At 52.7% G+C, this 115,343-nt stretch carries 95 protein-coding genes and 2 pseudogenes (2 of these 97 only partly in view); 62 read left to right on the forward strand and 35 right to left on the reverse strand.

All coding sequences use genetic code 11. From position 1 onward, the window contains the following. The 3 genes in view from SIL79_RS09480 to SIL79_RS09490 are tightly spaced (at most 42 nt apart) and all read left to right on the forward strand, a layout consistent with a single transcriptional unit that may run on beyond the window. Positions 1–195: the end of an IS5 family transposase gene (locus SIL79_RS09480; protein ID WP_319619203.1), read on the forward strand. Its footprint begins 723 nt before the window's first position; only the last 195 of its 918 coding nucleotides appear in the window; its start codon lies beyond the left edge, outside the window; the stop codon is at positions 193–195. A gap of 42 nt (positions 196–237) precedes the next feature. Then, positions 238–4,152: an RHS repeat domain-containing protein gene (locus SIL79_RS09485; RefSeq protein WP_319619205.1), complete on the forward strand. Its 3,915-nt coding sequence runs from the start codon at positions 238–240 to the stop codon at positions 4,150–4,152. Positions 4,153–4,163: 11 nt separating this feature from the next. Next, complete coding sequence (locus tag SIL79_RS09490) at positions 4,164–4,973, forward strand: RHS repeat domain-containing protein (protein WP_319619206.1); 810 nt, start codon at positions 4,164–4,166, stop codon at positions 4,971–4,973. On the opposite strand, the gene SIL79_RS09495 is transcribed toward SIL79_RS09490, so the two are convergent. Next, positions 4,958–6,163, reverse strand: coding sequence for an IS256 family transposase (locus tag SIL79_RS09495; RefSeq protein ID WP_319619207.1), 1,206 nt, complete (start codon positions 6,161–6,163; stop codon positions 4,958–4,960). The genes SIL79_RS09490 and SIL79_RS09495 overlap by 16 nt on opposite strands. A 153-nt stretch (positions 6,164–6,316) precedes the next feature. Here SIL79_RS09495 and SIL79_RS09500 point away from each other — a divergent pair, with 153 nt between their 5' ends. After that, entirely contained in the window at positions 6,317–6,919 is a 603-nt protein-coding gene (locus SIL79_RS09500) for a hypothetical protein (protein ID WP_071476986.1), read from the forward strand. Between the two features lie 367 nt (positions 6,920–7,286). Here SIL79_RS09500 and SIL79_RS09505 read toward each other — a convergent pair whose 3' ends face one another. Next, positions 7,287–8,264 carry a transposase gene (locus tag SIL79_RS09505; protein WP_071476987.1) on the reverse strand — a complete coding sequence of 326 codons (978 nt, stop codon included), beginning with the start codon at positions 8,262–8,264 and terminating at the stop codon, positions 7,287–7,289. 153 nt (positions 8,265–8,417) lie between these two features. Between SIL79_RS09505 and SIL79_RS09510 the strand changes: the two genes are divergently transcribed. The 8 genes and pseudogenes from SIL79_RS09510 to SIL79_RS09545 all read left to right on the forward strand — a co-directional run bounded on the left by SIL79_RS09510 (position 8,418) and on the right by SIL79_RS09545 (position 15,609). After that, positions 8,418–8,945: a hypothetical protein gene (locus SIL79_RS09510; RefSeq protein ID WP_319619208.1), complete on the forward strand. Its 528-nt coding sequence runs from the start codon at positions 8,418–8,420 to the stop codon at positions 8,943–8,945. An 11-nt stretch (positions 8,946–8,956) separates the two neighbouring features. Then, complete coding sequence (locus SIL79_RS09515; protein WP_233962915.1) at positions 8,957–9,814, forward strand: RHS repeat domain-containing protein; 858 nt, start codon at positions 8,957–8,959, stop codon at positions 9,812–9,814. Positions 9,815–9,823: 9 nt separating this feature from the next. After that, on the forward strand, positions 9,824–10,147 hold the full coding sequence (locus SIL79_RS09520) for a hypothetical protein (protein ID WP_025010228.1): 324 nt from the start codon (positions 9,824–9,826) through the stop codon (positions 10,145–10,147). A 186-nt stretch (positions 10,148–10,333) separates the two neighbouring features. Continuing rightward, positions 10,334–10,561, forward strand: a pseudogene (locus tag SIL79_RS09525) (alpha-amylase family glycosyl hydrolase); the annotation flags it as partial. Between the two features lie 363 nt (positions 10,562–10,924). Continuing rightward, positions 10,925–12,325 carry a TolC family protein gene (locus SIL79_RS09530; RefSeq protein ID WP_039034851.1) on the forward strand — a complete coding sequence of 467 codons (1,401 nt, stop codon included), beginning with the start codon at positions 10,925–10,927 and terminating at the stop codon, positions 12,323–12,325. Continuing rightward, the gene (locus SIL79_RS09535; RefSeq protein ID WP_028781331.1) at positions 12,315–13,289 is read left to right on the forward strand and encodes an HlyD family secretion protein; all 975 of its coding nucleotides are present in this window, start codon (positions 12,315–12,317) and stop codon (positions 13,287–13,289) included. Before SIL79_RS09530 ends, SIL79_RS09535 begins: the two co-directional genes overlap by 11 nt. 2 nt (positions 13,290–13,291) lie before the next feature. After that, positions 13,292–14,449, forward strand: coding sequence for an ABC transporter permease (locus SIL79_RS09540; protein WP_162207060.1), 1,158 nt, complete (start codon positions 13,292–13,294; stop codon positions 14,447–14,449). Next, complete coding sequence (locus SIL79_RS09545; RefSeq protein WP_039034850.1) at positions 14,446–15,609, forward strand: ABC transporter permease; 1,164 nt, start codon at positions 14,446–14,448, stop codon at positions 15,607–15,609. Before SIL79_RS09540 ends, SIL79_RS09545 begins: the two co-directional genes overlap by 4 nt. Here the strand turns inward: SIL79_RS09545 and hydF are convergent. The 9 genes from hydF to SIL79_RS09590 all read right to left on the reverse strand — a co-directional run bounded on the left by hydF (position 15,569) and on the right by SIL79_RS09590 (position 23,782). Beyond that, the gene (gene hydF / locus SIL79_RS09550) at positions 15,569–16,801 is read right to left on the reverse strand and encodes a [FeFe] hydrogenase H-cluster maturation GTPase HydF (protein WP_039034849.1); all 1,233 of its coding nucleotides are present in this window, start codon (positions 16,799–16,801) and stop codon (positions 15,569–15,571) included. The two genes, SIL79_RS09545 and hydF, sit on opposite strands and share 41 nt — an antisense overlap. After that, positions 16,794–17,807, reverse strand: a complete 1,014-nt coding sequence (hydE, locus tag SIL79_RS09555; protein WP_039034848.1) for a [FeFe] hydrogenase H-cluster radical SAM maturase HydE — start codon at positions 17,805–17,807, stop codon at positions 16,794–16,796. Before hydE ends, hydF begins: the two co-directional genes overlap by 8 nt. Continuing rightward, positions 17,804–18,415 carry a hypothetical protein gene (locus SIL79_RS09560; RefSeq protein WP_071476152.1) on the reverse strand — a complete coding sequence of 204 codons (612 nt, stop codon included), beginning with the start codon at positions 18,413–18,415 and terminating at the stop codon, positions 17,804–17,806. The genes hydE and SIL79_RS09560 overlap by 4 nt, the downstream gene beginning before the upstream one ends. Then, entirely contained in the window at positions 18,412–19,866 is a 1,455-nt protein-coding gene (hydG, locus tag SIL79_RS09565) for a [FeFe] hydrogenase H-cluster radical SAM maturase HydG (protein ID WP_162207061.1), read from the reverse strand. Before hydG ends, SIL79_RS09560 begins: the two co-directional genes overlap by 4 nt. A gap of 67 nt (positions 19,867–19,933) precedes the next feature. Next, entirely contained in the window at positions 19,934–20,599 is a 666-nt protein-coding gene (locus SIL79_RS09570) for a cytochrome b/b6 domain-containing protein (RefSeq protein ID WP_162207062.1), read from the reverse strand. 10 nt (positions 20,600–20,609) lie between these two features. Next, positions 20,610–20,927 (reverse strand): iron hydrogenase small subunit, encoded by a 318-nt coding sequence (locus SIL79_RS09575; RefSeq protein ID WP_039034845.1) that lies wholly within the window; start codon positions 20,925–20,927, stop codon positions 20,610–20,612. Positions 20,928–20,937: 10 nt separating this feature from the next. Continuing rightward, complete coding sequence (locus SIL79_RS09580) at positions 20,938–22,170, reverse strand: [FeFe] hydrogenase, group A (RefSeq protein WP_162207063.1); 1,233 nt, start codon at positions 22,168–22,170, stop codon at positions 20,938–20,940. A 277-nt stretch (positions 22,171–22,447) separates the two neighbouring features. Continuing rightward, complete coding sequence (locus SIL79_RS09585; protein ID WP_039034843.1) at positions 22,448–22,852, reverse strand: YajG family lipoprotein; 405 nt, start codon at positions 22,850–22,852, stop codon at positions 22,448–22,450. Between the two features lie 447 nt (positions 22,853–23,299). Then, entirely contained in the window at positions 23,300–23,782 is a 483-nt protein-coding gene (locus tag SIL79_RS09590; protein ID WP_039034842.1) for an Rsd/AlgQ family anti-sigma factor, read from the reverse strand. Between the two features lie 613 nt (positions 23,783–24,395). Here SIL79_RS09590 and hemE point away from each other — a divergent pair. The 3 genes from hemE to SIL79_RS09605 all read left to right on the forward strand — a co-directional run bounded on the left by hemE (position 24,396) and on the right by SIL79_RS09605 (position 29,322). Further along, positions 24,396–25,460, forward strand: coding sequence for a uroporphyrinogen decarboxylase (gene hemE, locus SIL79_RS09595; RefSeq protein ID WP_039034841.1), 1,065 nt, complete (start codon positions 24,396–24,398; stop codon positions 25,458–25,460). 434 nt (positions 25,461–25,894) lie between these two features. Continuing rightward, positions 25,895–28,492: a putative bifunctional diguanylate cyclase/phosphodiesterase gene (locus SIL79_RS09600; RefSeq protein ID WP_071476154.1), complete on the forward strand. Its 2,598-nt coding sequence runs from the start codon at positions 25,895–25,897 to the stop codon at positions 28,490–28,492. A gap of 26 nt (positions 28,493–28,518) precedes the next feature. Further along, positions 28,519–29,322: an SDR family oxidoreductase gene (locus tag SIL79_RS09605; RefSeq protein WP_071476148.1), complete on the forward strand. Its 804-nt coding sequence runs from the start codon at positions 28,519–28,521 to the stop codon at positions 29,320–29,322. Between the two features lie 53 nt (positions 29,323–29,375). Here SIL79_RS09605 and SIL79_RS09610 read toward each other — a convergent pair whose 3' ends face one another. Together SIL79_RS09610 and SIL79_RS09615 are read right to left on the reverse strand one after the other, a co-directional pair. Continuing rightward, positions 29,376–29,600: a hypothetical protein gene (locus SIL79_RS09610; RefSeq protein WP_039034839.1), complete on the reverse strand. Its 225-nt coding sequence runs from the start codon at positions 29,598–29,600 to the stop codon at positions 29,376–29,378. 74 nt (positions 29,601–29,674) lie between these two features. Next, positions 29,675–31,318: a methyl-accepting chemotaxis protein gene (locus SIL79_RS09615; RefSeq protein WP_233962916.1), complete on the reverse strand. Its 1,644-nt coding sequence runs from the start codon at positions 31,316–31,318 to the stop codon at positions 29,675–29,677. A 339-nt stretch (positions 31,319–31,657) separates the two neighbouring features. Between SIL79_RS09615 and uvrD the strand changes: the two genes are divergently transcribed. From uvrD to SIL79_RS09635, 4 genes are all read left to right on the forward strand, one after another. Beyond that, positions 31,658–33,823: a DNA helicase II gene (gene uvrD / locus SIL79_RS09620; RefSeq protein ID WP_039034838.1), complete on the forward strand. Its 2,166-nt coding sequence runs from the start codon at positions 31,658–31,660 to the stop codon at positions 33,821–33,823. Between the two features lie 102 nt (positions 33,824–33,925). After that, the gene (gene ubiA / locus SIL79_RS09625; protein WP_039034837.1) at positions 33,926–34,786 is read left to right on the forward strand and encodes a 4-hydroxybenzoate octaprenyltransferase; all 861 of its coding nucleotides are present in this window, start codon (positions 33,926–33,928) and stop codon (positions 34,784–34,786) included. A gap of 150 nt (positions 34,787–34,936) precedes the next feature. Next, positions 34,937–35,977 (forward strand): NAD(P)H-dependent flavin oxidoreductase, encoded by a 1,041-nt coding sequence (locus SIL79_RS09630; protein ID WP_162207064.1) that lies wholly within the window; start codon positions 34,937–34,939, stop codon positions 35,975–35,977. Between the two features lie 139 nt (positions 35,978–36,116). After that, positions 36,117–36,545 carry a hypothetical protein gene (locus SIL79_RS09635; RefSeq protein WP_025009251.1) on the forward strand — a complete coding sequence of 143 codons (429 nt, stop codon included), beginning with the start codon at positions 36,117–36,119 and terminating at the stop codon, positions 36,543–36,545. A 153-nt stretch (positions 36,546–36,698) separates the two neighbouring features. Here SIL79_RS09635 and SIL79_RS09640 read toward each other — a convergent pair whose 3' ends face one another. Then, the gene (locus SIL79_RS09640; RefSeq protein ID WP_162207065.1) at positions 36,699–37,271 is read right to left on the reverse strand and encodes a nucleoside triphosphate pyrophosphohydrolase family protein; all 573 of its coding nucleotides are present in this window, start codon (positions 37,269–37,271) and stop codon (positions 36,699–36,701) included. Positions 37,272–37,560: 289 nt separating this feature from the next. Between SIL79_RS09640 and SIL79_RS09645 the strand changes: the two genes are divergently transcribed. The 3 genes from SIL79_RS09645 to SIL79_RS09655 all read left to right on the forward strand — a co-directional run bounded on the left by SIL79_RS09645 (position 37,561) and on the right by SIL79_RS09655 (position 44,244). Then, complete coding sequence (locus SIL79_RS09645) at positions 37,561–38,277, forward strand: response regulator transcription factor (protein ID WP_039034834.1); 717 nt, start codon at positions 37,561–37,563, stop codon at positions 38,275–38,277. A 52-nt stretch (positions 38,278–38,329) separates the two neighbouring features. Beyond that, positions 38,330–40,498, forward strand: a complete 2,169-nt coding sequence (locus tag SIL79_RS09650) for a tetratricopeptide repeat protein (protein WP_319619209.1) — start codon at positions 38,330–38,332, stop codon at positions 40,496–40,498. Between the two features lie 290 nt (positions 40,499–40,788). Further along, positions 40,789–44,244 carry a S8 family serine peptidase gene (locus tag SIL79_RS09655; protein ID WP_052248163.1) on the forward strand — a complete coding sequence of 1,152 codons (3,456 nt, stop codon included), beginning with the start codon at positions 40,789–40,791 and terminating at the stop codon, positions 44,242–44,244. Between the two features lie 70 nt (positions 44,245–44,314). Here SIL79_RS09655 and hslU read toward each other — a convergent pair whose 3' ends face one another. From hslU to argS, 4 genes are all read right to left on the reverse strand, one after another. Further along, positions 44,315–45,640 carry an HslU--HslV peptidase ATPase subunit gene (hslU, locus tag SIL79_RS09660; protein ID WP_101094995.1) on the reverse strand — a complete coding sequence of 442 codons (1,326 nt, stop codon included), beginning with the start codon at positions 45,638–45,640 and terminating at the stop codon, positions 44,315–44,317. A gap of 21 nt (positions 45,641–45,661) precedes the next feature. Further along, on the reverse strand, positions 45,662–46,186 hold the full coding sequence (hslV, locus tag SIL79_RS09665) for an ATP-dependent protease subunit HslV (RefSeq protein WP_025009255.1): 525 nt from the start codon (positions 46,184–46,186) through the stop codon (positions 45,662–45,664). A gap of 226 nt (positions 46,187–46,412) precedes the next feature. Further along, entirely contained in the window at positions 46,413–46,982 is a 570-nt protein-coding gene (locus SIL79_RS09670; protein ID WP_319619210.1) for an SPOR domain-containing protein, read from the reverse strand. A 3-nt stretch (positions 46,983–46,985) separates the two neighbouring features. Then, on the reverse strand, positions 46,986–48,731 hold the full coding sequence (gene argS, locus SIL79_RS09675; protein ID WP_319619211.1) for an arginine--tRNA ligase: 1,746 nt from the start codon (positions 48,729–48,731) through the stop codon (positions 46,986–46,988). Positions 48,732–49,022: 291 nt separating this feature from the next. Between argS and SIL79_RS09680 the strand changes: the two genes are divergently transcribed. Next, positions 49,023–49,700 carry a DedA family protein gene (locus tag SIL79_RS09680; RefSeq protein WP_319619212.1) on the forward strand — a complete coding sequence of 226 codons (678 nt, stop codon included), beginning with the start codon at positions 49,023–49,025 and terminating at the stop codon, positions 49,698–49,700. Between the two features lie 54 nt (positions 49,701–49,754). Here the strand turns inward: SIL79_RS09680 and priA are convergent, their stop codons facing one another. Beyond that, on the reverse strand, positions 49,755–51,950 hold the full coding sequence (gene priA, locus SIL79_RS09685; RefSeq protein ID WP_319619213.1) for a primosomal protein N': 2,196 nt from the start codon (positions 51,948–51,950) through the stop codon (positions 49,755–49,757). A gap of 254 nt (positions 51,951–52,204) precedes the next feature. On the opposite strand from priA, the gene SIL79_RS09690 reads away from it, so the two are divergent. From SIL79_RS09690 to SIL79_RS09725, 8 genes are all read left to right on the forward strand, one after another. After that, complete coding sequence (locus tag SIL79_RS09690; protein ID WP_160289573.1) at positions 52,205–53,026, forward strand: FimV/HubP family polar landmark protein; 822 nt, start codon at positions 52,205–52,207, stop codon at positions 53,024–53,026. A gap of 125 nt (positions 53,027–53,151) precedes the next feature. Continuing rightward, positions 53,152–53,364, forward strand: coding sequence for a 50S ribosomal protein L31 (gene rpmE, locus SIL79_RS09695; protein ID WP_025009259.1), 213 nt, complete (start codon positions 53,152–53,154; stop codon positions 53,362–53,364). An 823-nt stretch (positions 53,365–54,187) separates the two neighbouring features. Beyond that, positions 54,188–55,150 (forward strand): DmsE family decaheme c-type cytochrome, encoded by a 963-nt coding sequence (locus SIL79_RS09700; RefSeq protein WP_082014310.1) that lies wholly within the window; start codon positions 54,188–54,190, stop codon positions 55,148–55,150. Between the two features lie 15 nt (positions 55,151–55,165). After that, positions 55,166–57,160 (forward strand): MtrB/PioB family decaheme-associated outer membrane protein, encoded by a 1,995-nt coding sequence (locus tag SIL79_RS09705; protein ID WP_071475517.1) that lies wholly within the window; start codon positions 55,166–55,168, stop codon positions 57,158–57,160. A gap of 28 nt (positions 57,161–57,188) precedes the next feature. Beyond that, complete coding sequence (locus SIL79_RS09710) at positions 57,189–59,705, forward strand: DMSO/selenate family reductase complex A subunit (protein ID WP_144360883.1); 2,517 nt, start codon at positions 57,189–57,191, stop codon at positions 59,703–59,705. A gap of 14 nt (positions 59,706–59,719) precedes the next feature. Beyond that, positions 59,720–60,400, forward strand: a complete 681-nt coding sequence (locus SIL79_RS09715) for a DMSO/selenate family reductase complex B subunit (protein ID WP_039034824.1) — start codon at positions 59,720–59,722, stop codon at positions 60,398–60,400. A gap of 50 nt (positions 60,401–60,450) precedes the next feature. Further along, on the forward strand, positions 60,451–61,113 hold the full coding sequence (locus SIL79_RS09720; protein ID WP_052248162.1) for a TorD/DmsD family molecular chaperone: 663 nt from the start codon (positions 60,451–60,453) through the stop codon (positions 61,111–61,113). Between the two features lie 12 nt (positions 61,114–61,125). Beyond that, the gene (locus tag SIL79_RS09725) at positions 61,126–61,566 is read left to right on the forward strand and encodes a hypothetical protein (protein ID WP_039034823.1); all 441 of its coding nucleotides are present in this window, start codon (positions 61,126–61,128) and stop codon (positions 61,564–61,566) included. Positions 61,567–61,581: 15 nt separating this feature from the next. Here SIL79_RS09725 and SIL79_RS09730 read toward each other — a convergent pair whose 3' ends face one another. From SIL79_RS09730 to arfB, 3 genes are all read right to left on the reverse strand, one after another. Then, positions 61,582–61,962 (reverse strand): acetyl-CoA carboxylase biotin carboxyl carrier protein, encoded by a 381-nt coding sequence (locus SIL79_RS09730; protein ID WP_039034822.1) that lies wholly within the window; start codon positions 61,960–61,962, stop codon positions 61,582–61,584. Between the two features lie 41 nt (positions 61,963–62,003). Further along, positions 62,004–62,447: a type II 3-dehydroquinate dehydratase gene (gene aroQ / locus SIL79_RS09735; RefSeq protein WP_039034821.1), complete on the reverse strand. Its 444-nt coding sequence runs from the start codon at positions 62,445–62,447 to the stop codon at positions 62,004–62,006. Positions 62,448–62,604: 157 nt separating this feature from the next. Next, positions 62,605–63,021, reverse strand: coding sequence for an alternative ribosome rescue aminoacyl-tRNA hydrolase ArfB (gene arfB / locus SIL79_RS09740; RefSeq protein WP_039034820.1), 417 nt, complete (start codon positions 63,019–63,021; stop codon positions 62,605–62,607). A 170-nt stretch (positions 63,022–63,191) separates the two neighbouring features. Here arfB and SIL79_RS09745 point away from each other — a divergent pair, with 170 nt between their 5' ends. The 7 genes from SIL79_RS09745 to SIL79_RS09775 all read left to right on the forward strand — a co-directional run bounded on the left by SIL79_RS09745 (position 63,192) and on the right by SIL79_RS09775 (position 71,301). Then, positions 63,192–63,557, forward strand: a complete 366-nt coding sequence (locus SIL79_RS09745; protein WP_025009267.1) for a SpoIIAA family protein — start codon at positions 63,192–63,194, stop codon at positions 63,555–63,557. 79 nt (positions 63,558–63,636) lie between these two features. Next, complete coding sequence (locus tag SIL79_RS09750) at positions 63,637–63,813, forward strand: DUF3012 domain-containing protein (protein WP_039034819.1); 177 nt, start codon at positions 63,637–63,639, stop codon at positions 63,811–63,813. Positions 63,814–63,912: 99 nt separating this feature from the next. Next, positions 63,913–64,308: a hypothetical protein gene (locus SIL79_RS09755; protein ID WP_405130434.1), complete on the forward strand. Its 396-nt coding sequence runs from the start codon at positions 63,913–63,915 to the stop codon at positions 64,306–64,308. Between the two features lie 271 nt (positions 64,309–64,579). Next, a complete protein-coding gene (locus SIL79_RS09760; protein ID WP_039034818.1) occupies positions 64,580–65,848 on the forward strand; it encodes a TolC family protein in 1,269 nt (422 codons plus the stop codon). 80 nt (positions 65,849–65,928) lie between these two features. Next, positions 65,929–66,987, forward strand: coding sequence for an efflux RND transporter periplasmic adaptor subunit (locus SIL79_RS09765; RefSeq protein ID WP_224866486.1), 1,059 nt, complete (start codon positions 65,929–65,931; stop codon positions 66,985–66,987). Between the two features lie 10 nt (positions 66,988–66,997). Continuing rightward, positions 66,998–70,204 carry an efflux RND transporter permease subunit gene (locus tag SIL79_RS09770; protein WP_319619214.1) on the forward strand — a complete coding sequence of 1,069 codons (3,207 nt, stop codon included), beginning with the start codon at positions 66,998–67,000 and terminating at the stop codon, positions 70,202–70,204. Positions 70,205–70,377: 173 nt separating this feature from the next. Then, positions 70,378–71,301 carry a cation diffusion facilitator family transporter gene (locus SIL79_RS09775; RefSeq protein WP_319619215.1) on the forward strand — a complete coding sequence of 308 codons (924 nt, stop codon included), beginning with the start codon at positions 70,378–70,380 and terminating at the stop codon, positions 71,299–71,301. Position 71,302: 1 nt separating this feature from the next. Here the strand turns inward: SIL79_RS09775 and SIL79_RS09780 are convergent, their stop codons facing one another. Then, positions 71,303–71,884 carry a TetR/AcrR family transcriptional regulator gene (locus SIL79_RS09780; RefSeq protein ID WP_143078327.1) on the reverse strand — a complete coding sequence of 194 codons (582 nt, stop codon included), beginning with the start codon at positions 71,882–71,884 and terminating at the stop codon, positions 71,303–71,305. A 73-nt stretch (positions 71,885–71,957) separates the two neighbouring features. Further along, positions 71,958–72,509 (reverse strand): carboxymuconolactone decarboxylase family protein, encoded by a 552-nt coding sequence (locus tag SIL79_RS09785; RefSeq protein ID WP_052248157.1) that lies wholly within the window; start codon positions 72,507–72,509, stop codon positions 71,958–71,960. A 552-nt stretch (positions 72,510–73,061) separates the two neighbouring features. Here SIL79_RS09785 and SIL79_RS09790 point away from each other — a divergent pair. The 5 genes and pseudogenes from SIL79_RS09790 (at position 73,062) to SIL79_RS09815 (ending at position 82,917) form a co-directional block, all read left to right on the forward strand. Next, positions 73,062–76,739: a DUF4132 domain-containing protein gene (locus SIL79_RS09790; RefSeq protein WP_319619216.1), complete on the forward strand. Its 3,678-nt coding sequence runs from the start codon at positions 73,062–73,064 to the stop codon at positions 76,737–76,739. Positions 76,740–76,805: 66 nt separating this feature from the next. Then, positions 76,806–77,858, forward strand: coding sequence for an AAA family ATPase (locus SIL79_RS09795; RefSeq protein WP_146509387.1), 1,053 nt, complete (start codon positions 76,806–76,808; stop codon positions 77,856–77,858). Beyond that, complete coding sequence (locus tag SIL79_RS09800) at positions 77,846–80,056, forward strand: DUF5682 family protein (RefSeq protein ID WP_162207075.1); 2,211 nt, start codon at positions 77,846–77,848, stop codon at positions 80,054–80,056. The genes SIL79_RS09795 and SIL79_RS09800 overlap by 13 nt, the downstream gene beginning before the upstream one ends. Positions 80,057–80,358: 302 nt before the next feature. Then, positions 80,359–81,139, forward strand: a pseudogene (locus SIL79_RS20685) (VWA domain-containing protein). Further along, on the forward strand, positions 81,136–82,917 hold the full coding sequence (locus tag SIL79_RS09815; protein WP_319619219.1) for an SWIM zinc finger family protein: 1,782 nt from the start codon (positions 81,136–81,138) through the stop codon (positions 82,915–82,917). Before SIL79_RS20685 ends, SIL79_RS09815 begins: the two are co-directional and overlap by 4 nt. 96 nt (positions 82,918–83,013) lie before the next feature. Here SIL79_RS09815 and SIL79_RS09820 read toward each other — a convergent pair whose 3' ends face one another. The 3 genes from SIL79_RS09820 to SIL79_RS09830 all read right to left on the reverse strand — a co-directional run bounded on the left by SIL79_RS09820 (position 83,014) and on the right by SIL79_RS09830 (position 86,368). After that, on the reverse strand, positions 83,014–83,688 hold the full coding sequence (locus tag SIL79_RS09820) for a TorF family putative porin (protein ID WP_039034812.1): 675 nt from the start codon (positions 83,686–83,688) through the stop codon (positions 83,014–83,016). Positions 83,689–83,703: 15 nt separating this feature from the next. Continuing rightward, positions 83,704–85,053, reverse strand: a complete 1,350-nt coding sequence (locus tag SIL79_RS09825) for a hypothetical protein (protein ID WP_039034811.1) — start codon at positions 85,051–85,053, stop codon at positions 83,704–83,706. A gap of 343 nt (positions 85,054–85,396) precedes the next feature. Beyond that, positions 85,397–86,368, reverse strand: coding sequence for a LysR family transcriptional regulator (locus SIL79_RS09830; protein WP_083399724.1), 972 nt, complete (start codon positions 86,366–86,368; stop codon positions 85,397–85,399). A gap of 313 nt (positions 86,369–86,681) precedes the next feature. On the opposite strand from SIL79_RS09830, the gene pnuC reads away from it, so the two are divergent. The 4 genes from pnuC (at position 86,682) to SIL79_RS09850 (ending at position 89,718) form a co-directional block, all read left to right on the forward strand. Continuing rightward, positions 86,682–87,413: a nicotinamide riboside transporter PnuC gene (pnuC, locus tag SIL79_RS09835; protein WP_274380979.1), complete on the forward strand. Its 732-nt coding sequence runs from the start codon at positions 86,682–86,684 to the stop codon at positions 87,411–87,413. Beyond that, the gene (locus tag SIL79_RS09840) at positions 87,413–88,144 is read left to right on the forward strand and encodes a nucleoside phosphorylase (protein WP_071475506.1); all 732 of its coding nucleotides are present in this window, start codon (positions 87,413–87,415) and stop codon (positions 88,142–88,144) included. Before pnuC ends, SIL79_RS09840 begins: the two co-directional genes overlap by 1 nt. A 62-nt stretch (positions 88,145–88,206) precedes the next feature. Next, entirely contained in the window at positions 88,207–88,884 is a 678-nt protein-coding gene (locus tag SIL79_RS09845; protein ID WP_071475505.1) for a Crp/Fnr family transcriptional regulator, read from the forward strand. Positions 88,885–89,010: 126 nt separating this feature from the next. Next, positions 89,011–89,718, forward strand: coding sequence for an MliC family protein (locus SIL79_RS09850; protein WP_071475504.1), 708 nt, complete (start codon positions 89,011–89,013; stop codon positions 89,716–89,718). Between the two features lie 53 nt (positions 89,719–89,771). Here SIL79_RS09850 and SIL79_RS09855 read toward each other — a convergent pair whose 3' ends face one another. Together SIL79_RS09855 and SIL79_RS09860 are read right to left on the reverse strand one after the other, a co-directional pair. Continuing rightward, positions 89,772–90,236: a YhcH/YjgK/YiaL family protein gene (locus tag SIL79_RS09855; protein ID WP_039034806.1), complete on the reverse strand. Its 465-nt coding sequence runs from the start codon at positions 90,234–90,236 to the stop codon at positions 89,772–89,774. 214 nt (positions 90,237–90,450) lie between these two features. Further along, entirely contained in the window at positions 90,451–92,844 is a 2,394-nt protein-coding gene (locus SIL79_RS09860; RefSeq protein WP_319619220.1) for a TonB-dependent receptor plug domain-containing protein, read from the reverse strand. 438 nt (positions 92,845–93,282) lie between these two features. Between SIL79_RS09860 and SIL79_RS09865 the strand changes: the two genes are divergently transcribed. From SIL79_RS09865 to SIL79_RS09890, 6 genes are all read left to right on the forward strand, one after another. Then, the gene (locus tag SIL79_RS09865; RefSeq protein WP_319619221.1) at positions 93,283–94,338 is read left to right on the forward strand and encodes an alpha/beta hydrolase; all 1,056 of its coding nucleotides are present in this window, start codon (positions 93,283–93,285) and stop codon (positions 94,336–94,338) included. Positions 94,339–94,506: 168 nt separating this feature from the next. Then, positions 94,507–95,094 (forward strand): LON peptidase substrate-binding domain-containing protein, encoded by a 588-nt coding sequence (locus SIL79_RS09870; protein ID WP_039034803.1) that lies wholly within the window; start codon positions 94,507–94,509, stop codon positions 95,092–95,094. Between the two features lie 82 nt (positions 95,095–95,176). Beyond that, a complete protein-coding gene (locus tag SIL79_RS09875; RefSeq protein ID WP_071475501.1) occupies positions 95,177–96,112 on the forward strand; it encodes a pseudouridine synthase in 936 nt (311 codons plus the stop codon). Between the two features lie 260 nt (positions 96,113–96,372). Then, the gene (locus SIL79_RS09880) at positions 96,373–97,764 is read left to right on the forward strand and encodes a TackOD1 domain-containing metal-binding protein (protein ID WP_319619222.1); all 1,392 of its coding nucleotides are present in this window, start codon (positions 96,373–96,375) and stop codon (positions 97,762–97,764) included. After that, entirely contained in the window at positions 97,757–99,085 is a 1,329-nt protein-coding gene (locus tag SIL79_RS09885) for a glycosyltransferase family 2 protein (RefSeq protein WP_071475499.1), read from the forward strand. Before SIL79_RS09880 ends, SIL79_RS09885 begins: the two co-directional genes overlap by 8 nt. After that, positions 99,085–100,149, forward strand: coding sequence for an HlyD family secretion protein (locus tag SIL79_RS09890; protein ID WP_319619223.1), 1,065 nt, complete (start codon positions 99,085–99,087; stop codon positions 100,147–100,149). The genes SIL79_RS09885 and SIL79_RS09890 overlap by 1 nt, the downstream gene beginning before the upstream one ends. Positions 100,150–100,285: 136 nt before the next feature. Here the strand turns inward: SIL79_RS09890 and SIL79_RS09895 are convergent, their stop codons facing one another. Genes SIL79_RS09895 through SIL79_RS09905 form a run of 3 tightly spaced genes read right to left on the reverse strand, consistent with a single transcriptional unit; the run spans position 100,286 to position 103,201 of the window. Continuing rightward, positions 100,286–100,885, reverse strand: a complete 600-nt coding sequence (locus SIL79_RS09895) for a TlpA family protein disulfide reductase (RefSeq protein WP_039036054.1) — start codon at positions 100,883–100,885, stop codon at positions 100,286–100,288. Next, complete coding sequence (locus tag SIL79_RS09900; protein WP_071475497.1) at positions 100,882–101,280, reverse strand: cytochrome c-type biogenesis protein; 399 nt, start codon at positions 101,278–101,280, stop codon at positions 100,882–100,884. The genes SIL79_RS09895 and SIL79_RS09900 overlap by 4 nt, the downstream gene beginning before the upstream one ends. Beyond that, entirely contained in the window at positions 101,273–103,201 is a 1,929-nt protein-coding gene (locus SIL79_RS09905; protein WP_208148765.1) for a heme lyase CcmF/NrfE family subunit, read from the reverse strand. The genes SIL79_RS09900 and SIL79_RS09905 overlap by 8 nt, the downstream gene beginning before the upstream one ends. 391 nt (positions 103,202–103,592) lie before the next feature. Between SIL79_RS09905 and SIL79_RS09910 the strand changes: the two genes are divergently transcribed. From SIL79_RS09910 to SIL79_RS09950, 9 genes are all read left to right on the forward strand, one after another. After that, on the forward strand, positions 103,593–105,629 hold the full coding sequence (locus SIL79_RS09910) for a cytochrome c (protein WP_039036055.1): 2,037 nt from the start codon (positions 103,593–103,595) through the stop codon (positions 105,627–105,629). Positions 105,630–105,742: 113 nt separating this feature from the next. Beyond that, the gene (locus SIL79_RS09915; RefSeq protein ID WP_226684573.1) at positions 105,743–106,129 is read left to right on the forward strand and encodes a rhodanese-like domain-containing protein; all 387 of its coding nucleotides are present in this window, start codon (positions 105,743–105,745) and stop codon (positions 106,127–106,129) included. A gap of 38 nt (positions 106,130–106,167) precedes the next feature. Then, positions 106,168–106,920 carry an FKBP-type peptidyl-prolyl cis-trans isomerase gene (locus tag SIL79_RS09920; protein ID WP_144360894.1) on the forward strand — a complete coding sequence of 251 codons (753 nt, stop codon included), beginning with the start codon at positions 106,168–106,170 and terminating at the stop codon, positions 106,918–106,920. An 11-nt stretch (positions 106,921–106,931) separates the two neighbouring features. Next, a complete protein-coding gene (locus tag SIL79_RS09925; RefSeq protein ID WP_251767381.1) occupies positions 106,932–107,585 on the forward strand; it encodes a tetratricopeptide repeat protein in 654 nt (217 codons plus the stop codon). A 76-nt stretch (positions 107,586–107,661) separates the two neighbouring features. Further along, a complete protein-coding gene (locus SIL79_RS09930; RefSeq protein WP_039036059.1) occupies positions 107,662–108,162 on the forward strand; it encodes a nitrous oxide reductase accessory protein NosL in 501 nt (166 codons plus the stop codon). A gap of 5 nt (positions 108,163–108,167) precedes the next feature. Then, positions 108,168–109,472, forward strand: a complete 1,305-nt coding sequence (nosD, locus tag SIL79_RS09935; RefSeq protein ID WP_071475496.1) for a nitrous oxide reductase family maturation protein NosD — start codon at positions 108,168–108,170, stop codon at positions 109,470–109,472. Then, positions 109,459–110,370, forward strand: a complete 912-nt coding sequence (locus tag SIL79_RS09940; RefSeq protein WP_052248298.1) for an ABC transporter ATP-binding protein — start codon at positions 109,459–109,461, stop codon at positions 110,368–110,370. The genes nosD and SIL79_RS09940 overlap by 14 nt, the downstream gene beginning before the upstream one ends. Beyond that, positions 110,370–111,209 carry an ABC transporter permease subunit gene (locus tag SIL79_RS09945; RefSeq protein WP_071475495.1) on the forward strand — a complete coding sequence of 280 codons (840 nt, stop codon included), beginning with the start codon at positions 110,370–110,372 and terminating at the stop codon, positions 111,207–111,209. The genes SIL79_RS09940 and SIL79_RS09945 overlap by 1 nt, the downstream gene beginning before the upstream one ends. A 172-nt stretch (positions 111,210–111,381) precedes the next feature. Then, positions 111,382–112,662, forward strand: coding sequence for a winged helix-turn-helix domain-containing protein (locus tag SIL79_RS09950; protein ID WP_071475494.1), 1,281 nt, complete (start codon positions 111,382–111,384; stop codon positions 112,660–112,662). 10 nt (positions 112,663–112,672) lie between these two features. Here the strand turns inward: SIL79_RS09950 and SIL79_RS09955 are convergent, their stop codons facing one another. The 3 genes from SIL79_RS09955 to SIL79_RS09965 form a co-directional block, all read right to left on the reverse strand. Then, positions 112,673–113,131 carry a universal stress protein gene (locus tag SIL79_RS09955; protein ID WP_144360896.1) on the reverse strand — a complete coding sequence of 153 codons (459 nt, stop codon included), beginning with the start codon at positions 113,129–113,131 and terminating at the stop codon, positions 112,673–112,675. Positions 113,132–113,361: 230 nt separating this feature from the next. Continuing rightward, positions 113,362–114,564, reverse strand: a complete 1,203-nt coding sequence (locus tag SIL79_RS09960) for an IS4 family transposase (RefSeq protein WP_162207266.1) — start codon at positions 114,562–114,564, stop codon at positions 113,362–113,364. A 272-nt stretch (positions 114,565–114,836) separates the two neighbouring features. Continuing rightward, a protein-coding gene (locus tag SIL79_RS09965; protein WP_144360898.1) for a LysR family transcriptional regulator crosses the window boundary here: on the reverse strand, positions 114,837–115,343 show its 3' portion. It continues 408 nt past the right edge of the window; the window shows 507 of its 915 coding nt (coding positions 409–915); its start codon lies beyond the right edge, outside the window; it ends in the stop codon at positions 114,837–114,839.

Genomic DNA, 115,343 nt, shown 5'->3' on the forward strand with positions numbered 1-115,343 from the left:
AAGCAATGGAAATTGATGAATCACTACCATCAGCGTTCCTTATCTGAGACCGCCATGTATCGCTACAAACAACTCATTAGCGCCAAATTAAGTTTGCGTGACTATAACGGGCAGGTGGGTGAGGCATTGGCAGGGGTTAAGGCATTAAACAAAGTCATAAGACTGGGTATGCCTGTTCGCCAGAAAATCTCGTAAAGCAGCTGAAAGCCTAGGGGTAGTTGCGTTCAAGCGAATGATTTGATCAACAACGCCTCTTCTGATCTGAGTGGCAATGGATTTACCATCACAAGTGGAGCTGGAACTGCTCATGTTAGAGAAAGAGATTATTGGGGTGGGGATTCAATATCTATCCCAGGAAAAGGCTCACAGAAAATTCTACTTGACTCAAATGGTAAAAAAATCACTGCAAATGACTATTCTATCTCTTGTTATAATACTCCAAATGGACATGAAGGATTTAAGGTTGTAGATGATAGTGGTATTATTTACTATTTCGACGTAGAAAAAAGAGTTAAAAGCATTAAAGAAATGGAGTATCATCCCAGTACTCCTTCTCAACCTTGTGGAATATATAATCCTTGTCCGCCACCAACTTTACCAGATTCAACTTCTTCCCCTGGTGTTTTAGTAAACAAGTTCACTATTTTTATGTTGGTGAGTAAAATAGAAGATAGAAGTGGGAATTGGGTAAAGTACTCATACAATGGAGGTAAAATAACAACCATCGAGGCTAATGATGGTCGAAAAATAAGCTTTGGCTATAACTCTTTGGGATATATTTCAAGTGCAAGCCATGCAGGAAAAACTTATAACTACGCTTATGATCTTAACGGAATAGCAACTCTCAATAAAGTGACTCAGCCTGATGGAAAATTTTGGCTATTCAAGCATGAAAAGACGGCAAACCAACCAGGTAATAACTTTTGGAACCCCAGAGTTATGGGGGAACATACACAGGCACCCATGACCAGTTTTTGTCCGGCTGTATATTCCGGTCCTTTTATTGAAATGATTCACCCTGATGGGATGAAAGGCAAATTTGTACTATCAGAAACTTATCATGGCCGAACCGAAGTCCCCAAAATTCCCAGACCCAACCCCAATAGATGGCCTCAAAATATGGTTGGTTATTATATACCAAAATGTAGCGCCATGTTTTCCCTCACTCAAAAACAGTTAATTGACCTAGAAGGAAAAACTCTAACATGGGATTACTCATACTCCCGTAACATAGGGGCCTTCCAAGGAGAGGAAAAACATGCCATTTATGGCCTTGATGCGGCAGACTTTCCATCCGTTGATATAGGAGATCTTAAGCGCACGACTATAAAATCACCAATAGGTGATAAGCAAGAAATGTATTTTTCAAGACGTTTCGACTGGAGTGAGCAGAGTTTACTGTTTGAAAGAATTGTAAGTGCTTCTGGCGAGTTAATCTCGCATCGAGAATATACCAAGCAAAAAGGTAAATATCGAGGAAAAAGCAATGTTTACAACGATTACACTTCTTCTCAAAGAGTATTGGAAAAGAAAATTATTAACAAACAAAGAGAAAGTTCTACCACAACAAACTATTTGACTGAGACTGTATCGTTTAATACCTATGAAGCTCCTTTGATAATGAAAGAGCATTCATCTTCACAAGGTGATACTTTGTATTACAAAAATTTATATCACCATAATACGGCGATCAATCTGCTTAACGTACCGGCTGGAGTCATGGTTTCCCGTGATGGCGTGAACTGGAAAGAAGCCAATCGGCAAGAGTTTTACACGTCGGGAAATGGGATCGGTCAAGTTTACCGTAGTTGGATTGCAGGGAAACACATATCCACAAACACTTATCATACAGACGGCAATTTACTCCAAACCAGTTATAACGGTTCAAACCGTTACGAGAAGTTTGAAAACTATTACCGCGGTAAGGCGCGCAAGATAACGCTTCCCTGCGCCACCACCAATGGTTGTACGACGGTCAACGGCAGTACCGCCAACACCATGGTGGCCCTGTTGGAAGTCAATGCGGATGGCACCACCAAGAGCGTAACAGACTTTAATGGCAATAAGGCCTCCTACAGTTACAACCCTATTGGTTGGCTAACCAAAATCGACTATGCCGACCCCAAGTGGGCAGACAAAGTTATCAGTTATGCAACGGTCACAACGGCCAATGACGGTATTTCCGGCAGTGGGATAGCTGCGGGCAGTTTGCGTCAAAGTATCAGCCAGGGTAATTACGAAAAACGGGTCTACCATGATGCACTGTTGCGCCCGGTATTTACCCGGGAGCGGGATATCGCCAATGGGGCAACAACGCGCTATCAGGCCTTTGAGTACGACCATGAAAACCGTCAAACCTTGGCAAGCTTCCCAAGCAGCAATGCCGTCAGCCGGGTGGGAATGGCAACAGAATATGATGTCTTGGGGCGAATAGTCACTCAAACGCGTACCAGTGATAACAGCAGCAGTAGCCGCGATTATTTGGCCGGAAACAAAGTAGCCGTTACGGACAGTGAAGGAAACACCATCACTACAACCTATCTGGCCTATGGTCAACCGACCTATGACAAACCACTGTTGATTGAAGCTCCAAACACTGATGATATCAGCCTGGATTACAACGAATTTGCACAAGTTACCTCAATTCGTCAGGGCAATATCACCGAAAAACGGCTATACGACAACTATCAACAGTTGTGTAAGTCTGTTCGCCCCGAAACCGGTATTACGGCTTATGGTTACAATGCCCAGCGTCAACAGATATGGCGGGCCCTGGGCACCAATGGCAGCAGTACCAGTTGTGATGCTGCTTCAGTCCCGGCCAGCCACAAAACGTTGCTGGGCTACGATAATTTGGGGCAATTGCGAACCGAAAATTTCCCGGATACTACACCGGATAGAACTTACAACTACGACGCCAACGGCAATCTGAGAGCCTTGACTGCCGGTAATATCAGCTGGAGCTACTTATACAACAGCCAAAATGCAATCGATAAAGAAACCCTGAGTCTGGACGGCAAGTCTTTCGTACTGGATTGGGAATACAACAATCTGGGAGCCGTCAGTTCATTGAAGTACCCATCAGGTGCATTGGTTGATTTTGCTCCCAATGCCTTGGGGCAAGCGACCAAGGCCGGCAGTTATGTCACAGGCGTGAGTTATCATCCCAACGGCCAGGTGAAACAATTTACATTCGGGAATGGCATTGTTCGCAATGTCGAGATGGATACCAGTGGCCGAATCGATTTGCTCACCGACAGCAAGAGCGGCGTGATAAAGAACAAACTCGACCCCAGCTACGATGGCAACGACAACCTGGTTCGCCTCATCGATTGGGTGGACAGAAACAATGATATTGACAATCTGGTTTACGACGGTGTTGACCGCTTGCTCAGTGCCGATGGCCGCTGGGGTACAGGTCGTTATACCTACGACGGTAAGGGGAATATCCTCAGCCGCACACTGAATAACGTCAACATAGGCTATAGCTATAACAACCTGAATCAGTTGAGTAAATTGAGCGGTGCCTACGCTTATGGTTATCAGTACGATACCCGCGGCAATGTCATCCACAATGGCCGTTACCCGCTCAGCTATAACCAGGGACAGCAAATGGTCTCAGCCAAAGGTATCAACTACAGCTACGATGGTCATAATCGTCGGGTACGCAAAACTGAAAGCGGTAAAAACAGCTACAGTGTGTACAGTCAGGGGGGCCAGTTGTTACATCGAGTCTCTGAAAACGGCATGAAGACTGACAGTATATATTTGGGCAAAACCATAGTTGCTGAAGTGGATGACCCAACCTCCTCGGTTGTTGTGCCGGCTCCTACAGTGAATATCAATATATCAGACACCATGATTGGTGGTGAATGCCCTCCTAAACAAGAATGTTTTGATATTGTGGATGTACCAGCGCACCGAATAGCCTGGTCGTCAACTTCATCCACGAGCTGCAGCGGTACGATTCAAAAGTATCGGAATGGTATCAACATGGGCACTATTACCCTGGTAGGTACAAGTGGCACACAAACAGAATTAAAGAATGGCACAGTGTATAACATCAGTGTCACTTGCACAGGAAACGGCGGCAGCAAAAGCGCTATTGCGACAGCTCGCGGCGGCAGTAGCGGCGGCGGTGATTACATGTAAGGGGAATACTCATGGAACGAATAATTCAACTCCTAACGCTGCTGTTACTGTTAGTATGCAGCCAAGTATCAGCAACCACAGTTAGATATCAGCATACAGATATGCTGGGGTCAGTCGTTGCAGAATCGGACAGTGCCGGCAACATCACCAGTCGCAGTCATTACGAGCCGTTTGGCAAACGATTGGGGGGAGACAAGGCCGGTATAGGCTACACAGGCCACCTGCAGGATGAGGACTTGAACCTGACCTATATGCAGGCACGATACTATGATCCGCTGATTGGGCGGTTCTATGCGGATGATCCGGTTGGGTTCAGGGATGTGTATTCGTTTAATCGGTATACGTATGCCAATAATAATCCATATAAATATGTGGATCCGGATGGGGAGTTTGCTTTAGCCTTATTTGCACCGCCTCCGCCAGTAGTGGGACAAACGGGCGGAAACGTTAAAGCCCCAAACATCACCAAGCAAGATGTGGTTTCTGGTGCAATCAGGACCGGCAATCCGATAGTTGCAGTAGTTGCAATCATATTGACTGCAGAGCAGGGAAACTCAGAAAATCAATCAAATAATGAAGGAAAAACTGGTCCTCATTCCAGCGAGGAAAGAGCATTACAAGACATGTTAAATGGTGATACTCGAAGAGGGAATAGATTAAGTAATGATGATGCTGATGCATACATAGATTTAGCAGAGGAAATGGGGAATAAAACCTCAGATCACAGAGGAGAAAAAGGAAGACAGGGAGGTGGAAATGAAAACCACTGGAAGAGGGTGTTCAAAATTCTGTGTCACGTTAAAAATCACAGATCGATGTGAGCATCCAGTCGTCCTTCAAAATGGATGGACAGCTGAGATAGCGTTAAATTCCAGTTTTGAATCGGGTGTGACCACCGCTCCTGAGCCTTCAATATACCGGCGTAGAGCAGTTTGAGTAAACTGTTCTCGTTGGCAAAACCACCCTTGGTTTTCGTCAGTTTACGAAACTGACGATGTACGGCCTCAACCGCGTTCGTGGTGTAGATAGCCTTACGCACGTATTCCGGGTACTTAAAATAGGTCGATAACAGCGCCCACTTGTTGCGCCAGGACTTGATGACCACAGGATATTTGTCGCCCCATTTGGCTTCCAGCTCGTCCAGCGCCATCTCAGCTGCATTGAGGGTTGTGGCTTTATAGACACACTTTAAATCAGCCATAAACGCCTTCTGGTTTTTAGACGCTACGTATTTCATTGAGTTACGAATTTGATGAATGATGCATGACTGCACCTCTGTATGTGGGTAAATGGTTTCAATGGCTTCAGGGAAGCCTTTAAGGCCATCAACACAGGCAATCAGGATGTCTTTAATACCGCGACTATGAAGATCGGTTAGTATACTTAGCCACTGATGTGCACCTTCAGTGTCTGAGATATACAAGCCCAACAGCTCCTTTTTTCCTTCTACATTGAGCGCCAGAATGGTGTACACAGCTTTGCTGACAAAGCGGCCATTCTCTTTGATTTTATAGTGAATAGCATCAAGCCAGAGGATGGGATACAGGGCTTCTAAATCACGTTCACGCCAAGCCTGAAGCTCAGGTAGCAGTTTATCAGTAATGGCGCTGATGGTGCCATTGGGGACTTCAATGCTGTAGATATCGGCGATATGGGCACGAATATCCTGATAACTTGTGCCCAGTGAAAATAGCGCAATGATTTTCCGCTCCATCTCATCGGTCAGGTATGTCTGGTTCTTTTTTACAACCTGAGGCTCGAAGGTGCCATCTCGGTCACGCGGAGTATGCAGCTCAAAGCTACCGGTAGCGGTCTTCAGTGTCTTACTGGTCTTGCCATTTCTGCGATTACCAGGCTGCTTATCTTCAAGATGTTGGTCGAGCTCAACATTGAGGGCCGCTTCAGTAAGCTGTTTAATGAGTGGTGTGAGAATACCATCTTTGCCGGTCAGGTCTTTACCTGCACGCAGAGCTTCAATGGCGGCTTCCATGTCAAATGTAGGTTTGGTCATTTGAATATCCTTTTGGGTGTATATTACTCAAATGACACAGATTTATGAACACTACCCACTGGAAAGGAGGGGAACATATTCATATTGATCGTATGAGGTCAGGTATAGGAGATAAGCACATCCCCACAGAGCCCATAGAGAGGGAGAAGTAGCGTGATATCAGGTACTATTATCGTTGTAAGAGCGGATTTGCAAACTTACTATTTTGCAACAGATCAAGTTAACAAGATTTTGAGAGTTTCAAATAAAATATACTGTGGATGTGGTAGGTCATGGGACTATTGGTTACCTGATAGCGTGCCTGAAAATATCAAAAAACTTACCAAGGAAGCTGAGGATTCATACTCTCAAAATTTAATGTATCGTCTTTTTCAAACCAGAGAAAAAGCTAAACTAGTTTTAGACTGGCTTAATGAAAATGATGACGATTTTAGTTACGAGACAATAGAAGTTTACTCAGTAAAAAAAGCTGATGAGATTACTGTGAAAGAAGATGGGTTTATTGGTATTGATATAGATTGCAATGGTCACTACCCAATAAAGGAAGAATTATTCGCCTCAAAAATAGATAATTCTATACAAGTTGAGTTCGAAGAGTTTTTCACCTTACTTAACAGAAATGGACTTTTCAATTCAGCAGAAGATGCAAAGAATTTTATAGACTGCTACCTTAGAATTCAGAGTCACAGGAATATTGAGAAAGTGTCTGAGGATGAAATTTTATATAGTTTTATCTACAAACCAAATAGTAATTAAATTAAAAAAAGCATGATATCCACACCTTTATAAGGCTCTGACAAGCCGAGTAGCTCTGTACTGATGAATCCCCTGATGATTTAGATAAAAATCATCAGGTTAAGGTAGAAACACAGTTAAAAGATAGGACAGCCAGTTAAAACAAAAAAATCAAGCCACCCACTTTAAAACAATAACTTAATCTTCTTTCGGTCTGCGTTCAAGCACCGCTAGGGGATTTGAGCACCCGGAGGTAGAAAGATATCCGTGAGTTGCAGAGGTTTGATGAAATCGAACCGATTTCACGCAAAAATGTGAGATTTGAGCCGTGCTAGCCCCACCCATGGTTCAGGGGATTTCAATGACTGCGGTTGAGATAGAGTGGGGTTCAGGCCGTTTGAAAGTACTGGCAACTGGTTGCAAAATGCCGTCGTCGCTTCTCCAAATGTTCGCAGTAACAGCTGAGCTCTTGCAAGGTGCCTACCGGTCCACGAAATAGTCTTCCAAATTCAGTGGTAAGCTTGAGCCAGTTCTCATGAGGGATATTCAACCGCGTCAGTAGCTTGGCACTCTTTTCACCTATCGCGCCACGTTTATCATTGCGAATACAGCGCCCGGTATCATCCACCAATTCAAGATAATCCTTGAGCCAAAACGCAATACCACTGCGCTGGTTATCGCATTCATTTCCAATAAAGGGCAGTAGCTTGGCGGGTTGTTCGTATTTCAAGGCTGCCTGAATACGTAGCCGAATGCTGGTATGTTCCGACTGCTCAGGCGTATCGGCCATCTTGGCTCTGATGGGATTGAGGTCAACGTAGGCCATGCAGGTTAACACCGCGGCTTCATCGAGTAAGGCTTGTGATTTAAATCTTCCTTCCCAGAATCGGCCGGTACAGTTATCTTCCTGATTGGCTTGACGCGCTATCGGTTCGTTGAGACAACGCATGAACCAACTGATGTCACATAACCTGCTGCGATAAATCGCAATAGTATGCTTCAGCCTGGGAACTTCATGCGCTTCAATCAGCTCACCCTGGGTGAATTTGCGGGTTAACTCATCACCTTTGAACAGCTTATGCCATTGCTCAAGCACTTCTCTGTCTGTCCATCGGTTTGCTGTCTCTATATCGATATGCAACACCAGATGCAGATGATTACTCATGATGGCGAATGCCGCCACATCAATGGCAAAAGCAGCTTCCAGTTCAAACAATAACGATTCCACCCAACCACGGCGGTGGTCATAATTTTTACCCGAGTAGGCATCATCACCACACAGAAAGGCTCGCCGCACCACGCGGCTGCAACAGTGGTAGTAGGGCGTATCTTCAAGGCTGATTTGAGTTCGGCGAGGGCGCGGCATAATAACCTCCTTGTTAAATGCTTAAACAAAGCATAGTCGGAAGCTAGCTACCACGCCATTAATGCTGGGTGTCCATTTTTTAATCCGTACGATACCCGCGGCAATGTCATCCACAATGGCCGTTACCCGCTCAGCTATAACCTGGGACAGCAAATGGTCTCAGCCAAAGGTATCAACTACAGCTACGATGGCTATAATCGTCGGGTACGCAAAACTGAAAGCGGTAAAAACAGTTACAGTGTGTACAGTCAGGGGGGCCAGTTGTTACATCGAGTCTCTGAAAACGGCATGAAGACTGACAGTATATATTTGGGCAAAACCATAGTTGCTGAAGTGGATGACCCAACCTCCTCGGTTGTTGTACCGGCTCCTACAGTGAATATCAATATATCAGACACCATGATTGGTGGTGAATGCCCTCCTAAACAAGAATGTTTTGATATTGTGGATGTACCAGCGCACCGAATAGCCTGGTCGTCAACTTCATCCACGAGCTGCAGCGGTACGATTCAAAAGTATCGGAATGGTATCAACATGGGCACTATTACCCTGGTAGGTACAAGTGGCACACAAACAGAATTAAAGAATGGCACAGTGTATAACATCAGTGTCACTTGCACAGGAAACGGCGGCAGCAAAAGCGCTATTGCGACAGCTCGCGGCGGCGGTGATTACATGTAAGGGGAATACTCATGGAACGAATAATTCAACTCCTAACGCTGCTGTTACTGTTAATATGCAGCCAAGTATCAGCAACCACAGTTAGATATCAGCATACAGATATGCTGGGGTCAGTCGTTGCAGAATCGGACAGTGCCGGCAACATCATTAGTCGCAGTCATTACGAACCGTTTGGCAAACGATTGGGGGGAGACAAGGCCGGTATAGGCTACACAGGCCACCTGCAGGATGAGGACTTGAACCTGACCTATATGCAGGCACGATACTATGATCCGCTGATTGGGCGGTTCTATGCCAATGATCCGGTTGGATTCAGGGATGTGCATAGCTTTAACCGGTATGCGTATGGGAATAATAATCCGTATAAATACGTAGATCCGGATGGGAAAACAGGGGTTTTAGCTTATACGCCAACAAGTTCTCCTGTTGGAACAACCGGCATGGAGAAGCTTTCCCTTGAGCAACAATCAGCTGGGGTAAATGCTGTAATGGATGCGGCTCCGATTGTTGGTGATATCAAAGCTATTCAAGAAGCCGCAAGTAACCCTACCGGGGTAAATATTGCCGCAGCAGCAATTGGTGCCATACCACTGATAGGAGATGCCGCTGCGGCTGGTATAAAAGGGAGTAAAGTTTTTAGCAAAGAAAAACAAGCTCTTGTGGAGATGGCTAAAATGGACAAGAAGAATGGTGGTGTGACGCAAGGTGATATGGATGCATATGCCGAATTAAATGCTGAGCTATCAGACCCCTTCCCATCAAATCAAGTCAGGGGACTGGAAACTCATCCAGATAGGGCTAATGGGAGTGAGCCTCATGGTCACGTTGGCCCAGTAAACCATATACCAGAAAAGAAAATCGAAGATTAAAGGCTTAGTATGTATAAGAAACTGCTTGATTTTTGGATAAAAGTATCTAGTGAACTAAATTTGGACATTGATATTGGACATAAGGTCACATTGGATTCTGGGGAAGTAATCGAGTCGCTACTTTTGGTTAAAGGATTTGGTGCCAAAATGGGGATGTTAATCTTTAGCAAAGATATTGATATTACCCAAGTAAGAAAAGAGTTGAACGAACTTGGTTATGGGTACTCACATATGTACCCACCACTAGAGAATGAACAATTTGACATTGATGATTATGTTGAACTTTTAGAAGATTGGGGGTGGACGGGTAAGCTATCAGAAAAACCTTTTTAAGTTCAATTATGCTAAATAATTTAAAGACTCTGACAAGTCTTGAGTAGGTCTGAGAAGCGTGGTCAGTTTTCAGCGGAAAGCTGGCCAACTGTTTTAGAAAAAGACAGGACAGCCAGATCTTTTTGATGTTTCGCACAGGCTTGACTAGGCTTTGAAATACCCATCAAAGCTCAATCGAGGTTGGTTATGACCACAGCCCGTCGCCAGTTGATAGATGCTGAAAGTACGCCCTTTTACCACGTGATTAACCGTTGCGTTAGAAGGGCATTTTTGTGTGGTGAAGATGCACTGTCGGGGCGCAGTTACGGGCATAGACGTGGCTGGGTAGTGGATAAAATCAGGCAGTTGTCGTCAATATTCTGCATCGACGTTTGCGCTTATGCGGTCATGAGTAATCACTACCATTTGGTGCTGGCATCCAAATTCATCCACGGATAAGGTCTGCTCACCATCCTTGGCTCACATAAGCCCACTCGCCGCTGGCCACTTTAATTTGCGTCAACAGGCTCTCGGCAACGCCCAAGTGCAGCGCAATTTTGTAAGTCTAAATTCGTGAGTTTAGGATGTGTGTCTATTCCTCGGTGCAGGTTCGCACCTTCCTTAGTTTCAATACAGCTTAAAAAAGACTAGGATCCAGTAGCTTGTCTAGTTTTTAACAATTGTTTCGACAGGCCTTGGAGGCCTTGCGCCGCTGCGCAGCAAGGTTAACTGGTGGCCGACAAGCGAGGATGATATCCTTTTTGCTCAGGAATTAGAGTTTTTACTCTAGGGGTGTAGATGAAATTGACCAAATTTGCCTGGTTGCTGTTGTGGCCGCTGGCGGCTCAGCCTGCGCTTGCCGCAGACTATAGTTTTGCCTCGGCCTGGCAACAGTTGCTGGAGGTGAGCGATAAGCTGGCGGCCGAAGGCCAGGAAGTCAGCCGCGCCGAGGCGCAGCAAGAGGCCGGGCGCGACCTTAATCTGCCATCGCTCAACATCAACGGCAGCTATACCAGGCTGGAAAAACCGATAGAGCTGGATCTTAGCGATCTCAATCCACTCGCCTCTATGGATCCCGCCACTCTGCCGCCGGCCATAGGTGGCATTATCGGCTCGCTTCCCGGCTCGATGTTTGTGACTCCTTTCACCGAGCAGGATGTGTTCCGAGCCAGCTTACAGGCGATGTGGCCGATTTATACCGGTGGCCAGATCTCTGCCGCTCAAGGCATTCAGGCGGCTCAGGTGGCTGAGAAGAAGCAGCAACTGGAGTTGGCGCGGCGTGAGCTGTTTACCACACTGGTAGACAGATATTATGCCGTCACTGTGACCCAGGCTTTGGTGCAAACCCAGGCTCAGCTGGTGGCATCGCTGGAAAAGCATTACAGCCACGCTGAAAAACTGGAACAACAGGGGCAGATCGCCAGAGTCGAGCGCCTCAATGCCCAGGTGGCACTGGATCAGGCCAAGGTCGACCTCGGCAGTGCCAAACGCCGCCATGAGATGGCGCTGATAGCCTTGTCACGCCTGTTGCACCAGACTGATATCGCCACCAAGTCACCGCTGTTTATGGCGCCAAACTCCCCTTCATTGCCGCAGTTGACTGAGCTGACACTGAAGCAGCATCCAGCCTTGCGCTTGCTGGAAGCGAAAGAGACCCAGGCTCAGGGCCTGGTCGATATGGAAAAGGGAAAATACTTCCCCACGGTTTTCCTCTACGGTAACTACACCCTCTATGAAGACGACAGCCTGTTTTCCAAGGTCGAACCCGACTGGATGGTAGGCGTCGGGGTCAAGGTGCCGCTGCTGTCCCGTGATGGTCGCAGTGGCAAGGTGCAGGCGGCCAAGAGCGCCCTGCTGCAGGCCAGATACACCAAGGCACAAACCCGTCAGGATCTCAGTCTGTTGGTGGATCAGAGCTATCGCCAGCTGCTGCAGGCCGAAGAGGAGGTTAATGCCTTGAACAGTTCTCTGGCGCTGGCAGAGGAAAACCTCAAGCTGCGGGAACTGGCTTTCAATCAAGGGCTGTCTACCTCCATCGACAGGGTGGACGCCGAGCTCAAGCTCAGTGCCGTACGCACCAAGCAGTTGGCGGCTCAATATCGTTATGTTCAGGCCTATGCCCGCTTGATGGCGGTCAGTGGCCAGTTGGATGAATTTATCGGACGCAGTGACAAGCAGGAGATACAGGATGCGGGTTAATCCTTTAGTGGCCATAGTGGCCCTGGTAACCATAGTGGCGGCGCTGGTATATGGGCTGATCCTGGCTTACTCCCCCAAGCCACAGCTGTTACAGGGGCAGATAGAGGCCAGGGAATACAATGTGTCTTCCAAGGTGCCGGGCCGGGTGGAACAGGTGTTGGTGCGCCGCGGAGACAGTGTCAGTGAAGGGGATCTGCTGTTTGCTATCGACAGCCCCGAGCTCAATGCCAAACTGATGCAGGCCGAGGGTGGCCGCGATGCCGCCAAGGCGATGCAGCAGGAAGCCGACAGCGGTGCCCGTAAGCAGCAGGTTGCCGCCTCCCGCGAGCAGTGGCTCAAGGCCAAGGCCGCCAGTGAGCTGGCCAAGACTACCTTCGACCGGGTAGAAAACCTGTTCCGCGATGGCGTACTTGCCCGGCAAAAGCGTGATGAAGCCTTTACCCAATATCAGGCCGCCAAGTATACCGAGCAGGCCGCCTATGCCATGTACCAAATGACCGAAGAGGGCGCCCGGGAAGAAACCAAGGCCGCCGCAGCCGGTAATGCCCGTATGGCCGAAGGCGCGGTGAAAGAGGTCAGTGCCATACTCGCCGACAGCCAGATGCGCGCGCCCAAGGGCGGTGAAATCACCGAGGTGCTGTTGCAGGTGGGCGAGCTGGCACCCAGTGGTTTCCCTGTGGTCAGTTTGGTGGATATGACAGATGCCTGGGCCGTGTTTCAGGTGCGAGAGGATCAACTCAAGCAGTTCAAGAAGGGCGAGCGTATGACCCTGACACTGCCGGCGCTGCAACGCAGTGTCGAGTTTGAGGTCAGCCACATCAGTGTGCTGGGCGACTTCGCCACCTGGCGGGCGACCGAGAGTGGCCACGACTTTGATATGCGTACCTTTGAAGTGGAGCTCAGGCCGCTGGAGCCGGTGGCCGATCTACGGGTGGGCATGTCAGTATTACTTGAAAAGTCTTGATTATGAATAAGTTGCTTCGGCGAGAGTGGCAGGCTGTCTGGCGCGATCCCTGGCAGCTGGCACTGATAAGCTATCTGCCGCTTATCGGTGTGCTCTGTCTTTGGTGGTTGTTTTCCGCCGGGTTGCCCAGGCAGTTGCCGGTGGCGCTGGTGGATCAGGACAATTCCAGCCTCAGTCGTGAGCTGGGGCGTCATCTTGAGGCTAATCCTGTCACCGCCCCCAGGCGCTATCTGGCGCTGGACGAGGCGGTCGAGGCGATGCGCCGCGGCGAGGTCTATGCCTTGGTTATCTTGCCCTATGGTCTGAAACAGGAACTGCTGACCGGGCATACTCCCACCATAGACCTGCGCTACAACGGCCAGTTTTTGCTGGTGGGCAAACTGCTGGCCAGTCAGTTGCAACTGACCCTGGCCGATGGTTTGCAGCAGGTGGCCAGGCTCAAGCAGCTGGCGGCCGGTGTCAACCCGTCCCAGGTTGAGGTTCACCTCAGCCCTGTAAGCACCCAAACCACGGCACTGTTCAACCGCAATAACAACTATGTCGGCTTCCTGGTGCCGCCTGTGCTGATCGCTTTGTGGCAGTTATTTGCCATGCTGGCCTTTGCCGGCAGTCTCAACCGTGAGCTGCGCCAGGATACTCTGGGGGAATGCTTCCGCCTGGGTATGCCCTCGGTGCTTTTGAGTAAGTTTATGGTCAACGGCGCCTTTATGTTGCTGCATGGCGGCTTTATTTTGGTGCTGCTGTATCAGCTGCTGGGGCTGCCGATTGCCGGGCAACTCCTGTGGCTGCTGCCGATGCAATTCTTGATGTTGATGGGCGTTTGGCTCTGGGTGCAGGGGATTTTCTTTATGCTGGCCGACTGCGCCAGGGTGATCAGCTTTTGCACCGCGCTGTTTGCACCCGCCTTTGCCTTTATGGGCATTACCTTCCCGACCGGAGAAATGCCGCTGCTGGCGCAGTGGTGGCGTCTGTTGATGCCATCAAGCCACTATATAGAGTCGCATGTTGCTTTGGTGAGCTATGGCGCCGGGCCGACCAGCTTGCTGCTTCAGGCGCTGGGTTATCTCGGCTTTCTGCTGCTGTTGATCCCCAGTTGGTTCTTTGCCCGTCGTTATGCCAGGGTGCTGCAGTCGCAGTTGCCGCTTGAGGAGAGGTTATGACAGCCAAGTCCCTCTCGTTATGGCAGCTGATCTGGCTGGATTTGCGCGCCTTGGTGCGTGACAAGGCGATCTCTTTGACCCTGTTTGGCGGCGTGCTCTTCTATGCTGTGCTCTATCCCTTGCCCTATCTGCATCAAGTACCCACGGAGCAGCAGTTGGTGGTGGTGGATCACGATAACTCTTCGCTGTCACGGCGGCTTATCCGTCACGCCGATGCCAGTGCCCGTATTCAGGTTGTCGGCCGGGTCGGCTCCATCGACGAAGCCAAGGCCTGGGTCACCGATGGCCGCGCCCATGGTTTATTGGTGATCCCGTTTGATTTTCGCCGCGATCTGTTACTGGGACGGGGCGCGACCTTGAGCTTCGGCGGTGATGCCAGTTACTTCCTGATCTATTCCGCCGTGGTAGAAGGTTTGGTGAGTGTCGGTATGGATGCCGGCAAGCAGATCCAACTCAAGGGACTATTGGCCTCGGGCCAGAGCCCGGAGACCGCTGCCCAGAGTCTGGCGCCGATTAAACTCAATGCCGTGCCCGCGTTTAATAAAGGTTTGGGTTATACCCCCTATGTGGTGCCCGGCTTGTTTCTGCTGATTTTGCACCAGACCTTGTTGATAGGCGCAGGCATACTCGGCGCCGGGCAATGGCGTCAGCCGGGCTATTGGAACCGGGTCAGCCCCTTGATGCTGGTCAGTGCGCGGGTGTTGGCCTTCAGTCTGCTCTATTGCCTGTTCAGTGCGCTCTATATTGGCTGGTGTTACTACGTCTATCAGGTGAGTCTGCAGGCGAGTCTGGGGCAGGTGTTGTTGCTGATGTTGCCTTTTCTACTGACCACGGCCAGCGCCGGGGTGGCACTCAGCTGCCTGTTTGTGCGGCGCGAATTGCCGACCCAGGTGATACTCTTGGTTTCTATGCCTATTCTGTTTGTCAGCGGCTTTGTCTGGCCCTTGGCGCTGATCCCTGAGCCCTTGGTGTGGCTGTCGCAGGTGATCCCGGCGGTACCGGCGATTATGGGAATGTTGCAGTTGAATCAGATGGGAGCCGAGTGGGCAGCCATAGCCCCCAAATGGTTACAGCTGTGGGGGCTATTGTTGCTGTTCTTCCCTCTGGCGGTTTGGGGCGTTAGTTGGCGTCGGCGTCAGCTGCCAGCAGCGGCGCACTGATCCGCTTCAGCACCCCACTGGCCTTGGCTAGTACCAGCCCGTAGTTGGTGATGGCGACGCCGCGGCGGCGACATTCGAGAATGCGCCGCTGCATCTCTGCCCGGCCCAACATACAGGCGCCACAATGGACTACCAGTTTGTAGCGTTCCAAATCGGCCGGAAAGTCGTGGCCAGCACAGACGCTGAACTGCAACTGCTTGCCGGTCAATTTGCCGATGGCCGCCGGGATCTTTACTCTACCTATATCTTCATCCTGCACCTCATGGCTACAGGCTTCGGCGATCAATACCCGATCGCCATCCTCAAGCTTTTCGAGCATCTCGGCGCCTTGCAGCTGCGCCGGTAGATCGCCCTTGGCCCGGGCAAACAGGGTGGAGAAGGTGGTCAGCGGAATACTGTCGGGTACCTGAGCGGCCACTTGTCTCACCGCCTGGGCATCGGTTACTACCAGTGCCGGTGGCGTGGGCATGGCGGCCAAGGCCGTGGCCAGCTCAGACTCACGGCAGATGCTGGCGATGGCACCGTTATCCAGCGCTTCTCTGAGAACCTGCACCTGGGGCAAAATCAATCTGCCCTTGGGGGCGGCTGAATCTATCGGGGCGACCAGCAGCAGCTGCTCTCCGGTGCGGTAACAGTCGGCGGCCAACACGGGATCGCGGCGAAAATCGGCCGGTACCAGTTGAACCAGCAGCTCGACCAAGTCTTCCCGGTGTTTTGCCTCTTGGGTCGACAGGCATAAGAACTTGATGCCTTGGTCGTTGAGCCAGTGCTGATGCTCTGCGGGCAACGGCGCCAGATCTTGCTTGTTCGCTACCACCAGGATCGGCAGTTGCCAGCTTTGCAGCAGTAACAGCCAGTCGCGGTCAAACTCATCCAACCCCAGTTCATCCAGCACATAGACGGCGATATCGGCCTGTTGCAACGCCCGGCGACTGGCGGCTATTCGCTGAAGCCCCAGGGCGCCGGTATCGTCCAGTCCGGCGGTATCTATCAGGGTAGCCGGGCCGACCGGATGCAGCTCAAAGGGCTTGCGCACCGCATCTGTAGTGGTGCCCTTGGTCTCAGAGACTATGGCACTCTGCTGGTTGGATAAGTAATTGAGCAGGGAGGATTTCCCGGCGTTGCGACGACCACACAATACTATGTGCAGTCTGACTCCGCGGGGGGCTGCATTGGGGGCCGAATTACACATTAATTTGTCTCCTGGCGTTGCCTCTGTCCGCAGAGCAATGCAAGCCGCGGGCTTTGAGGCTGAGTTTGATATCGGCGAGACGCTGTTCCAGCGGGCAGCCGGAGGCATTTTTGCCGGGGTAAATAAGGTATTTACTGCTGTCTTTCTGTGGTGTGAACGAGGGCATAAGCACATTGCAGCCGCGGCTCAGGGAGTCGAGCCTAGCGCCGCTTTGCAGGGCATCCAGGGCGCTGGTGGCCGGTATGTTGGCACCGGGGTTAAGCAATCTGAGTATGGCGCAGGCCCGTTGGCACTCAAGCACATTGCCATTGGCCGTGTTTGCCAGCGGGGTTTGTGGATGACTGACGAAGGGGCCGACCGCCAACATCTCCAGTTCCATGGCTGAGAGCGCCAACAGGGCGTCAGCCAGGGCATCGCTCTTGCTACCCGGCAGGCCACAGATAATGCCGCTACCTGTCTCATAACCCAGGCTCTTGAGGGTTTCCAGTAGCTTTAGGCGTTTGTCCAGCACTCTTCCCGGACGCAGGCGGCTATAGAGCTCGGCATCCAGGGTTTCCAGTTTCAACAGATAGCGATCGGCGCCGGCTTCGCGCCAGAGCGCCAGTTCACTGTGGCTGCGTTCACCCAAAGATAGCGTGATGGCCAACTGGCTTTGCTGTTTGATAGTGCTGAGGATGCGGCTTATGCCATCCTGGCGAAAGCGGCTGTCTTCCCCGGATTGCAGCACCAGGGTGCCGATGCCGGCTTTATCTACTTTGAGGGCCGAGTCGATGATTTCCTGGTGGCTGAGCCGGTAACGCTCAATGTCGCGATTGGCGGCTCTCAGGCCACAGTAGTGACAGTCGCAGCGGCAATAACTGGAAAACTCCACTATGCCTCTGAGCCAGATCTCTTTGCCAAAGTACTGGCGCTTGACCTCATCGGCACGGGCAAACAGCCAGTCATCGGCCTCTCCTGCCAATAACGCCTTGATTTCCAATCTTCCGAGAGTCTCTGCCGGTTTCATGCCTGGGCTCCTGCCTGTTTCAGCACTTGTGCCAGCTCATCGGCGTAGCGATATAACGCCTGTTGCCAAGGCGTGGCAGCGACCTTGGTGCGGCCTTGCATTCTTTGCCATAGGCCTGCCGGTGGCAGCCCCAGCTCGCGGCTGTCCAACTTGAGCCACAATCCCAAAGGCGCCAGATGTGGACTATGGGCATAGTGGCCGACAAACAGTTGATCATCGAGCAATAGCAGCGGCGCGCTGGCGGCCAGCTTACTGCTGACTGCTGTCACCTGCTCAGGCCAGGAGGAGGCGAGTTGCTTGCTCCAATGCTGAGACACCCGGTATTCCTCGAGGATTTCCATCTCGGTGGACTCAGGACGCAACATTTTGCCAAACGCCAGCCCGGCTTCGCTTTCCAGTTCTTGCGTCACTATCAACAGCTGCGACAGCTGGCGGCTTTGCAGTCTTTGTCGCAGCAGCTGATCTATCGTCCCTTCACTGAAATTGGCATAGTGGCCGGCATGCAGGGCCACTCGCCGGGCGCGGCTCAGTGCCGATTTCAGCTGTTGTTTTGGCAGCCCGGCATAGAGACGGCAGCCGGGTGCCAGTACCAGGGTACGACCTTTCACAGATAGATGTCCCTCTCGCCCGCATCGGTGCGCGTGAGGCAAGCCTCGATATTACGTCTTCTGGCGGGGCTGAGTTTATCCAGCTCGGCGGCTATCAGTGCCTCACCGGCTTTGCGGGTCTGCTCGCTGGCGTAGTCGTTGAGGTATTCCTTGAAGGTGATCAGGGCATTGGGTTGGCAGAATTTGCCAATAAACTGCTGCTTGGCCAGGCCGATAAAGTGATCGCCGGTGCGGCCCTTGCGGTAACAGCCGGTGCAGAATGAGGGGATGGAATGGCTATGCTTGACCAGATCCAATACCACTTCATCCATGCTGCGGTGATCGCCCAGGCTAAATTGGGCTGCATCGTCTTCCTGGTTGTAGCCACCTGGGGTGGTCCGTGAGCCGGCACTGATCTGTGAAACCCCCAGGCTCAGGAGTTCACGTCTGAGTTCGGCATTTTCACGGGTGCTCATAATCAGCCCTGTGTAGGGCACTGCCAGGCGGGTAATGGCTACCAGGCGCTTGAAGGTGGCGTCATCGACGACATAGGGTGGCCGCTCCGACAAACTGGAGCCATCGGCGGGCTCAATCCGCGGGAACGAGATGGTATGTGGGCCTATGCCACAATCCTGCTCCAGTTGCTGTACATGGGTGAGCATGGCCAGCAGCTCGAATTTGTGGTCATAGAGACCGAACAGCACGCCAATGCCCACATCGTCGATACCGGCTTCCATGGCTCTGTGCATGGCGTAGAGACGATAGAGGAAGTCCTTCTTGCGGCCTTTGAGGTGCACCTGTTCGTAGGTCGTTCTGTGGTAGCTTTCCTGAAAACACTGATAGGTGCCTATGGCGGCCGTCTTCAGCAGCTTGAAGTCTTCTGTGTCCATGGGGGCGCAGTTGACATTGATGCGGCGGATCTCACCGCCTTTGCCTTTGCGTACGTTGTACATGGTCTTGATGGAGTCGACTATGGCGCGGGCGTTATTGCGCGGGTGTTCACCGTAGACCGCCAGGATCCTTTTGTGGCCCATATCCTCCAGGGTTTCCACTTCGGCGATCAGCTCCTGCTCGCTCAGGGTCTTGCGTGGCAGCTCATGGTTGTCGGCGCTGAAGCCGCAATAACTGCAGGCGTTGGCGCAGTAGTTGGAAACATACAGGGGAGCGAACAGTACAATGCGATTGCCATAGATGGCGTCCTTAATGCCACGGGCAACGGCAAACAGTTCTTCGTCTACAGTGGCGTCCTGGTTTTGCAGTAAAACCGCCACTTCCTCCAGAGTCAGCCCCTGCAAACGGCGGGCTTTTTCCAACACCTGACGCACGGCTTCTTTGTCGGGGTGTTGATTATTGTTGAGCAACGACCAGATGGCGTCATCATCAATAAAATTCACTGTGGGGTTATAGTCTTTGACTTGAATCGTCTCGGCATGGCCCGATACAAGCGGGTCTGATATCAAAGGGCCTGACATCTGTGGCTCTCCTGTGAAAAAAGGAGCACAGTCAAACTGCGCTCCCTGAATTTAAAGAAGGGGAGGGTTACTCGGCGTGCTTGGTAGAGACCGGAACGACCTCCTCCTGTACCCATAGTGGCGTGTATTCGGCGGCGTCGTGATAAGGCACTTTACCGTGCAGCATCATCGCCTTGAAATCGTCGAAGCGGTAAACCGCCAGGAACAGGTGCACGGGCAAAAATGCTGTCAGCAGCAGGCCACAACCCAGGTGGATCATGCCCAGCAACCAAGCGGTATCACGTGGGATTGCATAGGGAACCAGCCATAGCGCCAGACCTGTGATAATCAGTGCAGTACCGCCGAGCAGAACGCAAACCCCGAACAGCTTCTGTCCTGAGTTGTACTTACGCATAGGAGGTACGGCAACTTTTTTGCCCAGCAAAAACTTCTGTGGATAGCCACCGAGTACCTTAAACCAGCCTACATCGTTGCCACCGAAGGTGAACACCCGGTTGGTGAACAGCACGACACGGTCGAATGCCATCAGGGTGAAAGCCACCGCATCCAGCGCCATAATGACACCGGCAACAATATGAATGTCATAAGTCAGCCCCATCGCGCTGTCGCTCAAGGGTTTAAAGAACAACAATAGCCCGGTAGCCGCCAGTGGCAGGAAGCTCAGCAGCAAAATGTAGTGGAACACCCGAACATTCAGCGGGTGCTTGAGAATGGGACGATTGTCCTGATGCATAGCCGACTCCTTAGGATTTCAGTTTAGTGCGATCGACAAAATGGGTATGCAGCAACTCGTGGGACAGATGTCCCAAGGGCTCACCGCCAAATTCGCTGTAATAGCGGGCAATGGCTGGGTTGGCGTGGCTGACGCGGTACTTGGCGATGGCATCATCCATATAGAGGGCATCGGCCCTGGCCTTGATGTATTCGTTGCGCTTGGCGATACGGCTGCCGAGCCAGCCCACAGGCAGGGCCAGTACCGCCAGAATGGCTGCGCCCACAGCCATGAAACGGCGCCGAGACAACAGAAAACCGTCTTCGGTAAATTGATACTTGTCTGTCATGAGCAACTCCTTACAGTTGGGCAACCCAGGATGTGCCTGAGCCGTTGATAGGTTGACCGCCACCGTTGACACAACCACCGGCGCAGTTCATCACTTCGATAAAGTGGTAGGGAGACGTGCCGGCCATCACCTGTTCCAGCAAGGGGCGGATATTGCGGCCCATGTCGTGCACCACGGCGACTTTCAGCTGCACATCTTGCTTAAGCTGTTTGTCATGAATGGTGAGTTCGGCTTCCTTGACGCCTTCCAGACCGCGTACCGGAGTCAGTTCCAGTTTGGCCAGTTCTTCGCCTGTGAGCACCTTGTGCGCAGTACGCACCGCGGCTTCCATTACGCCACCTGTGTTACCGAAAATAGTGCCGGCCCCTGTGTATTGGGAAAACAGGCTATCACCCTTATATTCGGTCACATCGGGTAGGTTGATGTTGAGGCGCTTGAGCAGCTCGGCCATCTCGCGGGTGGTCAGCACAGCATCCACATCGGCGTAAGGTGCGGCATCGTTGTCGTGTTGTTGGTGGAATTGCCAGGCTGATTTGAACTCTGGACGTGATGCTTCGAGTTTTTTCGAAGTGCAAGGCATAACCGCTACAGTGAAGATCTTTTCCGGAGTCATATCGTAGACTTTAGCGCCATAAGTTTTGGCAACAGTACCGGCCATCTGCTGCGGCGACTTGGCGGTAGAAAGATGTGGCAACAGGTTGGGGTATTCGATTTCCAGGAAGCGAACCCAGCCCGGACAGCAGGAGGTGAACTGCGGCAGCTTACCGGCATCTGGTTCCTGACGCACATTGGCGTGCAGCCTGTGAATGAACTCAGAGCCTTCTTCCATAATGGTCAGGTCGGCGGCGAAGTTACAGTCGAAGATCCTGAATCCGGCCTGGTGCATGGCGCCATAGAGTTTATTGGTCAGCAGTTGCCCCTTGGGCAGATTGAAGGCTTCACCTATGGCAACCCGTACTGCTGGAGCCAGAATGCCGACCACTTCAGTGTTGGGATCCTGGAGCTTGGTTAATACTGTATCCAAGGCACTCTGGGTTTCATGAATGGCACCGAACGGACAGTTGATCAAACACTGGCCGCAGCTCAGGCAACGCTCTTCATCAATCTTATGGGGGGCACCGGATGCGCCCTCAATAGCATGGGTGGGACAGAACTGTTTGCAGGCGTCACACCCTTTGCATTTGAGCGCATCTATCTGGATCAGTCCGCGGATCTCTCCTGGCTGATAGCTGGTTGCTGTCATGGCAATGCGTTCCTTTTTACGTGAGAATGTTCTTATTTTCTAATTGCTTATGTAAAAGCTATGCCCCTTGGGAAAGGGCGGAAGGATTATAGGAAATAGCTGGCAGCTATCTGTGATCCAAAGCCGAACAAATTGGAGATTTCACAAGTTTTTACATGAAATATGATGAAATTAGCCAGTGAAACAGGGGCATGGGACTTTTTGACTTAGGCCCTGTTTCAGTTAATTTCACAGATGTGACGCGGGATAACACGGATATATCTAGTTGGGATGAGTGTTAGAAATAGAGGTTTTCGACTGTTTTACCGTCAACCAGAATCTCACACTTGTCACCATTGCTGGATTTTGAGGATTGTACCGCGCTGGCAATAATGCCAAATGCGCCGCCTTGACTGCCGAGTACAGACCCAAAGTAGCACTTGCCATCGATTTCCATCTCTTGATAACGACCACCCAGATTTTGGGTTGGAGTATAAGGAGGGAAGGTGCCGCGCATTATCGGGTCACCATTGACTGTCAGTTCCAGTTTCTTCTTATCGGAAAAGTAGCGTCCACCGAGCTTCAGCGTTTGGCCTTTCACTTCGACAGTTTTTTCCTGGGCTATGATGGGTTGCGGGGTTGAACTACAGCCTGCCAGCAGAGCGCCGGCGCAAGCTAGTGAGGCAAGGGTCAATTTACGCATTAATCCGTCCTTTGTTGGATTGTAAGGTATTACTTTTCCGTGTTATCCGCGCCGGATTATAACTTCTTGGCAACAAAGAACGCCAGCATCCTGGTTTAATTCCTTTTACTAAGTTGATCATTTTGATGAGCGTCGTTTTCATAACAAGGCATGCAACTGTTAGGGAAGGTGCGAATCAAGGTACCGTTTGCTTTGGCTAATACATGCTCCTGATAACACTTGAGCTGTAAACTTAAACAAATTGCGAGAGGGGGCGGGATTTTGCTTTGCCAGATAAAAAGAAAGGATCGAGTATTTCTCCGCTCGATCCCCATTATTCCGACCAAATATCCATCTAGATATCACTGTTAATGCTCATCTGAACATTACATAGAGCCGGCTTTGGAGTCTGAAAACGGCAGTCATAAGGCATTAGGTACGACAATAACCAGCAGACTCGTTACGGTATCAGTTGATTGTCGGTGCTGATTTTTTATTGTGCAGCACTTCCAACATTCTATCTTCCAACTGGAAGCGGGTCTCCAGGGCGTGCACCAATTCGGCGAGATCTTTATCCAGTTGATAGAGTAGATCGTCGCTTTCCAGCTCGGAGTATTTATCACTGAAGTCCAGAGCTTGATCTGTCGTCTCGACAATCTTGGGCAGTAATTGCTGTGCCAGTGCCTTGTTCGATTGCCCTTGTTCGTCACAGGCATCGACGACTCTATTGAAGACCTCGAAATGACCTTCTGAAACGTAATCCACCAACAGATTACAGAAGCCGCGAACCTGATCGACGCAGGGCAGGGACTTGTCACGGTTTTCATAGGGGGCCAGTCCGGCTAATTTGCAGTAATAAACCAGCAATTTCCTGCGGTTATTCAACCATTGATCCACCAAAGCATTGGCTCCGCCCCATTTTTGCTCGGCCTGTTCAAGTTGTTTCAGCATGATCTTCTCATCCTTATCGCCGCACCTGTACCTAATTTAGGTGACAAGTTAACCAGTGATCAACTCTTTTCGGCGTGTAAATGGTTTTTTTACTCATGGACAAACCAGTTGTTTTGTATACAAAAACAACTCAAATGTTAAATTGTGTATCCGGATGCGGATTGGAAAATAAAAAGCCCAGCGGTAGAAACTACAGCTGGGCGAGGAAAGTTTTAACGGGCTCGATGTGACGAGCTTCTTGATTGTTCTTGCTAGCGCAGACTTTTTATACCAAAGGGTGGGAACCTGTGCAACTTTTTTCTGTCATAAGACGTTCGGCTGACGCCTGGATCTTTATACTTTTGTTGTAAAAATGTGAGCTGGCGCAATTGCGTTGCCGTGTCTCGCGGCGCATTAAGTCTGTGGTGGCCGAGTCGTTAGTCTCTATCGTCAATTCGGTCATAAATTTGTCCATTTCAGTTGCCCAATAAAGCTTGGATGGGATCAAACTCTTCTCCGGAATGGTATTTATCCATGCCTCTGGTCACATAAATACTCAGACACAGGTTACAATGCAGCCGCAAATGCTAAACTAGCGAACCAGCAGATCTCAATCGGAGTAGGAATAAGCCCAATGGCAGAATTAAAAAACGATCGTTATTTACGTGCGCTGCTCAAGCAACCTGTTGATGTTACACCAGTTTGGATGATGCGCCAGGCTGGCCGCTATCTGCCAGAATATCGCGCTACCCGCGCCGAGGCCGGTGACTTTATGGCGCTGTGCCGTAATGCCGAGCTGGCTTGTGAAGTTACCCTGCAGCCGCTGCGTCGTTTTGAATTGGATGCGGCAATCCTGTTTTCCGATATTTTGACTGTGCCTGATGCCATGGGTTTGGGCCTGTATTTTGAAGCAGGTGAGGGGCCTCGCTTTGAACGCCCAACCGATACCATTGACGCCATCAAGAAACTGGCTATTCCGGATCCGGAAGATGAGCTCGGTTATGTGATGAAAGCCGTTAGCACCATTCGCCGCGAACTCAAGGGCGAAGTACCGCTAATAGGTTTTTCTGGTTCACCTTGGACACTGGCTACCTATATGGTTGAAGGTGGTTCCAGCAAGGCCTTCGAAAAGATCAAGCGGATGATGTATGCCGAGCCTGCAGCATTGCACATGTTGCTGGACAAGCTGGCTGACTCAGTGACCCTTTATCTGAACGCCCAGATCGCCAATGGTGCACAAGCCGTGATGATCTTTGACTCTTGGGGTGGGGCGCTGTCACATGCGGCTTATCGTGAATTCTCCCTGCGTTATATGCAGAAGATCATCGATGGTTTGAACCGTCATGCCGAAGGTCGTCAGGTTCCTGTAACCCTGTTTACCAAGGGCGGTGGTCTATGGCTTGAAGCTATGGCTGAGACAGGTTGTGATGCCCTGGGGCTGGATTGGACCATAGACATAGGCGATGCCCGTAAGCGTGTCGGCGATAAGGTTGCCCTGCAGGGCAATATGGATCCTTCGACTCTGTACGCATCGCCTGAGCGTATTCATGAAGAAGTGGCGCAGATCCTGGCCAGCTATGGTCAAGGTACAGGCCATGTATTCAACCTGGGTCATGGTATCCACCAGCACGTGGATCCTGAGCATGCCGGTGCCTTCGTTAAGTCGGTACATGAGCTGTCTGCCCAGTACCATAAGTAAGTTAGTATTCGTTTATTAAAAAGGCCCGCAGTGCGGGCCTTTTTAATGTTAAAACAATAACATGTTGTCCGGGCTTGCACCCTTGGATAACATTAATGCGACTGAGTGGCTGTGTCTTAGGGGGAGGACTAACCTGATTCTGCGGTGGACAGGAACCCATGCTGAATTACCCGGAATACAGATTTAGTTCCTTACCATTGATATTTTCAATTTGACAAATTGTGCTCCAAAGCACGTATCTATCTCTTTTTTCCTGCGCCAAATCAACACAAGCCTGTAAGAGTCAGGGCAAGCTGGTGCAGTTTGTCGCGGGCAAAGGGCGGCAAACTGGCGATGATGCCAGTCAAGAGTTTTAACCGGTCATTAAATGAGGTATGTTGCCTGCCGGAGTTCGGTCACTCTTGATATCCGATCACAATCAGCCGTGGTTTAAGATGCACATTGGCAAAAAAATAGGCGTGTTCATTCTGGGGTTCTGTATTCCGGCCCTGCTTGTGGTCGCCTACTGTTTGAATTTTTGGTTTGAATACAGTCTGGGTCAGTTCCGGCAGCAAACGCTGGAACATGAGTATGTCGGTATTGAACAACAGTTTACCCGAGAGTCCCGGCGTCTGCTGCAGCTGGCGCGTCTCTATGTCCCCATTCTCGAAATGCCGTCAGATTCATTGTTAGCCGGTTGGGTTGAGGGGTTACAGTCATCCAATATCAGTCTGTTTCATCTACATCAGGGCAAGGTAACGGCGCTGGCCAACGGCAAGACCCGGGTGCTTGAGCAAAAAGTTCCTCCTGCCGATATGTTTGCTGCTTTGGATAAAGAAGCGTTTGGCGCTGCTGTCGTCAATGGTCAACCGCTGCAGATTGGCTTCTATCGTTTTGACGATGACGAGGCTTTGATCGTCACTCGTTTGCTGACCCCTGTGCACCTACAGAGTCTTGGGCAGACCAATCTTATCCAATCTGTGACCTTGGTTCCGCTGCGACAGCCTGTGAGTATAGGGCAGCATCTTAAGCTTTTCAGTCAAGTTCCCGTACCGACACTGTTGGACGAGCCTTTTGTATTACAGATCAGACAACAGAGCGATGCCTTTGAACGTCTGGAGTGGCAGAGTTTACTTGTGGTGATGCTGCTATTGCTCGGTGGCATGCTGATGGTCGCCATCGGTTATTTGTGGTTACGACGCGGGTTGCTAAAACCTTTCGACCGACTGATGACAGAGCTTAAGGAGATAGATCCCAGCGCCAGGCGTTATACCCATATTAGTGGTTGCGGCGGCGCTGAATTCAAGGTGTTGGCTGACAGGATCAACAACTTGTTGTTGCGGATATTTCAGCAAAACGAACGTTCCCGTATCACCCTTGAATCCATTGCCGAAGCGGTAATCCTCACCAACAATAAGGCCAAGGTTATCTACCTTAATCCGCAGGCTGAATCCCTGCTTGGGCTGCGTAGTCAACAGGCATTGGGGCGAACGCTGGATTCTCTACTCAAGAGTGACGATCAACTGGATGAAGAGTTACTCGCCTTTATGTCCAGTGGTAACCGACAGCCCGAGTACAGTAAGGTCACTCTGCAGATGCAGCAGCCGAGGATTATGGAACGGGCTGTGAGCAATCTCTGTAACCACAAAGGTAAAGTGATAGGTGCGGTGACAGTGCTGCGGGACATTACCCAAGAAGAAACCCTCAAACAGCAACTCAGGTTGAAGGCCAGTGTCGATGGTATTACCGGGCTTTATAATCGTAGCGCCTTTGAGGAACGCTTGCCCGGCTTTGCCGAAGGCGCCGATACCCTGGCGCTTTGTTATCTGGATTTGGAGCAGTTCAAGCTTATTAATGATAACTGTGGTCATGACGCCGGCGATCAGATGTTGGTGATGGTTGCCAGAGCCATAGAATCCTGCTTGCAGGGCGATGAAATGTTGGCCAGACTCGGTGGTGATGAGTTTGGCTTGGCTGTCCGTAACCGCAGTGCTCTTGAAGTCGCCAAGCTTTTGAAGCAGTTGGTGAAGCAAGTTTGTTTGCAGGTATTGCCTTGCGGCGGTGCCCATTACCGGGTGGGTGTCAGCAGTGGTGTGGCCTTCCATCGAGGCCCTTGCATGGCCCCGGCCGAACTGCTCAAGGATGCCGATATCGCTTGTCTGGCGGCCAAGCGCAAGGGCAGTAATCAAATTCACTTCTTTGATGATCGCAATAAAGAGCTGGCTAATGAGCGCAATGCCCCCAAGTGGGCTGTGCGTATTGCCAGAGCCATAGAAGACAAAGAGTTATTGCTCTATTTTCAGCCAATTAAAGGACTCAATGGTTGTTGTCGCCGTCAAAGGTTGGAGATCTTGCTGCGGATCCGCGACAACAGTGGCCGTATTTTGCCTCCGGCACAGTTTATTGCGGCGGCAGAGCGCTTCAAGTTGATGCCGGAAGTTGATAGGGAAGTTATCCGTAAAGCCTTTCTGTGGCTTTCCGAGCATTCGCAGCTCTGGTCTGAGCTTTGTGTTTCCATCAATCTTTCCGGAAACAGTCTGGGGAGCGAGGGCATGCTGGACTATATCGCCGAGATGCAGGGGCGTTATGGTATTCCCAGCTCCTGTGTCTGCTTTGAGATTACAGAAACCAGTGCTATCCAGAACCGAACCCGGGCGATGGAAATGCTCAACCAATTGCGCCGCTTGGGATTTGCCTTCGCCCTGGATGATTTTGGCAGTGGCTTTGCTTCTTACGGTTACTTGCGGGAACTTCCGGTGGATTATGTCAAGATAGATGGTTGCTTTGTTCGTCATCTGGCCAGCAATGCCAAAGACTATGCGATAGTTAAATCCATTCATGATGTGTGCCGGGTCATGGGGATAGAAACTGTCGCCGAGTTTGTCGAAAACCAGGAAATAGTGGACAAGCTGTTGGAGATAGGGGTTGATTATGCTCAGGGTTACGCCATAGGGCGCCCCAAACCTCTGGAGCAATTTTATCAGTGGCAGAAGGCTCATGAGCAGCAGTTGCAGGGATTGCACTTGCAAGAGGAGTATGCGAGCTTAGCCTGATAACTTCGACTGACAATGGACTGTAGATGGAAGGACTTGCTAATAAGGTCATAGTGATTACCGGTGCCTCGGAAGGTATTGGACGGGCGCTGACGCTGGCATTGGCACCACTCGGTGGACAACTTGTGCTCAGTGCACGCAACGAACCCAGATTACGTACCCTGGCGATGGAGGTCGAATCGGTCGGCGGTGCGTCGCTGGTGGTCTGTGGTGATGTCGGGCGACAACAGGACTGTGAAGCCTTGATAGCCACGGTAATCGAGCGCTTTGGTCGGCTGGATATATTGATTAATAATGCCGGCATGACCATGTGGAGCCGCTTCGATGAACTCAAGCAACTGGATATTCTTGAACAGCTGATGCGGGTCAATTATTTGGGACCTGCCTGGCTGACCCATGCGGCGCTGCCGCATCTGAAGGCTTCCCAAGGGCAAGTGGTCGTGGTGGCTTCCGTGGCTGGTCTCACTGGGGTGCCAACCCGCAGTGGTTATGCTGCTTCCAAACATGCTGTAGTGGGGTTCTTTGACTCTCTGCGTATCGAATTGGCCGAGGATGGTATTGCAGTGACAGTGATCTGCCCTGACTTTGTGGTTTCCGAGATCCATCGGCGGGCGCTGGATGGTGAGGGTAAGCCACTCGGGACTTCTCCCATGGCGGAGAGCAAGATCATGACTGCCGAAGAATGCGCGCAGATGATGCTGCCGGTCATAGCCGGGCGGGGCAGGATGCTAATTACCTCCTGGCGTGGTCGTCTGGGACGTTTTGTTCGCCTTATTGCTCCAGCATGGGTGGATAATCTTGCCCGCAAGGCAATAGCGTCCGGGCACTAGCCCAAAAATAGATAAGCCTCCGCAGTGGAGGCTTATTTAGGTTATTTTAGAGATTACTTTTTGTCGTTGAGGTGCTGGACTATGGTGGCCTTCGCCTCTTCATGGCTAGCCTTGGCAGCTTTGGCTTGAATATGGGCTGTGGCTTTGTGGCCGGTTAAATCCTCGGCGATATGTAGCCAATCCGGATGCCAGTAAAACTGGCTGCCTTCCAGGGTTGACCAGTTGTGTACTCCATGAGTTTCACCGTTATATACCAAGTCTTTGATTGAATATCCCATAGTCAGTCTCTCCAAGTCGGAATGGTATTATCATGCGGCCGTTGTGGCCGCTTGATTGTGACAAAGATCTCATTTTAGGTGCGAAAACGGCTGATCAAATGCGCCAGATTGTGGGCTAACTGACTCAGCTCCTGGCTGGATTGAGATACCTGCCCTGTTCCCATTGACACCCTGGAGGCGGCATCACTGATATTGGTGATGTTGACCCCCAACTCGCCGGTAACCGCTGTCTGTTGTTCGGTGGCACTGGCCACCTGAATCGCCATATCGTTGATGATACTGATGGCGGCACTAATCCTTTCAATCGCATCACTGGCCTCATTGGCACAGCGGACACTGCCTTGCATACGTTCACGGCTCTTTTGCATCACTTCATTGGCATGTTGAGCCCTTTGTTGCAGCTGCTCTATAGTGCCTTTGATTTCCAGCGCCGAGCTTTGGGTGCGGCTGGCGAGGGTGCGTACTTCATCGGCCACTACTGCAAAGCCTCTGCCGGCTTCACCGGCCCTGGCAGCTTCGATGGCGGCATTGAGGGCCAACAGGTTGGTCTGGTCCGTTATCTGGGCGATCACTTCCAGCACCATGGCTATGGAGTCTGAGTCTTTCTGTAATTGATTTATCACTTCGCTGGCGGCGGTGATTTCTGCATCTGAACTTTGAATGGTATCCAGAGTTTGCATTACCACTTGCTGGCCTTCAGTGGTGGCTTGCACCCCTTGGTTGGCTTGATCGGCGGTTTGTGTGGTGTTGCGGGAGATGTCGGCAATCGAGCTCTGTAGCTCTGTCATAGCGGTGGCTACCTGATCGACCTCAGAGCGCTGCTGTTGCATCTCCTCGGCAGATTCAGCGGCGACAGCAGTCATCTCCTCCACAGCCGCAGCCAGTTGTACCGAGGCGGCGCCTATCTGGGAGATCATTTCATGCAATGTGGTACGCATCTGTCCCAGAGTTTCTGCCAAATGTTTGAATTCGCTGCCGCTGAATTTCTCCATCGGGATGGCGCTGGCGAGATCGCCCGAAGCGATTTTTTCCAGCACTTGCGTGGTGGCGCCAAGGGGGATAAAGATTCGTCGCAGCAGGAACCAGCCGGCTCCCAGTGCCAGGGTTACAAAGAGACAGAAGACGATAACCAAACTGCTGCTGAGGGATTGAATCGCCTGTTCACTGGCGCTTCTGGCAGAGCTGACCTTATTGGTTTCCAGCTCCATCAAGGCTTTGAGCTCGGTCTCGACATTGTTGTAAATATGCCAGGATTCCATGGAGGTCAGCATGTTGGCGGTGTTTTCCGCAAGGTCGTTGCTGTCTTGAGCCAAAAACTGCTTATGCAGTCCCATAAAGGCCTGCAGCGGCGCATCCAGCTTGTGCAGCTGCACCAGGGTATCTTGTCCGGCACCCTGTTTAAGTTGCTGTAATGCCGAGTTGATCGCCAGAGTCTGATCTTGAAGGTACTGACGTGACTCCTCACTCATGGGAGCGTTCAGTACCCGTCTCAAGCTGTAACCCAGCTGTTCCCGTCTGAGGCCGGATACCAGTTGCAGTAAAGAGGCGGCCTGATCATTGCTGTGGTACTCCCGTTCCAGCAGGCTTATTTGGCTTTTCACCTCCTCTAGGTGATAGCCAATGGTGCCCAATGACAGGCAAAACAGTGCTAAAAGCGCAGCAAACAAGGTGATTAACAACTTGCGCAAAGAAAGATTGGAAAAGATGGCTTGGTTCAAAACCCGGCTCCCAAACAAATGCATGAAAAATATAGTGAATGTTTCAAGATCCTAGGTCTTTGCTCTGTTATAAACTGTGAGTTGTGGCAATTTAATAGGTAAATGTTTTAACTTTTAGTATTTTTGATTGTTAATATTATTAAGTCGTTATTTAGTAATGATTTAATATGAACTTTTGAGACTGTATTTTGTTTTTGAACAAAGTAGGGGAAATACCGATGAAGCCGACTCTGTTTTGCCCTCTTACCTTGAGTCCGGTTCTATCAGTAGCCTGCCAAGGCGCGTAGGAGCAATGGGTCTTTCCTGCTATAATGCGCGCTCGTTTTTGTGGAGGCGCGAATGGACGTATCTTCTTTATTGGATGGCCTGAATGACAAGCAGCGTGAGGCGGTAGCCGCACCTCAATCGAGCATGCTGGTGCTCGCCGGAGCCGGTAGCGGCAAGACCCGGGTACTGACTCACAGGATTGCCTGGCTGCTGCAGGTGGAAAACCAGAGCCCGTACTCCATTATGGCGGTGACCTTTACCAATAAGGCGGCCGCCGAGATGCGGGAGCGGCTGGAGAAGATAGTCGGCAACCATATGGGCCGTATGTGGATTGGTACCTTTCATGGTCTGGCCCATCGTCTGCTGCGCACTCACTGGCAGGATGCTGGCCTGCCGCAGAATTTTCAGATCCTCGACTCGGATGATCAGCTGCGCTTGCTCAAGCGTATTCTCAAGAGCCTGAATTTGGATGAGAAGCAGTATCCGCCGCGGATGGTGGCCAGTTATATTAATGGTAAAAAGGATGAAGGTTTACGCCCGAAGCATCTTGATGGGGGGATTTTCCCCATGGAACAGAGGCTGATTCAAATCTATCAGGTGTATCAGGAATCCTGTGATCGTGCCGGGCTGGTGGATTTTGCCGAGATACTCTTGCGGGCTCACGAGCTGTTTCTCAACAAGGAACATATTCTGGCCCACTATCAGGATAGATTCCGCAATATTCTGGTGGATGAGTTTCAGGACACCAACGCCATTCAATATGCCTGGATCAGAGTACTGGCAGGCAAGAGCGCCAATGTGATGATAGTGGGCGACGATGACCAGTCCATCTATGGCTGGCGCGGCGCCCAAGTGGAAAATCTGCACAAGTTTTTGCAGGACTTTCCCAATGCTGAAACCATTCGCCTGGAGCAAAACTACCGCTCCAGCGGCAATATTCTCAAGGCCTCCAACGAACTTATCGCCAACAACCCGGATCGGCTGGGTAAACAGTTGTGGACCGAAGATGTCGATGGTGAACCCATCTCAGTTTATTGTGCCTTCAATGAGATGGATGAAGCCCGCTTCATCATAGGCCGCATTGGCGACTGGCAGGACAAGGGCGGCAGTCTCAGTGACTGCGCCATCCTCTATCGCAGTAATGCTCAATCACGGGTATTGGAAGAGGCCTTGCTGCACAAGGGGCTGGCTTATCGCATCTATGGCGGTTTGCGCTTCTTCGAGCGTCAGGAGATCAAGGATGCCATGGGGTACCTGCGTCTGATTGCCAACCGCGATGATGATGCCGCCTTCGAGCGGGTGGTCAACACTCCCGCCAGAGGTATAGGCGATCGCACCCTGGATATTCTCAGAACCACAGCCCGGCAGCAGCAACTGACTCTGTGGCAGGCCTGCGTCCGTTTGTTGGAAGAGAAGGTCTTGGCAGGCCGCGCCGCCAATGCGGTGCGTGGCTTTATGGACTTGATAGTGCAGCTGCGCAGTGACACCGAAGAGCTGCCTCTCTATCGCCAAGCGGATAGAGTGATCCAGGATTCCGGGCTCAAGGCCATGTATGAACAGGAAAAGGGCGAAAAGGCTCAGGCCAGAGTGGAAAACCTCGAGGAACTGGTCACCGCGGCGCGCACCTTCGAAGTGCCGGAAGAGCTGGTGGACATGGGGGAGTTGAACGCCTTCTTATCCCATGCGGCGCTGGAGGCGGGAGAAGGCCAGGCTGATGCCCACACAGATGCGGTGCAGTTGATGACGCTGCACTCGGCCAAGGGGCTGGAGTTCCCGCTGGTGTTTATGGCCGGTGTTGAAGAAGGGCTGTTTCCCAGTCAGTTGTCGCTGGAAGAGGGCGATCGTTTGGAAGAAGAGCGGCGCCTGTGTTACGTGGGCATGACCCGCGCCATGCAGCAGCTGTATATCACCTATGCCGAGTCGCGCCGCATCTATGGCCGTGAAAACTATTCACGGCCGTCGCGCTTTATCAAGGAGATCCCGCCTCAGTACCTGCAGGAAATTCGTCTCAAGGCGCAGGTGGCCACCCCCATGGCCAATAACAGGTTCAGCAAGTCGCAAAGCAGCTTCAACGACACGGGCTTCAATGTCGGCCAACGGGTGCTGCATCCCAAATTCGGTGAGGGGATAGTGACCAATTTTGAAGGCCAGGGCGCACAGGCCAGGGTGCAGGTGAATTTTGATGACTTCGGCAGTAAGTGGTTGGTGGTGGCCTACGCCAAGTTAACCGCGTGCTGACAGCCCGCATAGGAAAATTCGCGTTTTGCGGTGTCAATCACACTGTTGCTGAGTCATAATGCTTGGCAAATTTAAGGCTGAGATGTGTTGGAGAGCCTACCGATGAACTTGAGGGAAAAAATTGACGTCTATGCCCGTCTGTCGCGACTGGACAGACCCATAGGGACTTTTCTGCTGTTGTGGCCCTGTTTAATGGCGCTGTGGTTGGCGGCCGGGGGCTTACCGGATCTCAAGGTGTTGATCATCTTTATCATAGGTGTGTTTGTGATGCGCGCCTGCGGCTGCATCATCAACGACTATGCAGACCGTGAATTGGACACCTATGTCGAGCGCACCAAGGCCAGACCTTTGGCCAGTGGCGAGGTCACAGTCAAAGAAGCGCTGGGCTTGTTTGTCGTCATGGGGCTGTTTGCCTTTGGTCTGGTGTTGCTGCTTAACCCTCTGGTGGTGAAGCTCTCCCTTGTCGGTATGCTGCTGACTATCATCTATCCCTTCACCAAACGCTACACCAATATGCCGCAGATGTTCCTCGGCACAGTGTGGAGCTGGTCGATCCCCATGGCTTATGCCGCCCAGACAGGTGAAGTCCCTGTCGAAGCCTGGTGGCTATTTGCCGCTAACTGGTTCTGGACTGTAGCCTACGACACCATGTATGCCATGGTGGACAGGGACGATGATCTCAAGGTGGGGATCAAGTCCACCGCGATTCTGTTCGGCCGTTACGACAGGCAGATCATCGGCCTGTTTCAGCTGGCGGCGCTGGCCTGCTTTATGACTGCAGGTTATGTGGCCGAGCGAGGAGCCCTTTATCTGGTAGGGCTACTGGCCTTTATCGGCTTTGGACTTTATCAGCAGAAGCTGATTTATGACAGGCAGCGGGCACCCTGCTTCAAGGCGTTTCTCAACAACAACTGGGCGGGTATGGCTTTGTTTGTCGCCTTGGGGATGGATTACCTGCTCTGAACGACATTGAGTTTGACTATCAACGCCGCGATTCTCGCGGCGTTTTTGCTGGTGCAAACCACTGCCAACCGTTAGTCTGAACAGCCGGGTTAGTAAACCAAGCAGCGGCAAGAGGTGCTGCTGAGGACTGAAGCAAGAAGGAGTCTTGGTATGTTGATAGAACAACTCTTTGGTATTGAATTACCGCTTATTCAAGCACCTATGGCCGGTGCTCAGGGGGTGCCGCTGGCTTTGGCGGTCGCTTCTGCCGGTGCGCTTGGCTCCATTCCCTGCGCCATGTTATCCCATGACAAACTCAAGCTGGCAATAGAAAGCTTCAGGCGTCAGAGTGACCGGCCGCTGAACCTTAACTTCTTTTGCCATAAGCCACCCGAGGAACAACCCGAGCGTTTGCGTACCTGGCTGCAGCAACTGGCGCCTTATTACCGTGAATTCGAGGTCGAAGAACTCGGCGGCGGTGCTGAGCGGCGTCCCTTCGATGCCGAGGTGGCCGCGGTTATAGAACCCTTTCGTCCCGAAGTGGTGAGTTTTCATTTCGGGCTACCCTCCACCGAACTGATGCTCAGGGTCAAGAGTTGGGGCACCAAGGTGATTGCCTCGGCAACCAGCGTCGCTGAGGCCAAATGGCTTGAATCCAGAGGCGTGGATGCCATCATAGCCCAGGGCCTGGAAGCCGGTGGTCACAGAGGCCATTTCCTCAGTGATGACTTGACTGAGCACAGCGGTACTTTTGCCCTGTTACCGCGCCTGGTACAGGCGGTGAAGGTGCCCGTGATTGCCGCCGGTGGTATTGCCGACGCCGCCGGAGTGCAGGCGGCCATGGCTTTAGGGGCGGCCGGGGTGCAGGTGGGTACGGCCTATCTCCTGTGCCCGGAGGCCGAGATCAGTGAACTGCATCGCCAAGCGCTGAAAGATCCGCAAATGAATCGCCATACGGCACTGACCAATCTCTACAGTGGCCGTCCGGCCAGGGGCATAATGACCCGTTTGATGCGTGAGTTGGGGCCTTTGGGGCAAGCGCCGGACTTTCCACTGGCGGCCAATGCCATTGCGCCGCTGCGCGCCGCGGCAGAAGCACGCGACTGCTGTGACTTCAGCCCGCTCTGGTGTGGTCAGAATCCGGAGGGATGTCGGGAAATTCCCGCCGCCGACTTGACCCGTGAGTTGATGGCGGCCTTTATCAGGGCTTGAGCTTTTTCTGGTCTAGTGTATGTAACTGGTTGTATCATTGCGAATTAGTCACTCCTGCAACCGGTGGAGTGACCCTATCTTAAGATGGACTGCAATCAAAGCTTTGACTGCGGCGTAGAGCCGCAAAAGGGAGATATAGATGAAAAAATCACTTGCTCTGGCGCTGCTGGCCCTAATGGTCAGTGCCAACGCCGCGGCGCGAGATACCATAGCCCAGTATCCGGTGCAGGAACTGCTGCAGACCGAGAAGGCCAAAGAAGCCCTTTACGATGTGCCACTGTATTTTGCCACTCAGGCGCATCCGGAGATCAGCAAGAGCTATGGCGAGGTGATCACCAATAAAAAGACCAATGCCTTTGGCAAGTCAGATCGCGAAGCTTGTGAGTGGGTGATGTTGAGTGCCCTAAAGGCGTTGCAGGAGCGCGCCGAGCGTGAGGGGATGGACGCCGTGGTCAATATCCAGTCCTATTACAAGAAGCGTGAGTTTGCCAGCGAAACCGAATATGAGTGCGGCGCCGGGGCTATCATGGCCGGAGTTGCGCTGAAAGGGACCTTGGTGAAGTTCTAACGGTGAAGTTCTAACGGTGAAGTTCTAACGATGAAGCACTCACAGTTTTGAACGCTGAAAAAGCAGACCTGGAGTCTGCTTTTGTGGGCGAGCGGTTGGGAACCTGTTTGGTTCCCCAAAGGCGAGTGCCAGTTTAGGATTGAACGCCGAGCGTTACACCAGATCCTTGAGGTTGGCTGGACGATAATAGACAGACTTGAGCACCTTGCCCTGGCGCACTGTTTTGCCGGTCATTTCCACATCTTTGGCGCACTTGGCTATCAGGAAGTCACCCTGACGGCTACCGACAATTTCCACCCCTTGCTTGGCATAGTGGGCCACGGTGTCGGCCAGTTCTTGCTCATTGCGGCACACCTTGCTCATGTTGCTGGCATGCACTTCATCCCAGCAGGGCTCAAAGTCGATAGCTTTGTTGGCGGCAACCTGCAGCAGCAGATCTATCAGGTAGCTGATCTCCAGTCGCTCCCCGACTTGGGTGCAGCCCAAGTGCACCAAGCGTCCCATCAATACATACACGCTGTCGACTATGGCGTCGGCCTGTTCAACCTTGTCGTCGGCTTCGGCCAGTTCGGTCAGCTCTTCGCTGATAAGTGAGGTGTGCAGAGTGTCTGCCTTGGCATCTAGGGTCTCAGGAGAGTCGACCGGCAGATCGAAGGTGGTTCGGAATTCGTGAATATCCCGGTAGAGCTTGCTGTATAGCTCTTGAGTCAGCAGAGTCAGTTTCATTGCTTGGGTTCCAGCTTGGGCAAAGGAGGGGATGATAAAGAATTACCGGGTTTGAGGCAAAGTTTGGTTACTGTGCCTGTTTAAAATCTGCCTTTGCTCGGCTTGATGCTGACACCCCAGGTTGTCACCTTTGGATTTTGTGCCAAGCTGAACTTTGTATCTGGAGTTGCCCTCGGACCGTTTTTTGGGCCCTTCCCCTGAGAAGCATTAATCACACTTGAGATACAAAGTTTGAATTTTGTACATAATTACATACAATCAAATTCATAGCTTTCGGGGATGTGACATCATGGATTTGAGTGAATTTATCCTGTTGGTTGATGACGATCAGGAATTAACAGAGCTGCTGAGTGGCTTTTTGACCAAGAATGGCTTTGAGGTCCGAACCGAAGCCAATGGTGTAAATGCCGCCAGACGCATTATTGACGAACGCCCCCGATTGGTGGTGTTGGATGTCATGCTGCCAGAGATGGATGGACTTTCTATCTGTCGCGAAGTTCGTAGTCGTTATCCCGGCCCCATCCTGATGTTAACCGGGTTAGGGGATGATATTGATGAAGTTGCCGGGCTTGAAACCGGAGCGGATGACTATATTGCCAAGCCGGTTCGTTCCCGGGTGCTGTTGGCGCGTATTCGCAGCTTGCTGCGCCGCTCGGAACGACAAGAAAGCCAAGTTCAGGAACCAAGAGCAAATCAGAGTGAGACCCATTTGGCTGTCAATGGTTTGCGTCTGGACAAGCTGGAGCGGACTGCAAGTTTGAATAACCAAGATCTTGAACTTACCCTGGCCGAGTTTGAACTGCTGTGGCTTTTGAGCAAACATGCTGGCCGGACTCTCGCGCGGGATGCTATTTGCGAACACTTTAAAGAGCTGGGTTATGACAGCACACCGCGCACTATAGATCTTCGAATTTCTCATCTGCGACGCAAGATGGATGATGATCCCAAAGAACCCTCCCTAATTAAAACGATACGTGGTCAAGGCTACGTACTGACCCTGAGTTAAGATGAAAGTCTTCTTGGTAGTTTCCAGATTTCAAGGCCGTTCTGGGGCGTTAATGCCCTGGCTCTTGGGATTGTTACTGCTGATATTGCTGCCATCTTGTCAGGAAGCGGAACGTTCATCTTTGGTCTCGGATGAGCATAGTCAAATCCTCGAACTGCTTGATTTGGCTGCCGCCTCACGCCATCAAGACCCAATCAAAACCATAGACTACAGTACACAGGCTCTGCGACTACTGGAAATTGAGCCTGACCCAGGTTCCGAGGTGATGGCGCTCAGTAATCTGGCCTGGGCGAAAATGATGTTGGGGGAGTTTGCCGAGGCTGCGGACTTTGGCGAAGCTGCGTTGACTTTGGCCGAGGAGCAGCAGCAAGCTGAGATCTTGGTGGTACCGCTCAATGTCGCCGGTCTGATTTATTGGCGTCAGAGTCAGTTGGATAAGGCTCTAACCTATTATCAGAGAGCGCTTACAGTTGCCAATAGCCTGAAAAACAGTTCTTTTGAAGCGACCACCTACAACAATATGGGTCTTATCTACAGTGATAAGGCTGAATATCAGTTGGCACTGGAGTGTTTTACCAAGGCCAGGGATCTACATAGAGGACTGGACGACTCAAGAGCATTGGCGCTGGCGTTGAATAATATTGCAGGTATTCATGCGACTTTGGGCGATTTTGGTGAAGCGCTGGCAAATCAACAGGAGTCTTTGAGGATCAGGGAGCAGTTGGGCGATAAGTCAGGTGTGGCGGAATTGCATCACAATATGGGGATCACTTATGAGCACATAGGTGATTTGCAGGAGGCTATGGCGCAGTTGCAATTGGGACTGCAGGGATTCGAGGCCTTGGATGACAAGACCGGAATGGCACAGGCGCTGACAGCTCTCGGGACAGTGCAGCAAAAATTGAATAGAAAGGTGGCGGCCAAGGCTGCCATGAAACAAGCTCTGATCTATGGTGAAGAGCTTAAAGACGGTAATGTCACTGCCACGGCTTTAATGAGTCTTGGTAAGCTTTCCTTGGACATGGGCGAGTATCCTATTGCCCGGCGTTATCTGGAGCGAGGCCTGGCTACAGCCGACCGATTGGGGCTGGTCGCCTTGCAAGCCCAGGGAAGGCTGAGTCTCGCTGATTATTTTTTGGCGACCAATGATGTGGATATTGCCCGTGAAAGAGCCGAGCAGGCATTGCAATTGGCGCTTGCCAGTGGCGATCGTGGTCAGCTCAGAGATACCTATGAACTCTTGTCAAAAATACATGAACGTAAAGGTAATTATCGCCAGGCGTTGTTAAACCATAAAGAGTTTAAAAGTATCAATGATGCGCTTTTTAATGCCAACTCCAGTGAGCGTCTGGCATGGCTGCGCAGTTCATTTGAAGATGAAAAACGCCAGCGACAAATCACTTTGCTGGAAGGCGAGAAAGCCTTGCAACAAGAGGTTATCAAACAACAAAAGTTTACCCGCAATCTTTGGATCGTGGCGCTGGTAGCGGCTGCGGCTATTCTGCTGCTGCTCTATGGTCGTCATAGTCAATCGCGGGTAAATCAAGCCTTGCAACGTTCGATAAAGATGCAAAGCGATCTAATGCAGGCAGTGGCGCACGAGTTCAGGGCGCCACTGGCCAGGGTGCAACTGGCTTTTGATATGCTCATCGAAGCCGAGGTGGACGAAAGGCCGCAATTGGAAGACAGGGTACTGCGGGGCCTGGAAGAGTTGGATGAGCTGATCCGTGAAATCGTCAAGCTGATTAAAGCCGAAGGCAGTCCGAGGCGAGCGCCAACAGAGTCTTTGTCGCTGGCGCCATTATTGCAAACTTTGGTGGTAAGGCAGCATCCCTTGTTCCCCGAGAAAAAGATCACCTTAACGCCAGTCGATCCTGAAATATCTGTCATTGCCAGTAAGAAGCATTTGGAATGGGCAATAAACAACTTGCTATCCAATGCATTGCGACACTGCCATCAAGAGGTTCGGCTCAGTTGTCAGCTTGAACAAGGGCAGGTGAATATCATAGTGGACGATGATGGTCCCGGGGTGCCGACTGCAGAAAGAGAACGGATTTTTGAACCTTTCATCCGTCTCGATCCCAGTCGCACCCGTGCCACCGGCGGTATAGGCTTGGGGTTGGCCATCGCCCGACGATTGGCCGAAAATAGTCGGGGGCAAATTCGTGTCGGCGATAGTCCAATGGGCGGGGCGAGATTCGAACTCGTTTGGCCCTGTTAACTTCTTGTTCCTGCTAAATATACCTGCCATCAAATTGTATTTCTTTAGATACACTTCATAACATTCCTTGCTGTTTTTAAGCGGATCTTAGCGTTCTTCAGTTTTTTACCCTGGTGAGACTCAGCTAGTTTTTGCTGCTGAGGATCCACTTTGCTTGGAGTGATGGTGTAAGAACGCTATTGTTAAAAAAGTTTCTTTTTTGTTTGAATTTTGTTTGTTTCGTGTCTAGATTGTATGTGTTCGCATACATAACGATTATAGCGAGCACTCTTAATCACAGGAGACTACAAATGAGAAAGCCGCATACTCGCTTGAGCCGATTGACTTTGGCCATGCTCTCTACTTCCCTGATGGCAGTGACGGTTCCGTCACTTGCCGCCAAGAAACTAGAACCCAAACAAGACTTCGATAATGCCTCTGTTATTGTTAAATTCAAAGAAACCGCAAAGAAAGCGGACCGTAAGCAGTTAATGGCTCAATTCGGTTCTTCATTCAAAGATAAAAACCATGATGGCGTTGATGATCGATTTCGCCATATTGCCAAGGGTCGACTGGCTGAATTGACAGTTCCCCGGGGGCTGGATGCCCGCGCTATGGTGGAACGGCTCAAGCATAACCCCCACATCGAATACGCTGAACTCAACCACAGATTTTATCCTTCGGTTATCCCCAACGATCCAAGCTACGGCCAGTTGTGGGGTATGCCAAAAATCAATGCGGAGCAGGCCTGGGAGATGGAAATGGGCTCGCGAGAGGTAGTCGTTGGGGTGATAGATACAGGTTTTGACTACACTCACCCGGATCTGCGAGACAATATTTGGGTGAATCCCAATGAGGTCCCCAATAACGGTATCGACGACGATGGCAACGGTTATATTGATGATATTCACGGTATTTCAGCCATTAATGATAACGGCAATCCGCAGGATACCCATTACCATGGCACGCATGTTGCGGGAACCATAGGGGCGACCGGCAATAATGGCTCGGGAGTGGTTGGGGTCAACTGGAATACTGCCATGGTAGGTTGCTCTTTCCTGGGTAACCAAGGTGGTACCACGGCAGATGGTATTCAGTGTATTGATTACATGGTTGATTTGAAAAACCGTGGCGTAAATATCCGAGTGTTGAACAACTCCTGGGGCGGTGGCTCATTCAGCCAAGCTTTGGAAGATGCTATTACGGCAGCCAATAATGCCGATATTCTGTTTGTCGCCGCGGCCGGTAATGATGCGATTGATAATGATGTCAATGACAGCTGGCCCGCCAACCATGATGTACCCAATGTGATGGCCATTGCCTCTACTACTCGCGATGATGAAATGTCTTACTTCTCTCAGTGGGGGCTTAATACGGTTGATATGGGGGCTCCAGGCTCGGATGTTTATTCCACTGTTCCAGGGAGTGATTACAATACCCTGAGCGGGACTTCCATGGCGACTCCCCATGTGGCAGGGGCTGCCGCTTTGATTTTGGCCGCCGATCCAACCCTGACTACGGCCGATGTCAAGAATATCCTAATGTCTTCTGGCGACCCCATTGCAGCATTGGAAGGTAAAACCGTGACAGGTAAGCGCTTGAACCTGGAGAGTGCCTTGAACATGGCCGGTGCCGGTGGTCCTGGTTATTATCTGCTGGTGAGTCCTGCCAGTCGCACTGTGAACCAAGACTCGTCTGTGACCTTTGATATCGACATGAACGCCGTGGGTGGCTATAACGGCAATGCCAGTTTCAGTGCTGATGTGCCAGCGGGCTTGAATGCAGCGGTGAGCTTCTCCAGTAACACAGTACCGGCCGATGGTCGCACCACAATGACAGTCTCCACAGATGTCAATACTACCCTGGGCAATCACATCATTACTATTAATGCAGTTGATGGTGATATCCACAAGAGTATCGATGTCAGTCTGCTGGTGTATCCTGCCGGTACGTTCAGCACTACCTACAGCAATGAAAATCCGCTGGCGATCCCCGATGACAATGCCGATGGTGTAAGTAGCGTAATCAATGTACCAATCAACCTGACATTGACGGACCTCGTGGTCAATCTGGACATAGCACATACCTATATAGGTGATTTGCTGGTGACTTTGACTTCGCCCAGCGGTCGCACAGTTACCCTGCATAATCGTACCGGCGGCAGTGCTGATAACCTGGTAGCCAGTTATGCAGTGGAAGACTTTGATCTGGAAGAGGCTTTAGGTGATTGGATTCTTCACGTCACAGATTCAGGATTCCGTGATACCGGTACTCTCAAAAGTTGGAGCATGGATGTTACAGGTGGATCTCAGCCTGGTACCAATCTGCCTCCTACAGTGACTATAGGTGCTAACCTGCAAAATGCTCTATATTTGCCGGGTGATGTAGTCAATTTCGTTGCTGATGCAACCGACTCAGAAGATGGTGATGTTCGTGCCTCACTGGTGTGGACTTCCAGCCTCGATGGTCAAATCGGCACAGGTGGAAACTTCTCCCGCTCGGATTTGAGCCAGGGGACTCACCAGATCACAGTGACAGCCTTTGACAGTCAAGGTGTGGTGAGCAGCCGTGAGTTCTTTCTGTACATTGTTAGTGACGGCACCGTTGTTTCCTATGAGGACAGCAGGGTTCAATCCATCCCTGATATGGGAAGTGTGGTAGCTGAGATTAATGTTCCCCTTGGTGTGAAGATCAAGGACATGAGCCTGTTTGTGGATATTATGCATGGCTTCAACAACGACTTGTTGATCCATTTGGTGTCTCCGAACGGTACTACGGTTGAGATCTTCGATGTGCGCGGTCCGAACGATAACTACCGCGATCTGATTAAAACATTCTATCCTGTTGAGTTTAATGGAGAAGTAGCTACAGGTATTTGGCAATTGGTCATTAGGGATGAATGGAGCGGTGACGCAGGTCGACTGAACAAATGGAGTTTGACTTTTACCCACGACGGTATTGGTAGCACACCTGTTAACGCAGCTCCGGTTGTTGGTATTAGCGCTCCAGTGGGGGGCAGCAGTTTTATTGAGGGTGACACTGTGGCCTTTATGGGCTCTGCCAACGATGCGGAAGATGGTGATGTAGCTAATACCCTGGAGTGGACATCCGATCTGGATGGCCTGATTGGTCAAGGCGCGTCCTTTAGCACCAACAGCCTGAGCGTGGGGCAGCATACAGTGACGGCCAGCGCAGCCGATAGCCAGGCTGCTAATGGTGTGGCCCTGGTAACTTTGACAGTGGAAGCAGCGCCTGTGAATGAGTTGCCGAGCGCTGAGTTCAGCTTCCAGGTGAATCATCTGGATGTGAACTTTGCCGATGCTTCCGGTGATAATGATGGGGCAGTGGTCGCTTGGGCTTGGGACTTCGGTGATGGCAATATTTCATCACTGGCCAATCCAAGCCACAGTTATGCCTCTGGTGGTAGCTATGAGGTGACGCTGACAGTGACAGACAACAGTGGCGCCAGTCACAGCATCAGTAAGCAGGTGAGTGTTGCCGCGGCTATCAGTCTCAGTGGTGCCGGCAGTACAGACGGTAGCAAGGTGAATGTCAACTTGAACTGGAATGGCTCGTCAGCCCGAGCTATCGACATTTATCGTGATGGTCAACTGATCGACAGTACCCGAGATAGAGGCAGCTATAAGGAACGTTTCAACAGCAGTGCCGAAAGCTTTGAATACAAGGTATGTGAAGCCGGCAGCAATATCTGCTCTGAACTTATCACTGTGACCCCTGAGTTAAGCCGCAAAGGAAAAGGTAAGTAACCTATTTGGTTTGTATTGAAAGCCGCCTTAGTTAAGGCGGCTTTTTTTTGTTTTCAGTGTTAAGACCGGCTTACAGAATGAAGCGACTCAGATCTTCATCCTGAACCAGGTTGTCCAGGTGAGCATCGACATATTCGGCATCGATAACAAACTTGCTGCCGGACTTGTCGCTGGCCTCGAAAGAGATGTCTTCCATCAGCCTCTCCATCACAGTGTGCAGCCGACGGGCGCCGATGTTTTCGGTACGTTCGTTGACTTGCCAGGCGGCCTGGGCGATGCGGTCGATACCCGACTCGGTAAATTCGATGCTGACTCCTTCGGTGCCCATCAAGGCCACATACTGCTCGGTGAGCGAGGCGTGGGGCTCGGTGAGGATCCGTTTGAAGTCGGAGGCGGTCAGGGCATCCAGCTCGACTCGAATCGGCAGACGGCCTTGCAGCTCGGGGATCAGATCCGATGGCTTGCTCATCTGGAAGGCACCGGAGGCGATAAACAGAATGTGGTCTGTCTTCACCATGCCGTGCTTGGTGTTGACTGTACAGCCTTCCACCAGCGGCAATAGATCACGCTGTACCCCTTCGCGGGACACATCCGGGCCAGAGGTTTCGCCGCGCTTACAGATTTTGTCTATCTCATCGAGGAACACTATGCCGTGCTGCTCGACCAGCTCAATGGCCTGCTCTTTGAGATCTTCCTGGTTTACCAGCTTGGCGGCTTCCTCTTCGACCAGTTGCTTGTAGGCATCCTTGATCTTGAGTTTCTTGCGCTTGCTCTGTCCCTGACCCATGTTCTGGAACAGGCTCTGCAGCTGGTTGGTCATCTCTTCCATGCCGGGAGGCGACATGATTTCGACACCAATTTGCGGCGCCGAGACATCGATTTCGATCTCTTTGTCGTCCAACTGGCCTTCACGCAGTTTCTTGCGGAACACCTGGCGGGTGTGGGACTTGTCCTCGGTTTCCTGATCCCATTCGTTCTTTGGCTTGGGCAGCAGGGCATCGAGAACCCGCTCCTCGGCGGCTTCTTCGGCGAGGGAGCGGCACTTCTTCATCTGCTGCTCGCGGGTCAGTTTGACCGCGGCGTCGGTGAGATCGCGGATGATCTGCTCCACTTCCTTACCCACATAGCCCACTTCGGTGAACTTGGTCGCTTCAACCTTGATGAAAGGCGCATTGGCCAGCTTGGCCAGACGGCGGGCGATCTCTGTCTTACCGACACCGGTTGGGCCTATCATCAGAATATTCTTCGGGGTCACTTCCTGGCGCAAACCGGCATCCAGCTGCATGCGGCGCCAGCGGTTACGCAGGGCAACTGCGACAGAGCGTTTGGCCTTCTGTTGGCCTATGATGTGCGCGTCCAGTTCGTGGACGATTTCGCGGGGTGTCATTTCAGACATAATGCTTCCTCACGCTCGGGATCAGTAATTCAGTTCTTCTATAGTCTTGAACTGGTTGGTAAATACGCAGATATCGCCGGCTATGGTCAGCGACTTCTCGGCAATATCACGGGCACCCAGTTCGGTGTTTTCCAGCAGCGCCAACGCCGCGGCCTGGGCATAGTTGCCACCTGAGCCTATGGCGATAAGATCATGCTCCGGCTGCACCACATCGCCGTTACCTGTGATGATCAGTGAGCTTTCATGATCGGCCACCACCAACATGGCTTCGAGTTTCCGTAAGGCTCTGTCGCTGCGCCAGTCTTTGGCCAGCTCGACCGCCGACTTCATCAAATGCCCCTGATGCATTTCCAGTTTTGCCTCGAAGCGTTCAAACAGGGTAAAGGCATCGGCGGTGCCACCGGCAAAACCGGCCAATACTTTATTGTGGTACAGGCGGCGTACTTTGCGGGCATTGCCTTTCATCACAGTGTTGCCCAGAGACACTTGGCCGTCGCCGGCGACAACAACCTGATTATTACGGCGTACAGATACGATAGTGGTCACGATAGATCCTCTTCTCGGGCGGACGGCGCGTCCGTCATGGGTCAAATCCCCAGGGTCTGCTGCATGAAACGGCCCATTGGGGCACAGCAAGGCCAACTAATGAGGTAATAGTTTTCTATATGGGGTTGGGGACAGGAATATCAAGTGCCCGGCAGCGGCTTTCGTGCTGAAAAACAAAAAGGCTGCAAATCTCATTGTTTGCAGCCTTTAAATTGAGGAGAGAAGTTTAATCTTCCCAGAACCAGATCATACAGCCGTTGAGGCCGGCTCTTTGCAGCACGTGGCGCTGCCGCTCGGCATCGCGCTTGCTGTCATAGGGGCCGAGTACCACCTTGTACCAGACACCACTGGTGCCTTGCACCTTGCGCACCTGGGCTTCAAGCCCCTGGAAGGCGATCACGGCTTTCATCTCGTCGGCCTGGGATTGCACCCGGAAGGAACCGCACTGCATCTGATAAGGGCGAGATGGCTTGTTGCTCTCTTCCGGCAGATCCACTTCTACCTGTTTGTTTTCCAGCTCCTTGAGGTAGGTCCACTCCTCTTTGGGCTTGGGCGGCAAGGCGTTGGGGTCTTTCTTCTGTGGCACCGGCTTAGTCTGTGGCTGAGGTTGAACCACTTCGGCCTCGGGGCCGCTGCTCTTCAGGCTCCAGAGGAAATAGCCAAAGCCGGCCACCACGGCCACTACCACCACAAGCAACAGCACAGGAAAGCCTTGCCTGGGCTGCGGTTGCTTGCGAGCGCCCCGCTTGGCTGGCTTGCGGGGCTTGGGTTTGCTATTGGCGTAATCGCGTCCCATGGATTACATGCGCTCCAGAGTCTCGATACCCAGCAGTGACAGGCCCTGCTTAAGGGTCTTGGCGGTCAACTGAGACAGCAGCAGACGGCTGTGCTTCTGGGTTTCGTTATCGGCCGCCAGCACGGGGCAGGCTTCGTAAAAGCTGGAGAAGGCGCCGGCCAGTTCAAACAGATAACCACAAAGTACATGGGGTTGGCCCTTGTCGACCATACGGGCAAGGATTTCACCGAACTGGGCCAGCTTGTTGCCCAGCTCTTTTTCCTTGTCGTGTTCCAGAGCGATAACGGCATTGCTCAGATCCACATCTTCGGCCCGCTTGAAGATCCCGGCAACCCGGGTATAGGCGTACAGCAGGTATGGCGCTGTGTTGCCTTCAAAGCTCAGCATCTGATCGAAGCTGAAGATATAGTCGCTGGCGCGGTTCTTTGACAGATCGGCGTATTTCACCGAGGCGATGCCGACTACTCGGGCGATTTCGGCCAGGGTGTCTTCGTCCATGTCGGGGTTCTTGCTGCGTACCAGCTCCAGCGCCCTGACATTGGCTTCATCGAGCAGGTCCACCAGTTTCACCACCCCACCGCTGCGGGTCTTGAATGGGCGGCCGTCTTCACCGTTCATGGTGCCAAAGCCCATGTGTTCCAGTGTCATTTCCGGGCGCACAAAACCTGCGGTGCGGGCCAGGCTGAACACTTGCTGGAAGTGCAGCGCCTGGCGCAGATCTACGAAGTAGAGGGCGCGATCGGCATGCAGGGTACCCGAGCGATAGCGCATGGCCGCCAGGTCTGTGGTGGCATAGAGATAGCCGCCATCGGCCTTCTGAATGATCACCGGCAGGGCTTCACCGTCTTTGTTACGGAATTCTTCCTGGAATACTACCTTGGCGCCGTTACTTTCAGACAGCAAGCCTTGGGCATCCAGATCTTTGACCACCTGTTCCAGATCGTCGTTGTAAGCGCTTTCACCATGGACATCGGCGCGGGTCAGGCTGACGCCCAGGCGCTGATATACGTCATGGCAGTGGCTCAGAGAGATATCGTTGAATTCACGCCACAGCTTATTGCAGTACTCGTCACCGGATTGCAGCTCGACCACCAACTGGCGGGCGCGGGTGGCAAATTCGGCCGACTCGTCGAAACGCAGTTTGGCAGCGCGATAGAAGCTTTCCAGATCCGACAGCTCCAGGTTGGCGTTTTCGCCATTTTGTGCCCGCAGCTCTTCCATATAGGCCAGCAACATGCCGAACTGGGTACCCCAGTCGCCGACGTGGTTTTGGCGGATCACCTTGTGACCGAGAAACTCCAGCGCCCGCACAACGCTGTCGCCAATGATGGTGGAGCGCAGGTGGCCCACATGCATCTCTTTGGCGAGGTTGGGGGAGGAGTAGTCCACTACCACGGTTTGCGACTTGGGCAGACTCACACCCAGATGCTCGTCGGCCAGTGCCGCCTGCAGCTGTTTGGCCAGGGCATTGTCATCAATAAAGAAGTTGATAAAGCCGGGGCCGGCTATTTCTACCTTGGCCACATGGCTTGACGCAGGCAGGTTGTCGATGATCAGTTGTGCCAGCTCCCGAGGCGGCTTGCCGGCAGCTTTGGTCAGCATCATGGCCAGGTTGGTGGCCAAGTCGCCGTGACTCTTATCCTTGGTTCGGTCTACCTGAATCCTTGGCGCAGTCTCTTCGGGGATCAGCCCCTGTTGTTTCAAAGTGGCTACTGTCTGTTCAAGCAAAGATTGGATATGTGATTTCATTGGCGTTTTATCGACACTGACTGATAAAGGTTAAAAGGGGAATAACCGCACATTCTAGCGCTTTCGGCGGTAACATTGCTATCACCAGTATGGTTTTATCAGCAAATTTTGTTGTTGTCTGGGTTTGCTGTTGCCTGTGACCTTTTAAGATCACTGTTATTGATAAAGAGGGATGAATCTTTGTTTAATAATCGCTGATCTTTATTTTTGGGGAGTATGATGTCGATCCTGTCTTCCCCCAAGTGCCGATTTTGCCATCGGCATGCGTCGATAGTTTCAATGGAGATATAGATGCTGGACTCCATCACCACAGTGTTACAAGCCATTTGGCAGCAGGATTTTACCGCGCTGCATGCTCCGGGTATTGCCCTGAGTATCTATGTTTGCATCTTCAGCTTTATCTTTCTGGAGAGCGCCTTGCTGCCGGCGGCCCCCTTGCCTTGCGACAGTGTGGTCATACTCTCAGGCACCCTGGCGGCCATGGGGATCCTCAACCCTTGGCTGGTGTATCTGTTGCTGTTTGCGGCGGCCGCAGGCGGCAGCTATTTGGCATTTGTTCAGGGGCGGCTGCTCAATCGTCTGCCCAGGGTGCAGGGCTGGGTCTACAAGGTGCCGCCCGACAGTCTGGCGGCAGTGGATAAACTCCTTGGTCGTCATGGGCTGGTGGCACTCTTCTGCGCCCGTTTTCTGCCGTTGGTGCGTTCGCTGCTGCCTTTGGTGATGGGCGTGCGCATGGCCTGTATCAAGACCTTCTATTTTTTTGCGGCCCTGAGCGCCTTCTTCTGGGTGGGGCTGTTGGTATCACTGGGCTATATGATGCCGTTTCTGCCCGAGCGGATCAGCAAGCTGTTGACCATGGCGTTGATGGCGGCGCCGGTGATTACTCTGGTATTGGCGCTCGGCAGTTGGCTGACCTATAAGCTGCTGCGCAAGCCGCAGGACAAGCAGGGGCCTCACGGTCAATTCTGAGCCGGATTAAAGCCGTTCAAGGGGGTTACAGCAGATCCTGCGGACTCTTATCAATTACAGCAGATCCTGAGGATCTCGATCCAGACTCCAGCGGCAGCGCTTGGCCTCGGGTAGCTGTTCGGCCTGGGGCAACAGCTGTTCAAACACCTGTTGCAGCCTGCGTCTGTCCTTGGCCTGGGCCAACAACTGGCGCCGATACTTGCCGGCCTTGCGATCCAGCGGCGCCGGCAGCGGGCCTATCACTTCAAAATCCTTGTCCATGGGTAACATGGCGGCAAAGGCCGCCAGAAAGGCATCGGCATCCTCGGCGCGGTGTGATTCGGCGCGGATCAGCACCATATGCCAGGCCGGGGGTAACAGTGCCTGCTGGCGCTCATTGAGCTGGCTGCGGGCAAACTCGCCATAGCCTCTGTGAAGCAGGTCCCTGAGCAAGGGGTTATCGCTCTGATGAGTCTGCAGTAGCACAGTGCCTGGCTTGCTGGCGCGACCGGCGCGACCGGCTACCTGGGTATAGAGTTGGCCGAAGCGCTCAGGGGCCCGAAAATCGGCGCTGAACAGGGCGCCATCTACATCCAGCAGCCCCACCAGGGTGACATCGGGAAAGTGATGTCCCTTGGCCAACATCTGGGTGCCTACCAATATCTTGTATTCGCCGCGATGAATGGCGCTTAAGTGCTGTTCCAGCGAGCCTTTGCGGCTGGTGGTATCCCGGTCGATTCGCACCACGGGATACTCGGGAAACTCCTTGCTGAGCGCCGCCTCCAATTGCTCCGTACCTATGCCCTGACCCTGCAACATGGTGCTGCCGCAGTTGTGGCACTGGCGTGGAATCGCGTATTGGTTGCCGCAGTGGTGGCAGCGAATTTCGCCGAGGGATTGGTGCAGGGTGAAAAACGCATCACAGCGATCGCACTCGTGCAGATGGCCACATTCGTGGCACAGCAGGGCTGGGGCAAAGCCGCGGCGATTGAGAAACAGCAACACCTGGTTACCGGCCTGCAGATGCAGGCGCATCTCGTTCAGCAGCGGTTGCGACATGCCCGCCTGCAGCGGTTGGTTGCGGATATCTATCAGTCCCTGACGTACCTTGAGGGCATTGCCGGCCCGCTCTCCCAATTTTAGATGCTGATAGCGGCCGCTGAGGGCGTTTTGCAGGCTCTCCAGCGACGGCGTCGCGCTGCCCAGCAGTACAGGAACCTGCTCCAGGTGGCCACGCATGACGGCCAGATCCCGGGCGTGATAACCCACGCCTTCCTGCTGTTTGAAACTGCTGTCGTGTTCCTCATCGAGAATGATGATCCCGGGCCAGGCCATGGGAGTGAACAGCGCCGAGCGGGTGCCGATTATGATAGCCGCCTCGCCACTGCGGGCCAGGCGCCAGGCGTCGAGGCGCTGCTTGTCGGTCAGGCCGGAATGGATCACGGCAACCGTGACTTTGAATCTGCGTTTGAACCTGTTAATGGTTTGCGGCGTCAGGCCGATTTCCGGCACCAGGATCAGCGCTTGTTTACCTGCTTTGAGTATGGTTTCCAGTACCGCCAGATAGACTTCTGTCTTGCCTGAGCCTGTGATCCCTTCCAGCAAGCTGCACTGATAGCCGCTCTGGGCATTGAGGCTGGCGACCGCCACGGCTTGCTCCGGGTTGAGCCTGTGAGCTTCTTCCCCCAGTTCAAGCTTTTGCCGCCATTCAAGATTGGCGCTGACTGACCGTTCTCTCTGCTCGGCCCAGCCCTTGTCCAGCAGCCCCTTGATGGCACTCTTGCTCAGCTCCAGCGCGTTGACCTCTTCAGTGGTCAGTTCCCCCAGTTTGAGCTGTTGCAGCAGTTTGCGTTGGGCGGGAGCCCGTTTCAACGACTCCAGCGTGGCCTCCTGGCCCGCACTGGTCAGACACAGATAACTGATTTTCTCCGGCGCGGCATCGGCACCCTTGCGCAGCGCCACCGGCAGGGCCTGGGTCAACATCTGCCCCTGGCTGCAGAAATAGTATCTGGCGGCCCAGAGGGTCAGTTGGTACAGCGCCGGTGGCAGCAATGGCGCGCTGTCCAGCACTTGATATACCGGCTTGAGTTGTTTGGGCTCGAGTTCGCACTCATCACTCAGGCCTGTCACCAGGCCTATGAGTTGCTGGCGGCCAAAGGGCACCCGCACCCGCATCCCCGGCTCGAGTGGCCAGGGACAGGCTTTGGGCATCAGGTAACTGAAGTTCTGCCGCATGGGAACGGGAAGGGCAACTTCGACAAACTGCGGCATAGTCAGAATTTTCGCAAATGATCACGGCACATGTTGCCCGTCAGTTTACTCAGGCTAGAATGAGAGAACCAGCCCCGGAAACAAAAAGCTGCAAAAACCGCAGCTTGAATCTGCTGACTTAACGAATCCAAACCAAAGAACTTAAGCCAGAGAACCTAAGCCAGAGAGCCTAAGCCCGAGGATCCAAGCCGGATAGCTTAAACTGGGTAATTTAAAATCAAACAGAGAGGATAGGGATGAGAGCGGGTTTACTGATGCTTGTACTCATGTTGCTAACGTCTGTTACCAGAGCAGAAACCGCCCATGTCAGTATCAATCAAAGAATGTTTGAGCTTGGGCACCTGCCCATGCTCAAGGTCAATGTGGTGGCCGACAGTGAGGATATGACTCGGCTGGAGTTTATTGTCAGGCAGCAAGGTGCGGCGGAAAAACTCATGGTGCAACCCATTAACCGTTACATGGTGTTGCTGCTGGGGATAGATGAAGTGACCGACAAGCAGGCAGAATTGTTGGTGCGGGAATACCGAATCAATCGCTGGCATGAACTCAAACGCTTGCCCTTGTTCGATACATCGGTGCCTGTGGCGCTGCGTTCCAACCGTGCCCGGGTCTTTGGTGAGCAGATGCCGAGTGAGTCACAGCGGGCTGCAGTGCAAGCCACAACAGGAGCAAGCGAAGCTGTGCAATTGTCAGCCGTTCAAGCTCAAAGGGTTCAAGAGGTCGCCGTTCAAGCCGATGCCGAGCCTCAAAGTCCTGGTATGTCCTCGGCCTCTCAAGCCGTTGCCGCGCCAGACTCACAGGTGAAGGCGCCGCCAATTGAGAAGCGTGAGCAGGGATGCATGCTGGATTTCGATGGTACGGAAACCCTCTGGCGGGTGGCCAGCCGCTATGCCGAGAACAACCATACCCATGTCTATGGCGCCATGCTGGCTATTTTTGAGGCCAATCCCAAGGCCTTCAGCCGCGGTAATATCCGCAACCTTCGCAGTGATGCCAAGCTGCACTGCCCCAGTAGCCGCTTGCTGCAGTCCTATGAGGATAAAGCCGCGGCCAAAGAAAAGTTCGAGCAGATGTAGTCACCTACTTGTCAGCGCTGGGCAGATACTGTACTATTCTGCGCCCTGAACTTTTGATATTAACCGCATGTGGTGTCCGACTTCGGGTTGGAAGAGCGACATGGCCTTAACTTGAGGTAACCCCAATGAAACCAGGTATCCATCCTGAATACGCAGAAATCACTGCAACTTGTACTTGTGGCAATGTCATCAAAGTAAACTCTACTGCAGGCAAAGCTCTGCACTTGGACGTTTGCGGTGCATGTCACCCTTTCTACACTGGTACTCAGAAAGTTGTTGATACCGGTGGTCGTATCGACAAGTTCAACAAGCGTTTCGGTATGCTGGGCAAGAAGTAATTGCCACTGCAACCAATCGAAAAGGCGTCCATGGGACGCCTTTTTTGTTGCTTCAGGAGTCATGCTGTTGTGACTCAGTTCGGAGGCTTCCTGGTTAATGAGAGTTTGATGTTGAGTAGTGTTTGCCGTCGGGCCTGTTATCTAGAGATGTGAGTGTTACACCCTGGGTTCCAGGGGAATTGCAGTGAGCCACGCATTGCATCCAGTAGCCGATGCAGGGCACACATGGGACTTGTTCACAGCTTCCTTATGTTCAATATTTACGGGAGTGATACCTCTTATTTGCATGCTTTTTATCCCATCCGACAAGTTAACTCAGAGTGCTGATGGAACTTGTTAAAACCTTTCTTATTCCTAATCCTGAAAATAAAGTTATTTATTAAATAATAAAATACTTATCAATAATTGAAATAATATATGTCCTATATGATTTTCATTCTCATATTCGTTGTTTATGTTTTAATAATACATGTTTTTTGAGTCTTTTTAAATTGTGATTCATATCAATCATGCAATTATTATGCAGCTATTTCGTTGTTACATTCTTTTTCGTTAATTATTTCAATATCTACCCATTTGGTTAACGACTTTGTTTTTTTTAATTGTTATTCAAAATGTTATCTTTGGTCAATTTATTGGCTTTTATTGGTTGTAATGTGGTTTTGAGTGATCTGTGTCATATTGTTGTGTTGTTTTATATGTTCATCCCAAATTTGAGATATGGAAATGCAACATTTGATAATTCGAAAAGTGAATGCCTTAGAATTGTGTTTGGGAGAAAACTGTCTCCTTTTTAAGTGAAATAGATAATAAAGGCCGGAGAATGATTAAATCTATCAATAAAGGCTGGAGTTTTTGCCTATATGCGCTAAGCGCTGTCTTATTGTTTTCAACTGCTTTGGTTCAGGCTACCCCTTGGGATAATTTAACTGCAACCGAGCTTGAACAGCAATTAACTGAAAAGTTCAGTGATGGGAAATATTCCCCTAAAGGCGCTGATTCCTGTCTGATGTGCCATAAAAAAGATCCCAAAGTTATGGCGCTGTTTAAAGGAACCCATGGCGGGATGAATAATAGCCGTTTACCTATGGCTGGACTTCAATGTGAAGCTTGTCATGGCCCCATGGGTAAGCATAACCGTGGCGGTAAGGAGCCTATGATAAGCTTCGGCCCGGAGTCCAAACTCTCAGCTGAAAGTCAGAATAGTGTTTGCCTTGATTGTCACCAGAATACGGAACAGATGGCTTGGCACAACAGTTTGCATAATCTGGAGCAGGTAGCCTGCGCCGATTGCCATCAGGTGCATGCCGCCGAAGACCCCATGCTCAATCCTTTGCGGATCAACGAGGCCTGCACCAGCTGCCATACCCGTGCCAAGGCCGATATGAGCAAGCGTTCATCCCATCCGCTCAAGTGGGATCAGATGACCTGTATCGATTGCCACAACCCTCATGGTTCCTTGACCGAAAGTGCACTGAAACAGAGCAGTATCAATACCACTTGCTATGAATGTCATGCCGACAAGCGTGGCCCTGTATTGTGGGAACATGCTCCTGTGGTGGAAAACTGCGCCAACTGCCACAACGCCCACGGCAGTGTGAACGAAGCCTTGTTGAAAGCCCGGGTACCCCAGTTATGTCAACAATGCCATGCCGACGATGGTCATGCCTCAAGAGCTGTATCTCAAAGTGGTATTAACGCTTTTGGCTCCGGCAAGAGTTGTTTGAACTGCCACAGCCAAATCCATGGTTCTAATCATCCAGCCGGCAGTGTGCTGTCCCGTTAAGCAGGAGTGTTGAAGATGAGATTTCCTTTGAATCTGTTGACTGTGGCACTACTGGGTGTTTCAGGAACTGTTGTGGCTGCCGATTTTGGGGTTAGCCGTGCCAATACAGATAAGGTCAATACTGCCGGTTTTCAATGTCGGCAGTGTCAGTTGACGCCAGGCTTGGCCGGTGAGGCTACAGTGAATGCCGGGTACAACGACAGTGATGATATCCACAGCGGTAATGCTTTTGGTGATGATCATGATGGTATCGTCGCCAGTGTCGATGCTGCACTTGGTTACCGCACCGAAAACGGGTATCGCAGCCAACTGCGGGCCCATAATTTGGGTCAGGATAACGGCTTTGTCAGCCTTAAAAGCGGTCGCCCCGGCAAGTACCAGATGACGCTGGATTATCGCAGCTTGACCCGTTATGAGAACGGCAACGTTGGCACCGGACTTTGGCATAACCAGGGTATGCTGCAACCCGATGATACCCTGCGTTACCTGGATCTGGAACTGGAGCGGCAGCAGGCTGGAATAGGCTTTCGCTATGACTTCGGTCAATTGGCCCAAATCGGTGACCTGAGCAGTTATGTTCGCTATGACAGAGAAGAAAAACAGGGCCACCGCAGTGCCAGTTTGATGACTCCAAGGCCGGTCAACTTCGCTTTGCCGGTGGATGAGAGCAACGACAAGTTGCGGGCCGGGTTACAGCTCAGCGGCGACAATTGGTTTACTGAATTGGCGTATCAAGGTAGCCAATACAAGAATGACATCAACAATTTAAGTCTGCCTTATGCCAGTGATATCTACAGCGCCGCACCGGACAATCAGGCCCATCAACTGACATTGAACGGCCAGTACCGGTTGAGCAACACGGTGATCAGCGGCCGGGCAATTGCCGGACGGATGATCCAGGATGAAGGCCTGATCCAGATGACGGGAAATCCGCTGCAAAGCTGGGATGGTCAGGTAGATACCCTGGACGCCAATCTGGCCGTCAGCACCTTGGTCAATAGTCGTTTGCGCCTGGGGGGACAATTGGATTACCGCAAGCGCGACAATGATTCTACTGTTGCCGAATTTGTGCAGCTTGAATTCAACCCAGTCAGTGGCGCTATTCGGCAAAATCCTTTGCTGGATTCTGAACGTCAGGCACTGAAACTCAATGCCAGCTACCGCTTGGCGCCGGGTTACCGACTCCAGACTGGTTACGACTTCAAACAGCTTGATCGCAGCTATGGTGAGCGGGAAGAAACCCGTGACCACAACCTGTGGGCCAAGCTGGGTATGCAGCTTTTTACTCCGCTGAAGCTTGATCTGAAAGCCAGTTTTGGTGAGCGGGATGGCAGCCGCTATGAGGCGGCCGAACTGACCTCCAGCGAAACCCAGAGCCTGCTGCGCAAGTATCACCTGGCTGATCGACGCCGGACCGCAATGGAACTTGGGTTGCAGTACACACCGCTGAGCTGGATGACGTTGGACCTGAACAGTCACTATGCCTTTGATGATTATCAAGAAACAGTCATTGGTCTTACTGAATCCCGCGATTATGGCTATGACCTGAACCTGACAATGCAGTTGAGTAAGCAACTGAGTGTTTACGGTTTCGTTGGCCAGCAGTGGATTGCATCGAAACAGAGTGGCGACCAAAGCGCGACTTGGTATGGCGACATCGATGACAGCTTTATCAACCTTGGGGCAGGTATCGCCTATAGCGGCTTGCTGGACGACCGCCTGACCTTGGGGGCTGACTATCAATTTGCCGATTCCGAGGGGGAAACCTGTATTGGAAGCGCTCAGTACGATGACTATTACAGTTTTAATCATAGTGTTGAGCTATACGGCCGCTACCACTTGAATGATGCCATGGCTCTGAAAGTGTCGTACCGGTACGAGCGTTACTTCGATACCGATGGCAGCGATGTCGGTATTGATGCCGTCACCGGCCTGACTACTTTGGGCGTATTGAATCATAACTATAACGCCCATCAGCTGATGTTCTCTTTCAGCTACCTGTTGCCTTGAGCAAACTTAAATCGTGAGGATAAATATAATGGAACGCAGAAGTTTCTTGAAAATGAGTGCCGCCCTGGGTTGCGCTGCAACAGTGTCTGGCTGTAATTCCAGCTCTGATGACGCCAATGTTGTCCCGCCAAAGCCACCTGTCAGTGATGAGCAGATAAACTGGTCATCCTGCTTGGTTAACTGTGGCTCCAACTGTCCGATTAAAGTGTTCAGTCGTGATGGCATTATTACCCGGGTAGAGACAGATCATGAGGTAGAAGATGTCTACGGTCTTCATCAAATTCGTGCCTGCGCCCGTGGTCGTTCGTTGCGCCAACGTGCATATGCACCGGATCGCCTGAAAACACCAATGAAACGGGTAGGGGAAAGGGGAGAAGCCAAGTTTGTGCCGATCACCTGGGATGAAGCAACTCAAACCATCGCAGATAATTTGCAGCGGGTGATTAATCAATATGGTAACAAGGCCGTATTCCGCAGTTATGGCTCAGGCGCCTATTATGGCTTTGCCTCCAATGCCTGTTTTAACCGCTTGTTTAACCTGGTAGGTGGTTGCCTTAACGCTTACGGCAACTACTCTTGGGCTCAGCAGATGGAAGCGGCCAAACATACTTTCGGGACAGGGAGTACTCAAGGCTCGTCGACCATAACTCTGGAACACAGTGACTTTTTCCTGGGCTTTGGTTACAACCCAAGTGAAATTCGTCAATCCGGATCGGGTGAAGGGTACGACTACCTGCAGGCCTTGATGAAAAATAATGGCCTTAAAGTGGTGATGATTGATCCTCGCTATACCGATTCTATGCTGGGCAAAGAGTCCATGTGGTTGCCTATTCGTCCCGGAACCGATGCGGCGTTTGCCGAAGCTGTTGCTTTCGAGATGATCAGCACAGGTTGGGTAGATGCCAATTCACTTGGCTTTATCAATGAGTATGCAGTGGGGTATGACGCGGCCTCCATTGAGAAACAAAAAGCATTGTTTGCTGCTAGCAGTGATGCCAAAGAGCAAGAATATGCGGCCTGTATGGACAGCAGCGATAACTACCATGATTACATCATGGGGGTTGGTAAGTTTGCCGCTCAAGGCGCGCGCACGCCTGAATGGGCCGAGAAAATTACTGGCATCAGCGCTGCTTATATCCGTCAGGTGGCCGAAGATCTGATGAATGCCAAGGCTCCCTATATCGTGGCCGGTGCCGGGGTTAACCGCCAGGCCAACGGTGAACAGAGCATGCGTGCCCTGTATATGCTTTCTGTACTGACAGGTAAGCTGGGTACGCCAGGCGCCTCCAACGGTGAGCTGCCTTATATGAGCAGCATGTCACGTGCAGGTATTCCCACGGGGTCCAACCCGGTTAAGGAAGCTATCTCCTTCTTTACCTGGACTGAAGCGATTGAAAACGGTGAGAATTTTACTGCACGTACTCACGGTATTCGCGGAACTGCGGATCCCGATGAGAAACTGGGCAGCAATATTCATTTTGTGTTCAGTGCCTCGGATAGTTCTTTGCTGAACCAGCACGCTGAAATCAATAACACAGCGCGTATTTTACGTGATGCTGAAGACTTGTTTATCGTTTCCTGCGATTGCTGGATGACTCCAGGGGCTAAGTTTGCCGATATCATACTTCCCGATACCAGTTGGCTGGAGTCCAATGACTTGGTGAATGACTCATATGCCTCAGGTTCGCTTGGGTATTTGACCGCCATGTCTGCCGCGGTAAAACCTATGTGGGATTGCAAGTCCATGTATGAAGCCGCAGCCATGATCGCTGAGAAAATGGGTGTTGGTCAGCTGTTCACTGAAGGCAAAACCGAAGCTGATTGGTTGGAAGAACTTTATCAGAAAACCAAGAGTGCCAGCGCTAACCTAGGTGTCAGTCCGGCTTTCCCTGCCAGCTATAAAGAGGCCCAGAAAATAGGGGTATTCCGCAAGAATATGGGCGACAAATATGTTGCTCTGGATAGCTATGTCAATGGTGGCAAAGCGTTATCTACGCCTTCAGGCAAGATAGAGATTTATTCTGCAGAGCTGGCTTGGCGCGCCAAAAACTGGGAACAGAACAAGGTAAAAGGTGACTCCATTACAGCCATTCCTCAGTACACGGTGACTTGGGATGGTTATGAGGATCAGGACGCCATAGATGCAGGCTTCCCGCTGCAACTTGCAGGTTATCACACCAAGGGGCGCACTCACTCCAGCTACCACAACGTGCCTTGGTTGCGTGAGGCTGTGGAAGATGCTGTGTGGATTAACCCCATCGACGCGGCTGCCTATCAGTTGACTGCCGGTGATGTGGTCGAAATGTACAACGAGCGGGGATCTATTGAGGTCAAGGTTCGGGTTACTCCTCGAGTGGCGCCAGGCGTCGTGGCATTGGGGCAAGGGGCCTGGTACCTGGCTGATGCCAATGGCCGCATTGGACAGTCCGGAAAAGTGATCGATGTCGGCGGGGCAATCAATACTCTGACCCGTTATATCCCAAGCCCGGTGGCCAAGGGGAATCCTCAACACACCAACCGTGTTCAGCTCATCAAAAAAGCGTAAGGGAGCACTTGTAAATGAATCAATCTACTCAATACGGCTTTTATGTCGATACCACCAAGTGCACTGGTTGCAAGGCCTGTCATGTATCTTGCAAAGACCGTCAGGGTGATTTGCTGCGCGCCAATAATAAACCTTTGGCCAATGGCGTCCCCAGCCTGAAAGGCGTCACCTGGCGCCGGGTTTATGAATATTGTGGTGGTAGCTGGTCTGTGGATCCCAATACCCAGACTTATAGTCAGGATGTATTTGCTTATTATATGTCCATTGGCTGTAACCATTGCAGCGAACCTGTGTGCGTCAAAGCCTGTCCAACCGGTGCTATGCACAAGCGTCGTGAAGATGGTTTGGTGCATGTCGAAGAGTCTCTGTGTATTGGCTGTGAAAGCTGTGCCAGAGCTTGTCCGTACGACGCACCACAGATAGATAGAGAGCGTAAAGTGATGACCAAATGCGATGGTTGTCACGAACGCTTGGCTGAAGGGCGCCAACCTGTCTGTGTTGAGTCCTGCCCAATGCGAGCGCTGGACTTTGATACCATGGACAACTTGCGCGCCAAGTATGGTGACGGTGATGGTCATATCGCCCCCTTGCCCAGTGAATCGATAACTTCCCCTAACCTGATCATCAAGGCAAACCGCCATGGTCAACCCGCGGGAAGTGGTGCCGGCAAGGTGCTTAACCCTACTGAGGTGTAACTGGAAAACAGGCGCCCGTGGGCGCCTGTTTTTGTCCATCAGGAGATAAGATGTCTAAGTCTTTGTCTAATATATATTTCATTCAATATCAAGGGATAGCACGTCTTCTGCATCATCTGCTTTACGGCTACCCTAAACCTGAGTTGATCACCGAATTAAAGGTCAATCAAGTTGCCGAGACTTGGCCTGAGCTGGCTGCTCGAGACGGTAACAGGATCGGTAGGGAAGCACTGGCTAACTATTTGCAGCAATGGGACGAGACTCAATTTCTGGATCTGCAACTTGACTATGGACAACTGTTTTTCGGTCCCGGTGAGCCTAAAGCTGTACCTTATGGTTCTGTTTATTTGGGTGAAGAACAAGTGTTGAATGACAGAAGCACTCTGGCGTTGATGGATTTTTATCAGGTTCATGATGTCAGTTTGCAGTTACCGGCAAGGGATCCGGTCGATCATATCGGCCTGTTCTTTAGCGTGTTGGATGCCAGTTTTGGACGCTTGGCAGCAGAGCCGGATAACCAGAGATTAGTGCGTTTTACTCAGGTATTACTGCAACAGCATCTTCTTCCTTGGGCGGAGCGCTGCCTTGAGTTGGCTGCCGAGCATGCACAAACTGAGTTTTATTTTGCAGTTGCATTGCTGGCCAGGGATTTTTTGCTGCAGCTGACAGAGGATTTTAATCTCATACCTATGCCTGCAAGATTGTTTCGGTAAGAGGAGTCTGGGGTGAGTGTTATTCATGCTTTGGGAGCTCAGTGGCAGAAGGCCGAATTTGCAGAGCATTTGGCTAAGGCCCTGGCAACCCGTCCTGCGGTTTGCGAGTTATCCGGTGGGGCTACCTCTTTGACCACCCTGTGTAACCTGGTAGCGGCCATCAGTTATCGGCCCGATGATCCCCGCTTTAGCCAAACACAGATAGATGATGGTCTACTGTTATCTGTATTTTTTGATTGTTTCAGGCTCTTGTTTATCAAGGAAGTACAGCAAGAATCAATCACTCAGGCCGAGCAGCAGATACTGCATTTGGCCCCCAAGTTGGCAGCCGAGCTGTCCGTCGGGGCCTTGAGCGAATCTCAGCAACTGCAGCGGCAGCAATTGTTGGAGATCAGCTCTCAGTTGGAGTCCTTATATACGCAGCGACGCCAACTCAGTCGCAATATGGGGTGAAGTTAAACTGAGAGTTTAATCGAGCACAAACAGGGTTTGCTGTAGCCCTACCGCTTCACCGTTTTCTGCCAGTATGGCTTTCACCGTGCCGCTCTGTTCTGCCTTGACCGGATTGAGGGATTTCATGGTTTGCACATAGCCCAGTACTGTGCCCGGCTCAACTTCTGTGCCCAATTCCACCAAGGGGACGCCATGGTCGCCGGCGCTGCGTAAAAAGGTGCCGGCGACAGGCGCCAACACTTGCACGCTGTCATTACCAATACTGAAACAGGCTTGGGGTTGTTGTGGGCCAAAACGGCGGATACGCACGGCTTCCTGGCCTTCAGTGATTTCCAGCTCATTGATGCCGGATTCCTGCACCAATTCGATCAGTTTTTTGATTTTACGTATGTCCATCGTCATTCTCAGTACTAAAGGGTGACAGGACCTTCCTTTGCTCAGCCTTGTTTGAGCGCCTCTATGGCGGCTTCCAGGGCAAATTCATAACCCTTTGGCCCCAGTCCCACTATCACTCCTTTGGCCTTGTCGGAAAAGAAGGAATGATGGCGAAACGGCTCCCTGGCATGCACATTGGAGAGGTGCACTTCAATGAAAGGAATGGCGACCCCCAGCAGGGCATCTCTGAGTGCCACGCTGGTGTGGGTAAAGGCGGCCGGGTTGATGATCACAAAACCGGCATCTGTGTTGTGGATAGCTTCTATGAGCTGGTATTCGGCATTGGACTGAATATGCTCCAGTTTTACTCCGGCGGCAAGCGCCTTGTCCTGCAATCCCTGCACCAGTTGCTCCAGCGTCCGCTGGCCGTAATGTTCCGGCTCTCTGCGACCAAGCAGGTTGAGATTGGGGCCATTCACCAAGAGTATTTTTGCCTGACTGCTCATATTGTTTTCCTTGCCTTAAGGGAGTTCGCACCTGAATTTGTGCCTCCCTGATTTCAGCAAAAGCTGTCGAATTTGTCGACCAATAGCCGCACAATCGCTGCACATTCCTTTCAGTTGCCAGCAATTATTGTCTATTCCGGCGGCAAGACTGGTCTTATCAGAAGCGGATCTTATTCTGCCGCAGCAATTTCACTTCACCGCGTTGCTTTTTGCTGTCGACCCGGCGCCTTTGGCTGGCGCGGGTGGCCTTGGTGGGAATACGTTTCTTGGTTACTTCGCCGACCGAAGCAACCAGTTCGATAAACTGTTGTAAGGCTGTCTGGCGGTTGGCGTCCTGGCTGCGGCTCTGTTGGCATTTGATAATGATCTTGCCGCTTTGAGTAATGCGGTGATCTGTCTTGGTCAACAGCTTTTCCTTGTAGAAGTCCGGCAGCGATGAGGCCTTGATGTCGAAGATGAGTTGCGCCGCCGTGGAGACCTTATTCAGGTGCTGGCCTCCGGCACCACTGGAACGGACAAATTGCCATTCGATTTCATTTTCTGAAACTTGGACACGGTTTGAGATCTTTATCATGGCAAAATAATTGTTTTTTGAGGCAGTCGCTATATTACCATCCCATGGAAGCGTTTACTTCCTCCATAGTGCGGAGAGTCTTGTAAGGCTAAACTTCCTGTACGGGATAACCCATAGTCATCAGATACCGTGCCATAAGCCGGTATCGAAGGTTCAATGGAGCTTTACTTATGTTGTGTCAAATTCCGGATATTGCCAAGGGCGTGATCAGCTTGTTTGCCAGTGGCCGTATCACTGCCGAGGATTACCGCACATATCTGCGTCCCGCCATCAAGAGTTACCGCCAGGAGTGGGGCCAGGTCTGTCTTTATATAGAGGCAGATGTATTGTTGGAAGGCTGGGAGATGGCCTCCCTCTCGGGAGCCGGTGAAGTGCAACTGCCTCCATTTGATGCCTTGGTGTTTGTCGGTGGCCCGGATTGGGTCGGCAATGCGGTGCGTCTGCTGGGGCCCTTTGTCAGCGCTGAACTGGCTTGGTATCCGCTGGAACATAAAGACGAGGCTATTCGTTGGATAGCCAAACGTTCGGCCTGCTAGTTGTCAAAACCGCCTATAGGGTAAAGCCGGTTATTCTGCTATTCTGTGGCGATTAAGTAACTCAGATAAGGAAATTTCGATGTCATTATCCAAAATTTTTGCTGCATCTTTGGCGCTGGCTTTTGCCGCTGGATTGAGTGCTTGTGCCCCTGAAGTGGGCAGCGAAGCTTGGTGTAAGCAGATGGATGAAAAGCCCAAGGGTGATTGGAGCGCCAATGAAGCGGCCGATTACGCCAAACATTGTGTGTTTAAATAACTGAACTTTATCTTGGCCTGTAGGTCTATTTGGGCACGGGCCATTTTTTACCCTTAACCGGAATTATCCTTGACTGTATTTGTCCGCAAACTGACTCATATGCTTATCGCCTTGGTGGTGCTGCAATTTTGCGCCGCTAATCTTGGCGCGCATCAGTTGCATCTGGGCAATCCGGCCGAGGAAGAGAGTAACCATCCTCATCTCAAGTTTGTCACCGAAGTCACAGTGATCAGCCAGTGTATTGATTGTACCTGTGAGTCAGAGACTTCATCCGGGATGGAGGTTTCCCGAGTGACTCACAGTCATCTGCATTCTCATACTGAGTCCCAACAGTTTGATCTCTGCCTCGACTGTCAATGTCATGGTGGTCACCTGTCTTTGCCGGTGACTCTGGCTCAGAGCCTGACTCCCTTGATGCACGCAAGGCCCCAGAGTCTGGAGCCCGCTTTCCAACCCTATTTCTCCACCCCAGATTACCGCCCCCCAATAGCTTGATTAACTGATTTCAGTGTTTGTGGTGCCCAGGCATGGTTTGCCTGTATTCCATGGCGCTTGTCTTGAGCTGTCTGTAGTCAGAGCCTTTAACCGCTTTATTTCAACAGCTTGAATCATCTCATGCGCTTTGGCTGATATAGCCGCAGCATTCTGATCAGTATTCGACTCAACACACAAAACGTTAACCATTGACTTTAGATTTAACTCTAAGGTTTAACCTTTGGTCACACGATTTCATCGTGGCCATATAGGTCTTTCCCAAGGAAAGTTTATGTTGAAATTTATAGTCTCCATGAGTCTATTTGGGCTGGGAACACTAGTCTCGCAACCGGCGTTTGCCGCCGAGAAGCCGGATACTTCCTATCTTGTTGGTGGCACCGAGTCCGAAGTGTCATTGGCTTGGCTTGAGCAGCTGATGCGGCAGATGACGACTTTACCCGAGTTTCAGGCGCAGGAAGCCAGACTCCGTGAGGCCCAATATCTGGCAAAGGGCGCCGATCGCGCCATCTACAACCCCGAGTTGGGCTTGAGTTATCAAAATGCACCGGAAGATGACACCTACAACCTGTCTCTCAGCCAAACCATTGACTGGGGTGATAAGCGCGCCGCAGCCAGTGCATTGGCGCTCACACAGTTGATGTTGCTGAAGAGTGATATCGCTATTGAACGTTCCCGCTTGTATGCCGAGGTATTGCAGGCCCTGGTCGATCAGAGTCTGGCCAAGAAGAAGCTGATGTTTGTGCGGGCTCAGAATAATTATGGTGAGCAGCAGTTGCAGATAGCCAGGCAAAGAGCCGAAGTCGGTGATTTGTCCCAGGCAGAATTGAATCTGATGGAGTTGGAACAGGCCAGTGCCATCAGTGATCTGGCTTTGGCCCAGAAAGCGTTGCTGGATGCCGATACCCGTATTCTGGCGCGTTTTGGCCGGGCAGAGCTGCCCTTTGGCAGCTTCGCCGACCGGCTAGAGTTGCCCGCGACCGAGGCGCCCGTGCCGGCACTGAATAGTGCCGGGTTGCAACTTGAGTTGGCGCGGCTGCAAGTCAATCAAGCCAAGGCTCAAGCAGCGGCTGACCCCAATATCAGCCTTAGTGCCGAGAGAGAAGGTTCAGATAACAAGTTGGGGATTGGGGTATCTGTGCCACTGCAACTGCGTAACGACTACAGCGAGTCGATCAAGGCGGCTATGGAGGCGGTTACCGCCGCCAGCGCCCAGTTCCAAAGCATTGAGATGGCACTTAAACAACAGCAACAGCAGTTTAGCTACAGCTTACCCAGGTTAAAACAGAGCTGGCTTGACTGGCAACAGCAGGCTTTGGTGGCCGGTCGCAAGGCGGCCGAGCTTTTGGGGCAACGCTGGCGCAGCGGCGATCTTAGCACCAGCGACTATTTGACCAGTCGGCGGCAATTGGCCAGCAGTTTTCAGGCCGGTCTCGAACTGGAAGCCGCCCTCTATCAAAGTTGGCTCGAGTGGATGGGCGCTTCGGGGCAACTGCCCGGCGCACTGCCGAAAATAGCCGTATCCCAGGAGAATGCCCAATGATAGCCCCATACACACTAAGGTACCGGACAATGAACAAGACTTTACAATACCCACGGCTACAGGCCGCTTTACTGGCGCTGATGTTGGGGCTGTCCAGCCCTTTGACTGTCGCCGCCGAAGATGGACATGAAGATGAGCATCAGGCGCTGCAGCTCTCAAGTGAACAACGCCAACTGGCTGGCATTCAGATCCAAGAGGTCAGCGTCGGTGGCTTTAGCCTCAATGCTGTTGCCAACGCCACCTTACTGGTGGATCGCGAGCGTACTGTGGTGCTGACGCCGCAGCTGGAAGTACGGGTGTTGGAACGGCATGTGGTGCCGGGGCAAGAGGTAAAGGCGGGGGATCCTTTGCTGACCTTGGGTGGTGCCGCGGTGGCCCAGGCTCAGGCTGATTATATCAATGCCGCTGCCGAGTGGAGCCGGGTTAGCCGCATGAGTGAGAGCGCCGTCAGTGCCAGTCGCAGGTTGCAGACTCAGGTCGATGCCAGTCTGAAACGCGCCATTCTCAAGTCATTGCAGATGACGGATCAACAGATAAAGGCACTGGAAAGCCGGCCCCAGGAGATAGGCCAGTATCAGCTGTTGGCGCCCATAGATGGCCGGGTGCAGCAGGATGAGGCGCGCCTTGGGCAGTTGCTCGGCGCCGGTAGCCAACTGTTGCAGCTGACCGATGAGCGCTCGCTGTGGGTGGCCGCCGAGCTGACTCCTGCGCAGGCCGAAGGCTTGGGTGAAGGTAGTGAGACTCTGGTGCGGATTGGCGATCGCAGTGTCAGTGCCAGCGTGATAGGCCGCTCCCATGAGTTGTCCAGTGTGACCCGTACCGAGCGGGTGCTGGCGCGGTTGGATAACACTCAGGTGCGTTGGCATGCAGGTCAGTTTGCCGAACTGTTTTTGCCCGATCCCCGCGGTGAAGGTGTGATGTTGCCGGATGCGGCATTGAGCCGGAGTGGCGATGGCGACTGGCAGGTGTTTATCGAAGATGATGACGGTTTCGAGGCCAAAGAGGTGCAACTGCTGGCCAGTGAACGCGGCATGAACCTGGTATCCGGCATAGAGCCTGGAACTCGGGTTGTTACCGCCGGAGCCTTCTTCCTGGCATCCGAGCTGGCCAAGTCTGGCTTCGACATCCACAACCATTGAGGAAAGCACTATGCTGCAATCGTTAATAGATTGGGCTATCCGCAACCGCTTTCTGGTGTTGCTGGCCTTGATTGTTGTTTTGGTGGTGGGGGTGTTTGCCCTGCCAAAGCTTAATCTGGATGCCTTTCCCGATGTGACCAATGTGCAAGTCACTGTCAATACCGAAGCCGAGGGACTGGCGGCCGAAGAGGTGGAAAAACTCATCTCTTATCCGGTGGAGTCCAGCATGTACTCACTGCCTGCGGTGACAGAAGTTCGTTCACTCTCCCGCACCGGACTTTCCATAGTGACTGTGGTGTTTGAGGAAGGCACAGATATCTACTTTGCTCGTCAGCAGGTGTTTGAACAGCTGGCCACCGCCAAGGAGATGATCCCGGATGGAGTCGGGGTGCCGGAAATCGGCCCCAACACCTCGGGTCTTGGGCAGATTTATCAGTACATTCTGCGAGCCGAACCGGACAGTAATATCGGCGCCGATGAGCTGCGTAGTCTCAACGATTATCTGGTGAAGCTGTTGCTGATGCCGGTTGGTGGCGTGACCGATGTGCTCTCTTTCGGTGGCGAAGTGCGTCAGTATCAGGTCAGGGTCGATCCCAATAGGCTGCTGGCTTACGGTTTGTCTATGTCACAGCTGGAGCAGGCGCTGAATGCCAACAACCGCAATGCCGGCGGCTGGTTTATGCCCAACGGTCAGGAGCAACTCGTGGTGCGTGGTTATGGTTTGTTGCCTGCGGGTCAGGCCGGGCTGGACGCCATAGGCCGCATTCCGGTGAGCGAATACCAGGGCACGCCGGTCACAGTTGCTGACTTGGCGGAAGTGGGCTTTGGCAGTGAAATCCGGGTCGGCGCCGTCACCATGACCCGTCGGGACGACAATGGAGAAGCCAAGGCCTTGGGCGAAGTGGTTGCCGGGGTAGTGCTCAAAAGAATGGGCGCCAACACCAAGGCGACTATCGATGATATCGCCGAGCGCGAGCAGTTGATCAGCCAGGCGCTGCCCGAGGGGGTGACCTTCGAGGTGTTCTACGATCAGGCTGACTTGGTAACCAAGGCGGTGACCACAGTGCGTGATGCCCTGTTATTGGCCTTTGTGTTTATCGTGGTGATCCTGGCACTGTTCCTGGTCAACGTACGGGCCACCTTGCTGGTATTGCTGTCAATTCCAGTCTCCATTTTGTTGGCATTGCTGGTGATGAGCTATCTGGGAATGTCGGCCAACCTGATGTCGCTCGGTGGTTTGGCGATCGCCATAGGTATGCTGGTGGATGGTTCGGTGGTGATGGTGGAGAACATCTTCAAACATCTGAGTGAGCCGGATAGGCGCCACCAAGACCAGGCGCGGCAGCGCAGCGATGGCGAGGAAGACCCTTACCATGGCGAAGAAGACCAACACAGAGGCTCGATTGCCATGCGGGTATGGCAGGCCGCCAAAGAGGTGTGCAGCCCGGTGTTCTTTGCTACGGCGATCATCATAGTGGTGTTTGCGCCGCTGTTTGCCTTGCAAGGGGTCGAAGGCAAGCTGTTTCAGCCGATGGCGGTGAGTATCATTCTTGCGATGATCTCGGCGCTGTTGGTGGCACTGTTGGTGGTGCCGGCACTGGCCGTTTATCTGTTCCGCAAGGGGGTGACTTTCCGGCAAAGCCCAGTATTGGCACCGCTTGAGCGGGCCTACCGCCCGCTGCTGCAAAAGGTATTGACCTCGCCTGGCAAGGTGGGGCTGGTGGCGGTAGTCATGCTGGGCATGAGCCTGTCGCTGTTGCCAAGGTTGGGTACGGAATTTGTACCTGAACTGGAAGAGGGCACCATCAACTTGCGGGTCACTCTGGCACCCACCGCGAGCCTGGAGACCTCTCTGGATGTGGCGCCCAAACTTGAGGCCCTGCTGCTGGAGTTCCCTGAGGTGGAGTATGCCCTGTCACGCATAGGGGCACCTGAGCTGGGCGGTGACCCTGAGCCGGTGAGCAATATTGAAATCTATATCGGTCTCAAACCTTTGGATGAGTGGACTTCGGCCGAAAACCGCGCCGAACTGCAACGCCTGATGGAGCAGAAACTCAGCGTCTTCCCCGGATTGTTGCTGACCTTTTCCCAGCCGATCGCTACCCGGGTTGATGAACTCCTGTCCGGGGTCAAGGCACAGTTGGCCATCAAGCTGTTTGGCCCGGATCTCGATGTGCTGGCGGAAAAAGGCGAACAACTGTCGAAATTGGTGGCCCAGGTGCCCGGTGCCGTGGATGTGTCTCTTGAGCAGATCACCGGCGAGGCGCAATTGGTGGTGCGTCCCAACAACGCGATGCTGGGACGTTACGGCATCAGTGTCGATGAGGTGATGTCGCTGGTGAGCACAGGCATAGGCGGCAGTAGTGCCGGTCAGGTGATCGACGGCAACGCCCGTTACGATATCAACCTGCGTCTGGCCAACCGTTTCCGCCAGAGCCCGGATGCGATAGCCGATCTGCGTCTGGTGGCCGCCAATGGGGCGCAGGTGCGTTTGGGCGAAGTGGCCGATGTCAGCATAGAGATGGCGCCGCCCAATATCCGCCGTGACGATGTGCAGCGGCGAGTGGTGGTGCAGGCCAACGTCTCCGGCCGGGACATGGGCTCCGTGGTGCAGGATATCTACAACCTGGTGCCCGAAGCCCAACTGCCGCCGGGCTATACCGTGATGGTGGGCGGTCAGTATGAGAACCAGCAGCGGGCCCAACAAAGGCTGAGTATGGTGGTGCCCATCTCTGTGGCACTGATCGCCTTGCTGCTTTACTTCTCCTTTGGCTCTATCAAGCAGGTGGCGCTGATCATGGCCAATGTGCCATTGGCATTGATTGGCGGCGTGCTGGCGCTCTGGCTCAGCGGTACCTATCTATCTGTGCCCAGCTCTATTGGCTTTATCACTCTGTTTGGGGTGGCGGTGCTCAATGGGGTGGTGCTGGTGGATTCAATCAACCAGAGGCGCAACAGCGGCGAGTCGTTGGAACAGGCGGTGTTTGAAGGCACGGTCGGCCGACTGCGCCCTGTGTTGATGACGGCACTGACTTCGGCGCTGGGGCTGATCCCCATTTTGATGTCAACCGGTGCCGGCAGTGAGATCCAAAAGCCGCTGGCCGTGGTGGTGATAGGCGGCCTGCTGAGCTCAACCGCATTGACTCTCTTGGTATTGCCGACCCTGTATCGAGCCCTGTACATCAAGAGCGACAAGGAGCTGGAAACCTTGGAATAACAGCTGATTTACTCCGATAGAGAAGCATTGTACAGATTGGAGCGTGACGCCCTAAAGTGGAAGATGAGAGCCGCTTTGGGTTATGGCCGGACTGCCTACCTGGCCTGCGTCTAAGGCCTGCCGCTTTGCGGTAGGCCTGGGCAGGGATGCCCCCTTTTATAGGGAAACATGCTATGCAAAAATCTTCTCAAGAATGGCAGGCACTGGCGTTGGAGAATACGGGGCACTTCCACCAAGATAACCCGGATCATGGCGGTCGTCTGGGATTGGCGGTGATCATCAATATCTTACTCACTCTGGCGCAGTTGTTTGGTGGTATTTGGGCTGGTAGTTTGTCATTGATTGCCGATGCTCTGCATAACTTCGGTGATGCCATAGCAATCTTGATAGCTTTAATTGCCCGTAAATTAAGTCGGAAAACCAGTCACCCAGGGATGAGCTACGGCTATAAACGCGCCGAAGTGCTGGGTACCTTTATCAATGCGGCAATCTTATCGTTGGTAGGTGTGTACCTTGTCTATGAGGCTCTGCAGCGTTTCTGGAACCCGCAATGGAGTCAGCAGGCTGTGGACGGTTTGCTGATGTTTTGGCTGGCTGCCCTGGCTTTGATTATCTATATTGGCACTGCTATGTTGACTTATGGTGTCGGGGCCAAGGACAAGATGAATATCCGCGCAGCCTTTGTTCATAATGTATCGGATGCCATGGCATCAGTGGCTGTGTTGGTAGCCAGCGGGCTGATTATCCTTTACCAATGGTATTGGGTCGATCTCCTGGTCACTGTATTGATCTCTGTTTACGTGATCCACCATGGCGCACTGCTATTGGCGGAGTCCGGGCGTATTCTGATGCAGCAGGCTCCGGCTGACTTGGCTCCGGAACTGTTGCAGGAGCAATTGGCCGCCAGACCTGAAGTGGTCAGAGTCGAGTCGATGCACCTGTGGCGTTTGGATGAGAAGCAAAACGTGTTGACTGCGGTGGTCTACCTGGAGCCAGGGTTGGACAGTGTATCGCCCTTGGCGCAGCAGCGGCTCAGATGTTGGTTGAGCCGGCGCACTCAGGGGGCAGAGATAACGCTTGAATGCAGGTTTGCCTGAATCAGCAATCGTCGGCGCCGAGCATGCGTTGCAGTAATTGGCTTAGCCTGGTTATTGTTTCTTGTGGTGTGGCATGGCCGCAGGCCACGGCATTGGCGACTTCATTGATGGCACCATGGATGGCCCAGTACAGCAGTTTACTTTGTGGCGCCGGCAACTGGATGTAATCGGCAAAGAGTTCGCTGTAGAAATCGGTGAAGAAGTCGCGAATATCTGTAGTGATGTTCTGATACTCAGGATAGCCGCGCAGCGCCGCAACTATCGCCTCATACTCGGGGCCGCAGCGTACGGCGCAGTCCAGATAGGCGCAGCAGACCAAAGTGCAAAGCTCTGCCAGCGAGGTTTTTTGCTCCGCTTCGGCTTGTTTCACCGCCTCGACAAATTGACTGTCGTAGTGGCGGTACATCTGTGCCAACAATCCTTGTCGGGTGGCGAAGTGACGATAGGTCAAAGGCTTGGTTACTCCGGCTCTTTGAGCCAGGGTGTTCAAGGTCAGCGCATCGGTACCGGCTTCGCGGACAATCTCACAGGCAACTTCGAGCAACTGTTCCCGGCGCTGATCTTTGAGCATTCTCTTCTTCACGTATCCCCCACAGATAGCTGATTGAATTTAAATTGAAAAAGCGGCAATGCATAGCATTGTCGCTTCTCTTTTGTTACTCAGTATAGGGTTGCAGTGGAACCTTTGGAAAGTCGATTTTTGGCTGCACTGTGTTGTTAACCCAGTTGCTGAAGTTATTCAGACCACTCCAGGCGCAGACTTGCATCACCTTGGCCTCACTGAACCCGGCATCCAAACAGGCCGTTAGCAATGAGTCCGGCAGTTTGCCTCTGTGTTGCAGCAGTGCCAGGGCAACATCCAGCAGCAGTTGATCTTCGCTGTTATCGGCCTTGCCTTGCTGCGCCTTGATGCAGGCGTCGGGGCTGAGTCCGGCACGTTTTCCGGAAAAGCTATGGCCGCTGACACAGTATTCGCAGCCGTTATAGTTGGCAACCGCCAGGGAGATCATCTCCCGCTGGGCCAGGCTCAGCAAACTGTGCTCTTCCAGATTGGCCTCAAACTCCAGATAGCCCTTCATGACCGCGCCATCTATGCCCAGGGCTGAATAGAAGTTGGGGATCACTCCGTAGCGAGCCTTGATCTCCTGCAATATGGGTTTGGCCAGTTCATCGGCATTGTCCAGAGTGCACTTGGTTAACCTTTCCACACTAAAACTCCTGTTGCTGTTATTGGCCGTTTACGGCTTAAGCGCAACGGCAAAAATACCAAGCTGTGCCGGTCGGCTGCTTTGCCTGTCCTCGAAACGGATGTCCTTGAAACGGATACCCATGAAACGACAGCCACTAACGCTTGGTTGACTAAGTTACTTATGGTAACAAGCGTAAAGTTACCATTAGTAACTTTTGTTTGCAATCTCCAGCCAGCATGTTTTTCAAACAAGATTTGAGACATTGACCATGACTCCTTGCCGGATATCGCTGATTTTGTTGTTGGCGTGGCCTAAGACGCTGGCGGTTTCAAGGCCAATCAACCGCACTCTATGGGTAATATGGCGTCATCCCGGGGAGGCTGGATCACACTTGGCGGCATTGAACTGTAACTGAGTGTTTTGTAAGCGATATTGTTTTTGTGTTTCCGTTAGAATTGCCCTTCCTCGTCCGAAAAGGAGGCTCGGCCGCCAGCTTAAGCAGGTGTTTACTGAATGTCAGCTATTGGGGGAGGGAAGACATATTTGCTAATGACTCAAGGAATATGAGAGATGCTGGACGTATTAAAAAACAAGCTTGAAGCCTTCACTCGCCCCAATACAGACAAGTTACTGCTAGACGCTTGCCGGATTATTGATGAGCAGCAAACCGGTTTGGCACAAGCCGTCAGTCAGTATATTTTGAGCGGTGAACCTGTGGCGTGCCTGTCGCAGCTCCAGCAGCTCAGTGCTAGAGAAACACTGGCGCGGCCGGGTGTTTCCTATGGTTACGGACAAAATGATGAGCGGCTGGTTCAGGCCCGTGATGCCATTAACCGGTTTGTGGCAACCGGTGCCTGTAATGAAGCGGCCGTTATGCGCCGTCTCGGCTTGGTGTGTCATGCCTGCAACCCCGACATAAGCATCTACGGCGTGCAAAACAGCTCGAGCGGCTGGCTCAATGGCGTGCTGATGCTGTTCAAAGAGTTGGCGGAAGAGTATTACGGTTGCCGTTTGGCGGGCAAAGATCTGCCCAGTCGTGACTATCTTGCTTCGCTGGTCGCGCAATATGAACACCCGCCCCATGAGCTGGAAGCCTTTATTCTTGAAGGTTCTGACTCTTATTATCACGATACATTCCGCACCGCGCTGAGGAAGAGTACCGACTGGCTCAAGCTCAGTGAAGATCCTGAATATCTGCAGCTGTTGAAACAGTTGCATTTCAGCGGCCGCGAAACCTTTTGTGCTTTGCTCAATAAAGCCTGTCAGACCCTGTCACAGGCGCAGCTGCCGCTGGTCATGGCGTTGGCCGCCGATGGTTCGGCGACTGTCCGTGAAGAGGCCCTGAAACTGCTGAAAAAGAGCTCGCAACAAGAGCTGCTGACGTTTCTGGAGCGGGAATTTCCGGGTGCCAAGGCGGCTACCCGTGGTCACTGGCTGGTTGTGGCCGGCCGCTATCCTGAAGCGACCCCCTTGCTGCAGCGCTGGCACAGTGAAGAGAAATCCGCCACGGTGAAAACGGCACTGGCGAAAATGCTGGATAACACTACCCGGCAGCAACAGAGTGAGCAGTTCAGCTGGGATATTCCGGCCGTTGCGGCCATTGATAATAAGGTCAAAGTGCCTGAAGAATGGCTCGGTCTGTGTGAAAAGCAGTTGGTTAAAGAGATCAAAGAGTTCGAAGAAGATATCGCTGCAGCGGAGCACCCAGATGCCCCCAGCTACCGAAAAAGTTATTTGGCCGACTACCGGAAAAGTCTGCAGCAGTGGCAGCAGATCAGTAGTGCCAAGCTGCAAGCGGCGCTGATGGATCTCGAAAATGGCCGGCAATCATCTCTGTCAGGGTTTTATTCTCTGATCAGCCACGCCGATCTCGACGAGCACCCCAAAGCCTGTTTGCGGCTTATTTTGCGGATGGAACGTCATGAGCTCTCCTGCCATTCCTGGGAACGTATGCTGGGGCAGGAACATATTCTGAAAAGTCTGCAGGGAATGACGGATTTACGGCAACTCTTGAGCCTGTGCAACCAAGAGAATCAACCCGCCGCGGCCTTGGTTGAAGCCCTGTTTGGTTACGAAGGCCGCGAAGATGACTGGTTGCCTGCCGCCTGTGAACAACTGCTGATCTGGCCCTTCTTTGCCGAAAACCCCGACTATATAGAGCATGGCCTCAATGGCCGGGTGCTCAATGGCACCTATCGACACGATGCCAATCAGGTATTGATACAGACCTTGGCGATTCTGGCCGAATTTCCCAAGCTGCCGCAGCACTGGCAAAGAAAGGTTCATGAACATGCCTTCCATGGTCGCAAAGCCATACAGGCGGCGGCTCAGTACTGCGCCGAACGCCACGGCGCCGATATCAGCCTTATCACTCCCGAACTGGCCTCCGGCAGCAAGGATAACCGGGTACTGGCCGCCACTTGGCTGGGTCGCCTCAAGGCGGCTTCGGCGCAGGAGGCATTGAGTCAGGCGCTGAATAAAGAGAAAGATATGCCAACCCGGGTGGTGCTGCTGGAAGCCTTGTTGCAAACCGGCGCCGATATCAGCCAGTTTCTCGGCAAGGAAGCGCTGCTGGCCGAAGCCAAGGCCGGCCTTAAAAAGGCGCCACCCAAGTCGATGGATTGGTTCCCGCGTGAATCGCTGCCCGCATGCCGTTTTGAAGATGGCAACGCGGTCGAGCCCGAACTTGTGTTCTGGTGGGTAGTCTTGGCGGTGAAGCTCAAGCAGCCTCAGGGCAACCTATTGCTGAGTCACTATCTGTCGCTGCTGGATAGCGAAAGCCGTCAGCGTCTGGGGCATTTTATTCTGTCGGCATTTATCGCCCAGGATACCAGTGGTCCTTCGGATGATGAGGCGCTGGCATACGCCAACGCTCACCAACATCAACAGTTGCAAATTTTCCAGCAATGGGCCCGGTATGACTGGGGTAAAGAGTATCAACACAAGACCCTTGAGGATGCGTTTCAAACCTGTTTTGCCGAGAAAAAGAATGAGCTCTTGGGCTCGGCCATCAAAGACAAGGGGATGTTGGCCCTGATCGCTGGCGGCGATGCGCAAACCCTGCTGGGCATGATCCAACCCTTTATGAAGAAGCGCTATGAGCGGCGGGCACAGATAGAGGCCATGTTACAGGCCTTGGCCAACTCGGACGATCCTGTGGCGATTCAGTTTCTGCTGAGTATTTCGCGGCGTTATCGTACCAACTCGGTGCAGGAGCTGGCACGGGCGCAAGTCAGTCAAATTGCGGCCCGTAACGGCTGGACTCAGGATGAGCTGGCGGATCGCACTGTGCAGACGGCCGGGCTCGAACATCTGACCCAGCCCAGCCCGTTTGAATTCGGCAGCCGTACTTTGGCGCTGGCACTCGGGGACGACCTCAAGCTGAGATTGCTCAACGAAGAGGGCAAGCTGCTCAAGAGCCTGCCGCAACCTCGGCAGACGGACAACGAAGGCGATATTGCCGAAGTGAAAAAATGGTTCAGCAACTGCAAGAAAGAACTCAAGCAGGTGGTCGAACAGCAAAGTGCCAGATTGTATGAGGCCATGGTCACAGAGCGGCATTGGCTCGCCGCAGACTGGCAGCAATACCTGCATCAGCATCCGGTCATGTATCGGCTGTTGCAGCGCACCCTCTGGCAGGTGGAGATTGATGGTCAATGGCAAACCTTCAGACCCACGGAAGACGGCGCCTTTATCGATATTGATGATGAAGAGCTGCAACTGCCCACTGCGGCGAGCATACGCCTGGTGAGCGGTAACCTGTTACCGGCGGCAGCGCTGGATGCCTGGCGTTCACATCTCAAGGATTACAAGGTCAAGCCGCTGTTCGAACAACTGCGAAGTGCCGAAGTGACGCTAACTGAAGGTCAGGAGGCTCTCAATGACCTGCACGGCCGGATGACCGACTGCTATACCCTGCGAGGCCTGTTGACCAAGAAAGGTTATCAGCGCGGCGAAGCGGAAGATGGCGGTTTCTTTGATCACTACTTCAAGCGTTTCGATACCCTGGGGCTGAGAGTGGAGTTCGGCTTCAGCGGTAACTGCGTGCCGGAAGAAAACGAGGCCGCCGCCATCTATGACATCAGGGTCATGGAGCGGACCAACCCCCGCGGCCGTTATGCCCGCTACCGTAAACTGCCGTTGGCCGAGGTGCCGGTCAACCTGCTCAATGCCATCGCCGTTGACTATCGTGAAGTCGGCGACAAGTGTGTGGCAGATCCGGACTGGGAATCGAAACTGCCCTGGTAAAGGTCGATAACGGATGGATTAGGCTGCTGCCTTGGCGGTGGCAGCCAATAAGGAGAAGCAAACAGGATGGAACAAGTCATTCGGGCTTATGCCGAGCAGCGTTATCAGGATGAATTGCAACGCTTGATGGCGGCCGACAAGGGGGTTATTCCGCCGGGCTGGGCCATGTCGGCCGGGGCGGTGCGACGTTTTATCTGCGGCGATGCGGCGCTTGATATCAGCCGAAAATACTACGGGGAAGATGCCCTGGTGGAGCGGGCCATTGTCAGCCTGATGGGCAACAATGGTCTGATGCTGGTCGGTGAACCCGGTACCGCCAAGTCAATGCTTTCTGAGCTATTGAGCGCCGCCATCAGCGGCAGCAGTGAGTATCTCATTCAGGGCACAGCTGGCACCACGGAGGAGCAGCTCAAGTACAGCTGGAACTTTGCCCTGTTGCTGTCCGGTGGCCCCAGTCTGGAAGCCCTGCTGAAAAGCCCAGTCTATCAGGCGATGGAGCAGGGCAAGCTGGTGCGTATTGAAGAGATCACCCGCTGCCCGCAGGAGGTGCAGGATGTGCTGATCTCGCTGATGTCGGAAAAAAGCCTCAGTATCCCCGAGCTGGGCGTCTCGATTCAGGCCAAGCCCGGCTTCAACCTGATAGCCACCGCCAACCTGCTGGATCGTGGGGTCAACGAGATGTCCAGCGCGCTCAAGCGCCGTTTCAACTTCGAGACAGTGCCTGTGCTCAGCGATCCTCTGCTGGAGCGCCAGCTGATTTTGGCTCAGGTGAGCCAACGTCTGGCGGACAGCGGCCAACAGGTGCAGCTGGATGAAGCGCTGGTGGACTTGCTGGTGCGGGTATTTCACGACCTTCGCAGCACAGTCGGCCCGCAGGCGATGGATGCCACTCTGTCCACGGCCGAGGCGGTTAACATAGTGCATGGCTGTGCCCTGCACAGCCTCTATTGGCAAGAGCCCATGAGTGCCGCCCAGTTGGTGCAGCAGATGCACGGCACGCTAATCAAGGACAAGGCCGACGATGTGAAGAAGCTGGCTCATTACATGGATGTGGTCGCCCGTGAACGCCAGGGCTGGCAAGCCTTCTTCCAGGCAGGAAAAGCGCTGTGGATGAGGTGATGCTCCTTAGAGAGGAGTTTGGCGAACTGCTCAAGGCCGCCGCGGCCGATCCCGGGGTGTGCTGGTTGCCGCTGCGGCATCACAGCCCGGCCTGCGCCGCCATGGCGCTGGAGCAGTTGCAGCGCCGGCAGCCCCAGGCTGTGTTAATAGAAGCCCCCGGCAGTTTTATCCGCCATCTGTCGCTGCTGCAGCGCGATACTGTGGTGCCGCCTATTGCCATCTATCAGAGTGGCAGCTACTACCCTCTGGCCGAGAACAGCCCGGAGTGGCAGGCGCTGCGCTGGGCGACGGCGCAGGGCGTTGAGGTGATCTTCATCGATCTGGATGAAAAGGCGCAGGAGGGCGGAGTAAGTAACCGTTGGAGTGATAGCCGCTTTTTAAGCTCGGACTACAGCCGCCGCCTACAGCAGCAACTGGGCTGCCGGGATGCCGACGAACTCTGGCAGCGTTTGTTTGAACAACAAAATTTCGCCTCGGCCGAGAGCTTCTTTACCCAGGTATTGCTGTTCTGCGCCGCCAGTCGTGCCTGCTTTGGCACAGACAGCCTGGAAGAGATGGGCGATCTGGCCCGTGAAACCCAGATGCGGGCCCATATCAAGGCGGCCCGCCGCCGCTATGAGCGAGTGGCCGTGCTCACAGGTGGTTTTCATACCCCGGCGTTGATTAACTTTGCCGATGAGGCCGAGGCGATCGTCGTCGATGACACGCAAGACAGCTTTGTGATCCGTTTCAGTGACGCCTTGCTGGATGCCCGCAAAGGCTACGGCGCCGGTATGCCTTATCCGGCCTTCTGTCGCTGGCAGTTTCAGCAGCGGCAATTGAACGCCGATGATTGGTTACTCTACCTTCTGGAGCAGATGCCGCAACTGCCGCTGATCTATAAGAAAAACTGCTTTGAGCATCTGCAGGCCCTCTGTCGTTTGCGTGGCTTGGCGCGCCCCGGCAGCTATGATCTGCTGGATTCTCTGGGCAGTTGCCTGATTAAACAGCAGCTGTCGGCATCGACACTCGAACCCTGGCAAAAGGTGCTCAGCGGCGATGCCCTGGGGCAGTTACCGGCCGACCAACCCAGTTTACCGCTGGTGGAAGAGGTGTTGGCGCTATGTCGCAAGGCCAGACTGCAGACGGATAAACCTGGACGCTGCCACTTCGATCTCTACGCCATGACGGACAAGCATATTGAGCGCCGTCGCCTCCTGTGTCGGCTGCTGTTTGTGGGCAGCGGTTTTGCCAGGCCACAAAATGGCATGCCGGTCATCCGGCAATTGAAGTTCAACCATCGCCACGAACATTGGAACTATCATTGGACTCCGGCGGTGGAAGTGGCACTGGCCGAGAAATCCAGTCTGGGGCTACGTCTCGAGCTGGTGGTGAAACGGCAGCTCAGTGAGTTGCCCCAGGAGGATTTGCAGCAACTGGTGGAAAAACTGGTGTTGGCACTGCATCTGGGGATGCCGGAAGAGCTGAGCGCCCATGCCATTGCGCAGCAGATAAGCCAATGCAGCGACATTCAGCAACTGGCCAATAGCTTTATGACCTTGCTGGCGGCAGCGCATCATCCACTGTTTGCCGATATTGAGCTGCTGGCTTACCAAAAAGCCCTGTGGCATCAGGTCGGCTTTCATTTACCGGCAATCAACCGTCTGAGCGATGAAGAGGCGCTGAAGTTACTGTTGGATCTGCAGAGCGTAGCTGTCTTGCATCAGGACGAGCTCGAGTCTCCCTGGCGTGACAGACTGCGCTGGTTGACAAGCCATAACGCCCATCGACCCGTGCTCTATTTTGTCCTGCAGGCCTTGGCTATCGAGCTGGACAAGTTGGACCCGGCGCCACTGCTGCAACAATTGCAGCTGCAAAACGATCCCTTCCCTGTGATTGAGGCGCTGCTCAAGGTGGTGCCGCACTGGTTGCGGCAAGACCATGGCCTGTTGCCCATGCTGAATCACTGGCTCAGTGAGCTGAGTGAGGCGCAGTTTATCGACAAGCTACCGGCCATGAGGGGCTTGTTCTGCGCGCTGGATGCCAGAGAGGTGGATGAGCTCTGCCGCCGTTTGCTGCAGCTGAATCAGTGGGATAACGGCCTGAATTGGTTGCAATACGGGATATCTGAACAGGACTTTCAACAGGGGCTGGCGCTGGAGCAGCAGCTGCGCAGTGACCTGGAGCAACAAGGATTGAGTCAATGGATGAGCAACTGAAGCAGCGCTGGCGTCTGGTGTTGGGGCGCTACGCCAACGCGCTTGATACCCGTCTCAGCGCCCGGCAACAGCAACAGGATGAGGTGTTGCAGCAGCTCTATCAGGAGGGCCAGCTGCAGCGTGGCTTCAAGGTAAGCGCGGGCTTGGGGGAAAGCGAGTTGGCAGTGACCAACTGGCTGGAGGCGGCGGAGACTCTGTTTCCCCGTTCGGTCAACGACAGGCTGCAGTCCGATGCGGTCGAGCGCTTTGGGTTGCATCAGGTGTTGGAGCAGCCGCAGGTGCTGGAAAAGATCACTCCCAGTATGGGGGTGCTGAAGCAGTTGCTGAAACTCAATGCCCATCACAAGCCGGCCATTCGGCAACAGGTAGAGCGAATTATTCAGGGAGTGGTCGAGGAGTTGCTGCGTCGCCTGCGGCCGACCTATATCAACAACTTGAGTGGCAGGCTCAACCGCCAGGCCCACAGTCCGGTGAAACGGCTGGCCAATCTGGACTGGCAGACCAGTATTCGCCGCAACCTCAAGCATTTTGATGGCGAGAAGGTCTGTTTCGAGCGGGTCTATTTCCATGCCCGTCAGCAGCACCAATTGCCCTGGCACATAGTGCTCTGCATAGATCAGTCCGGCTCCATGGCGACTTCGCTGATCTACTCGGCAGTGATCGCCGGGATCCTGACCCGCTTGCCATCGGTGAAGTTGTCGCTGGTGGTGTTCGACACCCAGGTGGTGGACTTGAGTGAGCAGGCCCAGGACCCCGTGTCTGTGTTGCTGAATTGCCAGTTGGGCGGCGGCACCCTGATCTCCCAGGCCTGGCGCTATTGTCAGCAACTCTGCTCCGAGCCGGGTGGCAACCGTGTCCGACTTTGAAGAGGGCGGTTCGATGCAGGCCTTACTGGCCCAGGCTCAGGGGATGATAGACAGTGGTATCAAGATGTTGGGGATGACCGCCATGAATCACGATGCCGAGCCTTTCTACAGCACTTTTAGCACCGATAACCTGCAGCGCCTGGGGATGGAGATAGGCTCACTCAGCCCGGATAACTTTGCCGAATGGCTGGCGCTGACTATGGGGCTACGCCGATGAATGAAACCATACTCACCAGCCTAGGTAGTGCAGGTTTGGTGCGCCGGGCCCGCAAGGCATTGGAGAAAAGCCAGCCGCAGATGCAGGATTATGGCTTTGAGTTTGAAGGGCAAAAGGGGCAGCTGGATTGGGATAACCCGCTCGCCAGTCGCTGCGATTGCGGCGCCTCCGACCTGTGTAAACACATAGTGGCTGCGGCGCTTTATCTGCTGGAGCGGCCCGCATCCCCTGAGACTCGCACCGAAGATCCGCCCCGGGTGGAACTCCATCTGGCCGAGCTTTTGAATGATGCCGGCAAGACTCAGGTTCGCCGTCTGTACCAGCAGAGTCAGCGCCGCTGGGCGGTGGATATTAAGCTTGCGCAAGGCACAGTCTGCGTCGAACTGGAGGGGCAGCAGCTGTATTTTCGGCGTGTACAGGGGCTGCAGGATATTATCTGCACCGAAGAGGCGCAGCGTTATGCGCTGCTCGCCGTCTGGCTCTATTGCCAAGAACAGGCCATCGCCTTTGAATGGCCGCAATGGCTGCTCGATGAGCAGGCGCAGTTGCAGTATCTGGGGCAGCAGAGCCGCGATCAGTTAAAGCGCCGTTGTCTTAAGTTGCTGGAGCAGATGACTGAGCTCGGCATCGAGAGGTTGCGGCCCTCGTCCCTGATAGAGCTGGAACTCCTGCTGGTGCCCATGGACAGGCAAAATCTGCCACTGACCGCTTTGAAACAGCTGCATGGCACGCTGGAAAAATATGTCTCGGGCCAAGGCGTCAGGGACCGAAAATTGCTGCTCAGCTGTCTGGCCCGCTCCTTGGCGGCCCTGGAAGGCAGCCAGGCTCAGACGCAAAGACCCTATCAACAAGCGCCGGAGCAGGTGCTGGGGCTGGGCGCTTTTCCCTGGCAGAGCGAAGGGGGCGCCCATGGTGTGACTCAGGTATTGCAGGATGAGCAGGGGCGTTTTATCACCCTGGCCGAGAGCCGCCCCAAAGCCGAGCAGCGGCTGGATTATGCCAGCGTATTTCGCGGTCTGCCCATGCTGGCAGGCGCGCCGTCGGCCCTGGGTTGGCAGGGTAAGACCCAAGCCCTGGCTCAGGCCGAACTCAATGCCTGGGGGCGCCTGCGGCGTTTGCAGGATACCCGGGTTTACCCCGCGACCCAGCCGCTGGAGCCCGTGAGTCTCTCTGTTGCCGACGAGATAGACTGGCAACAGGAGTACCTGTGTTTCCGGCCGAGCGGTCTCTACCTGAGTGGTTTCAATCAGGCCAGTCAGTGTATGGAACTGCATTATTGGGACAGGGAGCAGGCGCTGCTGAGTTTCTCGCTGCCTTACAACAAGTTGAGTCAAAGAGCCGTGACCAATCTGGAGTTGCTGGGCGAGAGGGTACCCGAGCTGATAGTGGCGCGCATCGAGCGCACTGCCAGCCACTTATACCTGCGACCTGTGTCCCTGCTGCTGGATAACTGGTTCAGCCTCTTTTTCGATACCTTGCCCCAATCCGGCGATCAACAGCTACTCGCGCAGGCGCTGGCCGAGCCTTCAGCCCCCCAGGCGCCGCAGCCGCGCCTGGGCCTGATGCAACAAACCCTGCATGGGGTGCTGAATGAGCTGGCCGATGGCCTGCCGGCACCAAGGCCAACATTGGCGCAAAGGGCCGAGCGTCTCGGGCTGATGACGCTGAGTCACAACCTCAAGGGAGCTAAAGCGCGGGACTATCTGCGCGCCGCCTATTGCGCCGAGAAAATGCTCGCCATGTGTCTGATCAAGCCGGTGCATTACCCGGAAGGCTAGGATGAACCTAAAAAAAGCCCCGCTGCAGGGGCGGGGCAAGAGTTTGGGAGTTGCTAATTATTATTATGGTGAGGAATTAGTCGTTAACTAGCTTGATTAGAAGTTGAACGCGAGTCCTATCATATAGTGGTCGTGCTCAAACTCCTGATAACTGGCTTCCAGCAGCAGATCCAACTGTGACAACAGGGGATAGCTGTAGCGCAGTGCCAGATCGTAGGCGCTGTTTTTAAGCTCCCCCTTATCTTCAAAGCCCATGGTTTCGGCATCGAAGTAATAGCCGCCATGGATCACCAGTTCGCCATATTGGGCCAGCGGCAGCGCATAGTTGGCCTCGCTGTACCAGGTTTCAAAGTCCTGATCATAGTTGAGCGCCAAGTTTAAGCTGTTGTAGTCCATGGACAGTGTGTATTCGAGATTGGAGTGATTGTCACCATAGGTGTAACGCATGGCATTGAAGCCAAAGCCCAACTCGTCGTTGACCGTCAGGTAGTAACCCGCGTAGTAGTCGATTTCATAATCTTTCTCTATGCCCTCATCGCCTTGATACCTATAGGTTTCAAAGGCGACTCCGGCATAGAAACCGGTTTCATGTTCCAACATGATATCGGCCTGCAGTGAGGGTTTGTCGTCGCTGATGGTCAGGCCGCGCCACAGATAGTTGCTCAGCCCCATGATCACTCCTGAGGTCTGAAAGGCGCTTTCCTGGGCCTGCGCGTATTGCATACTGCCAAGACCGCACAGCAGTAAACTGATTATCATCTTATGTTTCATATTCGGCTCCTGGGCTCAGTGTTTGGGTAAACGTTCTTTAGGGACTATCCATTGGCTTTCTGAGACGGGATCTGTTTCTCCTAGATGAACGTCACTTTCTTTGAGGAAGATATCCTCATCAGTGTTGTGGCAGTTTTCACACATGCGCCCACTTTCACGTGCCTGCTTGGTCGCCAGAGGGTTCTTGGCGGTAAAGTGAGTAGAAAAGGGCACCCAATAGGATTTGGTGGCCGGATCTTTGAGATCCACCTTGACCCCGGCATCGATACTGATCCCGGCCGAATGGCTCAGCGGAATCAATTTGCTGTTTTTATCATTGGCTATGCTGAGACCCAGCTTGATGTTCTGCTCCGGAGTCTCGGCAGTCTTGAGACTCTGCCAGTTGCCCAGAGACAAGGTGTCGTCCTGGTGGCAACCGAAGCAGTTGCTGTAGGGCTGGGTGTGGCAGGCGGTACATTTCAGCTTGGCATTGTGATCTATGGGAGAGGCCTTACCGCTTAGAAGTTCGGTGTGATCGGCGACTTTATCCTGGTGGCAGTCTTCACATTTCACCACGATAATGTCGCGTTTCTGAGTCTGCTCATAGGGGCCGGTCTTGTTACTGTTCGGGCCTTCGCTGTAGAGTCTGCCTTCGGGGATCTGCTTGATGTCCCGACCGTGGAATTCCTGCTGTGCACTGTGACAGTCGATACAGCTCATATTGTGCTTGGTGACGTGCACATCTTGCTCTTTGTGCTGCTCGGCATTTTCATAGTGACAGGTTTCACAGGTCTTGACCGGATCCGGTGTACCGATAAAGGCGTGCTTGTTCAAAAGGCCGCCACCGGCGAAGTCGGGAGCACTGACATGGCACTGGCCGCAAGTTGCGTGGCAACTGGCACAGCCTTCTTCGCCGTTGTGCATCTGTTCAAACAACTGGGCCCGCTCTGGGGTCTGCTGCAACCTTTCCATCAAGCCCTTGGCAACGCCATTGACAGTGAAGTGCAGTGAGTGGCGGAAGTTGGTAATCATCTCCTCACCATGGCAGTCACCACAGACACTGCCGCCATCGGCACTGGGATCGGCCAGAACGCCTGGGTGCCAGGCTCTGCCCTCTGGTTTGTCGGCCTTGCTGTGGCAGTCGCGACAGCCGAGTTCGGCATGACTGCCCATATCTGTTTGGCTTACCAAAAGTTGCAGAGATTGTTGCTCGACGGAGAGCGACTCTTTTTCCAACTGATGTTGCTTTATCAGCGCCTGTAATTTGGCTTGATCACTGTGACAATTCAGGCAGCTGTCTGCCGCCTGAACCCCTTGTCCCAGCAGACAAAGGAGCGCAGCCAACCCTGCCGAATATGTGGCCATATTCAGTATTTTTGGTTTCATCTTGTTATCCCTTAGGTAATAGCTCCCCCTGACAAGAGCGAACTCTTGCCATGTTCATTCCGGGAGACTTTTTGTTATGAGTTGGGTTTTCCTGGGAAGGTGCGAACAAGCCTCATGTGTGCTCTGCGTCGGCTTACAGGCCTGGATGCAAGGCGTGGTTCGCAGCAAATGGCCCTAGTCCTTTGCAAGAAACACAACACAGCAGGCAGGTCCGTAAGCCACGCCCTTCGGGGCTTTCACAGTAATCGGCTTTCTGCGTTATCCGACTTTGACAGGCCCCGGCATGCCTTCAGTCAGATGCCTTGAACGCCAATTGCTGTGTAAGCCAGAGTGCCACTAGGACTTATTTGCACCTTCCCCTATTCCATTCGCTTTTCAGCTCTCTGATCAATACCTCCTTAAGCCAGTCTCTGGCCTGTGATTTATTTAGATCACTGACCACGACATAATGGCCTATATCTCTGTTGGTGTTTATTTCGCTTAGCAGCGTCTCACTTATTTCGAGAGGCAGTTTTCTATAAATAAGATTGGGAAAGCTGGCGATATAATCTGTGGTAAATAGATTGCAGGATATGGAGTAGTAAGGCATATCCAGCAGTACACAGGCGAGGCTGGCCAGACTCCCGGTAGAGCCGGCAATGACACAATCCTGGTTGCGCCGTCTGGCTGCCGAGACAATTAAAGGCTCGGGTAGGTCGCAGAAATTATCCATCTCATAATAAGGGTATTTGAACAGGTCTTCCAAAGTCACCTGCACATTATCCTGCAAGAAAGGATGTTTACGGCTGCCCAATAAATACAGGTTTTTCACTTCGGCAAATAGATTGCCCTGTAAATGGGCGCCGGTATAACTTTCTGACATCACGGCAATATCTATATTGCCGTTTTCCAGTTCTGTGGTGTATTCGTGGGAAAGAATTCGAATATCAAAACTCATGTCAGGAGCGAAAGGACGTACCTTATTATTGAGTATTTTGTGAATAATCGGACTGAAGTCATCGTAAACGGAAATAACAAAGTGCTCCCGTGACTTGGCCGGTTGATACTCGGTGAACTGATTTTCCAACTCCTGATAGCGCTGACACAACTCCCTAATCATGGGCAGTAATTGACTTGCTTTATGGGTGGGAATAAAACCACTGGCACGGCGGATGTACAGGGTGTCATCAAAAATTTCTCTGAGCTGCTTGAGGTACCTGCTCATAGCAGAATTGCTTATCCTCAAGGCATGGGCCGCATTTTGGCAATTTCTATGCTCATCTATGGCGATAAGCACCTGCATTAATTCATAGTCCAGTCGTTTTATATCTTTCATAGCTGGGTAAGTGCTTCCAAGGTATGTCCGAATAATGGCGGGATAACTAACAGGGGAAAGTGAACTGAGTCACATCTGACTTGAGTGAGTTAACCAAAATGTTACATAGCGCCCAATGTTGCCGAATCGAAAAAAGCGAATCCCAAAAGTGGAAAAACTCTATTGTGAACCTCTGTGACCGGCATGGACGTCGTGCTGAAGAGATCAAACAATTGTGTGCTGTGACTTAAATCAGCCAAGGTGGACAAATGTCCTTAACTTGAGCTTTGCCATCTGCTTACATTGGCCCAAAACACAATAATGCAAGGAATAGATGATGGATATTGCCGCTTGGTTTGATATCAACAATACTCTGGTGAACATTCCCATTGGCAGTGGCTATGCCATGTCATGGATTGAAGCCGTGGGCACAGTATTTGGTTTGCTCTGTATCTGGTTTGCCAGCCAGGAAAAAACGATTAACTATCTGTTTGGGTTGGTTAATGTCACTCTGTTTGCGATTATTTTTTATCAAATACAGCTCTACGGCATCTTGCTGCTGCAGCTGTTTTTCTTCTGCGCCAACCTCTATGGCTGGTATGCCTGGACCCGGCCGGATCAGCAAACCGGCGACACCCTCAAGGTGCGTTGGCTGTCGAAGCAAAAACTGGCCTTTACCGCGGCGGTCTCAGTGCTGGGCATCGGCCTGATGACTGTCTATATCGATCCGGTATTTGCTCTCTTTGCCCAGGTCAGTGTCGATACGCTCAACCTGTTTGGTGCCGAGCTGGCCCAGCCAGTGCTGGAGCCGGATGCTTTCCCTTTTTGGGACTCAGTAATGACAGTGCTGTCTGTGGTGGCGCAAATTCTGATGACCCGAAAATATGTCGAGAACTGGATCCTCTGGGTACTTATCAATGTGGTCAGTGTCGGCATTTATGCCGCCCAGGGGGTTTATGCCCTGTCGATTGAATACATCATTCTGCTGTTTATTGCCGCCAACGGCACCCGTCAGTGGATGCGTACCGCCAAAGACAATGGCAGCCGTCCGGCGGAGGCTTGCTGATGAGCGCCGATAAACAGCCGCATATCTGTCTGTCTCCGGCGCAGGTGAGTGAGCGGGTGATCCTTTGCGGTGAGCCACAAAGGGTCAATCGGATTGCCGCGCTGTTGGACGATGGCCGGTTGCTGGCAGAGAACCGCGAGTTTCGCAGCATGGGCGGATTTTACCAAGGCGTGGCTGTCACTGTTTGCAGCACAGGCATAGGCGCACCATCGGCGATTATCGCCCTGGAAGAGTTGTATCAGTGTGGCGCCCGCCGTGTTATTCGGGTCGGCTCCGCCGGCGCGCTGCAGCCGCAGATAGCCTTGGGCGAGTTGATTCTGGCCGAGGCCGCAGTGCGCGATGACGGTGGCTCAGCTTGTTATGCACCGCCCGGTTACCCGGCGCTGGCGAGTCGGCAGCTTATCAATGCCATGGCGGCCTATTTGCAGCGCCGCGATTGCCGCTTCCACTCCGGCATAGTGCGCTCACACGACAGTTTTTACCGGGATGATGAGCTGGAGATTTGCCGTCATTGGCATCGACTCGGAGTCTTGGGGGCCGACATGGAAACAGCCGCGCTGCTGACGCTTGGCCGCCTGAGAGGCCTGGAAGTGGCTGCGGTGCTCAATAATGTGGTCTTGTATGGTGAAGATGTACAACAGGGCATCAACCAGTATGTCGACGCCGATAGCGCCATGATGCAGGGGGAGAAGCTAGCGTCTTTGGCGGCGCTGGAGGCGCTCTGTTGTTGAAGTTTGTGCCCGTAAGGCTGATGGGCTAGCATGAGCCATCATCTTTACGGGAGCTTGTTGTTATGCAGCTGCAACCATACAGCACCGGGCGTTTCAGTGCGCATCTAAAGCAGTCTCACCAGGCGTTTTGCGACGCCATGCTCGAGTGCTGCGTCCAGAACCAATTGCTGCAGGCCGGTGAAGATCTCTTGTCTCAGGGGCGGGAGTTGACCCATATGTGCCTGGTGCCCGAAGGCCGGGTGTCGATGAATATCTGCGCCGTCAATGGCCGCAGGTTTCAATTGGGGGAGCTGGATTGCGACTGGCACCTTTTCGGTGAGATGGAGTTCTTTACCGCCACCAGTTGTCAGTGGAGTGTGGTGGCCGAAGAGCCGATGGAAATCCGCCGGTTATGCCTGAAGAAAGTCAGGCAGATGCTGCTGCAACAACCCGAATTTACCCTCTTTTTTGCCAGCGCCCTGGCCTGGGATTATCAGGACTCGCTGGATATCTACACCAATAGGCTCTTGCACCCCATCAGCTACAACATCGCTTTCGATCTGCTCAGGCGTCAACACGAAGAGGTGATGCTGGGTTCCTGTGGCAGCCCGGATCAGGAAGCGGAGCGATTCGGCACCTCAGGCCGGGTCTATCGCAGGGCGGTAAAAGAGCTTATCGACAAGGGCCTGGTCATAAAACAGGGCGCCTTGCTGAAAATTGCCAACCTGCAGGCATTGCAGGATTTTGTCGATAAGGCTTAGTAGCCAACTTATTGATCTGACATTTAATTCAGTCAGCGGACAGGCGACGGGTTTTAGACTAGGATTAGTTTGCGCAAAGGCTTTGGCAGCCGCGAGTAGATCTAGCGAGAAGATTAAGGAGCAAAAATGAGTTTTGGGACAGTTTCACAGGCAGGACTTGTACTGGCGTTGGTCGCCGCGGCGACGCTCAGTGGCTGCGGGCAGCAGACACTGGATAACAGCCAGGATGTTGCCGCCGCATTGGCTACAGGTGATGGCTCAACCTCGCCCCAGGCAACAGAGCGGGAACTGCCGACATTTGATTGCAACGCCTTGGGCGAGCGGGCTTCCAGTATAGAGATGCTTATTTGTCAGGAACCCGAGCTTGCCAAGCTGGATCAGCAGCTGGCCGAAGTTTATGCCAAGGCCAGTGACAAGGCGGTCAATGAACAGCCACCCCTGCTCAAGGCCGAGCAGCGCGGCTGGATCAAGGGCCGCAACGAATGTTGGAAGAGTGAAGACAAGCTGCAATGTACCAAGGATTCATATCAAAGACGGATAGTGGAGTTGCAGTCCCGTTATCATTTGGTGGAGTTTAGCGGCCCGGTATTCTTTGCCTGTGACGGCAACCCGGCCAATGAGTTGGTGACTACTTTCTTCGAGACAGAGCCGGCAACCATGATTGCCGAGCGCGGTGACAGAAGCATTTTGATGTTCAGTGTGCCAAGCGGTAGCGGCGCCAAGTATCAGGGCGGTGACTACAGCTTCTGGGAGCATCAGGGCGAGGCCAGGGTGACCTGGGGTTATGGCGCCGAGGAGATGCTTTGCAAGCCCACACCCCAAGACGATAAATAAACCACTGACCCCAAAACGCCCGCAATCGCGGGCGTTTTACTGCAAGTGCTCTTTTAATCCAACAGTACTTTTACGACTACCTTGCGGACAGCAACGGCCTTGGCCAGCGTACCCGGCATATGCATGTCTCCGGGGAAGAAAATGGCAAACATGCCGGCCTTCAAAGGGATAAATGCCGCGGCTTGGCGGTTGGATTGATAATCAAACTCGGCATAGTCGTGCGTCTCATGATAGGGGCGACTGGGCGTTTGGGCTCCCAGCGGCAGGTAGCCAAACTCCTCTTCACCACTGACCACATACTGCACGTCCAGATAGCGTCTATGTACCTCGAATGGCTCAGTCTCTCTGGGCTTGGTGTGGTAATCGTTGACTATGGCAAACAGCTTTTTACCATCCAGTTCATAGCTGCCGGGGGCCAGTTGGCTGAAGTCTGTTGCGGCCAGATAATCCAGGGCTGCCTGAATACGCGGGCCCAGCACTCGGTAATGGCCACGGTTGGCCAGAGTATCCACTATCATTTTGTATCTTCTGGGGAAAGGGGTTGGCTCAGTATAATAGCATTCCTGCTGGTAGTTTGATCTCTTTGAGAAGCAGCAGGCGCCTACAGGCGCTTGAGTTGCCAAGCGGCAGATATCAGCGGCATCAGCGCCAAAAAGCACAAAGGCCGGCGATATCGCCGGCCCCCATGTTTCCCTGCAAATATGTTTCCCTGCAAATGTGTTTCCCGGTAAATCAGTAGCTGTATCTGGCTTCGAGGAAGTAGTAACCGCCGTTGAAACCAAAAGGTGTGTTGGTCAAGGGGTAGACGAAGATCCCGTTGAAGTTGTTGTCGTCCGGACGTTTTTCCGGATAGGTATCGAACAGGTTCTGCACCCCGGCGGTGAAGCTCAGGCTATCTGTGGCCGCATAGGTCAGCGACAGATCCACGGTGAACTTACCGTCGTACTCCACGTCTTCACGGGAATAACCTATGGTGTAGGGGCCAAAGTAACTCAGGCGCAGATTGGTCTTGAAGTCGCCCAGGCTGTGGGTCAGCCCCAGGTTACCTGTGTTCTTCGGATTGGCCTTGGTCATCCGGGTCTGCTCTATACGGTCAAACAGCTGGTCTTCCAGGCCATCCAGAAGGTTTGGCAGATGAATATCGCGGATTTCCGTGTCGTTATAGGCATAGGCCAGGCTGGCGCGCAGATCGCCGTAGCTGCCGAGATCAAAGTCCTGGGTCACCACCAGATCCACACCTCGGGTGCGGCTATCGACGGCATTGATAAAGAAGCGTGCCGACTCGGCGTTGGTACCGGCCAGTGCATCTGCCACCACCTGGGAGTCGGCTGGTGTCAGTGAGCTGGAGAGCACGATTCTGTCATCTATGCTGATCTGATAGGCATCCAGAGTCACCGCCAGACCGGAATCATTGGTGTATACCAATCCCAGGCTGAAGGACTCTGACAACTCGGGTTGCAGCTTGCCTACCTGCAGCGCCTGGGTCACGGAAGACAGGTTGTTGAAGGTGCCCGACTCGGTCGGTACCAGCTGGCCTGTCACGGGATCCGGGTTGAACAGGGTCGAGATATTGGTGAAGTACAACTGCTGCACGCTGGGGGCACGAAAGCCGGTGTTGGCAGTGGCTCTGAGTGCCAGGTTGTCGGTCAGATCGTATCTGGCTGCCAGCTTCCAACTGGTGTTGTCACCAAAGTCGGAATAGTCTTCATAGCGCACCGCGGCGGCCCAGTAGAAGTCGTCGGTCAGTTGGTTTTCCACCTCGAGATAGACACCTATGTTGTCTCTATCCTCATCTACCGCCGATTCTGGGGTAAAGCCGCCGAAGCCTTGGCTGCCACCGGCCTTGTTCTGATAACCGCCATTGATATAAGAGGCTTGCTCTCCGGCTTCCACCTGATAAGCGTTCTGGCGCCAGGCTGTGCCCATAGCGACCAGGAGCTCTGAGTCATTGTAAAAGTCGAAGTAACGTGAGGCATCCAGAGTCAGGTTCCACTCTTCGGTGGACAGGGTACCTGCGTTGAATTCGGTTTGGCTGCCGGGGCCCAAAGAGGCGTTGAGTGTGTTCTCGACCCGGTACTTAAAGCGGTTCTTGCCGTATCCGGCCGAGGCATCCAACTGCCACTCGCCCAGGTTAAATTCATAACCCAGCAGCAGCGACTGATCTGTGATCTTGGGGGTTATCTGCGGCAGGAAACCATCGGGATAGATTTCGGTAACATTGCGGCTATCCAGTGGACGGCGGAAGAAGGCGCCGGAGCGGGTCTCGCGCTGGCTCAAGCCACCGAAGGCGTACAGTTTGCTGTCATTGGCAAACTCCTGAGCGGCATTGAGAAACAACCCCAGGTTGTCATATTCGGCGTCACCCACATGGTGATTCTTGCGGTTAACGGTTTGTTCGCGGGGATCCGGGCTGCCATCGGCTAGCAATGGATATTGCTGACGCGGATCCAAACCGGCGCGATTGGTGCTGTTCTTGTGATGTGCTTCCAGCGACAGATTCACAAAGCCAGTGTCACCTATGCTGAGGCCGTGGTTGAGGCCGACACGCCACTGCTCGCCATCACCCTGATAGGTTTGACCGGCTTGGGCCGATACCATGCCACCTTCACTGTTGTCTTTGAGCACTACGTTGATCACCCCGGCTATGGCGTCAGAGCCATATTGGGCCGAAGCGCCATCACGAAGAATTTCGATGCGTTTGATGGCCGTCATAGGGATGGCGTTCAGGTCGACGTTGGAGGAGCCCTTGCCCACAGTCCCTGAGAGGTGGACCAGTGCCGAGCCATGATGGCGTTTGCCGTTAACCAGCACCAGGGTATGGTCCGGTGACAGGCCGCGCAGACTGGCGGGACGCACCGCATCTGAGCCATCGGTGACCGAGGAGAAGGGGAAGCTGTAGCTAGGTGCGGCAAACTGCAGCGCCTTGGCGGTTTCCGTCATGCCAGTGGCTTCAAGTTGTTCGGCCGTAATGATATCGACCGGTGCCACGCTGTCGGTGGCGGTCCGCAGGGCGATACGTGAACCTATGACGGAGATGGTTTCGATACTGGGCTGCTCTTCGGCAGCAAAGACGGCAGGAACAGTCAGTTGACTCGCCACTGCCAGTGAAATAAGAGCTAAGCGCATACGACCTCTTGAATGATTCAAAACTGCATTTTTATTGCGCGGATAGTAGCATTGTTACAATTGATGCATTTAGACGTAAAAGTGATAACTCAGAGCGCAGCGTTCTAGAAACATTTGGTTTTTTCGAGAAAATTTTTTCCTGAACTTGGTGGTTTGGGGAGCTGCCTATTTTGGCGATATGGTGCTGATATTGGGTTTGTTTGGGGTTTAATTGTCTGTTTTGCTTTTATTTATACAGTAGTTTTTGAGTTAACAGCCTATTTATGACTATCTCTACTTTCAAATCTGTCTTTCGAGCGTTTTCTTGGACATTTAAACAAGGGCTATCCCGGCCGTTTTCGGAGCCGTCGGGAGGAGGGGAAATACTGAGTCAAACTTGGTTGCCGTGCAAGGCTGCGGTATCTTGCCTGTGACTTTTGCGGCTCAGGGAGTGACTTTTTGGCTAACTTACGATTTCTTGCCGGTACAGACGCCCATCAGACATTGATGGAACAGGGATTAAAACCCGAGCATTTTACTCAACTATTGGCGGCATCCGGTGGTCCCAAATGGCTGGGGATTGCCGGGCTAGATAAATACCTGTTTGGTGAGTTTTTCAAACAGAGGCAGACTCCGCTTTACACTCTTGGCGCTTCATCTGGCGCCTGGCGTTTGGCCTGTCTGGCTCAGGCAGATCCGCTGGCGGCTTATCAAAGATTGGAACAACTTTACATAGGCCAGCGCTATGAAACCCGTCCGAGCCGGGAAGAGGTCAGCCGCCAGGTCCGCGGTATAGTCAGCGGGATTTTAGGCACCAGCGGCGCCGAAGAGATCCTCAAACAGCCGCATATTCGCAGTCACATAGTGGTATGCCGCGCCCGTCACTTGAACCGCGCCGGCAGCAAGTTGGCGCTGGCGGCAGGCCTGGGCGCTACCGCCATGACCAACCTTGTCAGTCGCCGCACCTTGGGGTGGCACTTTGAGCGTCTGGTATTCGCCTCTGCCATTGAGGGTTCCCCCTTCGCTCAGTTGAAAGATCTCCCGGGAGACAGCGCCTTGCTCAGTAGTGACAATATCGAAGCCGTGTTGCTGGCTACAGGTTCTATTCCGTTGCTGCTGTCACCGGTAACCGAAATCCGCGGCGTGACCAACGGGCACTTCTATGATGGCGGCATCACCGATTACCACTTCGACCTGCCGCTGTCATGGGCGCCGGGGTTGACCCTGTATCCGCATTTTTACCCCCATATGGCGCCGGGATGGTTCGATAAATCCTTGCCTTGGCGCCGGGCCAAGCGCCGTTATCACAATGCTTTGGTGTTGGCACCCACAGAGGAGTTTGTCGCTTCGTTACCCTATGGCAAAATTCCAGATCGCAAGGACTTTGAAACCTTGGATAGTGCCAGTCGAATTCAATATTGGCGCCGCGCCGCCGATATGAGTAACAGATTGGCTGATGAATTTGCCGAGGTATTTCTCGGCGGCAAAATAGCCCAAAGGCTGGAGCTTCTATAAATACGCTTGCAACAAAATCCACTCAACGCCTGTCTAACTCATTAGCAGATCTAAGGACTAGCCTAAATTGCCAATGGATGAAATTTCAGCAACTGCTAGACTTTAAAACGAATGTTGAACCTCAGGTTCGCTTTCGGTTGCTCACTCCCCGAGGGGAAGGAGGTTGCTATGCATACACAGGAAATGGCGTTACTGACCTATGATGCCTTGTTGTTGCCAGGTGGACGGCTTGAGATCAGGATCCTTGACCCCATTACCTTGAGCATGGTGGCCGATGTCCTGAAGGGGAAATATCCGCTGGCTTTCGGAATGCGTAATAACGTTGCCATGCCGCCCAGTTTTCCCATTGCCACTCGCTGCGAGCTCATCGACTTCAATCAGCTCGAAGATGACTCGCTGAGTATCACCCTGGAAGGCAAGCAAAGGGTCAAAGTCCTGTCCGCCAAACAGGAAAAAGATGGCCGCTGGCTGGCAAAAGTAATGGATTGTCCCAACTGGGCCGAGGAGCCTATTCGGGGCGAGTTCACCCTTATCAGCGCGGCACTGGAGCAGTTTTATGAGGTCAACCCGGATTTGCGCGGGCTCTACTCATCAGAAGTGCATCTGGATGATGCCGCCTGGGTGAGCCAGCGTTGGTTGGAGGTTTTGCCCTTATACAACAAGGACAAACAGCTGTTGTTGAATCAACCTGATTGCCACAAGACCATGGACTTTGTGCTCAAGTTGATTAAGTCCCATGTTCAGCAGCAGCTTTGAGTGTACTCGCCTCGAATAATCTGAGGCAGATAGAGTAGAATGGCGGCCCCGAGTCGCCATTTTTTATTTTGCCGGAAGAGTTATGAGCCAAACAGACAGAGCCGCACAGCCCTCCTATGTTGTCTTGCCAAGGGATGTGACCGATAAGCCCACTGTATTGGCCTTTCTTATCGACCATTTCAGCCGCATCGATGCGGATGTCTGGCGTGAGCGGGTCGCAACCGGCAAGGTACACTGGCAAAATGGCGAGCCTATCCAGGCCGATACCCCTTATCGGCCTACCGCCAGGGTCTACTATTACCGTGAAGTCCCCAAAGAAACCCGGATCCCTTTTGAAGAGCGGATCTTGTTTCAGGACGAACACAGCATTCTGGTGTTCAAACCGCACTTTTTGCCTGTGACTCCCAGCGGCAACTATGTCAACGAGTGCCTGGTGCACAGGTTAAGGCGCCGCACCGGGATAGAAACCATAGCGCCGGCACACAGGCTGGACAGAGAAACGGCCGGAGTCATGCTGATGTCCACAGATCCCGAAACCCGGCATGCCTATCATGCGCTGTTCCGTGAAGGCCAGATACGCAAGGACTACCAGGCGCTGGCGCGGCTGACGCCAGAGCTTCAGGCGGGATTGGCAACTGGTGAACTTAGCCTGCCGCTGCACTGGACAGTGAAAAATCGCCTCATCAAGGGCGAGCCCAGTTTTATCATGCGCTTGGCCGAGGGGGAGGCCAACAGTCACTCGGAAATCAGTCTCATCGCCGTTAATGGCGATATGGGGCTGTTCAGTCTAAGTCCAATTACCGGTAAGACTCACCAACTCAGGCTGCATATGCAGAGTCTTGGAATGCCACTGCTGAACGACAGGTTTTACCCTGAGTTGCAGCCCAGGAGCGAAGATAACTTCAATAAGCCCCTCAAACTTATGGCTTGTCGGTTGCGCTTTATTGATCCCATCAGTGGCAAACAACAGGATATAAAAGTGGATGGTTTTGAAACTGAATTGGTCGATACAGCTTGATACGTTGGAAAATAAAAACAGGTGTATTGATTAGCTCTGTTGATTATATTTTGTGAGGTTATTATAAAACATGATCAATTAAAGGTTGGTTTAAGTGGTTTTGGTGGTAATTACGGTTTTTTTGTCAAAATATTGGCGGTTTTCTTCATTGTCTATATAATCCCCATTTGTTGAATTTCATTTTTGTCTAATTAAATTGTATGAACTTAGCCGAGGTTTTTCCTCTTATCATTGGCGGGTTTATCATTGCCGGGATTTATATGTCTATTACCAGAGCAGATATCCATGTTGAGGCGCAGGCCATTCCTTGTTGGATTGGTGATAGAGGTGAAGAATTATATGGCAATGATTTTGAAGAATTTAATGATGTTTTTGGTTTCTTGGATACCGGGCTTGCTTATGATGCCATCTGCCTGAATCTGCCGACAGGAATTCAGGACCAAGCGCTTATTCTGTTGAGGCAACAGCCATCGACTTTTATGGCCATGATCAAGGTGGTAACGCCAAGCCTTTTATCTGATTATCTGGCCAATGGTTTATTTCAGTCTGACTTCAAACAAGAGTTGGAAAATTATTGGCAAAGGAAGAAATTAATTAAATTACCCAGCCGGGATGATGTCAGTTATCGGCTGTTGAGTTTTATGTGGCTATTCCCTGAATATAGTTTGCAACCTGTGGCTACGCCGGAAAAGCCACATCTTTATGAGTATCCACTGCTGCAGATATTGACTGATTCAGCGAAGGAAAGTCAGACCCTATTAAATAAATTAATGAACCGGCATTGGCTGGCACCCACCAAGTTGAGGGACAGGATTAGACTGTGCTGTAAGTGTCATTCAGGACATCTCAACTATATCGATCTCTGTCCCCAGTGCCGCAGCATAGAAATTGATATGCAGACCAGTTTGCACTGTTTTAACTGTGGTCATGTGGATAATCAGCAAGCCTTCGGTCGTAGTAGCGGACTTAGTTGCCCCAACTGTTTGCAGCGGCTGCGGCATATAGGTGTCGATTATGATAGACCGATAGAAAACCAGCATTGTAATAGCTGTAATAGCTTGTTTTTGGAAGCTAAAGTCGAAGCAGTTTGTCTGCACTGTGGTCATGGGCATCAACCGGACGAATTGAGCATATATCGTATTGTTGACTATGAATTGGCAGAGCAGGGAAGAGAACTGGTGCGCTATGGCGTGCAGCAACAACTGCTTGCCGCGCTTGGCGAACAGATGAGTCGGGCCCATTTCCTCTGGTTGCTGCAATGGCACAATCAGCTGGCGCTGCGTCATGATCATGAGCATCTGTTGCTGGTATTGGAGCTGGAGGCGTTGGCGCCAGATCTGGCCGGCAGCGGAGAAACCCGTTCGTTAGCCTTACTCGATGCGCTCAAGCAGCGATTATTGAGCCTGGTGCGGGTAACGGACGCCTGCAATAGCCATGATGACCAAGGTGTCTTATTACTATTGCCTTACACCGGCGAGTCACAGTTACCGGCATTGAAGCAAAAGCTGCAGCGGCTTAATGACAGTGTGCCTGAAGGGGAGCTGAGACTCAGGTTCAAGGCAATCAGCCTGCCGGATCAACAACTTGATACTGAAGTTGAGTCCTGGTTGGCCAGTCGTCTGCAGCAGGCCGAGGTATTGGACGGTGAGTGAGTTCAATACCCTAGCTTTTATGAGCCTGGATATTTGGCACAAGCTTGCCACAGACGTCAGTCTGTTTCTCTGGCTGGTGCCGATGATTTTCCTCTATGAAATACCATTGATGTTGATCGTAGTTTCAGGCGTCATCGGCTGGCATTGGCGAACATTTCGTCGTCCCAAGGTTCAAAAGGCTTATCGGCCCAAGGTTAGTTGCATCATTGCTTGCTACGCCGAGAAAGAAGCGGTGCGGCAAACCATAGTCACCCTAGTTGAACAGGACTATCCAGGGGAGATGGAGATCATTGCCGTGGTTGATGGCGCGGTACAAAACGCCGAAACTTTTGCAGTTGCCAAAGCAGCCGCAGCTGAATGCCGTCGCCCTGGACGGGAGATTATCGTGTTGCCCAAGTGGCAACGTGGCGGTCGGGTTTCGACTTCAAATGCAGGTCTGGCCAGAGCCAGCGGTGAGTTGGTGATTAATGCCGATGCCGATACCTCTTTCGACAATGATATGGTTTCTCAAATCGTGCCGCTGTTCGCCGATCCCAATGTGCCTGCCGTCGGCGGTGCTTTGCGGGTACGCAATGTCAATGATTCGCTGTGGACCCGGATGCAGGCGATTGAATACTTGATCTCCATGCAGGGGGGGAAGACGGGCCTTGGGCACTGGAATCTGCTAAATAATATCTCTGGGGCTTTCGGCGCCTTTCGTCGTGATGTGCTGGTCAAAATTGGCGGCTGGGATACCCATACCGCCGAGGATCTGGATCTAACGTTGAGATTAAAACAGTACTTTGGCCGTCACCCCAATTGGCGCATTCCCTTTGCTACGCTGGCTATTGGGCATACCGATGCCCCCATGGATCTCAAGACGCTTGTCTGGCAAAGGTTGCGTTGGGATGGCGACCTTTTGTTTCTCTACTTTCGCAAGCACTGGCCGGCTTTTTCTCCAAGGCTTCTGGGGGGCGCTACTTTCGCTTTTACGCTGATTTACGGTGTTATGCAAAATGTGCTGATGCCTTTTGTCATCCTGCTTTACAGTTTCGGGATAGCGCTGGCGTATCCCTGGCAGTTTTTGACAATAATTACGCTGACTATCTATTTGGCCTATTTGTCTTTTTTGTTGTTTTTCTATTTGTTGGTGTTGTTGGCGATTTCCGAGCGGCCGCGGCAGGATTTAAGGTTGCTGCTCTGGTTGCCCCTTTATCCCTTCTATGCCTTGTTTATGCGTAGTGTCAGCTTATTTGCCCTGATTAATGAAGCAGTTAGACGTTCACATGAAGAGAGTTCCATGGCTCCTTGGTGGGTGCTGAAACGAGGGAGAAAATTTTAGTGAAAGTGACTTACCAAGCGGCCGCCAAGGCGCAACAACCTACACGAGATCAAGGTTTGAAGGTGGACTACGCCCCGGCGAAACGGGGCGGAATGAAATGGCGTTGGTATCTGTTGCTATTACTGGTTATTGCCCCAGTGGTCCTGTTGCTTTGGGTGTTGCTGCGTCCGAGCCTGTTTGTGCTGGCGCCGGGAATCTTGACCTCAGAGCCGCTGGAGATGCGGGCTATGCAGAAGGGCAGATTATTGGAGCTTTCAGTGCGGCCTGGTTCTCAGGTGGAGCCGGGTCAGGCGCTCGGGCGCATAGCCGATGCCGGTCTGGACGCCAGCATTGACGAGTTACAGCGCCAGTTGGCCGAGCTGACACCGCCATCGCAGGCACAGGATCAGGCTATTTTGGGGCAACTTGAACAGCGGATATTGGTGGCTGAACAGGGAGTAAAGCGTCAGGATGAACTACTGTCGCAGTTTGAGTCATTCCGTAAGCAAGGGGTGGTTCCCACTGCAGATATGGCGGCAGTGATGCAAGCCCATACCAGTGCCAGAATGGCGCTGGAACAGGCCCGGGCCGAGTTGTTGCAGCAAAGGCAGTTGCAACAACAAGAACGGGAGGCTGGTGTAATAGCCCAGAGCCGCAACAGCCTGTTGTTAAAGCTGGCGGAGCTGCAAGCCAAACGTCAGCAATTGACCTTGCAGGCGCCGTTTGCCGGCCGGGTAGCCGATGTTTTGGTGCAGCGGGGGGAAGCCATAGCCGAGCAGCAGCCTATGCTTTGGTTATCGGGGCGGGCACAGCCTGTGGTGGTATGTTATCTGGTATGTTATCTGGCGCCTGAGTATCTTGACTATGTTGCTCAGGGGCAGCAGGCCAGTGTCAAATTGCCCAATGGCACCCTAATCCGCGCCGAAATCAAAGAGCCGACCCAGTTAGTGGGCAAGGTGCCCAAGCAGCTGTCCGGTCCTTTTGACGGGGACAAACCGGCACTCAAGATTACGCTTGCTTTGCATCAGAATCTGCCTTTGGCGATTGAGGGGGTTCCGGTAGAGGTGAGTTTCGATCGTTTCTGAGAAAAAGGCTTTCCCGACAAAAGAGGCGTGCGTGACGGGAAAGCGGGCAAAAAGTGTGGGCGGAGAAGTCACATGGTTCTTTGCCAAAGAGTTGCCCGGAGTGACTTGGGGAGATGCTCCGGGACGGTTGCACTATTTACTGTTTCGCTTTGCTTTGGGCCAGCGTTTGATACTTGGCGGCAAAGCGCAACAGATAGTCGGCGATATCCGGGTCGTCCCAGTCCAGATAGCCGCGGATAAAGCCGACTAAGTTCCCATTGGGATCAAAAACATAAGTCGCCGGAACCACATTGGCCGGCATGATCTTCTCTATCTCTTTTTTGCTGTCTATCCAGCTGTCATCCAACTTGAGTTCATGCTTGGCCAGAAAAGGTGCCACAGCAGCCGGATCTTCATCTATCGACAGCGGCACTATTTGGATACTGCTGCCCTGCAGTTTGCTGCGTAGCTTGGCCAGCGCCGGCATCTCACGCAGACAGGGTGGACACCAGCTGGCCCAAAGATTCAACAGCACCATACGTCCTTGGTATTCAGCCAAGGTCTTGGGGTTACCCTGTAGATCGGCAAAGGTCACCTTGGCCACCTTTCTGGCGTGCTGCATTTCAACAAATTCACGCATAATCATAGGCTTGTTTGGTACAGGTTCCCCTGTGTGATAAGCCTTGTGCTGCATTATGCCCCCTTGGGCCGATAGCGGCAGCAACAGGGCGAGACATAGAAGCAAGTAAGATCTCAAGATGGATTCTCCTGATCGTGTGGGGATGGATTGTTGCTGCGGCCGAAAAACAGCAGCATGCCGGGCAATACCAGTAACAAGATGACAGGTCCCAGCCATAGCAGTGCTGTGCCTGCGTTCAGCGAGGGTTGATAACGGATCTGCTCGCCATAGCGTTCTACCATAAAGTCGAGGATCTGCTCCCGGCTCTTGCCCTGCTGCAGCATCAAGTAGATCTGTGCTTTGAGCTCACTGGCAATGGCGGTTTCCGACTCAAACAGGTTTTGGTTGGTGGCCATGGGGCAGCGCAGTTCTTTGGAGATATCTATGCTGAGACGGGCTATATCCATGTCGGTCGCCTGGGCTTCGGCGCAAGCAAAGCTGAGCCATAATCCAAGTAGCATTAGCTTAATCATGTTGAAGTCTCCCTGAGGCGGTTAATAAATCGGTTTGCGGCCGGCGTTGACGTCGGTTTCCGAGGGCCAGTAGGCCACCAATGGCCATCAAGGCACCACCGAGCCAGATCCAACTCACCAATGGTTTGATGCTGAGGCGCACCAAAAATTCTTCATCGCTCAGTTGGGTGCCCATGGAGACATAGAGATCACCAAAGGCCCCACGGTGGATAGCAGCCTGGGACAGTGACATGCCGTTGGAGTTGAATTCCTGGCGTTCCGGATAAAGGTAAGTAAGCAGTTGCTCATTGTGCTCTACCCGAATCACGGCCTGTTCACCTCTGTAGGCAGGTTTGTCCAGCAAGCGGGTTTGCTCATAGATAAAGGTGTAGTCACCCAGAATGCTGCCTTGGCCCGGCCCCATACGCAGCAGAGAGTGCTGCTCGAAACAACTGACTCCGGTCGCGCCCATGATGCTGATAAGAAGGCCGGTGTGAGCCAGCAGCATGGGAATACTGCGGCGTTTGCCGGCAATCTGGCCCAGCGGCAACAGATAAAGCAGCAGAGTGCAGAGTAGAAAGAGGCTCATCGCACCGCCTGCCAGTAACCAAGGGTCGAGCCTGCCTTTAAAAAACAGCGCCAGTGCGGTCGCAATTACAGTGACCAGCGCCAGTAGCCCCAGGCGCCTCGGCGCCATATACGGCAGGGTGCTTATCGCCATGGGCAAGAGCAGCAGCGCCAGCATGGGCACAAACAGGGTATTAAAGTAGGGCGCCCCTACTGACAGACTTCCCAGGCCAATTGCCTGATAGAAAAGTGGGTAAAGGGTGCCCAGCAAGGTAGTCAGCGCCATGGTCAGCAGGATCAGGCTACCGAGCAACAGCTGACCGTCCCGGCCAAGTGGTGCCAGCTTGCCCGGCTGCCAGTGATGGCGACATCTGAGGCCAAATAGGGTGAATCCGGCGCCACCATAAAGTAGCAGTAACAGGAGTATGATGACTCCTCGATCCGGATCGGCAGCAAACGCATGTACAGACTGAATAATGCCGGAGCGAACAATAAAGGTACCCAGCAGACACAGACTGAAGCCCAGCAGCACCAGCGCCAGGGCCGAGAGCTGGGCCAAGGGGTTGTGGTTTTTGATCAGCAAGCAGTGTAGCGCGCCTGTGGTCACCAGCCAGGGAATAAAGGCGGCATTTTCCACAGGATCCCAGAACCACCATCCGCCCCACCCCAATTCGTTATAGGCCCACCAGGAGCCCAGGGCATTACCTGCGGTGAGAAACACCCAGGTCAGCAGCAGATGGCGCTTGAGCCTGCCAAGGCGGGCGGCGCTGAACTTTTGGCTGACAAGCAATGCCAGCGCAATACAAAAACAGATCCCAAGGCCTGCATAACCGAGAAACAGCAGCGGCGGGTGCAGGATAAGGCCTATGTCCTGCAGCATGGGGCTGAGATCGCGTCCCTCTATCGGCACTTCCGGTAGTAGACGGGCAAAGGGGTTGGCGTACAGCAACATAAAGAAGATAAAGCCGCTGAGAATCGCTGAACAACTGCCGTGCAGCATCAACAGATAGTTGTGATCTTGCGAGCGCCTCTGTAGTCCCAGCCAGGCCCATAGTGCCATTACTGTCATCCAAAACAGCAAAGACCCTTCATGGCTGCCCCAAACTGCGGCCACTTTATAAAACAGCGGCAGGGCCGAGTTGGAGTTGTTGGCCACATAAGCCACAGAGAAGTCGTTGAGGATAAACGCCAGTGCCAGCATGAGTACGGCGCCGGTCAGCCCAAGCGCTTGCCCCAGCAACAGCGGTCGCAGCGGCCATTCGAACCGAGGAATGCGATATTTGAGCAGCGCAAGCAAGGCGCCAAATAAGGCACAACTGCCGCTCAGGATCAGCAGGAAGTGTCCCAGTTCGGGCAACATGGTGATGGAAAACATGGCCGCTCTCTTTTGTTTTGCCGGGAAGCCCCGGGAATGGATCTATGGCACTGAGACTAGGGTTATTACCCCTTTGGCTCTGTGATCTGTCGCGCCTTTATCAGCCTATGTTTGCCGGCGCGGCATTTTTCAATTTTCAGCCGGGGTTTTGAGGTTTTTTGAGAAATAAAACGCTCAAAAAAAGAACTGAATAGTTCTGTTGTTAAAGATTAAAGCTATTGTTTTAAAAGATAAATGTAAGGTGTTGCTTTCTTGAGTTCTCAAGCGGGGGCGGGCTGTGCTCTGGCGCAGATTTTTGTCCTTGCACATATGAAGAATGAGTCGTGACCGGTCAAGCCGGCAATAACAAGTTCGTTTGTGAAATAACCGACGACAAATTCAGGAGTATATGATGAGACGATGGCAACAAAGGACAACACTCAGTATGTTGTTTTGTTTAACTGCCGTCAGCGGGGCTGGTGCGCTCGCGGCAGATAAACCAGGTCACGGCAATAAGCAGATGGGAGAGTCGGCACAAAAAGTGATCGCCAATCCCAACGGCATGGAAAAGGTAAACGGCGTCAAAACACTGCAGGATTATATCGTTCAGGAGAAAGAGCTGTTCGATTACCTGTTCCAGAATCACCCTGTGTTCAAGTATCAGGAAGAAGGCCGCCTCATTGGTATGTATAAGGTCAGTGACCGCGGTGAAGAATACATGGATCAAGGTAACAGCCAGAAGTACAGCAAACGGGTGGGACGCCCTTCTGCGGTGCAATATCGTTTGGCTGCCAAGTCTATTCTTGACTTCCCCAATAAGTTTGTTGGCCCTGAGAAGTGTGGTGAGTGTCATGCGGTGCAGTATGAGAAGTGGCAGCGTTCCCGTCACGCCCAGACCATACGTTTCCCCGGTGAGCATCCGGAAGTGGACAATGATCTGAAGAAAAAGCTGTATGGTTCTGATGCTTCCATATTGCCGGACGGCATTACTCCGGATGCTATTTACGCCACTGTAGGTACTCCAAGAACCAAGTATGGCTATATCGATAGCTTCCTGGTGCGTGGTTCCTACCACATTGAAGGCGGTCTGCTGAAAGATGGTACAGGTACCATGGTTGCCGGTGGTAACCAATTCTCCCGTGGTTGGGCCGAATGGTTGACCCCGGAAATGGCCAAGAAGATTCAGAAGGTTATTCCTGACTTCCCAACCAAGATGGAAGACTTCGGCGCCAGTGGTTCTCACCAGTGGGGTATGACCTCCTACGGTGCCAAGTATAAGAAAGAGTTCCTGTTCCAGCCTGCCAGTTCCTACTGCGAAGTGTGTCATAGCTTCAAGTTTGACTTCAAGAACAAGCAGGAATATCTGGATGCCCTTGGCGATCCCAAGAAACTGCAGGAACACACCATCAGCCGCGGTATTGCTTGTGAAGAGTGTCACGGCGCCGGTGGTCACCTGGACGGTGGTAACGGCGGCGGTATGCCTTCCAACTGTGAACGTTGTCACCAGCGTTTCAACTATATTGACGAACTGGCCGAAACCGAGCAAGGCAAGGAAAAGCTGGAATATGCCTTCAACGTCAAGATGAAGTCTTCTTGCCCATCTTGTGGTACCGAAGGTTCACAGATGTTCATGTCTTCTCACTATGACAAGGGCATGCGTTGTTCTACCTGTCACGATCCACATGAAGTAACAGGTAACGACTGGAAATCCGGTTACACCAAGCCAGCAATCAAGAAAGACTGTGTTGACTGTCACCAGGTTCAGGCCGAAATGGCTGCCAACACCGGCACTCACGCCAAGAACAGCTGTACCAGCTGTCACATGCCGAACATGGGTAGCTGTGAAAACTTCACCGCGATTCAATACCCGGATATGGCCGGCTTCGACGCAGTGCGTAAGTCTCACTTGTGGAAGATTGATGTCAGCCCGGATCGCAAGACTCTGAATCCTCCTGAAGGTCAACCTCGTAAGTCCACCACCAAAGGCTGGACTGTGGCTCAGGATGAGAATGGCCATGGCTATCTCGACCTGATGTGGACCTGTGCCCGTACCTCTATCTCTGACCACGATGTGGTTGAGCGTAAGGGTTGTCACAGCCAGTTCCAGTCCGAACTGAGCAAGGGCCTGCACTTCAAGGATCAGAAAGAGATCTACGGCAAGGTCATGAAGTGGCAGACACCTGTCAAAGACAGCCTGGCGAAAGTGGAAGATGCGCTCAAGCGTGTCGATCGCAAGGTCGCCAAGAACAAACTGTCTATCGAAGACAAGACTCAGGTACTGCTGTTGACCGACAAGGCTCGCGACATAGTCGAGTTTATTCGTAAAGACGGTTCCTGGGGTGTTCACGCCCCCCGTTATGCCCGCAAGCGTATGGATGCAGCGGTCACTTATGTGACTCAGGCTGAAGCCATCGCCGACGGCAAAGGCACCAAGACAGCCTCGCTGTAATTTGGCAACTCAGGCTCCGGGCGCTCGTCCGGAGCCTTTAATGGAGGATAAAGATGCGAGTTCGACTCTCATTGAAACAGGCGCTGAAACAGTCCCTGCTGCCGCTGGCATTTATGGTTGCGGCACCGGCGGTGCTGGCAGGCGGTGGCGGAGATCTGGTTCCGGCTCCCTACCACGAAGAGATACTCAACCAGATCTCCATGCGTGAGGCCGAGATGCTGCTCAGCCAGCCCGGGGTGATTTTCTATGACGTCAACACCCTGGAGATATGGGGTGATGGCTTCATTCCCGGCGCCATCTACTTCAACGTCAACAACTGGAAGACCTTGTTGCCGGAAAACAAGGACACCACCATGGTGTTTTACTGTGCCAACCGCCTCTGTACTGCCAGCAACGTGGCCGCCAGAGAGGTGATGAAACTGGGTTATACCGATGTCAGACAGATGCCGGATGGTATCTATGGCTGGCGCATCTCGGGACGACCGATTGAGCGTCCTTGAGAATAGATTATTTGGGCATTAAATTTAGAAATTGCAGGATGAAAACCATGAAATTACAAAAACTTGCTACTACTATTTCCCTCTCTCTTTGTCTGAGCCTGCCCGCACTGGCGGCCGACTTGAAGACAGAGACAGACAAGACCTCCTACGCACTGGGTGCCTCTGTAGGCAACTATATATCGGGCCAGGTTTATCAACAGTTGGAGCTGGGCGCCGAAGTCAATATGGAGCTGCTGGTTACCGGCTTTACCGATGCGCTTAAAGATAAGCAGCAACTGACAGATGAACAGATCCTGGATCTACTCAACCAAAGAGCCATTGCTCTCAACGAAGAAAGAGAAGCCCGCTTCGATAAACTGGCTGAGGATAACCTCAAGGCCGGCGAAGCTTTCCTGGCCGAGAACAAGAAAAAGTCCGGCGTTAAGGTCACTGACAGTGGCTTGCAGTACGAAGTGCTGAGCATGGGGAAGGGCAAGAAGCCTAATCCTGAAGATGTGGTGACGGTCAACTATGTCGGTAAGCTTATCGACGGCACAGTATTTGAGGACAGCAGTACCAACAAGGCCGCCGGCCGTTTTGCGCTGATGACAGTGATCCCCGGCTGGGAAGAGGGCCTGAGACTCATGCCCGAAGGCTCCAAGTTTCGCTTCGTGATCCCTGCCAAACTGGCCTATGGCGAGCAGGCTCCCGGGGTGATCCCGCCGCAGGCCACTCTGGTGTTTGAAGTCGAGCTGGTCAAGGTCGAGCAGCCGGGTAAAGACAGCAAGTATCCAATGCCTGGCCACAGTTGACAGGAGGCGTTATGGCTAACCCGCTTTGGTTGGGACTGGCCCTGCTGAGTCTGGCATTTATGAGCCTGTTTGCCCTTTATCAGTGGCAAACCTGCCGCGGAGATAGGGTCGTACCGGCTCTATGGCACTGGAGTCTGTTGCCGCTGCTGATCATAGGTCTGAGTCTTGGGACTTACTCCTATACCGGCCGTTATAACGATTGGCAGTTGGCCGAAGCCGACGACAGCATAGATTATCTGTTGGCTGCCGAAATTGTCCGGCTTCGGCGCGCCAGTGCCGAGGCGCCACAAGACACCAGCCTGATGCAACAGCTGGCGCAGGCCTATGTGCGCGGCGGCATGTATCTGGATGCGGTAGCTACCTTGAAGCAGCATTTGCAACTTCAGGGCAAGAGTGCCGCCTTACTGGGGCAGTTGGCCGAAGCCGCCTATTACCGAGATCAACGCCAGTGGCTGCCGGAATCCCAGGATTGGGTCGAACAGGCCCTGGCGCTGGATAACGCCGATCCCGGCACCCGGCTGTTGCTGGCCAATGATGCCTTCCTTAACCAAAGATATGCCGAGGCTATAGGCCATTGGCAACTGCTGCTCGACAGTAGCAATGAGCAGTTGGACCGTGAGGCGTTGCAATATGCCATTGCCAACGCCCGCAGCCGACTCGAATGATTTTTTCAACCCTCGCCCAATGGGTTGTCCCTGCAAGGCCCCGGCGAGGTGTTGAATCTGTTGATTGGAGAGAAAGATGAAAAAGACACTTTTGGCTATCGCTATTCCTATCCTGTTAATGGGGCTGTCCGGATGCTCTCCGGCGCAGAGCCACAATCAGGAAACTCACGCCCAGCATCTGGAACAGCATGACAAGTGCCATATGTGCGGCATGATGATCACCAAATACCCTGGACCCAAGGGGCAACTTATGCTCAAAGACAGTGATGCTGTGCCCAAGTTCTGCTCCAGCCGTGACATGTTCAGCTTTGCGTTGCAACCGGAAAACCAGCGTAGAATCAAGGCTATGTTTGTCCATGATATGGGTACTACCGACTGGGAACAGCCGGATGACAACGCCTTTATCGATGCTACCACTGCTTGGTATGTTTATGGCACCAGCAAGAAGGGAGTGATGGGGCCGGCGGTTGCACCATTTTCAACCAAGGAAGCGGCGCAGGCTTTCGCCGAAGCCTGGGGTGGCCGGGTACTGGCCTATGAGGAGATCACTTTGGAACTGCTGGAAGGAGCCGACTGAGGTTGATGTTACGCACCCTGCTGGCCCTGATGCTGCTCTCGTTTGGCTGCCTTGGCAGCCAAAACCCGCTGCAGGCACGTATAGATGCACTGAGAGAAGGCGAGGTACTGACTCTCTCTGCCGCCGAGTATGTGGGGCCGCTGATGATCGACAAGGCGATCGCCATTGTCGGCGAGCCCGGCACTATAATCGATGCCGGTGGTAAAGGTAGCGCCGTGACCATCAAGGCTGCAGGCGTGCGCCTGCAGGGGCTTGAGATACGTAACTGGGGCAGCGATCTCTATGAACATGATTCCGGGGTGCGTCTGTTGCCGGGGGCCGATGATGTCCGCTTGTTGCAGCTTGAGCTGTCTGGGCCTGGATTTGGCATTCATGGCGAGCAGCTCAAGCGTCCGGAAGTGGAATATTGCCGTATCAGCGGTGACGACAGGCGTTATCTGCTGGACAGAGGTGACGGCATCTTTCTCAAATATGTTGAGGCCCCCGAACTGCACCACAATCAGATAGCTTCGGTGCGCGACGGTATTTATCTGGAAAACGTCGACGCCAGCCAGGTCAGCCACAATCAATTCAGCCGCCAGCAATATGGCATTCACTACATGTACACCCGCAATGACAGCGCCTGGAACAACAACGCCAAATGGTTACAGGGTGGCTATGCGCTGATGAGCTCCAAGGGGATCACCCTGGAACATAATCAAGTCAGCGCCGCAATCGATTTTGGTATCTTGCTCAATGTGACTCAGCAGAGCGAGGTGCATCATAACCGGGTGACCACTATTCATAACCCCAAGGGCGATCCCGCTATTGCCAGTGAAGGTAAGGGGCTGTTTATCTATGGTGCCGCCGACAACCGCATCAGCCACAACCATTTCAGTGACAGTGATACCGGCATAAGTGTCGCTTTGGGCGGTGAAGGTAATAGCCTGTGGCGCAACAACATAGAAAACAATCTGACTCAGGTGCGTTACGTCGGCAGTAAGTCGCAGGAGTGGAGCCTTATGGGACAGGGTAATTATTGGAGCAGTTATCAGGGCTGGGATCTCGATGGTGATGACATAGGTGATACTCCCTATCTGCCCAACGATGCCCTGGACAGGCTGTTTTGGCTTTATCCAGAGGCCAGATGGTTGATGGACAGCCCAGTGGTGCTCCTGCTGCGCTGGCTGCAGCGCCAGTTGGCTCTGGCCGAGGATATCGGCATTCGCGACAGTTTTCCTTTGCTGCAACCCATTGAGATTCAGACGAAGCGAGAAATGACAACCAATTCGCAACCGAGTGACGAGGAGACCCGCTATGCCCAGCATTGATTGTCGGCAACTGGCCTATGTTCGTGGCGACAGGCCTGTGCTGGAGAATATCAGTTTGCAGCTGCCCCAGGGTAAGTTACTGGCGCTGCTGGGCCATAATGGTGCCGGCAAATCGACCCTGATCAAACTGCTGTTGGGGCTGCTTAAACCCGCCGGTGGCGAGCTGAAGATTCTCGGTAAGGCCGCCGGTGAAAGCCCTATGCAGGTGGGGTATCTGCCGGAGAATGTCAGTTTCTACGACAATATGCCTTTGGGCGAACTGCTGAATTATTTTGCCGGGCTCAAGGGTATAGACGCGGCCAGGGTCAAAGAGCTGCTGGTTGAGTTTGAACTGGATGGCTTGGTGAAACGCAGGTTGGGACAGTGCTCCAAGGGGCAAAGACAGCGGCTTGGGTTGGCGCAGGCACTACTGAGCCGCCCCAGATTACTGTTGCTCGATGAACCGACAGTAGGCCTGGACCCCTCGGCCTCGGCGCTCATGTATGCTCAATTGGCGGCGCTGAAACAGCAGGGCTGCACCATAGTGGTTTGCACCCATGAGCTGGCTTTGGTTGAGCCGCATCTTGATTTGGCGCTCATGTTGGCAAATGGCCGGATGCGGGCGTTGGGAAGCTTGGATAACCTGAGGCAAGAGGCTGACTTACCACAAGAGATCCTGTTGCCATCTCGGCTGGAGCTCAGTGGCGATCCCGTGCTGGGGCCGAGTTTTTCCGCTGGCCGGTTGAAACTGGCTAAGGCCAGCGTGCCGGATGCGATAGCCGTACTGACGGAGCAATACCGCTGCTTTGACTTTCAGTTGCCTCCGGCCTCGCTCGGTGAACTATTTCATCATTTTATGGCGCCGTCTGACTCAAATCGCCGAAATGTTGCGCCCAAAAGATTCGGGGAGGCCGCCTGATGCAACTGGTCAGAGAAAATGAAGCATTGACATCTCAGCGGCCTAATCCGTTATTTATCGTAGCCGCCAAAGAGTTTAAAGATTGCCTGCGGAGCCGCTGGCTGCAAACGGCTTGCTGCTTGTTTGCCTTGTTGGCGGCGGCAGTTATTTTCGGCGCCGGAGCCTTAGGCGGTGAGTTTCGCTGGCAGGCACTGCCGCAGCTGTTCAATTCTCTTTTAACCTTAAGCGTTTTTCTGGTGCCGCTGCTGGCGCTACTATTGAGTTTCGATGCCGTGGTGGGGGAGGCCGAAGCCGGCACCTTATTATTACTGCTGACTTACCCTTTGAGCCGCAGTCAGTGGTTGGCCGGTAAACTGATGGGGCAGGGCGGCGCCTTGCTGCTGGCTTTGTTGCTGGGGTTTGGCTTGCCTTTGGGGTTACTGCCGCTATTGGCTCAGGAATACCGTACAGTTGAGTTACCCGCGGCTCTTACCCTCTTACTGGCCAGCGCCTGGTTGCTCGGGTTGGTGTTTATGCTGTTAGGCTACTGGGTCAGCATGCAGGTTAAACAGAAGGCTCAGGCACTGGCGCTGCTAATGCTGCTTTGGCTGCTGCTGGTGCTGCTCTATGATCTGGCCTTACTGGTATTGGCCGTGGTAGCGGCCGATACCCTTGGTCAGGCGGGATTGCAGTGGCTGATGCTGCTGAACCCGGCCAGTGTGTTTCGGCTGCTCAATCAAAGTTTTCTGGGCTTGGCCAGTGGTGTGCCGACCTGGCCCTGGTTACTGGGAATACTCTTTGGCTGGCTGTTGTTGTTATCTTGGCTGTGCCGCTACAGTTTTCAGCGTCGACTACTGTAAATCTGCTATTGGAGCCTGCTGTATTAGATATTTTTTGTTTAACAAAAACAAATTGTTAATTGATATAGCTGTCACATTCTATCTGTTGCACTCAGGTTAAACTCATAACCTATCCTCAGGCCCCCATTGATGGGGGCAGTCAAATCTTCTGGAGTGACTTTTCGGAGTGACAATGCAACAGCTGACTCCCTATTTGGCGTTGGATACCAAGGCAAAACACTTGCTGGATCAACGCGATGGTTCAGAAATCGTCCTGTCGTTTTCTGAGGCTCAGGTATTGTCACACCTGTTGTCTGCCCCGGGAAACGTGTTTGGAAAAGAAGAATTGCTGGCTGTAGGTTGGCCGGAGCGGGTGGTGGCGCTGACCTCTCTGACTCAATGCATCAGTATTCTCAGAAAAAAGCTGGAACCCTATCCTGAAATTCAGCTCAAGACGGTTGCCCGCCGTGGCTATCAGCTGAATATTTCCGAGCAGTCGCACGTGCATATGCTGGCTATCTCAGATGGTGAAGCTATCCGCACTGCCTTGGTGAGTGTGTCGCTCAAGATAAAGCTCCTGGGGATTTTGTTGTTGTTGGGGCTGGTGGGCTTCTTCTGGTACTACAGTGACTATCATGAGATGGTCAAGCAGGTGAGCCATTGGCGGGCCGACAAGCAGTTGCCTTTGAATGTGGGCGGCACGCTGGCCTCGGCGCAGTTGTTTTACAGTGATGAGGCCAAGCAGCTGCATCCTTCCATGTGGCAAAAGCATCTGGCGCCTGAGGGAAATCTTATCCCCGGATTGAAGCATTTCAGCGCTTATGCCTCTTCGGATGGGCGTAATTACTCCTTTGCCATCTGTCCCAGTGCCGATGAAACCGGCTGTGACGGCGATGGTATCATCAATATCACCGCCATAGATCCCAAACCTGCCGGTCTTAGCATGAAGGAGTTTGTGCCCCTGAGTAAGGAGATGGAGCGACGGATCCGCTACAACCGTATTATTTTGCCACCGGCGGTAGACAATGCCGAATTGGTGGAGCACAACTACCATGCGGATATCTATTTCCCGGTTGCCGGTGAACTCTTGGTGCGTACCGATCTCAGCCTATCCTTGGTTTACGACAATAAAGACTCGGGGCAGTTTTATTCATCGGCTTGTGTTACCGATCAGGATTGCATCACCACACCGATAAAGTATCAACTGCGGGGCCATTTTCACCAGTACCGCACTGAGATTTCCGGCACCTTGGTGGATGTGTTCCAGGTGAAAGTGAATCAGAAAGAGCTCATCAAGCCGGACAATGTCAGTGACTCAGCGATGCACTTCTACCGCGAGATCCGTAAAGACGATATCCGTGATGAGGAGATCTACTACTTCCGGGTCTATCAGGATCACAAGACAGCGGTCTGGATAGTGCCGCAGATGGGTAATTTGCTGGCCTGGACCACTTACAGTGAAGTGAAACTCTGAGCCGATAAGGTTACTTTACTACCATCACAGGGCACTTGGCCTTGTTGATAATCTCCTCGGCGACACTGGGCAGCAGCCAATGGGCCAGCGCAGTGCGTTGATGACAGCCGATAACTATCATGCCCACATCGGCGCTCTCGGCCTCTTCGAGGATTTGGCCGGCAGCGCTGCCGCGGCGGATAAGCACCTCGAGCTGCTGCTCTGGATGCAACTGCTGCAACAGAGCTTGGATTTTTTCTGAAGCATAGGCCTGCATATGTTGCTGTAACTGCGCTTGGGTCACGGCCACTATGCCGAAGTTCTCTTCGTGATGGGGTAGAGTGGTAATGTCTTCGCCATAGGCTTTGCTTATCACATGCAGCAGCCTCAGCTTCACTTTATAGAGCGCCGCCAACTCTATGGCATATTCCAGGGCGTGTTCGGATTCTTCAGAGAAGTCGACCGGACAGAGGATTTGTCGGGTACGCATGATGCATCTCCTTTTACTCGGCGTTGGCCATTTCTTTAAGTTTAAGCCAGTCTTGGCCAGGTACAAATCTGGCGTTCAGGGGAGATATTCGCTGGTGCCTCATGCTGTTTGATGGCCTTGATGATTGTTCTTCGGTGTAACGTTTCTTCATGTTGAGATCTCCATTGGCTCTAGTGTATTGGAAATCTCATCAATGTCATGGTCTTAAATTCGGGGTCTGGAGGATCCCCTCATAATTCGGGCCTCCCAGAGGTGTTAACCAGTTTAAGAAATTCACCCCAAGCCCAGCGAAAATGCGATTCTTTGATTGAGTATTCCGGACGTCGTCTCACTTCTTTGCCGAGTCTGAGCACAGATAGCACGTTTCTGTCACGTATCGTATTGGCTTGAAATCTCCGCTGCCATCCCAGATGCCTGTCTGCCAGACCGATGCACCAAAGCAGGATTTCTGCCAACAAAGCTATCAGCAACAACACATCATAACGGCGTGGACAACGACTGCGGCTTTGCCTGAGTCCCATGCCGTATTGGGGACTTTTGAGGTCGCGAAAGGTTTCTTCTATCTGCATCCGTCTGGCATAAAGTTTGACCACCTGCGTTGACGAGAACGCCTCCGTAGGCAAGTTGGTTGCCAGTAACCAAGGCTCTTTACTGCCAAGACGGTAACTTTGTTGTGCCGTATGATTGCGTCCTGCTTTGGATGACCGCTTGTCGGCTCGATATTTCGGCGCAGCCTTGTACAGATGTAAATGACAGCACATAGGCGATTTTCGTCCCAGTTTTACGTAACCAATATGTCGGGCTTTCGCCGTGGCGGAGGGATAAAGCGACTTATTCAACTGCCATTGGGCATGATTGGCCAGGAGAAAGCCGACATCCCCACGGACACGGCCAAGCCAAAACCAACCATATCGTTCCACCTCCTGAAACCAGGTATTGCGGTAACCTGCATCGGTGACAATCAGTGGACACACATGGGACGGCAGCACCTGTGCCAACTCAGCCAAGAAGGCGTTATGACTGCGAGGAGCATTGTAGTCGGCAAACTTGAAAGTACGCTCATACAGGGTAATCGAGCGCCCTTGCACACTGACAGAGGCTCGCAATGTCATCATCCGCAGTTGTTCACGGACATCAGACCAATCAATGAGGATTACCGGCATGGGATTAGCTGCACAGAGTAACTTTGCATGCCATTGATAAATAGCGAATTTATCAGAGTGTAGATGCGGGTTGCCGAGTAGCCTGTCTATCCGTTTGATGTTGTGCTTTGGCGCCACCGCGCCAGAGATATTGCGACCAAGCTGAGTCAGTGACAACTGATTGCCATCAAGTAACGCTTCTGTAGCAACCATCAGAGAATTAAGCCGTTTTTGATGTATTTGTGGGCATTGCTTTTTGAGTAAATCGTGTAAGATGTGGACATCACGCATGGTGTTGGATCTGGTAGTTTTTTGGCGAAATCAATTAGATCAATCAACACCATGCGTGTCTACTGAATTGAATAAAAAGGGAATTATCTGGGGATTCCCTAGATTCGGGGTAAAGGTCACTGCCAAAAGGTAATAAAGATTAATCCACAATGAGTTAGTTGAATAGCTAACTTAGTTGTGGGCATTAACTGGTTAGAATTTTTGTTCTACTTTGATGAATCATCATTGTAAAAAAATTAGGTTTGTAGTACAAAACTCCGATAACCAACTTACTATCGATTTAACCACGGCGCCTTTTGGCATTGATCTTTTAGTAGAGATAAAAAGCCAGTGACTCGCGCCGACCTCTCATGCGCAGCAGAAGTCACTAGGGCAACAATATCGGCATTTGGAAGCTCGTAATCAGGTAATAGCCGCACTAATTTACCACTATCAATCTGTGATTGAATGTCCCATTCGGATCGCATGATGATCCCCAAGCCTTGTAACGCCCAGTCTTTAATCACTCTGCCCTCATTACTTGCAAGAGAAGGGCGAATACGAATACTTTCTATGGCCCCTGTCACTGCATGAGTAAAGCTCCACAGCGTGACATCTTCATTATTCTCTCTCAAGGCAATACATTGATGCTTCTTAAGATCTTGCGGAGTCTTAGGCTGTCCATGACGAGATAGATACTCCGGCGAAGCGCAAACAAAGCGTTTGTTTGGGGCCAAGCTCACCATCTTAAGGCTGGAATCCGCTAAGTGGCCAATGTAGATGATAATGTCCCATTTATG

The sequence above is a fragment of the Shewanella indica genome (assembly GCF_033842865.1).
Lineage (GTDB): Bacteria > Pseudomonadota > Gammaproteobacteria > Enterobacterales > Shewanellaceae > Shewanella > Shewanella indica.

Excerpts from the sequence above, each read along its gene's own strand:
- SIL79_RS09490 (WP_319619206.1), top strand. The coding sequence starts at position 4,164 with ATGGAACGAATAATTCAACTCCTAACGCTGCTGTTACTGTTAGTATGC.
- SIL79_RS09495 (WP_319619207.1), bottom strand. The coding sequence starts at position 6,163 with ATGACCAAACCTACATTTGACATGGAAGCCGCCATTGAAGCTCTGCGT.
- SIL79_RS09505 (WP_071476987.1), bottom strand. The coding sequence starts at position 8,264 with ATGCCGCGCCCTCGCCGAACTCAAATCAGCCTTGAAGATACGCCCTAC.
- SIL79_RS09510 (WP_319619208.1), top strand. The coding sequence starts at position 8,418 with ATGGTCTCAGCCAAAGGTATCAACTACAGCTACGATGGCTATAATCGT.
- SIL79_RS09515 (WP_233962915.1), top strand. The coding sequence starts at position 8,957 with ATGGAACGAATAATTCAACTCCTAACGCTGCTGTTACTGTTAATATGC.
- SIL79_RS09520 (WP_025010228.1), top strand. The coding sequence starts at position 9,824 with ATGTATAAGAAACTGCTTGATTTTTGGATAAAAGTATCTAGTGAACTA.
- SIL79_RS09530 (WP_039034851.1), top strand. The coding sequence starts at position 10,925 with ATGAAATTGACCAAATTTGCCTGGTTGCTGTTGTGGCCGCTGGCGGCT.
- SIL79_RS09535 (WP_028781331.1), top strand. The coding sequence starts at position 12,315 with ATGCGGGTTAATCCTTTAGTGGCCATAGTGGCCCTGGTAACCATAGTG.
- SIL79_RS09540 (WP_162207060.1), top strand. The coding sequence starts at position 13,292 with ATGAATAAGTTGCTTCGGCGAGAGTGGCAGGCTGTCTGGCGCGATCCC.
- SIL79_RS09545 (WP_039034850.1), top strand. The coding sequence starts at position 14,446 with ATGACAGCCAAGTCCCTCTCGTTATGGCAGCTGATCTGGCTGGATTTG.
- hydF (WP_039034849.1), bottom strand. The coding sequence starts at position 16,801 with ATGTGTAATTCGGCCCCCAATGCAGCCCCCCGCGGAGTCAGACTGCAC.
- hydE (WP_039034848.1), bottom strand. The coding sequence starts at position 17,807 with ATGAAACCGGCAGAGACTCTCGGAAGATTGGAAATCAAGGCGTTATTG.
- hydG (WP_162207061.1), bottom strand. The coding sequence starts at position 19,866 with ATGTCAGGCCCTTTGATATCAGACCCGCTTGTATCGGGCCATGCCGAG.
- SIL79_RS09570 (WP_162207062.1), bottom strand. The coding sequence starts at position 20,599 with ATGCATCAGGACAATCGTCCCATTCTCAAGCACCCGCTGAATGTTCGG.
- SIL79_RS09575 (WP_039034845.1), bottom strand. The coding sequence starts at position 20,927 with ATGACAGACAAGTATCAATTTACCGAAGACGGTTTTCTGTTGTCTCGG.
- SIL79_RS09580 (WP_162207063.1), bottom strand. The coding sequence starts at position 22,170 with ATGACAGCAACCAGCTATCAGCCAGGAGAGATCCGCGGACTGATCCAG.
- SIL79_RS09585 (WP_039034843.1), bottom strand. The coding sequence starts at position 22,852 with ATGCGTAAATTGACCCTTGCCTCACTAGCTTGCGCCGGCGCTCTGCTG.
- SIL79_RS09590 (WP_039034842.1), bottom strand. The coding sequence starts at position 23,782 with ATGCTGAAACAACTTGAACAGGCCGAGCAAAAATGGGGCGGAGCCAAT.
- hemE (WP_039034841.1), top strand. The coding sequence starts at position 24,396 with ATGGCAGAATTAAAAAACGATCGTTATTTACGTGCGCTGCTCAAGCAA.
- SIL79_RS09600 (WP_071476154.1), top strand. The coding sequence starts at position 25,895 with ATGCACATTGGCAAAAAAATAGGCGTGTTCATTCTGGGGTTCTGTATT.
- SIL79_RS09605 (WP_071476148.1), top strand. The coding sequence starts at position 28,519 with ATGGAAGGACTTGCTAATAAGGTCATAGTGATTACCGGTGCCTCGGAA.
- SIL79_RS09610 (WP_039034839.1), bottom strand. The coding sequence starts at position 29,600 with ATGGGATATTCAATCAAAGACTTGGTATATAACGGTGAAACTCATGGA.
- uvrD (WP_039034838.1), top strand. The coding sequence starts at position 31,658 with ATGGACGTATCTTCTTTATTGGATGGCCTGAATGACAAGCAGCGTGAG.
- ubiA (WP_039034837.1), top strand. The coding sequence starts at position 33,926 with ATGAACTTGAGGGAAAAAATTGACGTCTATGCCCGTCTGTCGCGACTG.
- SIL79_RS09630 (WP_162207064.1), top strand. The coding sequence starts at position 34,937 with ATGTTGATAGAACAACTCTTTGGTATTGAATTACCGCTTATTCAAGCA.
- SIL79_RS09635 (WP_025009251.1), top strand. The coding sequence starts at position 36,117 with ATGAAAAAATCACTTGCTCTGGCGCTGCTGGCCCTAATGGTCAGTGCC.
- SIL79_RS09640 (WP_162207065.1), bottom strand. The coding sequence starts at position 37,271 with ATGAAACTGACTCTGCTGACTCAAGAGCTATACAGCAAGCTCTACCGG.
- SIL79_RS09645 (WP_039034834.1), top strand. The coding sequence starts at position 37,561 with ATGGATTTGAGTGAATTTATCCTGTTGGTTGATGACGATCAGGAATTA.
- SIL79_RS09650 (WP_319619209.1), top strand. The coding sequence starts at position 38,330 with ATGCCCTGGCTCTTGGGATTGTTACTGCTGATATTGCTGCCATCTTGT.
- SIL79_RS09655 (WP_052248163.1), top strand. The coding sequence starts at position 40,789 with ATGAGAAAGCCGCATACTCGCTTGAGCCGATTGACTTTGGCCATGCTC.
- hslU (WP_101094995.1), bottom strand. The coding sequence starts at position 45,640 with ATGTCTGAAATGACACCCCGCGAAATCGTCCACGAACTGGACGCGCAC.
- SIL79_RS09670 (WP_319619210.1), bottom strand. The coding sequence starts at position 46,982 with ATGGGACGCGATTACGCCAATAGCAAACCCAAGCCCCGCAAGCCAGCC.
- argS (WP_319619211.1), bottom strand. The coding sequence starts at position 48,731 with ATGAAATCACATATCCAATCTTTGCTTGAACAGACAGTAGCCACTTTG.
- SIL79_RS09680 (WP_319619212.1), top strand. The coding sequence starts at position 49,023 with ATGCTGGACTCCATCACCACAGTGTTACAAGCCATTTGGCAGCAGGAT.
- priA (WP_319619213.1), bottom strand. The coding sequence starts at position 51,950 with ATGCCGCAGTTTGTCGAAGTTGCCCTTCCCGTTCCCATGCGGCAGAAC.
- SIL79_RS09690 (WP_160289573.1), top strand. The coding sequence starts at position 52,205 with ATGCTTGTACTCATGTTGCTAACGTCTGTTACCAGAGCAGAAACCGCC.
- rpmE (WP_025009259.1), top strand. The coding sequence starts at position 53,152 with ATGAAACCAGGTATCCATCCTGAATACGCAGAAATCACTGCAACTTGT.
- SIL79_RS09700 (WP_082014310.1), top strand. The coding sequence starts at position 54,188 with ATGATTAAATCTATCAATAAAGGCTGGAGTTTTTGCCTATATGCGCTA.
- SIL79_RS09705 (WP_071475517.1), top strand. The coding sequence starts at position 55,166 with ATGAGATTTCCTTTGAATCTGTTGACTGTGGCACTACTGGGTGTTTCA.
- SIL79_RS09710 (WP_144360883.1), top strand. The coding sequence starts at position 57,189 with ATGGAACGCAGAAGTTTCTTGAAAATGAGTGCCGCCCTGGGTTGCGCT.
- SIL79_RS09715 (WP_039034824.1), top strand. The coding sequence starts at position 59,720 with ATGAATCAATCTACTCAATACGGCTTTTATGTCGATACCACCAAGTGC.
- SIL79_RS09720 (WP_052248162.1), top strand. The coding sequence starts at position 60,451 with ATGTCTAAGTCTTTGTCTAATATATATTTCATTCAATATCAAGGGATA.
- SIL79_RS09730 (WP_039034822.1), bottom strand. The coding sequence starts at position 61,962 with ATGGACATACGTAAAATCAAAAAACTGATCGAATTGGTGCAGGAATCC.
- aroQ (WP_039034821.1), bottom strand. The coding sequence starts at position 62,447 with ATGAGCAGTCAGGCAAAAATACTCTTGGTGAATGGCCCCAATCTCAAC.
- arfB (WP_039034820.1), bottom strand. The coding sequence starts at position 63,021 with ATGATAAAGATCTCAAACCGTGTCCAAGTTTCAGAAAATGAAATCGAA.
- SIL79_RS09745 (WP_025009267.1), top strand. The coding sequence starts at position 63,192 with ATGTTGTGTCAAATTCCGGATATTGCCAAGGGCGTGATCAGCTTGTTT.
- SIL79_RS09750 (WP_039034819.1), top strand. The coding sequence starts at position 63,637 with ATGTCATTATCCAAAATTTTTGCTGCATCTTTGGCGCTGGCTTTTGCC.
- SIL79_RS09755 (WP_405130434.1), top strand. The coding sequence starts at position 63,913 with ATGCTTATCGCCTTGGTGGTGCTGCAATTTTGCGCCGCTAATCTTGGC.
- SIL79_RS09760 (WP_039034818.1), top strand. The coding sequence starts at position 64,580 with ATGTTGAAATTTATAGTCTCCATGAGTCTATTTGGGCTGGGAACACTA.
- SIL79_RS09765 (WP_224866486.1), top strand. The coding sequence starts at position 65,929 with ATGTTGGGGCTGTCCAGCCCTTTGACTGTCGCCGCCGAAGATGGACAT.
- SIL79_RS09770 (WP_319619214.1), top strand. The coding sequence starts at position 66,998 with ATGCTGCAATCGTTAATAGATTGGGCTATCCGCAACCGCTTTCTGGTG.
- SIL79_RS09775 (WP_319619215.1), top strand. The coding sequence starts at position 70,378 with ATGCAAAAATCTTCTCAAGAATGGCAGGCACTGGCGTTGGAGAATACG.
- SIL79_RS09790 (WP_319619216.1), top strand. The coding sequence starts at position 73,062 with ATGCTGGACGTATTAAAAAACAAGCTTGAAGCCTTCACTCGCCCCAAT.
- SIL79_RS09795 (WP_146509387.1), top strand. The coding sequence starts at position 76,806 with ATGGAACAAGTCATTCGGGCTTATGCCGAGCAGCGTTATCAGGATGAA.
- SIL79_RS09815 (WP_319619219.1), top strand. The coding sequence starts at position 81,136 with ATGAATGAAACCATACTCACCAGCCTAGGTAGTGCAGGTTTGGTGCGC.
- SIL79_RS09820 (WP_039034812.1), bottom strand. The coding sequence starts at position 83,688 with ATGAAACATAAGATGATAATCAGTTTACTGCTGTGCGGTCTTGGCAGT.
- SIL79_RS09825 (WP_039034811.1), bottom strand. The coding sequence starts at position 85,053 with ATGAAACCAAAAATACTGAATATGGCCACATATTCGGCAGGGTTGGCT.
- SIL79_RS09830 (WP_083399724.1), bottom strand. The coding sequence starts at position 86,368 with ATGAAAGATATAAAACGACTGGACTATGAATTAATGCAGGTGCTTATC.
- pnuC (WP_274380979.1), top strand. The coding sequence starts at position 86,682 with ATGATGGATATTGCCGCTTGGTTTGATATCAACAATACTCTGGTGAAC.
- SIL79_RS09840 (WP_071475506.1), top strand. The coding sequence starts at position 87,413 with ATGAGCGCCGATAAACAGCCGCATATCTGTCTGTCTCCGGCGCAGGTG.
- SIL79_RS09845 (WP_071475505.1), top strand. The coding sequence starts at position 88,207 with ATGCAGCTGCAACCATACAGCACCGGGCGTTTCAGTGCGCATCTAAAG.
- SIL79_RS09850 (WP_071475504.1), top strand. The coding sequence starts at position 89,011 with ATGAGTTTTGGGACAGTTTCACAGGCAGGACTTGTACTGGCGTTGGTC.
- SIL79_RS09855 (WP_039034806.1), bottom strand. The coding sequence starts at position 90,236 with ATGATAGTGGATACTCTGGCCAACCGTGGCCATTACCGAGTGCTGGGC.
- SIL79_RS09860 (WP_319619220.1), bottom strand. The coding sequence starts at position 92,844 with ATGCGCTTAGCTCTTATTTCACTGGCAGTGGCGAGTCAACTGACTGTT.
- SIL79_RS09870 (WP_039034803.1), top strand. The coding sequence starts at position 94,507 with ATGCATACACAGGAAATGGCGTTACTGACCTATGATGCCTTGTTGTTG.
- SIL79_RS09875 (WP_071475501.1), top strand. The coding sequence starts at position 95,177 with ATGAGCCAAACAGACAGAGCCGCACAGCCCTCCTATGTTGTCTTGCCA.
- SIL79_RS09880 (WP_319619222.1), top strand. The coding sequence starts at position 96,373 with ATGTCTATTACCAGAGCAGATATCCATGTTGAGGCGCAGGCCATTCCT.
- SIL79_RS09900 (WP_071475497.1), bottom strand. The coding sequence starts at position 101,280 with ATGATTAAGCTAATGCTACTTGGATTATGGCTCAGCTTTGCTTGCGCC.
- SIL79_RS09905 (WP_208148765.1), bottom strand. The coding sequence starts at position 103,201 with ATGTTTTCCATCACCATGTTGCCCGAACTGGGACACTTCCTGCTGATC.
- SIL79_RS09910 (WP_039036055.1), top strand. The coding sequence starts at position 103,593 with ATGAGACGATGGCAACAAAGGACAACACTCAGTATGTTGTTTTGTTTA.
- SIL79_RS09915 (WP_226684573.1), top strand. The coding sequence starts at position 105,743 with ATGGTTGCGGCACCGGCGGTGCTGGCAGGCGGTGGCGGAGATCTGGTT.
- SIL79_RS09920 (WP_144360894.1), top strand. The coding sequence starts at position 106,168 with ATGAAAACCATGAAATTACAAAAACTTGCTACTACTATTTCCCTCTCT.
- SIL79_RS09925 (WP_251767381.1), top strand. The coding sequence starts at position 106,932 with ATGGCTAACCCGCTTTGGTTGGGACTGGCCCTGCTGAGTCTGGCATTT.
- SIL79_RS09930 (WP_039036059.1), top strand. The coding sequence starts at position 107,662 with ATGAAAAAGACACTTTTGGCTATCGCTATTCCTATCCTGTTAATGGGG.
- nosD (WP_071475496.1), top strand. The coding sequence starts at position 108,168 with ATGTTACGCACCCTGCTGGCCCTGATGCTGCTCTCGTTTGGCTGCCTT.
- SIL79_RS09940 (WP_052248298.1), top strand. The coding sequence starts at position 109,459 with ATGCCCAGCATTGATTGTCGGCAACTGGCCTATGTTCGTGGCGACAGG.
- SIL79_RS09945 (WP_071475495.1), top strand. The coding sequence starts at position 110,370 with ATGCAACTGGTCAGAGAAAATGAAGCATTGACATCTCAGCGGCCTAAT.
- SIL79_RS09950 (WP_071475494.1), top strand. The coding sequence starts at position 111,382 with ATGCAACAGCTGACTCCCTATTTGGCGTTGGATACCAAGGCAAAACAC.
- SIL79_RS09955 (WP_144360896.1), bottom strand. The coding sequence starts at position 113,131 with ATGCGTACCCGACAAATCCTCTGTCCGGTCGACTTCTCTGAAGAATCC.
- SIL79_RS09960 (WP_162207266.1), bottom strand. The coding sequence starts at position 114,564 with ATGCGTGATGTCCACATCTTACACGATTTACTCAAAAAGCAATGCCCA.